Annotated in this window: 106 protein-coding genes, 2 tRNA genes and 1 pseudogene (1 of these 109 only partly in view); 68 read left to right on the top strand and 41 right to left on the bottom strand. The window is 72.7% G+C overall.

From position 1 onward, the window contains the following. The 6 genes from kynU to AB0A69_RS25035 all read left to right on the top strand — a co-directional run. Positions 1-472, top strand: partial view of a kynureninase gene (kynU, locus tag AB0A69_RS25060; protein WP_361426142.1) — the end only. 737 nt of this gene lie to the left of the window's left edge; 472 of the gene's 1,209 nt are visible here — the last part of the coding sequence; its start codon lies off the left edge, out of view; the stop codon is at positions 470-472. An 89-nt stretch (positions 473-561) separates the two neighbouring features. Beyond that, positions 562-1,440 carry an alpha/beta hydrolase gene (locus AB0A69_RS25055; RefSeq protein ID WP_361426139.1) on the top strand — a complete coding sequence of 293 codons (879 nt, stop codon included), beginning with the start codon at positions 562-564 and terminating at the stop codon, positions 1,438-1,440. Positions 1,441-1,526: 86 nt separating this feature from the next. Further along, positions 1,527-2,840, top strand: a complete 1,314-nt coding sequence (locus AB0A69_RS25050) for a histidine kinase (RefSeq protein WP_361426136.1) — start codon at positions 1,527-1,529, stop codon at positions 2,838-2,840. Further along, entirely contained in the window at positions 2,837-3,496 is a 660-nt protein-coding gene (locus AB0A69_RS25045; RefSeq protein WP_361426133.1) for a response regulator transcription factor, read from the top strand. Before AB0A69_RS25050 ends, AB0A69_RS25045 begins: the two co-directional genes overlap by 4 nt. A 20-nt stretch (positions 3,497-3,516) precedes the next feature. After that, entirely contained in the window at positions 3,517-4,716 is a 1,200-nt protein-coding gene (locus tag AB0A69_RS25040) for a cytochrome P450 (RefSeq protein ID WP_361426130.1), read from the top strand. A 25-nt stretch (positions 4,717-4,741) separates the two neighbouring features. Further along, entirely contained in the window at positions 4,742-4,993 is a 252-nt protein-coding gene (locus tag AB0A69_RS25035; protein WP_361426127.1) for a hypothetical protein, read from the top strand. Positions 4,994-5,007: 14 nt separating this feature from the next. On the opposite strand, the gene AB0A69_RS25030 is transcribed toward AB0A69_RS25035, so the two are convergent. Next, on the bottom strand, positions 5,008-5,868 hold the full coding sequence (locus tag AB0A69_RS25030; protein ID WP_361426124.1) for a diacylglycerol kinase: 861 nt from the start codon (positions 5,866-5,868) through the stop codon (positions 5,008-5,010). Between the two features lie 144 nt (positions 5,869-6,012). On the opposite strand from AB0A69_RS25030, the gene AB0A69_RS25025 reads away from it, so the two are divergent. Next, a complete protein-coding gene (locus AB0A69_RS25025) occupies positions 6,013-7,296 on the top strand; it encodes an adenylosuccinate synthase (RefSeq protein WP_361426121.1) in 1,284 nt (427 codons plus the stop codon). 95 nt (positions 7,297-7,391) lie between these two features. Here the strand turns inward: AB0A69_RS25025 and AB0A69_RS25020 are convergent, their stop codons facing one another. After that, a complete protein-coding gene (locus AB0A69_RS25020) occupies positions 7,392-9,260 on the bottom strand; it encodes a serine/threonine-protein kinase (protein ID WP_361426118.1) in 1,869 nt (622 codons plus the stop codon). Positions 9,261-9,480: 220 nt separating this feature from the next. On the opposite strand from AB0A69_RS25020, the gene AB0A69_RS25015 reads away from it, so the two are divergent. From AB0A69_RS25015 to AB0A69_RS25005, 3 genes are read left to right on the top strand one after another with little or no spacing between them, the layout of a single operon-like run. Next, a complete protein-coding gene (locus AB0A69_RS25015; protein ID WP_361426115.1) occupies positions 9,481-9,954 on the top strand; it encodes a carboxymuconolactone decarboxylase family protein in 474 nt (157 codons plus the stop codon). A gap of 44 nt (positions 9,955-9,998) precedes the next feature. Then, positions 9,999-10,922 (top strand): RNA polymerase sigma-70 factor, encoded by a 924-nt coding sequence (locus AB0A69_RS25010; RefSeq protein WP_361426112.1) that lies wholly within the window; start codon positions 9,999-10,001, stop codon positions 10,920-10,922. Between the two features lie 50 nt (positions 10,923-10,972). After that, on the top strand, positions 10,973-11,116 hold the full coding sequence (locus AB0A69_RS25005; protein ID WP_361426109.1) for a hypothetical protein: 144 nt from the start codon (positions 10,973-10,975) through the stop codon (positions 11,114-11,116). Between the two features lie 37 nt (positions 11,117-11,153). Here the strand turns inward: AB0A69_RS25005 and AB0A69_RS25000 are convergent, their stop codons facing one another. Further along, complete coding sequence (locus AB0A69_RS25000; RefSeq protein WP_361426351.1) at positions 11,154-11,954, bottom strand: DUF2182 domain-containing protein; 801 nt, start codon at positions 11,952-11,954, stop codon at positions 11,154-11,156. 116 nt (positions 11,955-12,070) lie between these two features. Here AB0A69_RS25000 and AB0A69_RS24995 point away from each other — a divergent pair, with 116 nt between their 5' ends. Further along, positions 12,071-12,736, top strand: coding sequence for a DUF1326 domain-containing protein (locus AB0A69_RS24995; RefSeq protein ID WP_361426106.1), 666 nt, complete (start codon positions 12,071-12,073; stop codon positions 12,734-12,736). 73 nt (positions 12,737-12,809) lie between these two features. Here AB0A69_RS24995 and AB0A69_RS24990 read toward each other — a convergent pair whose 3' ends face one another. Next, positions 12,810-13,250 carry an SRPBCC family protein gene (locus AB0A69_RS24990; protein WP_361426103.1) on the bottom strand — a complete coding sequence of 147 codons (441 nt, stop codon included), beginning with the start codon at positions 13,248-13,250 and terminating at the stop codon, positions 12,810-12,812. Positions 13,251-13,446: 196 nt separating this feature from the next. Here AB0A69_RS24990 and AB0A69_RS24985 point away from each other — a divergent pair, with 196 nt between their 5' ends. Further along, positions 13,447-14,736 carry a hypothetical protein gene (locus tag AB0A69_RS24985; RefSeq protein WP_361426100.1) on the top strand — a complete coding sequence of 430 codons (1,290 nt, stop codon included), beginning with the start codon at positions 13,447-13,449 and terminating at the stop codon, positions 14,734-14,736. Positions 14,737-14,781: 45 nt separating this feature from the next. Here the strand turns inward: AB0A69_RS24985 and AB0A69_RS24980 are convergent, their stop codons facing one another. The 4 genes from AB0A69_RS24980 to AB0A69_RS24965 all read right to left on the bottom strand — a co-directional run bounded on the left by AB0A69_RS24980 (position 14,782) and on the right by AB0A69_RS24965 (position 17,554). After that, positions 14,782-15,585 carry a putative protein N(5)-glutamine methyltransferase gene (locus tag AB0A69_RS24980; RefSeq protein WP_361426097.1) on the bottom strand — a complete coding sequence of 268 codons (804 nt, stop codon included), beginning with the start codon at positions 15,583-15,585 and terminating at the stop codon, positions 14,782-14,784. 153 nt (positions 15,586-15,738) lie between these two features. Continuing rightward, positions 15,739-16,221 carry a MarR family winged helix-turn-helix transcriptional regulator gene (locus tag AB0A69_RS24975; protein WP_361426094.1) on the bottom strand — a complete coding sequence of 161 codons (483 nt, stop codon included), beginning with the start codon at positions 16,219-16,221 and terminating at the stop codon, positions 15,739-15,741. Then, positions 16,218-16,871: a type 1 glutamine amidotransferase family protein gene (locus AB0A69_RS24970; RefSeq protein ID WP_361426091.1), complete on the bottom strand. Its 654-nt coding sequence runs from the start codon at positions 16,869-16,871 to the stop codon at positions 16,218-16,220. Before AB0A69_RS24970 ends, AB0A69_RS24975 begins: the two co-directional genes overlap by 4 nt. A gap of 77 nt (positions 16,872-16,948) precedes the next feature. Beyond that, the gene (locus AB0A69_RS24965; protein WP_361426088.1) at positions 16,949-17,554 is read right to left on the bottom strand and encodes a hypothetical protein; all 606 of its coding nucleotides are present in this window, start codon (positions 17,552-17,554) and stop codon (positions 16,949-16,951) included. 96 nt (positions 17,555-17,650) lie between these two features. Between AB0A69_RS24965 and AB0A69_RS24960 the strand changes: the two genes are divergently transcribed. The 4 genes from AB0A69_RS24960 (at position 17,651) to AB0A69_RS24945 (ending at position 22,990) form a co-directional block, all read left to right on the top strand. Further along, the gene (locus AB0A69_RS24960) at positions 17,651-19,033 is read left to right on the top strand and encodes an aspartate aminotransferase family protein (protein ID WP_361426085.1); all 1,383 of its coding nucleotides are present in this window, start codon (positions 17,651-17,653) and stop codon (positions 19,031-19,033) included. A gap of 66 nt (positions 19,034-19,099) precedes the next feature. Then, positions 19,100-19,858 carry a GntR family transcriptional regulator gene (locus AB0A69_RS24955; RefSeq protein WP_361426082.1) on the top strand — a complete coding sequence of 253 codons (759 nt, stop codon included), beginning with the start codon at positions 19,100-19,102 and terminating at the stop codon, positions 19,856-19,858. Further along, positions 19,855-22,260, top strand: a complete 2,406-nt coding sequence (locus AB0A69_RS24950; RefSeq protein WP_361426079.1) for a dolichyl-phosphate beta-glucosyltransferase — start codon at positions 19,855-19,857, stop codon at positions 22,258-22,260. The genes AB0A69_RS24955 and AB0A69_RS24950 overlap by 4 nt, the downstream gene beginning before the upstream one ends. A gap of 79 nt (positions 22,261-22,339) precedes the next feature. Further along, positions 22,340-22,990, top strand: coding sequence for a hypothetical protein (locus AB0A69_RS24945; RefSeq protein WP_361426076.1), 651 nt, complete (start codon positions 22,340-22,342; stop codon positions 22,988-22,990). 36 nt (positions 22,991-23,026) lie between these two features. Here the strand turns inward: AB0A69_RS24945 and AB0A69_RS24940 are convergent, their stop codons facing one another. Continuing rightward, the gene (locus AB0A69_RS24940; protein WP_361426073.1) at positions 23,027-23,743 is read right to left on the bottom strand and encodes an SLATT domain-containing protein; all 717 of its coding nucleotides are present in this window, start codon (positions 23,741-23,743) and stop codon (positions 23,027-23,029) included. 283 nt (positions 23,744-24,026) lie between these two features. On the opposite strand from AB0A69_RS24940, the gene AB0A69_RS24935 reads away from it, so the two are divergent. From AB0A69_RS24935 to AB0A69_RS24925, 3 genes are all read left to right on the top strand, one after another. Further along, positions 24,027-24,362: a YbaB/EbfC family nucleoid-associated protein gene (locus AB0A69_RS24935; RefSeq protein WP_361426348.1), complete on the top strand. Its 336-nt coding sequence runs from the start codon at positions 24,027-24,029 to the stop codon at positions 24,360-24,362. A 124-nt stretch (positions 24,363-24,486) separates the two neighbouring features. Then, the gene (gene recR / locus AB0A69_RS24930) at positions 24,487-25,086 is read left to right on the top strand and encodes a recombination mediator RecR (RefSeq protein WP_189549944.1); all 600 of its coding nucleotides are present in this window, start codon (positions 24,487-24,489) and stop codon (positions 25,084-25,086) included. Continuing rightward, positions 25,079-25,738, top strand: a complete 660-nt coding sequence (locus AB0A69_RS24925) for a DUF5063 domain-containing protein (protein WP_361426069.1) — start codon at positions 25,079-25,081, stop codon at positions 25,736-25,738. The genes recR and AB0A69_RS24925 overlap by 8 nt, the downstream gene beginning before the upstream one ends. Before the next feature lie 26 nt (positions 25,739-25,764). Here AB0A69_RS24925 and AB0A69_RS24920 read toward each other — a convergent pair. Then, positions 25,765-25,941 (bottom strand): annotated as a pseudogene (locus AB0A69_RS24920) (LysR family transcriptional regulator); the annotation flags it as partial. 73 nt (positions 25,942-26,014) lie between these two features. Between AB0A69_RS24920 and AB0A69_RS24915 the strand changes: the two are divergent. The 5 genes from AB0A69_RS24915 (at position 26,015) to AB0A69_RS24895 (ending at position 31,862) form a co-directional block, all read left to right on the top strand. Then, positions 26,015-27,052: a YncE family protein gene (locus AB0A69_RS24915; protein WP_361426066.1), complete on the top strand. Its 1,038-nt coding sequence runs from the start codon at positions 26,015-26,017 to the stop codon at positions 27,050-27,052. Between the two features lie 237 nt (positions 27,053-27,289). Then, positions 27,290-28,561: an aspartate kinase gene (locus AB0A69_RS24910; protein WP_361426063.1), complete on the top strand. Its 1,272-nt coding sequence runs from the start codon at positions 27,290-27,292 to the stop codon at positions 28,559-28,561. A gap of 25 nt (positions 28,562-28,586) precedes the next feature. Then, positions 28,587-29,645 carry an aspartate-semialdehyde dehydrogenase gene (locus tag AB0A69_RS24905; protein WP_361426060.1) on the top strand — a complete coding sequence of 353 codons (1,059 nt, stop codon included), beginning with the start codon at positions 28,587-28,589 and terminating at the stop codon, positions 29,643-29,645. Between the two features lie 277 nt (positions 29,646-29,922). Next, entirely contained in the window at positions 29,923-30,666 is a 744-nt protein-coding gene (locus AB0A69_RS24900; RefSeq protein WP_361426057.1) for a SigE family RNA polymerase sigma factor, read from the top strand. Beyond that, complete coding sequence (locus tag AB0A69_RS24895; RefSeq protein ID WP_361426054.1) at positions 30,663-31,862, top strand: hypothetical protein; 1,200 nt, start codon at positions 30,663-30,665, stop codon at positions 31,860-31,862. The genes AB0A69_RS24900 and AB0A69_RS24895 overlap by 4 nt, the downstream gene beginning before the upstream one ends. A gap of 40 nt (positions 31,863-31,902) precedes the next feature. On the opposite strand, the gene AB0A69_RS24890 is transcribed toward AB0A69_RS24895, so the two are convergent. The 4 genes from AB0A69_RS24890 to AB0A69_RS24875 form a co-directional block, all read right to left on the bottom strand. Continuing rightward, a complete protein-coding gene (locus AB0A69_RS24890; protein WP_361426051.1) occupies positions 31,903-32,772 on the bottom strand; it encodes an SURF1 family protein in 870 nt (289 codons plus the stop codon). A 23-nt stretch (positions 32,773-32,795) separates the two neighbouring features. Further along, positions 32,796-34,598, bottom strand: coding sequence for a prolyl oligopeptidase family serine peptidase (locus AB0A69_RS24885; protein WP_361426048.1), 1,803 nt, complete (start codon positions 34,596-34,598; stop codon positions 32,796-32,798). A gap of 49 nt (positions 34,599-34,647) precedes the next feature. Continuing rightward, a complete protein-coding gene (locus AB0A69_RS24880) occupies positions 34,648-35,004 on the bottom strand; it encodes a hypothetical protein (protein ID WP_361426045.1) in 357 nt (118 codons plus the stop codon). A gap of 495 nt (positions 35,005-35,499) precedes the next feature. Then, positions 35,500-35,913, bottom strand: a complete 414-nt coding sequence (locus tag AB0A69_RS24875; protein ID WP_361426042.1) for a hypothetical protein — start codon at positions 35,911-35,913, stop codon at positions 35,500-35,502. Positions 35,914-36,118: 205 nt separating this feature from the next. Here AB0A69_RS24875 and AB0A69_RS24870 point away from each other — a divergent pair, with 205 nt between their 5' ends. After that, complete coding sequence (locus AB0A69_RS24870; RefSeq protein WP_361426039.1) at positions 36,119-36,340, top strand: hypothetical protein; 222 nt, start codon at positions 36,119-36,121, stop codon at positions 36,338-36,340. Positions 36,341-36,465: 125 nt separating this feature from the next. On the opposite strand, the gene AB0A69_RS24865 is transcribed toward AB0A69_RS24870, so the two are convergent. Next, a tRNA-Pro gene (locus AB0A69_RS24865) sits at positions 36,466-36,539 on the bottom strand. A 350-nt stretch (positions 36,540-36,889) separates the two neighbouring features. Beyond that, positions 36,890-37,828: a metallophosphoesterase gene (locus AB0A69_RS24860; protein ID WP_361426036.1), complete on the bottom strand. Its 939-nt coding sequence runs from the start codon at positions 37,826-37,828 to the stop codon at positions 36,890-36,892. A gap of 77 nt (positions 37,829-37,905) precedes the next feature. On the opposite strand from AB0A69_RS24860, the gene AB0A69_RS24855 reads away from it, so the two are divergent. Continuing rightward, positions 37,906-38,370 carry a GatB/YqeY domain-containing protein gene (locus tag AB0A69_RS24855; RefSeq protein ID WP_361426033.1) on the top strand — a complete coding sequence of 155 codons (465 nt, stop codon included), beginning with the start codon at positions 37,906-37,908 and terminating at the stop codon, positions 38,368-38,370. A 213-nt stretch (positions 38,371-38,583) separates the two neighbouring features. Here the strand turns inward: AB0A69_RS24855 and AB0A69_RS24850 are convergent, their stop codons facing one another. Continuing rightward, entirely contained in the window at positions 38,584-40,824 is a 2,241-nt protein-coding gene (locus AB0A69_RS24850; RefSeq protein WP_361426030.1) for a transglycosylase domain-containing protein, read from the bottom strand. A gap of 417 nt (positions 40,825-41,241) precedes the next feature. Between AB0A69_RS24850 and AB0A69_RS24845 the strand changes: the two genes are divergently transcribed. Continuing rightward, the gene (locus AB0A69_RS24845; protein WP_355361744.1) at positions 41,242-41,586 is read left to right on the top strand and encodes a WhiB family transcriptional regulator; all 345 of its coding nucleotides are present in this window, start codon (positions 41,242-41,244) and stop codon (positions 41,584-41,586) included. Between the two features lie 105 nt (positions 41,587-41,691). Here AB0A69_RS24845 and AB0A69_RS24840 read toward each other — a convergent pair whose 3' ends face one another. Continuing rightward, on the bottom strand, positions 41,692-43,053 hold the full coding sequence (locus tag AB0A69_RS24840; protein WP_361426026.1) for an ArsA family ATPase: 1,362 nt from the start codon (positions 43,051-43,053) through the stop codon (positions 41,692-41,694). After that, entirely contained in the window at positions 43,050-44,015 is a 966-nt protein-coding gene (locus AB0A69_RS24835; protein ID WP_361426023.1) for an ArsA-related P-loop ATPase, read from the bottom strand. Before AB0A69_RS24835 ends, AB0A69_RS24840 begins: the two co-directional genes overlap by 4 nt. 90 nt (positions 44,016-44,105) lie before the next feature. Between AB0A69_RS24835 and AB0A69_RS24830 the strand changes: the two genes are divergently transcribed. The 4 genes from AB0A69_RS24830 to AB0A69_RS24815 all read left to right on the top strand — a co-directional run bounded on the left by AB0A69_RS24830 (position 44,106) and on the right by AB0A69_RS24815 (position 46,612). Then, positions 44,106-44,264 (top strand): DUF4177 domain-containing protein, encoded by a 159-nt coding sequence (locus AB0A69_RS24830; RefSeq protein WP_003967454.1) that lies wholly within the window; start codon positions 44,106-44,108, stop codon positions 44,262-44,264. Beyond that, a complete protein-coding gene (locus AB0A69_RS24825) occupies positions 44,261-44,731 on the top strand; it encodes a RidA family protein (protein WP_355361738.1) in 471 nt (156 codons plus the stop codon). The genes AB0A69_RS24830 and AB0A69_RS24825 overlap by 4 nt, the downstream gene beginning before the upstream one ends. Positions 44,732-44,873: 142 nt before the next feature. Continuing rightward, on the top strand, positions 44,874-45,785 hold the full coding sequence (locus AB0A69_RS24820) for an NUDIX hydrolase (protein WP_361426020.1): 912 nt from the start codon (positions 44,874-44,876) through the stop codon (positions 45,783-45,785). Then, the gene (locus tag AB0A69_RS24815; RefSeq protein ID WP_361426017.1) at positions 45,782-46,612 is read left to right on the top strand and encodes an MBL fold metallo-hydrolase; all 831 of its coding nucleotides are present in this window, start codon (positions 45,782-45,784) and stop codon (positions 46,610-46,612) included. The genes AB0A69_RS24820 and AB0A69_RS24815 overlap by 4 nt, the downstream gene beginning before the upstream one ends. A 106-nt stretch (positions 46,613-46,718) precedes the next feature. Here the strand turns inward: AB0A69_RS24815 and AB0A69_RS24810 are convergent, their stop codons facing one another. Then, positions 46,719-47,393 carry a Crp/Fnr family transcriptional regulator gene (locus AB0A69_RS24810; protein WP_010473292.1) on the bottom strand — a complete coding sequence of 225 codons (675 nt, stop codon included), beginning with the start codon at positions 47,391-47,393 and terminating at the stop codon, positions 46,719-46,721. Positions 47,394-47,714: 321 nt separating this feature from the next. Here AB0A69_RS24810 and nth point away from each other — a divergent pair, with 321 nt between their 5' ends. The 3 genes from nth to AB0A69_RS24795 all read left to right on the top strand — a co-directional run bounded on the left by nth (position 47,715) and on the right by AB0A69_RS24795 (position 50,765). Then, complete coding sequence (gene nth, locus AB0A69_RS24805) at positions 47,715-48,650, top strand: endonuclease III (protein WP_361426014.1); 936 nt, start codon at positions 47,715-47,717, stop codon at positions 48,648-48,650. 189 nt (positions 48,651-48,839) lie between these two features. After that, complete coding sequence (locus AB0A69_RS24800; RefSeq protein ID WP_361426011.1) at positions 48,840-49,499, top strand: CoA pyrophosphatase; 660 nt, start codon at positions 48,840-48,842, stop codon at positions 49,497-49,499. 66 nt (positions 49,500-49,565) lie between these two features. Next, positions 49,566-50,765 carry a MarP family serine protease gene (locus AB0A69_RS24795; protein ID WP_361426008.1) on the top strand — a complete coding sequence of 400 codons (1,200 nt, stop codon included), beginning with the start codon at positions 49,566-49,568 and terminating at the stop codon, positions 50,763-50,765. Between the two features lie 135 nt (positions 50,766-50,900). Here the strand turns inward: AB0A69_RS24795 and AB0A69_RS24790 are convergent, their stop codons facing one another. From AB0A69_RS24790 to AB0A69_RS24765, 6 genes are all read right to left on the bottom strand, one after another. Beyond that, the gene (locus AB0A69_RS24790) at positions 50,901-51,089 is read right to left on the bottom strand and encodes a hypothetical protein (RefSeq protein WP_361426005.1); all 189 of its coding nucleotides are present in this window, start codon (positions 51,087-51,089) and stop codon (positions 50,901-50,903) included. A gap of 121 nt (positions 51,090-51,210) precedes the next feature. Further along, on the bottom strand, positions 51,211-52,167 hold the full coding sequence (locus AB0A69_RS24785; protein ID WP_361426002.1) for an alpha/beta hydrolase: 957 nt from the start codon (positions 52,165-52,167) through the stop codon (positions 51,211-51,213). Continuing rightward, positions 52,164-52,655 carry a phage holin family protein gene (locus AB0A69_RS24780; RefSeq protein ID WP_361425999.1) on the bottom strand — a complete coding sequence of 164 codons (492 nt, stop codon included), beginning with the start codon at positions 52,653-52,655 and terminating at the stop codon, positions 52,164-52,166. Before AB0A69_RS24780 ends, AB0A69_RS24785 begins: the two co-directional genes overlap by 4 nt. A 39-nt stretch (positions 52,656-52,694) precedes the next feature. Next, on the bottom strand, positions 52,695-54,140 hold the full coding sequence (gene nhaA, locus AB0A69_RS24775; RefSeq protein ID WP_361425996.1) for a Na+/H+ antiporter NhaA: 1,446 nt from the start codon (positions 54,138-54,140) through the stop codon (positions 52,695-52,697). Positions 54,141-54,315: 175 nt separating this feature from the next. Beyond that, complete coding sequence (acs, locus tag AB0A69_RS24770) at positions 54,316-56,313, bottom strand: acetate--CoA ligase (RefSeq protein ID WP_361425993.1); 1,998 nt, start codon at positions 56,311-56,313, stop codon at positions 54,316-54,318. Between the two features lie 216 nt (positions 56,314-56,529). Continuing rightward, positions 56,530-58,947: a bifunctional SulP family inorganic anion transporter/carbonic anhydrase gene (locus AB0A69_RS24765; protein WP_361425990.1), complete on the bottom strand. Its 2,418-nt coding sequence runs from the start codon at positions 58,945-58,947 to the stop codon at positions 56,530-56,532. A 336-nt stretch (positions 58,948-59,283) separates the two neighbouring features. Between AB0A69_RS24765 and AB0A69_RS24760 the strand changes: the two genes are divergently transcribed. Further along, the gene (locus AB0A69_RS24760) at positions 59,284-60,561 is read left to right on the top strand and encodes a hypothetical protein (protein ID WP_361425987.1); all 1,278 of its coding nucleotides are present in this window, start codon (positions 59,284-59,286) and stop codon (positions 60,559-60,561) included. On the opposite strand, the gene AB0A69_RS24755 is transcribed toward AB0A69_RS24760, so the two are convergent. Further along, positions 60,549-61,541 carry an ATP-binding protein gene (locus AB0A69_RS24755; RefSeq protein WP_361425984.1) on the bottom strand — a complete coding sequence of 331 codons (993 nt, stop codon included), beginning with the start codon at positions 61,539-61,541 and terminating at the stop codon, positions 60,549-60,551. The genes AB0A69_RS24760 and AB0A69_RS24755 overlap by 13 nt on opposite strands. 105 nt (positions 61,542-61,646) lie before the next feature. Between AB0A69_RS24755 and AB0A69_RS24750 the strand changes: the two genes are divergently transcribed. Beyond that, positions 61,647-62,492 (top strand): oxidoreductase, encoded by an 846-nt coding sequence (locus tag AB0A69_RS24750; RefSeq protein WP_361425981.1) that lies wholly within the window; start codon positions 61,647-61,649, stop codon positions 62,490-62,492. Positions 62,493-62,840: 348 nt separating this feature from the next. Here AB0A69_RS24750 and AB0A69_RS24745 read toward each other — a convergent pair whose 3' ends face one another. Next, entirely contained in the window at positions 62,841-63,671 is an 831-nt protein-coding gene (locus tag AB0A69_RS24745; RefSeq protein ID WP_361425978.1) for an HAD-IB family hydrolase, read from the bottom strand. Between the two features lie 663 nt (positions 63,672-64,334). Between AB0A69_RS24745 and ssd the strand changes: the two genes are divergently transcribed. From ssd to AB0A69_RS24710, 7 genes are read left to right on the top strand one after another with little or no spacing between them, the layout of a single operon-like run. Further along, positions 64,335-65,438, top strand: a complete 1,104-nt coding sequence (ssd, locus tag AB0A69_RS24740; protein ID WP_361425975.1) for a septum site-determining protein Ssd — start codon at positions 64,335-64,337, stop codon at positions 65,436-65,438. Next, positions 65,435-66,586: a TadA family conjugal transfer-associated ATPase gene (locus tag AB0A69_RS24735; protein ID WP_361425972.1), complete on the top strand. Its 1,152-nt coding sequence runs from the start codon at positions 65,435-65,437 to the stop codon at positions 66,584-66,586. The genes ssd and AB0A69_RS24735 overlap by 4 nt, the downstream gene beginning before the upstream one ends. Then, entirely contained in the window at positions 66,583-67,452 is an 870-nt protein-coding gene (locus AB0A69_RS24730) for a type II secretion system F family protein (protein WP_361425970.1), read from the top strand. The genes AB0A69_RS24735 and AB0A69_RS24730 overlap by 4 nt, the downstream gene beginning before the upstream one ends. Further along, complete coding sequence (locus AB0A69_RS24725; protein WP_361425967.1) at positions 67,449-68,207, top strand: type II secretion system F family protein; 759 nt, start codon at positions 67,449-67,451, stop codon at positions 68,205-68,207. The genes AB0A69_RS24730 and AB0A69_RS24725 overlap by 4 nt, the downstream gene beginning before the upstream one ends. Before the next feature lie 36 nt (positions 68,208-68,243). Next, positions 68,244-68,432: a DUF4244 domain-containing protein gene (locus AB0A69_RS24720; protein WP_361425964.1), complete on the top strand. Its 189-nt coding sequence runs from the start codon at positions 68,244-68,246 to the stop codon at positions 68,430-68,432. Then, entirely contained in the window at positions 68,419-68,820 is a 402-nt protein-coding gene (locus AB0A69_RS24715; RefSeq protein WP_361425961.1) for a TadE family type IV pilus minor pilin, read from the top strand. Before AB0A69_RS24720 ends, AB0A69_RS24715 begins: the two co-directional genes overlap by 14 nt. Beyond that, positions 68,817-69,335: an Rv3654c family TadE-like protein gene (locus AB0A69_RS24710; RefSeq protein ID WP_361425958.1), complete on the top strand. Its 519-nt coding sequence runs from the start codon at positions 68,817-68,819 to the stop codon at positions 69,333-69,335. The genes AB0A69_RS24715 and AB0A69_RS24710 overlap by 4 nt, the downstream gene beginning before the upstream one ends. Here AB0A69_RS24710 and AB0A69_RS24705 read toward each other — a convergent pair. Then, positions 69,277-71,754: a DEAD/DEAH box helicase gene (locus tag AB0A69_RS24705; RefSeq protein ID WP_361425955.1), complete on the bottom strand. Its 2,478-nt coding sequence runs from the start codon at positions 71,752-71,754 to the stop codon at positions 69,277-69,279. The genes AB0A69_RS24710 and AB0A69_RS24705 overlap by 59 nt on opposite strands. A gap of 79 nt (positions 71,755-71,833) precedes the next feature. Here AB0A69_RS24705 and bldG point away from each other — a divergent pair, with 79 nt between their 5' ends. The 11 genes from bldG (at position 71,834) to AB0A69_RS24650 (ending at position 88,147) form a co-directional block, all read left to right on the top strand. After that, entirely contained in the window at positions 71,834-72,175 is a 342-nt protein-coding gene (gene bldG / locus AB0A69_RS24700) for an anti-sigma factor antagonist BldG (protein WP_361425952.1), read from the top strand. Positions 72,176-72,437: 262 nt separating this feature from the next. Next, complete coding sequence (locus AB0A69_RS24695) at positions 72,438-72,899, top strand: ATP-binding protein (protein WP_361425949.1); 462 nt, start codon at positions 72,438-72,440, stop codon at positions 72,897-72,899. A 283-nt stretch (positions 72,900-73,182) separates the two neighbouring features. After that, positions 73,183-75,573: a sodium-translocating pyrophosphatase gene (locus AB0A69_RS24690; RefSeq protein ID WP_361425946.1), complete on the top strand. Its 2,391-nt coding sequence runs from the start codon at positions 73,183-73,185 to the stop codon at positions 75,571-75,573. Between the two features lie 186 nt (positions 75,574-75,759). Next, the gene (locus AB0A69_RS24685) at positions 75,760-76,425 is read left to right on the top strand and encodes a small secreted protein (protein ID WP_361425943.1); all 666 of its coding nucleotides are present in this window, start codon (positions 75,760-75,762) and stop codon (positions 76,423-76,425) included. Positions 76,426-76,563: 138 nt separating this feature from the next. Continuing rightward, complete coding sequence (locus AB0A69_RS24680) at positions 76,564-78,093, top strand: class I SAM-dependent methyltransferase (protein ID WP_361425940.1); 1,530 nt, start codon at positions 76,564-76,566, stop codon at positions 78,091-78,093. A gap of 182 nt (positions 78,094-78,275) precedes the next feature. Further along, positions 78,276-78,473: a hypothetical protein gene (locus AB0A69_RS24675; protein WP_361425937.1), complete on the top strand. Its 198-nt coding sequence runs from the start codon at positions 78,276-78,278 to the stop codon at positions 78,471-78,473. Positions 78,474-78,941: 468 nt separating this feature from the next. Next, positions 78,942-81,803 (top strand): type I DNA topoisomerase, encoded by a 2,862-nt coding sequence (gene topA / locus AB0A69_RS24670; RefSeq protein ID WP_361425934.1) that lies wholly within the window; start codon positions 78,942-78,944, stop codon positions 81,801-81,803. A 105-nt stretch (positions 81,804-81,908) separates the two neighbouring features. Further along, the gene (gene tmk, locus AB0A69_RS24665) at positions 81,909-85,079 is read left to right on the top strand and encodes a dTMP kinase (protein WP_361425931.1); all 3,171 of its coding nucleotides are present in this window, start codon (positions 81,909-81,911) and stop codon (positions 85,077-85,079) included. A 100-nt stretch (positions 85,080-85,179) separates the two neighbouring features. Then, a complete protein-coding gene (locus tag AB0A69_RS24660; protein ID WP_361425928.1) occupies positions 85,180-86,385 on the top strand; it encodes a DNA polymerase III subunit delta' in 1,206 nt (401 codons plus the stop codon). Positions 86,386-86,442: 57 nt separating this feature from the next. Further along, positions 86,443-87,981 carry an alpha/beta hydrolase gene (locus tag AB0A69_RS24655; RefSeq protein WP_361425925.1) on the top strand — a complete coding sequence of 513 codons (1,539 nt, stop codon included), beginning with the start codon at positions 86,443-86,445 and terminating at the stop codon, positions 87,979-87,981. A 92-nt stretch (positions 87,982-88,073) separates the two neighbouring features. Then, positions 88,074-88,147, top strand: a tRNA-Thr gene (locus tag AB0A69_RS24650). Between the two features lie 73 nt (positions 88,148-88,220). On the opposite strand, the gene AB0A69_RS24645 is transcribed toward AB0A69_RS24650, so the two are convergent. Both AB0A69_RS24645 and AB0A69_RS24640 read right to left on the bottom strand, forming a co-directional pair. Beyond that, the gene (locus tag AB0A69_RS24645) at positions 88,221-88,796 is read right to left on the bottom strand and encodes a vitamin K epoxide reductase family protein (protein ID WP_361426345.1); all 576 of its coding nucleotides are present in this window, start codon (positions 88,794-88,796) and stop codon (positions 88,221-88,223) included. Between the two features lie 68 nt (positions 88,797-88,864). After that, on the bottom strand, positions 88,865-89,371 hold the full coding sequence (locus AB0A69_RS24640; protein WP_361425922.1) for a DUF5949 family protein: 507 nt from the start codon (positions 89,369-89,371) through the stop codon (positions 88,865-88,867). A gap of 148 nt (positions 89,372-89,519) precedes the next feature. Here AB0A69_RS24640 and AB0A69_RS24635 point away from each other — a divergent pair, with 148 nt between their 5' ends. Further along, positions 89,520-89,852 carry a tyrosinase family oxidase copper chaperone gene (locus AB0A69_RS24635; RefSeq protein ID WP_361425919.1) on the top strand — a complete coding sequence of 111 codons (333 nt, stop codon included), beginning with the start codon at positions 89,520-89,522 and terminating at the stop codon, positions 89,850-89,852. After that, a complete protein-coding gene (locus tag AB0A69_RS24630; RefSeq protein WP_361425916.1) occupies positions 89,836-90,702 on the top strand; it encodes a tyrosinase family protein in 867 nt (288 codons plus the stop codon). The genes AB0A69_RS24635 and AB0A69_RS24630 overlap by 17 nt, the downstream gene beginning before the upstream one ends. Before the next feature lie 131 nt (positions 90,703-90,833). Here the strand turns inward: AB0A69_RS24630 and AB0A69_RS24625 are convergent, their stop codons facing one another. The 5 genes from AB0A69_RS24625 to AB0A69_RS24605 form a co-directional block, all read right to left on the bottom strand. Beyond that, positions 90,834-91,181 (bottom strand): chaplin, encoded by a 348-nt coding sequence (locus AB0A69_RS24625; RefSeq protein WP_361425913.1) that lies wholly within the window; start codon positions 91,179-91,181, stop codon positions 90,834-90,836. 156 nt (positions 91,182-91,337) lie between these two features. After that, positions 91,338-91,874 carry a hypothetical protein gene (locus AB0A69_RS24620; protein WP_361425910.1) on the bottom strand — a complete coding sequence of 179 codons (537 nt, stop codon included), beginning with the start codon at positions 91,872-91,874 and terminating at the stop codon, positions 91,338-91,340. 204 nt (positions 91,875-92,078) lie between these two features. Further along, on the bottom strand, positions 92,079-92,351 hold the full coding sequence (locus tag AB0A69_RS24615; RefSeq protein ID WP_361425907.1) for a hypothetical protein: 273 nt from the start codon (positions 92,349-92,351) through the stop codon (positions 92,079-92,081). A 267-nt stretch (positions 92,352-92,618) separates the two neighbouring features. Further along, the gene (locus tag AB0A69_RS24610; RefSeq protein WP_361425904.1) at positions 92,619-93,302 is read right to left on the bottom strand and encodes a hypothetical protein; all 684 of its coding nucleotides are present in this window, start codon (positions 93,300-93,302) and stop codon (positions 92,619-92,621) included. A 332-nt stretch (positions 93,303-93,634) separates the two neighbouring features. After that, positions 93,635-93,874, bottom strand: coding sequence for a chaplin (locus tag AB0A69_RS24605; protein WP_361425901.1), 240 nt, complete (start codon positions 93,872-93,874; stop codon positions 93,635-93,637). A 375-nt stretch (positions 93,875-94,249) separates the two neighbouring features. On the opposite strand from AB0A69_RS24605, the gene AB0A69_RS24600 reads away from it, so the two are divergent. The 8 genes from AB0A69_RS24600 to AB0A69_RS24565 are packed head-to-tail and all read left to right on the top strand — an operon-like array spanning position 94,250 to position 103,598. Further along, on the top strand, positions 94,250-95,500 hold the full coding sequence (locus tag AB0A69_RS24600) for a glycosyltransferase (RefSeq protein ID WP_361425898.1): 1,251 nt from the start codon (positions 94,250-94,252) through the stop codon (positions 95,498-95,500). Continuing rightward, the gene (locus AB0A69_RS24595; RefSeq protein ID WP_361425895.1) at positions 95,497-96,939 is read left to right on the top strand and encodes an exopolysaccharide biosynthesis polyprenyl glycosylphosphotransferase; all 1,443 of its coding nucleotides are present in this window, start codon (positions 95,497-95,499) and stop codon (positions 96,937-96,939) included. The genes AB0A69_RS24600 and AB0A69_RS24595 overlap by 4 nt, the downstream gene beginning before the upstream one ends. Next, positions 96,939-98,255 (top strand): O-antigen ligase family protein, encoded by a 1,317-nt coding sequence (locus AB0A69_RS24590; protein WP_361425892.1) that lies wholly within the window; start codon positions 96,939-96,941, stop codon positions 98,253-98,255. Before AB0A69_RS24595 ends, AB0A69_RS24590 begins: the two co-directional genes overlap by 1 nt. Beyond that, a complete protein-coding gene (locus tag AB0A69_RS24585) occupies positions 98,248-99,993 on the top strand; it encodes a lipid II flippase MurJ (protein WP_361425889.1) in 1,746 nt (581 codons plus the stop codon). Before AB0A69_RS24590 ends, AB0A69_RS24585 begins: the two co-directional genes overlap by 8 nt. Continuing rightward, positions 99,920-100,693 carry a polysaccharide deacetylase family protein gene (locus tag AB0A69_RS24580; protein ID WP_361425886.1) on the top strand — a complete coding sequence of 258 codons (774 nt, stop codon included), beginning with the start codon at positions 99,920-99,922 and terminating at the stop codon, positions 100,691-100,693. The genes AB0A69_RS24585 and AB0A69_RS24580 overlap by 74 nt, the downstream gene beginning before the upstream one ends. Further along, complete coding sequence (locus AB0A69_RS24575) at positions 100,690-101,805, top strand: glycosyltransferase (protein WP_361425883.1); 1,116 nt, start codon at positions 100,690-100,692, stop codon at positions 101,803-101,805. The genes AB0A69_RS24580 and AB0A69_RS24575 overlap by 4 nt, the downstream gene beginning before the upstream one ends. 3 nt (positions 101,806-101,808) lie before the next feature. Beyond that, positions 101,809-102,519, top strand: a complete 711-nt coding sequence (locus AB0A69_RS24570; RefSeq protein ID WP_361425880.1) for a lipopolysaccharide biosynthesis protein — start codon at positions 101,809-101,811, stop codon at positions 102,517-102,519. Further along, on the top strand, positions 102,516-103,598 hold the full coding sequence (locus tag AB0A69_RS24565) for a GNAT family N-acetyltransferase (RefSeq protein WP_361425877.1): 1,083 nt from the start codon (positions 102,516-102,518) through the stop codon (positions 103,596-103,598). Before AB0A69_RS24570 ends, AB0A69_RS24565 begins: the two co-directional genes overlap by 4 nt. Positions 103,599-103,603: 5 nt before the next feature. Here AB0A69_RS24565 and AB0A69_RS24560 read toward each other — a convergent pair whose 3' ends face one another. The 4 genes from AB0A69_RS24560 to AB0A69_RS24545 all read right to left on the bottom strand — a co-directional run bounded on the left by AB0A69_RS24560 (position 103,604) and on the right by AB0A69_RS24545 (position 107,580). Beyond that, on the bottom strand, positions 103,604-104,812 hold the full coding sequence (locus AB0A69_RS24560; protein ID WP_361425874.1) for a glycosyl hydrolase: 1,209 nt from the start codon (positions 104,810-104,812) through the stop codon (positions 103,604-103,606). A gap of 239 nt (positions 104,813-105,051) precedes the next feature. Beyond that, positions 105,052-105,312, bottom strand: coding sequence for a chaplin (locus AB0A69_RS24555; RefSeq protein ID WP_361425871.1), 261 nt, complete (start codon positions 105,310-105,312; stop codon positions 105,052-105,054). A 417-nt stretch (positions 105,313-105,729) separates the two neighbouring features. Beyond that, complete coding sequence (locus AB0A69_RS24550; RefSeq protein WP_361425868.1) at positions 105,730-107,115, bottom strand: cytochrome P450; 1,386 nt, start codon at positions 107,113-107,115, stop codon at positions 105,730-105,732. Between the two features lie 84 nt (positions 107,116-107,199). Further along, on the bottom strand, positions 107,200-107,580 hold the full coding sequence (locus tag AB0A69_RS24545) for a DUF6479 family protein (protein WP_361425865.1): 381 nt from the start codon (positions 107,578-107,580) through the stop codon (positions 107,200-107,202). A 176-nt stretch (positions 107,581-107,756) separates the two neighbouring features. Between AB0A69_RS24545 and AB0A69_RS24540 the strand changes: the two genes are divergently transcribed. Then, positions 107,757-108,143 (top strand): rodlin, encoded by a 387-nt coding sequence (locus tag AB0A69_RS24540; protein WP_361425862.1) that lies wholly within the window; start codon positions 107,757-107,759, stop codon positions 108,141-108,143. 160 nt (positions 108,144-108,303) lie between these two features. After that, on the top strand, positions 108,304-108,690 hold the full coding sequence (locus AB0A69_RS24535; RefSeq protein WP_361425859.1) for a rodlin: 387 nt from the start codon (positions 108,304-108,306) through the stop codon (positions 108,688-108,690). A 119-nt stretch (positions 108,691-108,809) separates the two neighbouring features. Here the strand turns inward: AB0A69_RS24535 and AB0A69_RS24530 are convergent, their stop codons facing one another. Continuing rightward, positions 108,810-110,495, bottom strand: coding sequence for a bifunctional 3'-5' exonuclease/DNA polymerase (locus tag AB0A69_RS24530; protein ID WP_361425856.1), 1,686 nt, complete (start codon positions 110,493-110,495; stop codon positions 108,810-108,812). Between the two features lie 83 nt (positions 110,496-110,578). Between AB0A69_RS24530 and AB0A69_RS24525 the strand changes: the two genes are divergently transcribed. Both AB0A69_RS24525 and AB0A69_RS24520 read left to right on the top strand, forming a co-directional pair. Then, positions 110,579-111,154, top strand: coding sequence for a WHG domain-containing protein (locus tag AB0A69_RS24525; RefSeq protein ID WP_361425853.1), 576 nt, complete (start codon positions 110,579-110,581; stop codon positions 111,152-111,154). 145 nt (positions 111,155-111,299) lie between these two features. Then, entirely contained in the window at positions 111,300-112,427 is a 1,128-nt protein-coding gene (locus AB0A69_RS24520; protein ID WP_361425850.1) for a DUF2786 domain-containing protein, read from the top strand. Positions 112,428-112,656 lie beyond the last annotated feature (229 nt).

Below are 112,656 nucleotides of genomic sequence, written 5' to 3'. Positions count from 1 at the left end.
CTTCGACTCCCCGCTGCCCGGCTGGACCTCGCACGCCGACCCCTTCGCCATGGAGCCGCGGTACGCGGCGGCCGAGGGCGCGGTGCGCGGGCGTGTCGGCACGCCGGACATCCTCTCCATGCTGGCGCTGGAAGCGGCGCTGGACGTCTGGGACGGGGTGTCGGTCGAGGCCGTACGGGCCAAGAGCCTCGCGCTGACGGACTTCTTCCTGGAGTGCGTGCGCGCGTACGTCCCCGAGGGCCGGCTCGTGTCCGTGACGCCGGAGGCGCACGCCGAGCGCGGCAGCCAGGTCGCGTTCCGCTGCCCAGACGCCCCCGCGGTGATGAAGGAGCTCATCGCCCGGGGCATCGTCGGCGACCTGCGCCGCCCTGACGTGCTGCGATTCGGCTTCACACCGCTGTACGTCGGGTTCGCCGACACCGAGCGGGCGGCACGCGTCCTCGCGGACGTCCTTTCGGAGCGTACGGGCTGACGTTCGGCCCTGATCTGCGGGGGCGCCAGTCCTGATACGGTCCCCGCAGGTCAGGCCAATTCGGCCCCGTCACCGAAAGGTTGAGCACCATGCCCGACCCTGCCGCGCGCGCCGCCCGCGACGCCGCCGAGGAGGCCTCGGCCCTGTCGCATCCGGCCGTCGACCCGGACTCCACCGCCGCGTACGGTGACCACCCGGACCAGGTCGTGGACTTCTACGCCCCGCGCGAGGGGGACCGCGCGCCGCTCGTCGTCGTGCTGCACGGCGGGGCGTGGCGGTCGCCGTACGACCGCCGGCACATCACCCCGTTCGCCGCCTACCTGGCGCGGCGCGGCTTCGCCGTCGCCAACGTCGAGTACCGGCGGGGCAGGGACATCCCCGCACAGGGCGGCGCCGGCGGCCCGGTCGCCGGGCGGTGGCCGGAGACCTTCGACGACGTGGCCGCCGCGCTCGACGCCCTGCCCGGGCTCGTACGCACCCACCTGCCGCAGGCCGACCCGCGCCGTACGGTCGTCACCGGGCACTCGGCGGGCGGCCATCTGGCGCTGTGGGGCGCCGCCCGGCACGTCCTGCCCGCCGGTTCGCCCTGGCGGCTCGACGCGCCGCCCGCGCTGCGCGGCGTCGTCGCCCTCGCGCCCATCGCGCACTTCGAGCGCGCCGTGGAGCTGGACGTGTGCGGTGGCGCGGTGCGCCAACTCCTCGGGGCCGGAGAGGACTTCGAGGTGCGTGCCGGGGCGGCCGACCCGGCGGTCCTGCTGCCGACCGGCATCGCCACGGCCGTGGTGCAGGGCCGCGACGACACCGTCGTCCCGCAGGCCGTCGCCGAGGCGTACGTGGACGCGGCGGCCAAGGCCGGCGAGATGGTCGGGCTGACGCTGCTGGACGGTGTGGGCCACTTCCCGCTGATCGACCCGGCGGCGGACGCGTGCGCGGTCGTCGCGGAGGAGATCGCGCAGCTGGCCTGGTGAGCGCCGCGTAGGACCCCGTAGTCCTCAGGGCGGACGCGGCAGGATCCGCATCCAAGGGGACGACCGCGCCCCGGCCCGCGCCTACGGTGGACGGCGTGACCGACACCAAGACCCGCAGCCCCGAGCTCCGGCTTGCCCAGGGCCTGCTCCAGGGCCTGCGCCGCGAGCTGTTCCACGACGTCCTCGCGTACCGGCTGCTGCCACCCATGGCCACCGACGGCCCGGTGACCCGGCGCCTGCCGGGCCGGATACGCGAGTACGCGCAGTGGACGCCGCACGCGCTGGTGGTGGGCGCGGCGCTGGTCGTGCTGCTGATCGGGGCCACCACGGGCCCGTACCCGATCGGTCTCGTGCCCGCCGGGGCGGTGCTGCTCACGCTCGTCCGGCCGCTCGCCGCGTTCTGGCTGTCGCTCGTGTCGGCGCCGTTCGTGAGCCTGCTCGCGGGCGGCTGGGGCGAATGGCCGTGGTCGCCGCCCTCCTTCGCGGCGCACCTGGTGGTGCTGACCGTCGTGGCGGCCCGGACCCGGCCGCGGACCGCGGCCTGGATGTGGGTGATCACCGGCGTCTTCGCGGTGTTCATGGAGACGGGCCTGGGCCGCGGGTACGGGTCGAACTCGGCGGTGCTGGTCTTCCTCGCCGCCCTCGCCCTCCTCGCCGTCACCGTGGTGCACGTGCGCCGCGAGGCCCGGCAGGAGATCACCGCCCAGCAGTCCGTCACCGCGCAGGAGCGGTCCATGCGCACCCTGCTGGAGGAGCGCACCACCATCGCCCGCGAGCTGCACGATGTGGTCGCCCACCACATGTCGGTCGTCGCCATCCAGGCCGAGGCCGCCCCCTACCGCGTGGAGAACCCGCCGCCCGAGCTGGAGCAGGCGTTCGCCACGATCCGCGAGAACGCCGTCGCCGCCCTGACCGAGCTGCGCCGCGTCCTCGGTGTCGTCCGCGCCCAGGACTACGAGGCTCCGGACGCCCCGCAGCCGACCCTCGCCGACCTCGGCGGGCTGGTCGCCAACGTCCGCGACGCCGGGCTCGACGTCGAGTCCACGGTGACCGGCGCGGTGCGCGAGCTGCCACAGGGCGTGGAGCTGTCCGCGTACCGGATCGTCCAGGAGGCGCTCAGCAACGTGCTGCGGCACGCGCCGGGCGCGGCGGCGAAGGTGGAGGTGGCGTACGTCCTCGGCGGCCTGGGCCTCAGAATCGTGAACGGCCCCGCGCGGGGCCTGGTGAAGCCCTCACCGGGAGCGGGAACGGGAGCGGGAATGGGCGCGGGTCACGGGATCACGGGCATGCGGGAGCGGGTGGCGATGCTGGACGGCGAGATGACCGCCGGGGCGACGGACGACGGCGGCTACGAGGTCGCGGTCTTCCTGCCGGTGCCCGCGGTGAGGACGGAAGCATGACCATCCGCGTCCTGATCGTCGACGACCAGATGATGGTCCGCGAGGGCTTCTCCGTCCTGCTGAACGCCATGCCCGGCATCGAGGTGGTGGGCGAGGCCGTCAACGGCCGCGAGGCCATCAGGCGGGTCGCGGAGCTGCGGCCGGACGTGGTCCTGATGGACATCCGCATGCCCGAGCTGAACGGCATCGACGCCACCCGCGAGATCGTCGCGGCGGACGGCGACGCGAAGGTGCTGGTGCTGACGACCTTCGACCTCGACGAGTACGTGTACCAGGCGCTGCGCGCCGGAGCGTCCGGCTTCCTGCTGAAGGACGCCTCGGCGCGGCAGCTGGCGGACGGCGTACGGGTGGTGGCCGCGGGTGAGGCGCTGCTCGCGCCGACCGTCACCAAGCGGCTGATCACCGAGTTCGCGCGGCGTGCCGAGTCGCCGCGGGCGGCGGCGCTGGCGCGGGTCGGCGACCTGACCGAGCGCGAGACGGAGGTGCTGGTGCTGATCGCGCAGGGCCTGTCGAACGCCGAGATCGCCTCCCGTCTCGTCGTCGCCGAGTCGACGATCAAGACGCACGTGAGCCGGATCCTGGTGAAGCTGGGGCTGCGGGACCGGACGCAGGCGGCGGTGTTCGCGTACGAGGCGAGGCTGGTGACGCCGGGCTGAGCCCTGCGTAAGGTCGGCCCATGGACTTCGACCCATGGTCCCCGCAGTGCGTCGCCGACCCCTACCCCGCCTACGCGGAGCTCCGTGCCCGGGGGCGGGTGCACTTCTTCGAGCCGAGCCGCCAGTATCTGGTGCCGCACCACGCCGATGTCGCCGCCCTGCTGCGGGACCGGCGGCTGGGGCGGACCTACCGGCACCGCTTCACGGACGCGGAGTTCGGGCGTACGCCGCCCCCGGCCGCGCACGAGCCGTTCCACGTCCTGAACGACCACGGGATGCTGGACCTGGAGCCGCCGGACCACACGCGGATCCGGCGGCTGGTGTCGAAGGCGTTCACGCCGCGGACGGTCGAGCGGCTGCGGCCGTACGTCCACCGGCTCGCGGGCGAGCTGGTCGACGGCCTGGTGGCGGAGGGCGGAGGAGACCTGCTGACCGCCGTCGCCGAGCCGCTGCCGGTCGCGGTCATCGCGGAGATGCTCGGCGTCCCGGAGCCGGACCGGGGGCTGCTGCGGCCGTGGTCGGCGGCGATCTGCGGGATGTTCGAGCTGAACCCGTCGGAGGAGACGGCGGCCCGGGCGGTCAGGGCGTCGGTCGAGTTCTCCGCATACCTGCGGGGGCTGATCGCCGAGCGGCGTACGTCGCCGGGTGAGGACCTGATCAGCGCGCTGATCGCCGCGTACGACGAGGGCGACCGGCTCAGTGAGCAGGAGATGGTCTCCACCTGCGTGCTGCTGCTGAACGCGGGCCACGAGGCGACCGTGAACACCACCGTGAACGGCTGGTGGGCCCTGTTCCGCCATCCCGGGCAGCTCGCCGCCCTGCGGGCGGGCGAGGTGGAGTTGTCCACAGCTGTGGAGGAACTCCTCCGTTACGACACCCCGCTCCAGCTCTTCGAGCGCTGGGTGCTGGACGACGTCGAGATCGACGGCACCACCCTCCCGCGCGGCAGCGAGGTCGCCCTGCTCTTCGGCTCCGCCAACCGCGACCCGGCCGTCTTCGACCGCCCCGACACGCTGGACCTGTCCCGCCGGGACAACCCCCACGTCTCCTTCGGCGCGGGCATCCACTACTGCCTCGGCGCCCCGCTGGCCCGCATCGAGCTGGCCGCGTCGATGGCGGCGCTGCTGGAGCGCGCGCCGGGACTGCGGCTCGTGCGGGAGCCGGAGTGGGGGCCGAACTTCGTGATCCGGGGGCTGAACGGAATCACGGTGGAGGTCTGATCCGCGGGGGTGAAATCATGGACGGATGTCAACTGCCCTGCGCCGTACCGCCGCTGTCCTCGTCCTGCTCGCCGGAACAGCCCTCGGCTTCTGGGTCGTCTTCGGGCCGCCCCACGACTGGACGGGCGGCATGCGCCTGCTGAAGTTCGCCCTCGGCCTGACCTCCCTGGGCCTGATATCCGGCAGCGCGTGGCTGATGTTCCCCGGCTCGCCGGACGACGACGAGGACGACGACACGACGCCCCACCCGATGACGGGCCCGCTCGACGCGCTCTGACCGGCCGCTGAGCGTTACGCCGCCGGCAGCATCAGCGACCACGCCGACGGGCGCAGCGTCCACGTACGCGTCCACACCGGGCCGGTGACCAGCGCGTCCGCGCGGTAGCGGAACGACGCGCCCGAGACGGTGACCGCGGCCGCCTCCGCCCGGACCGGCTCCGCCGCCCGGGGGCGTACGACCACCTCGGCGACCCCGTCCCGGGACAGCACCGTCACGCCCTCGACCGGGTCGTCCGGACCGCACAGGAGCCGCCCGTCGGCCTCCACCCGGAGCCGGTACGTCCGCGTCACCGGGCCCGGGCGTATGCCCAGCGGCTCGGAGTACCCCGAGGGCGCCGGGCGGACCAGCGTCCGCACCAGCGACCGGCACGCGTCCCACACCGACGGCGGTTCGACCACCGACAGTCCGGAGGGCCCGGCGGGCCCCGCTGAACCCGCGGGCCCCGCCGGGATCCGCAGGCCCCGCACCACCACGCCGTCGCTGTCGTCGACCAGCAGGTCCAGCCGCCGCGCCGCCCCGTCCAGCACCGCCCGCGCCGCCGCCACCGTGCTCAGCGGCACGCCGAGCGCCCCGGCCAGCTCCACCGTCCCGCGCGGCCCCACCGGGATCACCGACAGGGCCTCCCCGTCCAGCTCGCGGCCCCGGTGCAAATGAGCCACCGCCCGCAGCAGCGCCCGGTCGTCCCCGACCACCACCGGGCGGCGCGCGCCGCGCCGGGCCAGGGCTCGGGCGAATTCCTCGGGCCCGTCCGGAAGGCAGATTTTCGCTTCTGCGCCCGCGTGCAGCACATCTTTCGCGATCCGTACGGACTCGCCGTCACTTCGGCGGGCGACCGGGTCGATGACCACCAGGAGCTGGTCGTGAGCCGACACCTCGGTCCTTCCTCGGGTAGTCTCTTTGTGCAAGAGCCCCTTGCGCTATTGCGCCAGGGGCTTCGTCTATTCCGGGGCACACCAACAGGCGGCGTTCACGCCTCCTGACCTTGGACATGCCCCGCCCGGAAGGGGTGTACGCCTGTGCCCGCACTTGTGCTGCTCGGTGCTCAGTGGGGTGACGAGGGCAAGGGAAAGGCCACCGACCTGCTCGGTGGATCGGTTGACTATGTGGTGCGCTACCAGGGTGGCAACAACGCCGGCCATACGGTCGTCGTCGGCGACCAGAAGTACGCGCTGCATCTTCTGCCGTCCGGAATCCTCTCCCCGGGATGCACCCCGGTCATCGGAAACGGCGTCGTCGTCGACCCGGCGGTCCTGCTCTCCGAGCTGAGTGGGCTGAACGAGCGCGGCGTCGACACCTCCAAGCTCCTGATCAGCGGAAACGCCCACCTGATCACCCCGTACAACGTCACCCTCGACAAGGTGACGGAACGGTTCCTCGGCAAGCGGAAGATCGGCACCACCGGCCGCGGCATCGGCCCGACGTACGCCGACAAGATCAACCGCGTCGGCATCCGCGTCCAGGACCTCTACGACGAGTCGATCCTGACGCAGAAGGTCGAGGCGGCGCTGGAGAACAAGAACCAGCTGCTCGCCAAGGTCTTCAACCGCCGCGCGATCGAGGCCGACAAGATCGTCGAGGAGATGCTCGGCTACGCGGAGCAGATCAAGCCGTTCGTCGCCGACACCACGCTGATCCTGAACAACGCCATCGACGAGGGCAAGGTCGTCCTCTTCGAGGGCGGCCAGGGCACGCTGCTCGACGTCGACCACGGCACGTACCCCTTCGTCACCTCCAGCAACCCGACCGCCGGCGGCGCCTGCACCGGTGCGGGTGTCGGCCCGACGAAGATCAGCCGCGTCATCGGCATCCTCAAGGCCTACACGACCCGTGTCGGCGCCGGCCCGTTCCCGACGGAGCTCTTCGACGAGGACGGCGAGGCGCTGCGCCGCATCGGCGGCGAGCGCGGCGTGACCACCGGCCGTGACCGCCGCTGCGGCTGGTTCGACGCGGTCATCGCCCGGTACGCCACCCGCGTCAACGGCCTGACCGACTTCTTCCTCACCAAGCTCGACGTGCTGACGGGCTGGGAGCAGATCCCGGTCTGCGTGGCGTACGAGATCGACGGCAAGCGCGTCGAGGAGCTGCCGTACTCGCAGACGGACTTCCACCACGCGAAGCCGGTCTACGAGTACCTGCCCGGCTGGTCCGAGGACATCAGCAAGGCGAAGACCTTCTCCGACCTGCCGAAGAACGCGCAGGCGTACGTGAAGGCGCTGGAGGAGATGTCCGGCGCGCCGATCTCCGCCATCGGTGTCGGCCCCGGCCGCACCGAGACGATCGAGATCAACTCCTTCCTGTAAAACCGCTGGACCGCTGGACCGCAGGACCGCAGGACCGCTGGACGGGGAGCCGGGTCGGTACGTCACCACGTACGGACCGGGCTCCCCGTCCGCGTTCAGCCCGACGGGCGTGGCGACACGACCGGCAGCCCGGGCTCCGACGGCCCCTTCCTGAGGTACTCGCCGGGCTCCCCGTCCGCGCTCATGCCGTACACCAGCAGCGTGTCCCTGCCGTCGACGCGCTTGACGCGCAGGTTCTGCGACGAGCCGATCCCGTAGTCCTCGCAGCCCGCGTCGGAGCCCGTGTCCGGCGTCGGCGGGCCGAGGACGAGCAGGCCCCCCGCACCGCCGACGACGGCCGTGCCGCCGCAGTTGAGCGTGCCCCCCGTCGGCTCGCCCGTCTCGTCGTCCGTCTTCGGGAAGCTGTTCTGGAAATGGACGAGCTGCGCGCCGATCGGGCCCTGGCTGACGGTGATCTCGGAGGTGTAGAGGTCGCGCTCCGCCTCCGGGATCTCCGGGTGCGGCGCCTGCTCCCACGTGCCGAGCAACGGGGTCGGCACGATCTCCGGCCCCGCCTGCACCTTCCGGAAGGTGGCCGTCACCGCGCCCGACGTCCAGCGCAGGACGTCCGGGGAGGTGAGCGTGAGCGTCTGGTGGGCGGCCGGAGTGCACTCCTTGGCGGGCACGCTCGTCGTCACGTCGCTCTCGCCGAAGACCACCTCGTTCTCGGCCGCCGAGACGAGCGTGGAGCGGCCCATGCACAGCCGCTCCCCGGTGACCTGGACGTACGTCCCCGCCTTCTGGCCCGGCACGCCGGTGCCGATCTCGATGCGGGCGGTCTCGTACGGGGCTTCCCGCGTGCCCTTGATGACGCCCTCCCAGGCGCCGCGGAAGGCGGCGGGGACGGCGTTGGGGATCTCGTACCCGCCCGGCGGGGGAGTCGGCGTCGGGCGTATCCAGGAGAGCGGGTTCGAGCCGGAGAGGGTGAGGGCGGTGAGGGTGACGCCGGTGAGGGCGGTGAGCGCGACGGCGCCGATGAGGAGCGCGCGGCGGGTCCTGCGGGGCCTGAGCGGCGTGGGGGTCGCCGGTGTCGGTTCCCCGTCCTCGTCCAGCAGCCGGGCGGCGAGGCGGCCGAGCTGGGCCAGCAGCCCGGCCGGCAGCCACGGCTCGGCGGTCTCGACGTGCGCCGCCAGCCACGCGGCGGTCGGCCGGTCCGCCGGGTCCTTGGCCAGACAGCCGCGTACGAGCTCGTCGAGCTCGGCGGGCAGCCCGGCGAGGTCGGGCTCGTCGTGCGCGATGCGGAACATCATGGCGTGGACGCCGCTGTCGGCCGTGCCGAAGGGCGCACGGCCGGTCGCCGCGTACGCCAGGACCGAGCCGAGGCAGAAGATGTCGGAGGCGGCGGTGAGCCGGTCGCCGCGCACCTGCTCGGGCGACATGTAGCCCGGCGACCCGACGACCGCGCCGGTGCCGGTGAGGCCGCCGTCCGTGACGGTGTCGACGGCGCGCGCGATGCCGAAGTCGATGATGCGGGGCCCGTCGACCGTGAGCAGGATGTTGGCGGGCTTCAGGTCCCGGTGGACCAGCCCGGCGGCGTGGACGTGCTCCAGGGCCCGGGCCAGCCCGGCGGCCAGCGAGCGTACGGACTCCGGGGGCAGCGGCCCGTACTCGTCGCCGACCACCGTACGCAGGGACGGCCCGGCGACGTACCCGATTGCCACCCAGGGCGCCTCGGCCCCGGTGTCCGCGCCGAGCACGGGCGCGGTGCCGGCCCCGCCGACCCGCTCCAGCGCGGCGACCTCGCGCGCGAAGCGGCGCCGGAACTCGTCCTGCGCCGCCAGCTCGGCGTGCACGACCTTGACGGCGACGGTGCGCCCGCCGGCCGACCGGGCGAGGTAGACGCGCCCCATGCCACCGGACCCGAGCCTGCCGAGCAGGCGGAACGGGCCGATCTGGACGGGGTCGTCACCAGTCAGAGGCTTCACGGGACCAGAGCATGCCAGAGGCCGTACGGGAGGGGGCCGGGCGTCCGGGACCCGGAGGGGAGCGGAGGGGAGCGGAGGGGGGGCCGAGGGTGGCCGAGGGGAGACGAGACGCGGGTCACACGTGCCGTCGTGTCACAGGGCCTCGGGCTGCCTCGTCTCGTGGGCGTAGGCACCGGACACCGCTCACCCCACGAGCCCGGCACGACATGAGGAGCACACGATGAACGCGCGACTGGACTACTTCGCCAGCCCGACCGCCGGCAAGGTCCTCAAGCACTTCATATCGGCGGGCAGGGCGCTCAAGGAGTCGCCGCTGCCGTCCGCGACGCAGGAGCTGGTGGCGCTGCGCGTGAGCCAGATCAACGGCTGCGCCCTGTGCGTCGACATGCACACCAAGGACGCCGCCGCGGCCGGTGAGACCCCGGTACGGCTGGCCCTGGTGGCGGCGTGGCGGGAGGCCACGGTCTACACCGAGGCCGAGCGCGCCGCCCTGGAGCTGGCGGAGCGGGGGACCCGGGTCGCGGACGGGGCCGGCGGGGTCGACGACGAGGTGTGGGCGCGGGCCGCCAAGCACTACGACGAGGAGCAGCTCGCCGCGCTGGTGCTGCTGGTGTCCTTCATGAACACGGCGAACCGGCTGAACATCATCAACCGGCAGCCGGCCGGGGACTACGTGGCCGGGCAGTTCCACTGACCCCGAAACGGGCCGTTGACGCAGGGGATCGAGGGGGAATCGGTGTGAGCAAGGTCGAGGAGTTCGAGGAGCTGCGGCCGCTGCTGTTCTCGATCGCGTACCGGATCCTGGGCAGCGTGAGCGAGGCCGAGGACGCCGTGCAGGAGACGTGGCTGCGGTACGACGCCTCGGCGACGCGGCCCGCGTCGGTCAAGTCGTTCCTGTCCGCCACGGTGACGCGGATCGCGATCGACGTGCTCCGCTCCGCCCGGGTGCGGCGGGAGGAGTACGTCGGGCCGTGGTTCCCCGAACCGTTGCTCAACGACCCGTACGAGGACCCGGAACGTGCGGCGGAACTGTCGGACTCGGTGTCGATGGCGTCGCTGCTGCTCCTGGAGCGGCTCAGCCCGCTGGAGCGGTCGGTGTTCCTGCTGCGTGAGGTGTTCGCCTTCGGGTTCGACGAGGTCGCCGCGGCGGTGGGCCGTTCGGAGGCCGCCTGCCGGCAGCTGCTCGTACGGGCGCGGCGGCACATGCGGGAGGGGCGGCCCCGGTTCGCGGCGGACCGGCAGGAGCGGCAGGAGCTGGCGGCGCGGTTCTTCGACGCGCTGAAGGACGGCGACATGGGCGGGCTGCGGGATCTGCTGGCCGCCGACGTCCAGTTGGTCGGGGACGGCGGCGGCAAGGCCCCGCAGCTGGCCAGGGCCATCGTGGGCGCCGAGAACGTGGCCCGGCTGCTCGTCTCCGTCTATCCGCAGATGGCCCTGGTCGACGTGACGTTCGAGCCGCAGGAGGTGAACGGCCAGCCGGGGGCGGTCTTCCGCGACCGCGACGGCGGGGTTCTCAACATCTGGACCCTCGACGTGCTCGACGGGCGGATCCAGGCCATCCGCGCGGTCCTCAACCCCGACAAGCTCCGCCACCTCGGTCCGGTGGGCGACGCCTGGGCCGTCGAGCGCGAGGCGAGGGAGGCGCGGCGGCGGAAGAAGTGACGTGTGCCAGAGGGGCGGCTGCCGGTGGGCGGCCGCCCCCCATGCAGGACATGGTCCGACCTAGGGGGTGTCTTGCCGATCTTGCCGATCTTGCCGGGCTCGCGACCTACATCCGGGACATCGACGGCTACGTCATCGGCTTCAACGACAAGGCCGCACTCCAGGCCAGCGACCTCGGCCAGTACGCCGAGTGAACCCAGCGCGCCGAGCCGACCCGGCCCGGCACCGGGGTCAGTGCATGTGCATCGGCTCCTCGGGCGCCTGGAGTCCCGGCAGCAGCCCGTCCTGGAACGGCGCCAGCCCGGCCAGCACCAGGAACACCACCCCGACCGCCGTCGAGAACCACGGCCCCAGCCGCCACAGCTTCTCGATGAAGATCACGGCCGCGACCCCCGCCATCGCCGCGATGTTCATGACCCCGAGCGGTACGAGGATCACCATCAGCCCCCAGCAGCAGCCGACGCAGTACAGCCCGTGGTGCGCCCCCACCCGGAGGTCCCGCGCCCCGCGCCGGAACTGCGCGTACCGCATCAGCTGGCCCATCGGGCTCCGGCAGTGCCGCAGGCAGACGTTCTTCAGCGGCCCGAGCTGCTGGAGCCCGGCCAGCAGGAACGCCGTGAAGGCGATCCAGCGCCCCGCGCCCGGGTGGTCGCGCACCAGCTCCCCGGTCGCGGCCAGGGCCCCGTACGCGAGGAGCCCGAAGGCCGTCCACACCAGCAGGTAACCCGCCACGAAGGCGGCCGTCCGGGCCGCCCGCGTCACGCCCGTCGACTGCCGGCCGATGCCCCGCGCCCAGGTGACCGCCACCGGCGCGACCGAGGGCAGCATCATGGCGGCCATCATCAGCAGCCACAGCAGCAGGAACAGGGGGAGGGCCATCCCCATCGTCCCGGGCTCGACCCCCATGTGACGGGCCTGCCCCACGGTGAGCACCCATGCCAGGACCGCGATCAGCACCAGCAGCGACCAGGCGATCGCGAGCGCCCGCGGCGGCAGGAGGTTCCCCCGCCGCAGTGGAGGCTCGGCGGCCATGCGGCGGTGGTGGCGCGCAAGGGTCCTGGAGTGGTTCACGGCGCCCTCCACGGCGGTCCCTTCCAGGGTGCACCCTGGAAGAAGCGGCGGCGCGCGCACAGCGAGGAGGTCCGAAGATGGCCGAGACCGACACAGCCGTCCCGCGCTGGCACGTCGCCGGGGACTGGTTCGACACCTGCAAATGCAGCATCCCGTGCCCCTGCTCCTTCGCGCAGCCGCCCACAACCGGCGAGTGCGAGGGGATCATGGTCTGGCACGTCCGCGAGGGCACCTACGGGGACGTGGTGATCGACGACCTCAACGTCCTGGTCCTCGCGTCCTTCACCGGAAACGCCTGGGCCGAGCACTCCGACGCCTACGCCGCCTTCTTCGTCGACGAACGGGCCGACGCGGCGCAGCGCGACGCCCTCGAGATGGTCTTCGGCGGTCAGGCCGGCGGCTGGCCCGCCGTCTTCGTCAGCGGCGCCGCCCTGGAGATGCGGGGCATGGAGTTCGCCCCCATCGAGTTCTCGATCGAGGACGACCTGGCGTCCTGGAGCGCCGCCATCCCCGGCCGCGTCGAGGCCCGCGCCGAGGCGCTCACCGGCCCCACGACCCCGGAGGGCGCGCGCGTCCAGGTCACGAACCTGCCGGGCTGCGAGACCGGGCCGGGGCAGCTCGCCACCTGGGGCCGCTCGACCGCCGACCGGGCGGACGCGTACGGCTTCCGGTGGAGCCACGAGGCCGGCCGGTCCAGCAAGCACATCACCTTCGACTGGTCGGGCCCCGACGACCGGAGTTGAGCGAACGGACGCGGAGCCCGTGCGATGCGCGCCCGGGCCCCGTACCGGTGGTGCTGCGGCCTGCCTGGCCTGCCTACCGTTCCAGCAGCTCCTTGAGGTGCTGCTCGTTCTTCGGCATCTCCTTCTTCGCGCGAGGGCGTATGACGAGGGGCACGAGCACCTTGCCCATCCCGTGCGACTCGAAGTCCAGGTCGAGCGTCACGCGCGACCGCTCCCCGTCGCCCACCGGCTCGACCGTGCCCTTCACATGACCACGGACCGGGCCGTCGACGCCGTCCATGCGGAAGCTCCTCGGCGGGTCGAACTCGCTCATCTCCATGGTCATCGGCATCCGCCGACGACCGACCTGCCGGGTCACCATGACCCGCGACCCCACGCCCACGGGGGCGTCGCCGACCGGGGTGGCCGCGACGGCGCTCTCCTGCCATTCGGGCAGATGAGTGGGGTCGGTCAGGTAGGCGAAGACGTCCTCGGGACGACGGGCGATCTCGACACTTTCCTTGATCGAGGACATGTCGCCCCCTTTCGGGTGGTTTGTCCTACGGACAACCCTACTCGGCACTCGGCCCACTCCAAGAAGGTGCTCCAGGCACTGGGCGCGACGGCGCATCCGGTGCTGCTGCGCAGCAGCTCATCGCGGCTGTCCGGGACATGTCCGGGACACGAGGTCCGGGCCCACAGGGCGCCTGGGACGCCTACCGTCCCAGGCCATGGACACAACACGCAGGACGTTACTCCGCGGCCTGGCCGCCGCCCCGCTCGCGGCAGCGGCGGGCGGGCTGCTCGTTCCCGAGACGGCGTTGGCGGCGGCGGGCCGGCAGAAGGTCGAGCGGGTCACCGGGCCGGAGGGCGGCCCGACGTACGCCGAGGTGATCCGGCAGCTGAACGAGCGCGCCGCCGGAGAGCTGGGCCGGCGGCAGGGGCTCTGGCGGGTCCCGCTCGCCACGCTGCTGGACTCACCGCCGGAGCGGACCGGGAGGCGGATCACCCGCGTCTCCTACCCGACCGCGGCGCTGCGGCCTCCGGCGAGGCGCATCCCCCGGCTCGCGCACGGGTTCCAGTGGCATCCCGACGACTTCCTCACCCCGAACTGGCGGCCGCAGGGCATCACCACCAACTACGACGCCGTGGGCGGGCGTCCCGCCCGCAGGGTCCTGATCGTCTCGTGGGACGCCCACAAGGCGGCACGCCCCGAAGGCACACGCCTGAGCGTCGTCGAGATCGCCTCCTCCGGCGAGGCCGGGTACCGGCATGTGCTGCTCGCGGAACCGGTGCTCGACGGCGAGAAGGGCCCGAACCCCAGCTTCCGCCCCATCCACACGCACGCGGGCGCCGTGGCCTGGTACCGCAATCTGCTGTACGTCGCCGAGAGCGCGCAGGGCCGGCGCGGATTGCGCGTCTTCGACGTGGACAACATCTTCGGGGTCCGCACCGACGCCGCGAGCCAGGGCCGCTTCGGCTTCGAGGACGGCCGCTACAGCGCCGACGGCTACGCCTACGTCATCCCGCAGGTGGCCGCGTACCAGGACGTGGACCAAGACGTGGGCCAGGAGGACGGGGACGCCTTCACCTACTCCCAGGTCGCCCTGGACCGGTCCGGCTCCACGCACCGGCTGGTGGTGAGCGAGTACCGCGGGGGCGGGAGCCGGCCGAGGCCGCGCATCGCGCGGTTCGACCTGGACCCGTCGACCGGGCTGCCGGCCCGGCACACGTCGAGTGTCCCGCTGGTGTACACCGGCCCCAAGACGGTGCAGGGCGCGGTGTCCGTGAACGGCACGTACTACGTGACCACGAGCCACTCCGCCAAGGGCAACGGACAGCTGCACCGGTGGCGGGCCCGACCCCGGACGTGGGAGTTCCCGCCGGGCATCGAGGACGTGAGCTACGACGCGCGCGACGACGTGCTCTGGACGCTGTGCGAGTACGCGAAGGGCGACCAGGAGGCCGGCGAGGACCTGAGCGTCTACAACACCCGTTACGTGTACGGCATGAAGCTGTAGGCGGCCCGGCCACCCCGGCCACCCCGGCCCCGCGGGGCCGGGGTGTCAGGCCCGGGTGCCCATGACCACCGTGGCGTACCGGTCCTCGCAGGTGGCCACCTGGGGCGTGAGCCCGTCGGCGGCGACGATCCCGGCGGCCGTGTCGGCCTGCCGCTCGCTGGTCTCGAACAGCAGGCAGCCGCCCGGGGCCAGCCAGGCCGTCGCCTCGGCGGTCACGCGCCGCAGCACGTCCAGCCCGTCCGCGCCGCCGTCGAGCGCGACCCGCGCCTCATGGACCCGCGCCTCGGCGGGCAGGAACGCGACCTCCTCGGTGGGGACGTACGGGACGTTGGCGAGCAGGACGTCGATCCGGCCCCGCAGCGCGCGCGGCAGCGGCGCGTACAGGTCTCCCTCGTAGACCCGGCCCCCGGCCGCGGCGACGTTGCGGCGCGCGCACCGCACGGCGGCGGGGTCGATGTCGGCGGCGTGCAACTCCGCGCCGTCGAGCGCCGCGACGAGCGCCGCGCCCAGCGCGCCGGAGCCGCAGCACAGGTCGACGACCACCGCGCCGGGCGGCGCGAGCGCCTCGGCCCGTTCGACGAGGAACTCGGTGCGGCGGCGCGGCACGAACACCCCCTCGTCCACGGCGAACCGCACGCCACGGAACTCGGCCCAGCCGAGGACGTGTTCCAGCGGGTGTCCGGCGATCCGCCGCTCGACCATCGCGTCGAGCTCCTGCGGCGTGCGCGCGGCGGAGCGGAGCAACTCCGCCTCGTCCTCCGCGAAGACGCACCCCGCGGCCCGGAGGGCGGAGACGACGGTGTCGGGGGCGGCGTCCGTGTGGGCGGGGTCTATGGGGTGTACGGCCATGGGGAAGCCTTTCGAGAGCCGTGGGCGCTCTCGCGGACTGTGTCCCTACGAGCCGTGAGAGGAGAGCACCCGGTCTGACGTGGCGTTAACGGGTCTCACCTCCTTGGTTCCTCGATCGTCCTGCTGACGAATTCCCCCACCCTACACAAGCGTTCACGCGGTGGACGGGCCGCCCGGCGCCGGCTCGTCCGCCACCCTGTCGAGCGCCCGGGACAGCCGCTCCAGCGCCCGCGCGGTCTCGTCGAACGCCTCCTCGCCCAGCTCGGCGGCGAGGCGGGCCGCCAGGTCCGCGTGGCCCGGGTTTATGCGGGCGACGGACTCCCGGCCCAGCTCCGTGGGGGCGAGGAGCTTCGCACGCCGGTGCGCCGGGTTCGGCTGGTACTCGGCGAGGCCCTCCGCGACCAGCAGGTCGGCGATCCGCTGGACGCTCTGGCGCGTGATGCCCATGGCGCGGGCGATCCCGGAGACGGGCAGCGGCTCCCGCAGGACGGCTCCGAGGACCTGCCACCACGCGGCGGTGAGCCCGGCGGGACGGGCCAGCTTCTCCGAGACGGCGAGCAGCTGGCCGTTCAGCCGGAAGACCCCGAGCGCGGTGCGGCTGAGGAGCTCCTGGAGGTGCCGTTCGACCGGGGTCACGCGTTCAGCTCCTCGTAGGCGGCGGGGTCCGAGTCGTGGAACAGCCGGTACCAGGCGTCGAGCTTCGCGCCCCCGAACGCGCCCATCCTGCCGAGCACCTCCCGCGCGAACGCCACCGGCTCCGTGGGCCCGGCCGTGATCAGGTCCCCGTCGGTGACGGCGTCCGCCTCGACGTACTCCTCGCCTCCCTTGTAGCCGGTCGCAGCGAGGTAGAAGGGGGCCGCGCTCGTGTGGCGGCGCCCGTCGAGCAGCCCCTCGCGGGCCAGCCCGGCGGTCGCCCCGCATATCGCGGCCACCGGCACGCCCGCGTCCAGGAACGCGCGCGCCTTCGCCGCGAACGGCGCCAGGTCGTCGGAGGTGTCCCACAGGTCGGCGCCCGTGAGGATGAGCAACGCGCTGTCCTCGGGCCGCAGCTCCGCCAGGGCCAGGTCCGGCGTGATGCGCAGACCGCCGATGGTGGTCACGGGGTCGGTGGTGGGGCCGACCGTGCGGACGTCGAAGCCGCTGCGCGCCAGCCAGGCGGTGGCATGACCGGTCTCCCAGTCGGCGAAGGTGTCGTAGACGGCGAGGTGAACGGTCCTGGTCGGGATCTTGGACAAGGTCTCGGTCGAAGTCTCGGTCGAAGTCTCGGGCGCGGTGGTGCCGGTCATGGTGGCCTCCCGTGCGTCGCACACGTCGCACACTCGTGCGGTCTATGACTGCATGCTGTCATCTCGACAGAATGCTGTCAATGACTTTCCGCGGGCCCGAGCATCTCGTCCTCGTCGTAGCCCAACTCGTCCTCGATGCCGAGCTCCACCGCCGCGTTCCACCGCAGCACACCGGGATGGTCGCCTGTGGCCACCGTGCGCAGCACCGCCTGCGCCTCGGCGGTGCCGATGCCCCCGAGCGCGTGGACGCACTTCAGGCTCAGCGCGAAGTACGGCGCGTCCGCGCCCGACTCCCGCCGCCCGTCGATCAGCGCCGCCAGCGCCGGGACGGCCTCCACGGCCCCGATCTCACCCGCGAGGTCGACCAGATCCTCAAGGACGCCCTCGGCCCCACCAGCCCCCTCAGCTCTATTAGCGCCACCTGCCCCACCAGCCGCGCCCGACGCGATCACCGGCACCACGACCTCCGCCAGGCCCTCCGGGTGCAGCTCCGCCGCCAGCAGCGCGAACCTGCCGAAACGCGCCCAGGCCCCGGCCCCCGCCAGCGTCCGCAGCCACTCCAGCACCTCCCGAGACGCCGCACGCGGCTCGGCCGCCACCACCTCCGCCGCCTTCTCCCGGCCGATGTAACCGCCCCTCAGCAGGGCGTCGACCCGTTCGACGACCCCCTCGGCACCCCTCACTCCGCCGCCACCCCCGACACCTTGCCGACCCCCGCGCCTTCCGCCATACAAGATGGCCATACCAACTCCCACCAGCACATCTTTACCCTGGGCCGCATGACCCCTCATGCCGATCCCGCCGCCCACGCCGATCCGCAGGCCGGCGCCGCCGTCAAAGCCGCCGACCGCGCGCACGTCTTCCACTCCTGGTCCGCCCAGGGCCTGATCGACCCGCTCGCCGTCGCCGGCGCCGAGGGGGCGTACTTCTGGGACTACGACGGCAACCGCTACCTCGACTTCACCAGCGGTCTCGTCTACACCAACATCGGCTACCAGCACCCCAAGGTCGTCGCGGCCATCCAGGAGCAGGCCGCGAAGATGACGACCTTCGCGCCCGCCTTCGCCATCGACGTACGCTCCGAGGCCGCACGCCTCATCGCCGAGCGCACGCCGGGCGACCTCGACAAGATCTTCTTCACCAACGGCGGCGCCGAGGCCGTCGAGAACGCCGCCCGCATGGCCCGGCTGCACACCGGGCGCCCCAAGATCATGAGCGCCTACCGCTCGTACCACGGCGCCACCTCCACCGCGATCAACCTCACCGGCGACCCCCGCCGCTGGGCCTCCGACACCGCCACCGCCGGTGTGGTGCGCTTCTGGGCGCCGTTCCTCTACCGCTCGCCGTTCTACGCCGAGACCGAGCAGCAGGAGTGCGAGCGCGCCCTCCAGCACCTGGAGGACACCATCGCCTTCGAGGGGCCGACCAGCATCGCCGCGATCATCCTGGAGACCGTCCCCGGCACCGCCGGGATCATGGTCCCGCCGCCCGGCTACCTCGCCGGCGTCCGCGAGATCTGCGACCGGTACGGCATCGTCTTCATCCTCGACGAGGTCATGGCCGGCTTCGGCCGCACCGGCGAGTGGTTCGCGGCCGACCACTTCGACGTCGTACCGGACCTGCTGACCTTCGCCAAGGGCGTCAACTCCGGGTACGTGCCGCTCGGCGGCGTCGCCATCTCCGCCGAGATCGCCGCCACCTTCGACAAGCGGCCCTACCCCGGCGGCCTCACCTACTCCGGCCACCCGCTCGCGTGCGCGGCCGCCGTCGCCACCCTCCAGGTCATGGCCGACGAGAAGGTCGTCGAGAACGCCGCCCACCTCGGCGAGAACGTCCTCGGCCCCGGCCTGCGCGAGCTCGCCGAGCGCCACCCCTCCGTCGGCGAGGTGCGCGGCCTCGGCGTCTTCTGGGCGCTCGACCTCGTCCGCAACAAGGAGACGCGCGAACCGCTCGTCCCGTACAACGCGACCGGCGAGGCCAACGCGCCCATGGCCGCCTTCGGCGCCGCCGCCAAGAAGCACGGCCTGTGGCCCTTCATCAACATGAACCGCACCCACGCCGTTCCCGCCTGCACCCTCACCGAGGCGGAGGCCAAGGAGGGCCTCGCCGCCCTCGACGCGGCGCTCGCGGTGGCGGACGAGTACACCGAGCACGCACCGTAACGATCTGGAACGCGCCCCCTCCGGCTGGCTTAAGGTGTCCGGAACCGGACGGAGGGGGCCAGAACCATGCCCGCGAGCGGAGGTGTGACCCGCAACACCCTGCGCCAGCAGATCGCGGACGCGCTGCGTGACGAGGTGCTCGCGGGGCGTCTGCAGCCCGGGCAGGAGTTCACGGTCAAGCAGATCGCCGAGCAGTACGGGGTGTCCGCGACACCCGTCCGCGAAGCGCTCGTCGACCTGGCCGCCCAGGGCCTCCTCGACTCCGACCAGCACAAGGGCTTCCGCGTGCACCAGTTCTCGGTCGACGACTACCGGGGCATGGTCGAGGCGCGCGCGCTCATCGTGGACGGCGTCTTCAAGCGGCTCACCGTCCATGTGCACGCCGTGCAGGGCGCGCCGCTGGTGTCCGTGCGCCGGCGCGCCGAGGAGGCCGCGCGGGCGGCGCGCGCCGGGGACCTGGACATCCTCATCGGCTACGACCTGCGCTTCTGGCGCGAGCTCAGCGGCTTCGTGGCCAACCGTTACATCGGCGACTTCCTGCACCGGCTGCGCGTCCAGGCCTGGGTGTTCACCGTGCCCCACCTGCGCGCCGACCGGCGCGCCTGCGACTGGCTGTGGAGCGGCCACGAGGAGCTGGTGAACGCGGTGACGCTCGGCGACCCGGACGCCGTCATGGCCGTGATCGACGCCTACAACGCGCACGCCCTCGCCTGGGCCGACCACCTGGAGGGCCTGGAGGGCCTGGAGCGCCCCGAGCGCCTGGACGGACCGGAGCGCCCGGAGCGCCGGGAGCACGTCGACGGCCCGGGTGGTACGCGCCCGTGACCGACCTCAGCGTCGTCGTCCCGGCGTACAACGAAGAAGCCCGCCTGCGTCCCACCCTCGACGCCATCCGCGCCCACCTGACCGCCGACCCCGGCCGCTGGGGCGACTGGGAGGTCATCGTCGTCGACGACGGCTCGACCGACGCCACCGCGCGCGTGGCCCGGGACTTCGCCGCCGAGGAGCCGCGCGTCCACGTCATCACCGGCCTCGGCAACCGCGGCAAGGGCCACGCCCTGCGGCGCGGCGTCCTCGCCTCCTACGGGCGCCGCGTGCTCGTCACCGACGCCGACCTGGCCACGCCCATCGAGGAGCTGGACCGGCTCGACAAGGAACTCACCGCGGAGGGCGCGGACGCCGCCATCGGCTCACGCGCGCACCCCGACTCCCGCATAGAGGTCCACCAGCACCGCCTGCGCGAGTGGCTCGGGCGGATCGGAAACCGGTTCATACGGGCCGTGGCCGTACCCGGCGTACGCGACACCCAGTGCGGCTTCAAGCTCTTCGACGGCGACAAGGCACGCGCGGCCTTCGCCGACTCCCGGCTGGACGGGTGGGGGATCGACGTCGAGATCCTGCGCTTCTTCCGGCAGGCCGGCTGGCCGGTGACGGAGGTGCCGGTGCGCTGGTCCCACCAGGCGGGCTCCAAGGTGGCGCCCCTGGACTACGCGCGCGTGCTGGCCGAACTCGTGACGCTGCGCGCCCGCTCCGTCCGGCGGACGGACCTGGCCGTGGCCGGCCTCTTCGTCCTCGCCTCCGTCCTCCTCTACCGGGGCCTGTGGGCGGACCTGGACCGCGCCTACCTGGCCGACGCGGGCCAGGACCAGAACCAGTGGGAGTGGTTCTTCGCGGTCACCGCCGACAACGTCGTCCATCTGCGCAACCCGCTCTTCACCACCGTCCAGAACCATCCGGACGGCGTGAACCTGATGGCCAACACGGTCATGCTCGGCCTGTCCGTGCCCCTGACCCCCGTCACGCTCACCCTCGGCCCGACCGTCACCTGGGCCCTCGTCCTCACCGGCGGCCTGGCCGCCACGGCCTGCTCCTGGTACTGGCTGCTCGCGCGGAGGGTCGTACGCAACCGGTGGGCCGCCGCGACCGGCGCCGCCCTCGCCGCCTTCGCGCCGCCGATGATCTCCCACGGCAACGCCCACCCCAACTTCCTGCTCCTCTTCATGATGCCGGTCCTGATCGACCGGGCCCTGCGCCTGTGCGAAGGGCGGGCGGTCGTCCGCGACGGGGTGCTGCTCGGGCTCTTCGCGACGTACCAGATCTTCCTCGGCGAGGAGCCGCTGCTGCTCGCCGCCGTCGGCATGCTGCTCTTCGCCCTCTCGTACGCGCTCGCGCGCCGCGAGGTGGCCCGGGCGGCGTGGCGGCCCCTGCTGAAGGGCCTGGGCGTGGCCCTGGCGGTCTGCCTGCCGCTGGTGGCCTTCCCCCTGTACTGGCAGTTCTTCGGCCCGCAGAGCTACCACAGCGTCCTGCACGGCCCGAACGCCGGCAACGGCCCGCTCGCCTTCCTGGAGTTCGCCGGCCGGTCGCTCGCCGGGGACGAGGCCACGGCGGACCGGCTCGCCATGAACCGCACCGAGCAGAACGCCTTCTACGGCTGGCCGCTCACCGCCCTCGCCTTCGCCATCGCCGTACGCCTGTGGCGCCGGCCCCTGGTGAAGGCGCTGACGGCCACGGCGGTGTGCGCGGCGCTGCTGTCGCTCGGGCCGCGCGTCCGCATCCCGTACACGGACGTCGTCGTCCCCGGACCGTGGCGACTTCTCGCCGAGAAGCCGCTCTTCGAGTCGGTCATCGAGTCGCGCGTGGCCATGATCTGCGCACCGGTGCTCGGCATGCTGGTGGCCCTCGCCGTGGACCGCCTCGCGGCCTCCCGCACCCGTACGTACCGGATCGCGGGCCTCGCGGCGGTGGCGCTCGCGCTGCTGCCGATCCTCCCGACGCCGTACCCGGTGCGCGAACGGGCCCCGGTCCCCGGCTTCCTCGCGTACGGCGCCTGGCGGCAGTACCTGGGGCCCGGCGAGTCGATCGTGCCGGTGCCCCTGCCGGACCCGGGCAGCGCGGACGCCCTGCACTGGCAGGCGCAGACCGGCTTCGGCTTCCCGGTGCCCGGCGGGTACTTCAACGGCCCGTACGGGCCCGAACGGATCGGGATCTACGGCGCCGTGCCGCGCCACACCTCCAACCTCCTGCGGGAGGTGCGCTGGAGCGGCCGCGTCCCGGCGATCGGCCCGCGCTGGCAGGAGCAGGCCCGGGCGGACCTGGCGTACTGGCGGGCGGGGGTGGTCGTTCTTCCGTCGCAGTACAACGAGGGGCCCCTTTACGAGACCGTGTCCAAGCTTCTGGGGCGACCTGGTGAGCGGATCGCCGGTGCGTGGGTATGGGACCTGCACTGAAGCTCCTCAACTCCAACTAGGCTTCCTTGGCTGTCCCGAACTGTCCTGACGTGCCCTTCGTGAGGAGAGCGAGTGTCCCTTGGCCTGTGACCTGTGGTTGGTCCCACTCGTCGACGTGCTGTGCCACAGCCCCGACAACCCCTTCGCGGAAGAGATCGCCGCCTACGACAAGGCGTTGCGCGAGGCGGGCCTGCCGACCGTGCCCGTCTTCGCCTACATGCCCGGCCTGTCGGGCGACGTGGCGCCGGTCGCCGGGTTCGACTACGACGCCCTGCACTTCCTGCGCCGGGCGTACCTGCTGCAGATCTGCGGGCTCGCCGTGACCCCGGTCGACGAACTGGGCGGGGACTACGAGCAGTTGCTGGAGATGTTCGAGTCGACGGCCCAGCAGTCGCACCTGGTGTGGCACTACGACCACGCGGGCGCGTACGTCCCCGTCGACTTCCCCGCGCCGCTGTCCACGGAGGAACTGCTCGCGGGCGGCGGGCCGCTCGGCTCGGCGCAGGGTCTGCTGCGGGAGCTGGAGTACGTCGCCCCCTCGATCGGCATCGACCCGGCGAACCCGCCCGCCGCGCCGCTGCCCCCGGAGCGGCCCACGTCGCTGGAGGAGCCGGCGGGGCCGATCCCGTACGACGAGAGCCCCTTCGCACGGGAGCGGCACGTGTGGCTGGGGCTGCACGCGGCGGCGACGCGGAGCCTCGGGCAGGGTTCGATGATCATCTTCAGCTGAGCGCCGCGCCGCGGTGAGAGCCCCCCGGGACCGGTCCTACCGCGGCTCCGGGGGGCGCTGGCGCGGCATGTTCGGGCGGGTGCCCGGCGGAAGGGGGAACCGGCCCGGCAGGGGCGGTGCGTCCTGCCGGGCCGGGGTCGGGAGGGTGGACTGCATCACCAGCGGCGCCGAGCCGGAGCGGAACTCCACCATCCACTCCGCCGTCTCCGTACGCACCAGCTCCGTCACGTCCTCCGCGAACCGGCGCAGCACCCCCAGGCACCGCTCCGCCGCCTCGCTCGCCGTGCCCTCCGTCGGGCCCAGCACCTCGCGGATGGACTCCGAGGCCCAGTCGAACTGCAGCGCCTGCAGCCGGCGCTGGACCGCCTGCGCGGTCGCCACGTCCCGCATCCAGCCCGATGTGAGCCCGAAGTACCGGTCGCAGAGCAGGCAGGCCGCCGCGGCCAGCAGGGAGATGTACCCCCACTCCCAGCGGCCCAGCAGCGGCAGTGCGGCGCCGACGACCGCGCCCAGCGCCGTACCGACGCGCAGGGCGCGCGCGCAGCGGCGCTTCCAGACGCGGTCGGAGAGGTACCACTCGGCCGTGCGGAGCGCGTTCGCCTCGACCCAGCGGTACAGCTCGTCCAGGCGCTGAGCCGGCTCGCCCCAGTCCCCCAGCGGAAACGGCCGTCCGGTCAGATCGCCGCCGTACCCCTCCGGGCTTTCGCCCTCCCCCCGGGCGGGGCCCCCGGGCTGCATCTCCGGCTGGCTCACCGGGGCACTCCTCTGCGCTCAACGTGACATATCGATGACGTGACGTGCGGTGACCTACGGTGCGCGGGGTGCGCATGCCCCCTTCCTACCGCCGAATGGGGGGTCGACGGCCGGGAATCCCGGTATTTCCGCCCGCAAGAGGGTCTTGATCAGGTGGGGGGCGCGCCCGTTTTTCACCCGAAGGAGTGGCACCCCATGGATGAGGCACACCGTCCGGCGACCACGTAGGCTCGGCATACCGAATATTCATCGTCATACTCATCGCGACATGCCAGGAGTGCCCGTGATTCCCGGTGGCGGCCAGCCCAACATGCAGCAGATCCTCCAGCAGGCCCAGAAGATGCAGCAGGACCTCGCCCGCGCCCAGGAGGAGCTGGCGCGCACCGAGGTCGACGGTCAGGCGGGAGGCGGTCTGGTGAAGGCCACCGTCACCGGCTCCGGCGAGCTGCGCTCCCTGGTCATCGACCCCAAGGCGGTCGACCCCGAGGACACCGAGACCCTCGCGGACCTCGTCGTCGCCGCCGTACAGGCCGCGAACGAGAACGCGCAGCAGCTGCAGCAGGCCAAGCTCGGCCCGCTGGCCCAGGGCCTCGGCGGCATGCCGGGCCTGCCCTTCTAGGCCGGGCCCGCCTGGGCCGGTCCGCGCCTCCGGGCCGGGTCTTCCGGGCCGGGTCTTCCGGCCCTTCTAAGTCGCCCGTCCAGCAACTACCGTAAGCATCACAGCACTCCAGGAGAGGCTTTCCGTGTACGAAGGCGTGGTTCAGGACCTCATCGACGAACTGGGCAGGCTGCCCGGCGTCGGTCCCAAGAGCGCCCAGCGGATCGCCTTCCACATCCTGCAGGCCGAGCCCACCGACGTACGCCGCCTCGCCCACGCCCTCCTGGAGGTCAAGGACAAGGTCCGGTTCTGCGCGGTCTGCGGCAACGTCGCCCAGGAGGAGCGGTGCGGCATCTGCCGCGACCCGCGCCGGGACGACGCGGTCATCTGCGTGGTGGAGGAGCCGAAGGACGTCGTCGCGATCGAGCGCACGCGCGAGTTCCGCGGGCGGTACCACGTCCTCGGCGGCGCGATCAGCCCGATCGAGGGCGTCGGCCCGGACGACCTGCGCATCCGGGAGCTGCTGGCGCGACTCGCCGACGGTACGGTCACCGAGCTGATCCTGGCGACCGACCCCAACCTGGAAGGGGAGGCCACCGCGACGTACCTGGCGCGGATGGTCAAACCCATGGGCCTGAAGGTCACGCGCCTCGCCAGCGGGCTCCCCGTTGGCGGAGACCTGGAATACGCCGACGAGGTCACGCTCGGGCGAGCGTTCGAAGGGAGACGACTCCTCGATGTCTGACGCCACTCTGCACGCGCACACGCTGGACCCGGACAGCTTCGCGGTCCAGATCGCCGACTCGATCGAGTCCTTCATCGTGGCCACCACGGAAGTGGCCAAGGGGGACGAGCCCGACAGCGCGGTGCCCTTCCTGCTGCTGGAGGTCTCCCAGCTGCTGCTCGCGGGCGGCCGGCTGGGCGCGCACGAGGACATCGTCCCCGACGAGCGGTACGAACCGGACGCCGGCCCGGACATGGACGTGGACGAGCTGCGCGAGCGGTTCGCGACGATGCTGGACCCGGTGGACGTCTTCTCGGAGGTCTTCGACCCGTACGAGCCCCGCAAGGCGCCCGTGCCGTTCCGGATCTCCGACAACCTCGCCGCCATCATCATGGACCTGCGCCACGGGCTCGCCCACTACCGCGCGGGCCGCACCACCGAGGCGCTGTGGTGGTGGCAGTTCTCGTACTTCTCCAACTGGGGCCCGATGGCCTCGGCGACCCTGCGCGCCCTGCAGTCGCTCGTCTCGCACGTGCGCCTGGACCAGCCGCTGGAGGAGCTGGACGGGCTCGACACGGACGAGGACCTCGCGGAGGACGCCCTCGCGGAGGAGGCGGGCCGGGTGATGGCCCGGGAGATCGCGGGGCCGCTGGGCATCCATCCCGCTCCGTAGCCCGGCGGACGGCCCCTCCGGTCGGATCACGCATTCCAGGTCGTACGGACCCGGTCGCGCAGCCAGCTGTGCGCCGGGTCCGCGTCGTTGCGCGGGTGCCACGCCATGCCGAGCGCGACCGGCGGCAGCTCCAGCGGGACCTCGAAGGTGTGCAGGCCGAGCGCCGCGGCGGCGCGGGCCGGTGTGAGGCACACGAGGTCGGTCTCGCGGCACGGGAACGCACACCTTGCCGGCGTTGCACTGGAGTCAATCGCCCGGCCTCCGGAAGCTGAGCCCATGACCGAGATGAACGATGTCCTGGCGGTGGTGAGCCAGAGCGGCTCCACCGTCGCCTTCTTCGACGCGGTGACCTACGAGCGGCTCGGCGAGGTCGCCGTACCGCCCGAACCGCACGAGCTGTGCTTCGACGCGGCGCGGCGCCGGCTGTACTGCACGGTCACCTACCGCTCCGGCTACTACCACGCCAACACCGGCCGGGCGCGCGAGCTCGTCGTGATCGACCCCGACGAGCGCCGGGTGGTCGACGTCGTCGACCTGGCGCCCGAGTGGGCGCCGCACGGGCTGGCCCTGGACCCGGCGGGCGGGCTGCTGTGGGTGAGCGTCGAGGCGTACGGCGACGAGGAGGGCGCCCTGGTCGCGCTGGACGCGCGGTCGCTGAAGCCGGTGCGCCGGGCGGCGGTCGGGGCGCCCGGGCCGCACTGGTTCGTGCTCACGCCGGACGGCCGGCGCGCGTACACGGCGAACAAGGAGGCGCCGTTCGTGTCGGTCGTCGACGTCGCGTCCGGCGCGCTCGTGGACCGTATCGAGGTGCCGGGCGGCAGCGAGGGCATCACGGTGTCGCCGGACGGGCGGTACGTGTACGCGGCGGGGCCGAAGGGCGACTTCGGCCCGGACCCGGCGCGGAACCCCGGGGTCCGGGTCATCGACACCGCGACCGGCGCCGTCGTCCGCACGCTGCCGACGGAGGGGGTCGTCTTCCCGGTGCACACCACCTCCACCGGCCTGGTGCTGGCGGGCGAACTACGCATGACGGCGGGCGGGTCGGCGCTGGGCAGCCAGGGCCCCGGGCTGCTGCACGTGTACGACGGCTTCGAGGAGCGCACGCGGGTGGAGGTGGGCGCCTTCCCGCTGACGATCACCTCCTCGCCGGACGGCCGGTACGGATACGTCGCCGCGGTCTCGTCGTCCACGGTGACGGTGGTGGACCTGGCGGAGCGGGCGGTCGTCACGACGCTGGAGGTCGGCCGGTCCGGAGAGCCGGGGGCGCACGGCCTGGCCTACATCCCCTGCCGCGCGCCCCGCGATGCGGAGTGAGCCCGCCGCCGAGTGAGCCCGGCGCCGAGTGAGCCCGCCGCCGAGTGACGCCCCACACATTCCGCGTACGGCCGCCCGGGAGGGGCAGGTGCCAGCCCGAGCGGCCGTGGGGTCGTCCCCGGGTGCTGGGGCGGATCGCACGCTGAGCGGGACATCTCACCATGTGATATCGGAGAGGCGATTCCCGGCCGCTCGTTAGACTGAGCTGACCGCAAACGGACTGAGCGAGGAGCGCACGTGGGCCTTGTCGTGCAGAAGTACGGAGGCTCCTCCGTTGCCGATGCCGAGGGCATCAAGCGCGTCGCCAAGCGAATCGTCGATGCCAAGAAGAACGGCCACCAGGTGGTCGTCGTGGTTTCGGCGATGGGCGACACGACGGACGAGTTGATCGATCTCGCCGAGCAGGTATCCCCGATCCCTGCCGGGCGTGAGTTCGACATGCTGCTGACCGCCGGGGAGCGCATCTCCATGGCCCTGCTGGCCATGGCGATCAAAAACCTGGGCCACGAGGCCCAGTCGTTCACCGGCAGCCAGGCGGGCGTCATCACCGACTCGGTCCACAACAAGGCGCGCATCATCGATGTCACGCCGGGCCGGATCCGTACGGCGCTGGACGAGGGCAACATCGCCATCGTCGCCGGCTTCCAGGGTGTGTCGGCGGACAGCAAGGACATCACCACCCTCGGGCGCGGCGGGTCGGACACGACCGCCGTCGCGCTCGCCGCGGCACTGGACGCCGAGGTGTGTGAGATCTACACCGACGTCGACGGTGTCTTCACCGCCGACCCCCGGGTCGTGAAGAAGGCCCGGAAGATCGACTGGATCTCCTTCGAGGACATGCTGGAGCTCGCCAGCTCCGGCTCCAAGGTGCTGCTGCACCGCTGCGTCGAGTACGCACGCCGTTACAACATCCCGATCCACGTCCGGTCCTCCTTCTCGGGGCTCCAGGGCACGTGGGTCAGCAACGAACCGCGAGGGGACCGCAAGGTGGAGCAGGCCATCATCTCCGGTGTCGCCCACGACACCTCCGAGGCGAAGATCACCGTCGTCGGGGTGCCGGACAAGCCGGGCGAGGCCGCCGCGATCTTCCGCACCATCGCGGACAACGAGATCAACATCGACATGGTGGTGCAGAACGTCTCCGCCGCGTCGACCGGGCTGACGGACATCTCCTTCACGCTGCCCAAGTCGGAGGGCCGCAAGGCCATCGACGCCCTGGAGAAGCGCAAGGACGTCATCGGCTTCGACTCGCTGCGCTACGACGACCAGATCGCCAAGATCTCCCTCGTCGGCGCGGGCATGAAGACGAACCCGGGCGTCACGGCCGGCTTCTTCGAGGCGCTGTCCGACGCGGGCGTGAACATCGAGCTGATCTCGACGTCCGAGATCCGCATCTCGGTCGTGACCCGCGCCGACGACGTCAACGAGGCCGTCCGCGCCGTCCACACCGCCTTCGGCCTGGACAGCGACTCCGACGAGGCCGTCGTCTACGGAGGCACCGGCCGGTGATTCCGGTGATGGCGGGCTCCGCGCGATGAGCGGTAAGCCGACGCTCGCGGTCGTCGGAGCGACCGGGGCCGTCGGCGCCGTCATGCTCCAGATCCTGTCGCAGCACGCCGACGTCTGGGGCGACATCCGCCTGGTCGCCTCCCCCCGCTCGGCCGGCCGCAAGCTGGCCGTGCGCGGGGAGGAGACCGAGGTCCTCGCACTCGCCGAGGAGGCGCTGGACGGCATCGACGTGGCGCTGTTCCTGGTGCCGGAGGAGATCGCCGCCCGCTGGGCGCCGGTCGCCGCGGCCAAGGGCGCGGTCGTGGTGGACGCCTCGCCCGCCTTCCGGGCGGACCCGGATGTCCCGCTGGTGGTCCCGGAGATCAACCGGCACCGCGTACGCGCACGGCCCCGCGGGATCGTCGCCTGCCCCGGCGACACCACGCTGGCGCTCATCGTGGCGGTCGGCGCGCTGCACGCCGAGTTCGGCGTCGACGAGCTCGTCGTCTCCACCTACCAGGCCGCCAGCGGCGCCGGGCACGCGGGCGTCGAGACCCTGCGCGCGCAGACGCTCCGTGTCTCCGGCGCGGAGCTGGGGACCACCCCCGGCGACGTACGCAGGGCCGTCGGCGACGACACCGGGCCCTTCCCCGCCCCGCTCGCGCTCAACGTGGTGCCCTGGGCCGGGTCGCTCCAGGAGGGCGGCTGGTCCTCGGAGGAGCTGCGCCTGCGCGACGAGACGCGCAGGGTCCTGGACCTGCCGCAGCTGCGGGTGACGGCCACCTGCGTCCGCGTCCCCGTCGTGACCACGCACTCCGTCTCCGTCCACGCGCGCTTCGAGCGCGAGGTGACCGTCGCCCGGGCGCACGAGATCCTCGCCACCTCGCCGGGCGTGGTGCTGTACGACGACCCGGCCGCCGGGGACTTCCCGACCCCCGCCGACGTCGTGGGCACCGATCCCACGTGGGTGGGGCGCGTACGGCGGTCCCTGGACGACCCCCGGGCCCTGGAGCTGTTCGTGTGCGGCGACAATCTCCGCAAGGGTGCCGCGCTGAACACCGCTCAGGTGGCGGAGGTCATCGCCGCGGAATTGTCGGTGCGCTGAGCAGCACTCTTTGTAGGATCTGTGAACGCCCTGTGAGCAAGTCTTCGGTCCGTACCGCTTGAACTGGGGCGATGGCATGTTCGACGATGCTTCTCCCCCTTGCTGCAACCGGTGGTCGGGCGGGAAGCGTCTACGCGGTCGCCCCTGACGCGCCGCCGCGCGAAATGGGCAAAGGGGAAGAGCGAGTACGCATGAGGGCAATCGACGCACCGTTCGCACGGTCAAAACCGGTGACGTGCGCGTACAACCCTGACGGGGGGCAGCGTGTCCAACAGACGTGGCACAGGTACTCGACATCACAGCGGCGGTCCCGCTCCGCGGCGCGGCCGTGGCCCCGCTGCGCCCCGGCGGCGGGCCGGCGCAGCCGCTCCGGCGGCCCCGTCAGCGCCGTCAGCCCGGCGGCATGCCGGTGATCGCGCCCATGCCCGCAGCTAGGCGCACCACCCGCATACCGTCCCCCCGCGGCGCCGCCGAGGCCGCCGGCACCGCCGGCGTACCGGATGCGGCCGCGACCGCGACCGCCGCGGCCGGGACGACCGTCGACCACCTCACCGAGACCTACCGCGCCCACTACCGGTCGCTGCTGGGTCTCGCCGCACTGCTGCTGGACGACACGGCCTCGTGCGAGGACGTCGTCCAGGAGGCGTTCATCCGCGTCCACTCGGCCCGCCGACGCGTACGCGACCCCGAGAAGACCCTCGCGTACCTGCGGCAGACCGTGGTCAACCTGTCCCGGTCCGCCCTGCGCCGCCGCATACTCGGGCTGAAGCTGCTCTCCAAGCCGATGCCCGACATGGCGAGCGCCGAGGAGGGCGCGTACGACCAGCTGGAGCGCGACGCGCTGATCAAGGCGATGCGCGGGCTGCAGCGCCGACAGCGCGAGGTACTGGTGCTGCGGTACTTCGCGGACATGACGGAGGCGCAGGTCGCCGAGACCCTGGGCATATCGCTCGGGTCGGTGAAGGCGTACGGCTCACGCGGCATCGCGGCGCTGCGCGTCGCCATGGAGGCCAACGCATGAGCGAGCCGCACAAGGGCGAGGACAGGTTCGAGCAGTACGGGCCGGACGGACCGTTGCACGTGAACGACCACCGGACTGGGAACGGAATTGTGAACGACGGCGACCGCCTGGGCGGTCTGCATGGACTGGGCGGCCTGGACGCCCAGGATGGTTTCGGCGAGGACGAACTGGCTCTGCGCCGGATGCTCCAGGGCGCGGTGGGGGACCTCCGGCCCTCCGACGGAGCCCTCGACCACCTGCGCAAGGCGGTGCCCGCCCGCCGGGCCCGCAAGCGGCAGGCCCTCGTCGGCATGGCGGCCGCGGCGCTGCTCTTCGGTACGGCGCTGCCCGCGTTCGTCCACGTGGCGAGCTCCGGCGGCACCTCCGACGACCGCCCGGTCAACGCCGGGCACGGTGAGGACGCCCAGGGCGGCACGGGCGAGGAGACCGGCGGCGAGGGCGGCGAGGCCGGCCCCGGCGGCGGTGTCACAGGCGGCGGCGAGGGCCCGGGCGGGCCCGGCGGCAGCGGCCGCGGCGACGCGCAGAAACCGCCGGAGTCCGCCTCCGGCGCCGCGGACGGCACGGTCGGCGGCGGCGCGGTCCCCCCGGCCCACTCCGTGCCGCCGAGCACACCGGTGTGCTCGGCGGACCAGCTGGCCGTGGCCACGGCACAGGCCGGGGAGCCGGACGCGGAGGGCAAGGTGTACGGCACCTTCCGCATCGCCAACGTCTCCGGTGGCGACTGCGCCATCCCCGGTGACGGGACCATCGGCGTCCGGACGAGCGGCGCGGCCGACAGCGGGAAGATCACGCGCGTCCGCCACATGCCGGGCGACGCGGCGACCGGCCTTCCGGACCCCTCGGGCCCGGCGGACGGGCCGCTGCTGCTGAAGCCCTCGGGTTCGTACGAGGTGAGGTTCGCCTGGGTGCCGAGCGAGACGTGCCCGACGACGCCGCCGGACGGCGGCCCGTCCCCGGACCCGAGCCCCTCGGCCGACGGGGGCGCGACCTCGACCGGCGCCAACGGCTCGGACGGCTCGACCGGCACGGCCCCGGAGGGCACCGAGCCCCAGCTCGCCACGGAGGACGGCACTCCGGCGGACGGCAGCGTCACGATCACCCACACCCCGGACGCGGGCTCGCCGACGGCCGAGGCCACGATCCCGAACGCCTGCGCGGGCACGGTGTACTACACGGCAGCGCGGGTCGCGCAGTAGCCGCTCGTCCGCCTGCCGGTGGGGCCGGGGCCCCGGTGACTCAGCCCCGTGCCGGGGCCGCCGGGGCCTGCTCCGTCTCCGGCGGTTCCGGCGATTCCGGTGCCGGTGCCGGTGCCGGTGCCGGTGCGGGTTCCGGTGCCGGTGCGGGTTCCGGTGACTCCGGTGCGAGGCCGAGGGCCGCGTCCCGCGCCGCCTCCGCCTCCCGGCGGAACAGGCGGAACCACATGAAGAGCACGAAGCCCACGAAGGCGAACCACTCGCCCGTGTAGCCGAGGTTCTGGAACGCCTTCAGGTCCAGCCCGCTGCCCTGCGCCGCCGTCGCCGGCACCGGCGTCAGACCCGTCGGCGACTCCGCCAGCGTGACCCACGCGTCGTACACGTCGTCCGGCACCAGGTTCACCAGCGAGGCCGCGCTGATCATGCCGACCTGCCCCGCCGGCAGCCCGCCCGCCGCGCGCACGCCCTTGGTGCCGGTGTTCTCCGACGCCTGGAGCGCGCCGGTCACCGTGACCTCGCCGGCCGGGGCCGCCGGGGCCTCACGCCCCTCCGGGAGCCAGCCGCGCACCACCGGCAGCGTCTTGCCGCCGTCCGTACGCAGCAGCGTCAGCACGTACGCACCGGTGCGGCCGTCCAGCTCGCGCCCCGGCACCAGGAACTGGGGCCCGTACCGCCCGGTCGCCGTCGCCTGGCGGCCCGAGGTCTCCTGGGTGACCGGCAGCAGCTCGTCCAGCGGCTCCGCGGTCCGCGCCGCGGAGCCCGGGTCGGGGCGCCGCTCCGCCTCCTGGTGGGACTCGACGCGGTCCTCGAACCTGCCGAGCTGCCAGGTCCCCATGAAGACGCAGAAGGGGATCGCCAGCAGGACGAAGATGTTGATCCCCCACCAGCGGGGTGTCGTCAGGAACCGGTACACCCCTCCACGGTACGGAAACCCCCTTACTTCCCCGGCGCCGGGGTCCCCAGGTGCCGCGCGGCGAAGTCGAGCTCCAGCCGCACCTGCTTGATCCGCTCCTCCACCACCAGCGAGCCGTGCCCGGCGTCGTACCGGTACACCTCGTGCACCGCGCCCCGGGCCGCGAGCCGGTCGACGTAGTTGTCGATCTGGCGGATGGGGCAGCGCGGGTCGTTGACGCCCGCCGAGACGTAGACCGGCGCCCGGACCTCGTCCACGTACGTCAGCGGCGACGACGCCCGGTACCGCTCCGGCACCTCCTCCGGGGACCCGCCGAAGAGCGTGCGGTCCAGCGCCTTCAGCGCCTCCATCTCGTCCTCGTACGCCGTGACGTAGTCCGCCACCGGTACGGCGGCCAGGCCCAGCGCCCACGCCTCCGGCTGCGTACCGAGCCCCAGCAGTGTGAGGTACCCGCCCCAGGAGCCGCCCGCCAGCACCAGCTTCGCGGGGTCGGCGAGGCCGGAGGCCACCGCCCACTCCCGGACGGCCGCGATGTCCTCCAGCTCGATCAGCCCGACGCGGTGCTTCAGCGCGTCCGTCCACTCGCGCCCGTAGCCGGTGGAGCCCCGGTAGTTGACGCGGACGACCGCGTACCCGTGGTCCAGCCAGGCGGCGGGGGCCGCGGCGAACGCGTCGCTGTCGTGCCACGCGGGACCGCCGTGGACCTCGAACACCGTCGGCAGCGGGCCCGTGGCACCCGCCGGGCGCTGCACGAGCGCGTGGACGCGGCCGCCGGGCCCGTCCACCCACACGTCCTCGACCGGCACGGAGGCGGGTGCCTTCAGGCCGGGCGGCTCCAGGACGACGCCGCCCGCCGTGGACCGCACCGCCGGCGGGTGCGCGGCGGAGGACCACAGGTACTCCACCGTCCCGTCCGGCCGCGCCGTCGCGCTCGACACCGACCCGGCCGGGGTCTCCACCCGCACCAGCTCGCGCGCCGCGATGTCGTACCGCCACAGATCGCTGCGCGCCTCGAAGCCGTGCACGATCAGCAGCCCGGACCCGTCCGGATACCACTCCGCCGATACGTCGCCGGGCAGGTCGAGGCCCAGCTCCGTCTCGGTCCCGGTGGCCACGTCCCACAGCATCGGCTCCCAGCGCCCGCGCCGCTGGTGCCCGACCAGCAGCCGGGTGTCCCCGTCCACCGGCGCGAAGCCCAGCACCGCGAGCCCGAGCTCCTCCGTACCGCCCTTGGTGTCGTCCAGCTCCGCCACGACCGACCCGTCCAGCCGGACCACGCGCAGCGCCGCGTGCATGGCGTCCCCGTGCTCGGTGTGCTCGATCGCGAGGAGCGTCCCGTCGCGCGACAGGTCGCCGACCCCGGCGGACTCCCGGTGCCGGTAGACCTCCACGGGCGGCCGGCCGGGCCGTACGACGTGGATGGTCGTCCCCTCGTGGTCGGTGGAGCGCCCGATCACTGTCGTGCCGTCCCGCCCGATCGCCAGGCCGGCCGGGTACGACGGCTCCAGCCCCGGCGCGGCCGGCTCGTCGTCGCCGCCCTCGAACGGCTGGCGCATCCAGCGGCCGAACTCGTCGCCGTCGGTGTCGGCGAACCACCAGATCCAGGCCCCGTCCGGCGACAGCTCGCCGTCGGTGGTGCCGTTCGGGCGGTCCGTGACCTGCCGCTGCGCTCCGGTCGCGCGGTCCCAGGCGTACAGCTCGTACGTGCCGGTCGCGTTCGACACGAACAGCGCATGGTCGGGGGCGTCCTCGGCCCAGTCGGGCAGGGAGACGCGGGGGGCGCGGAACCGCAGCTCCCAGTCGGGCGTGGCGTGTGCATCCGTCATGCCCCTATCCAACCCGACGGCTCGGGGCGCGGGACACGGTGCCCGGACGTCAGCGCACGGCGGGCGGGGTGTCCTCCGTGCACAGCGCCCAGATGACGAAGACGCCGATCGCGATCGAGACCACGGCCCAGACCGGCTGGTACGGCAACCAGACGAAGTTCGCGATCACGGCGAGCGACGCCAGCGCGACACCGCTCGCCTTGGCCCACGTCGCCCCGCTGAGGATCCCGGCGCCGATGAGCGCGACGAGGATCCCGAGGACGAGGTGGATCCACCCCCACGCGCTGACGCTGAACTCGAAGACGTACTCGCCGACCCGCCCGTACACGTCGTCCTCGGCGATCCCCGCGATGCCCTGCAGCATCCCGAGCACCCCCTCCACCAGCAACAACACCCCGGCGAACATCGCCCCGGCGGAGCCCCACCCCGCCCGCCCGGTCCCCCCGCTCGGAGCCCCGCCATGGTGCGCGTACGCATGCCGCTCAGTCCCCCCGACACCCCCGTGCTCCCCGTGCCCGCCACCGGCCCCGCCGTGCCCCGCATGTCCCCCGGCGCCCGCGTGCCCCCCGCCGGCCCCGCCGCCAGCCTGACTCATGGCCGCCCCTCTCTCCTCCGGTAACCACCCACCCCGGGCACTCCACCCGGCGGGCCTGCTGCGCTTCCGAGCCTGCGGGGCTGGGGGTGGGGCGTCGACTGGGGGGCGTCTGACCGGGTGAGGAACGTCCGATGCCGGCGGGGTGCAACCGGCAGGGACGGCCCGCGTGTGCACGACGTGCCTTGGTCCCCTACTCACGTGAGTAGGGGGAACCCACGATCTCTTCGCCCCTAAGCAACTCGCGCAGATTGTTGTCCGCCGCTGTCTGTCCGCGATGTCACGCAGTCAGACACTCACTGCTGCGGTTCACGTTGACATGCTCGGACCGGCGTTGTGCAGCGCAGCGAGTTCCTTCAGATCGTTCGCGACCATGACCCGAGCGAGACGACCCGCGACCGCCACAACCTTTGGCCAAGAGGGTGCCCGTAGATACTCCGCGTCGGTGTCATTGAAGGCCTCGGCCGCCGCGGCATTGAGCGTGATGCCCAGCTCACGCATGAGAGCGACCTCTTCCTCGGTTCTCAGACTGACTCCGAGGTATCGCTCGGGCTCGTCGGCGTCGCAGAAGTCATCGAAGAGCGTGTGAAAGACGTGGTCCAGGTTCTCGAACACCGTCGGGTCGAGCCAGACGTCCTGCTGCCATGGCGGGTTGGCCAGAGCCATGACAACGGGTACGACGTGGACTCGGTGGTTTGCCATGAGACGGGCGTCTTCGCTCACGGAGCCGAGCCTAGCGACGAGACCGTGAGCGTGCGCAGGCGTTTTCGGGGAGCCGGGTAGTGCAGCAACGCGCGGACCTGCGGCTCGACCGCGGACGACAGCGGCTCGTCTGTCACTTCGGTCGCGGTTGCGTGCCCTCATACGGCCCGGCGACGGCCCGGGACTCTGCCTGGGGGATGATCTCCCTGGAGGGGTGCCAGTGGACATGCTTGAGCTGATGGAGTGGCTGGCCGAGCGGGGAGTCACGACCGTGTTCAAGGTCGACGGTGATCGCATGACCGAGCACCGGAAGGCATGGATGGTCATTGTCAGTGGGGGGCCGCTTGGTGAGGACTCGTTCTTCCGTGCGGACCTGGGTACGGCCGATGCGTGCCTTGATTCGTTGCTCGTGCACCTTGAGAGCAAGGGCTTGTCGCCGTTCGCATGACTGCGTCGTCCTGGTGGCCGACGCAGTCACCCGATGCGGACCATAGGCGGGGCGGCCCTTGAGGTCTCCTGAAACAAGTGAGGCACCTACTGAATTCAGTAGGTGCCTCACCTAGTACTTCTCTGTCGGGGTGGCGGGATTTGAACCCACGACCTCTTCGTCCCGAACGAAGCGCGCTGCCAAGCTGCGCTACACCCCGATGTCGTCCGGTGTCCCGGCGACGTCGTTTACTTTAGCCCACCGGCGCCCGGAGACGAAATCCGGTTTTCGCGGAGCCGCGGCGTGGGCCTGATCCGGTCCAGGCCGACCAGCGGGAAGGCCGGCGAGGCGAAGACCGCCGCGACCAGCAGGTTGCTTTGGATCGTGAAGTAGCGAGCACCCGGCCCGGACTGCCGAGGTCCAGGTCGATGGCGATTCCGGTGAGCGCGGCCAGCGCGATCAGAGCGCGGAAGGCGGCTGCGTACGGGCGGCGGACGGGAGGGACGACCGCCGATGCGGGCACATGCGTCGAAAAGGGGGCGGTCATCCCTCCACCGTAGGGGGCCTTGATCAGTCCCGAGCCGTCAGGGTGAGGAGCGTCGCCTCGGGCGGACAGGCGAAGCGCACCGGCGTGTAGCGGTTGGTGCCGCAGCCCGCCGAGACGTGGAGGTACGCGGTGTTTCCACCGGCGCGGTGCGTGGAGAGGCCCTTCACGCGGTCCGTGTCCAGGTCGCAGTTGGTGACCAGCGCCCCGTAGAAGGGGATGCACAGCTGGCCGCCGTGCGTGTGGCCCGCCAGGATCAGCGGGTAGCCGTCCGCGGTGAAGGCGTCCAGGGAGCGCAGGTACGGCGCGTGCACGACGGCCAGGGAGAGGTCCGCGTCCGGTTCCGGGCCGCCGGCGACCAGGTCGTACCGGTCGCGCTTGATGTGCGGGTCGTCCAGGCCCGTGAACGCCAGCTCCAGGCCCTCCAGCTTGAGGCGGCCGCGCGTGTTGGTGAGGTTCAGCCAGCCCGCCGCGTCGAAGGCGTCGCGCATCCCCTCCCAGGGGTTGTGCACGGCGCCGACGGCGGGCGCGTTGCCGTTGAGGCCGTGGCGGCCCTGGGCCTTCTCGAACAGGTAGCGGGCCGGGTTGCGCAGCTTGGGCCCGTAGTAGTCGTTGGACCCGAAGACGTACACGCCGGGGAATTCGAGGAGCGGACCGAGCGCGTCCAGGACCTCCGGTACGCCCTCGGGGTCGGAGAGGTTGTCGCCGGTGTTCACGACGAGGTCCGGGCGCAGCCCCGCCAGGGACTGGAGCCAGGCTCGCTTCTTGCGCTGGCCGCTCACCATGTGGATGTCGGACACCTGGAGGATCCGCAGGTCGCGCGTGCCGGGTGGCAGTACGGGGACGGTGACCCGGCGGAGCCGGAACGAGCGGGCCTCGAAGCCGGCGGCGTAGACCAGGCCGGCCGCGCCGACCGCTGCGATTCCTGCGGTGACTTTCAGGGGGACTCCGTATCGCGCGCGCATGAGGTCATCGTCCCAGACGGAGCACCGCACGGAAATCAGCGGGCGTGCAGGTCATCGCACCTGCCACACTTGTGCGCATGACCACGCTCAAGTCCAAGCTGCAGGAAGACCTCAACGCCGCGATCAAGGAGCGCGACGAGCTGCGCTCCTCGACCCTCCGGCTCACCCTCTCCGCCATCACCAAGGAGGAGGTCTCGGGCAAGGAGAAGCGCGAGCTCTCCGACGACGAGGTGCAGAAGGTGATCGCCAAGGAGGCGAAGAAGCGGCGCGAGGCCGCTGAGGCCTTCGCGCAGGGCGGTCGCGCCGAGCAGGCCGAGCGCGAGCAGGCCGAGGGCGCCGTCCTCGACGCCTACCTGCCGCAGCAGCTGAGCGACGACGAGCTCCGGTCCATCGTGTCCCAGGCCATCGACGAGGCCAAGGCCGCCGGTGCCGAGGGCCCGCGCGCGATGGGCGCCGTCATGAAGATCGTCAACCCGAAGGTGGCCGGCCGCGCCGAGGGCGGCCGCGTCGCCGCGGTGGTCAAGCAGCTGCTCGCCGGCTGAGGTCCTCGCGCGACCCTGGCAGAGGTCCCCGCGCGACCCTGGCTGAGTTTCCCGCGGGACCCCGGCTGGGTCCCCCGCCCAACTCCGGCCAAGCTCCCGTGGACCCCGGCTGAAGCCCCGCCCCTCACACCGCGCGGGCGCAGCGACAGCCAAAAGGGGGCGCCCACCGGTTTTCACCGGTGGGCGCCCCCTTGCGTACACGGTCCGGCAGGCTCAGCGGTCCCAGTCCCAACCGCCGTTGCCGCCACCGTTGTTCCCCTGGCCGCCGCGTCCGTTCCCGCCGCCGATCAGGTCCGGCGGGATGGAGATGCCCGGCCACGGCGAGTGGCCTCCGCCGCCCGGCTTGGGGTCGTCGCCCGGCTTGGGCTTCCCCTTGCCGTCGGGCTTCGGCGCGTCCGGGATGGCGACGGGCACGAACGACGGCGAGTCCGCGCCCTCCAGCGCGCCCGTCATCGCGTCCTTCCAGATGGGGCCGGGGACCTGGCCGCCGAAGACCTTCTCGTGGTACTCCCCGCCGATGGTGATGTACTCCATCTCCACCTGCTGGGTGGGGCTGCCGACCCAGACGGCGCCCGACAGGTTCGGGGTGTAGCCGACGAACCACGCGTTCTTGCGGCCGTCCGTCGTGCCGGTCTTGCCCGCGTTGTCACGGGACGAGAGGCCGGCCTGCCGGCCCGTACCGGAGTCCACCACACCGCCCAGCAGCTCGTTGATCGTGTCGGCGGTCCGCTCCGACATGGCCTTCGTGCACGCGCTCTTCGGCACCTCCATGCTCTTGCCGTCCGCCGTCTTGATGGACTCGATGGCGACCGGCGTGCAGTACGTACCCCGGTTGGCGAAGGCCGCGTACGCGGTCGCCATGGTCAACGGCGACATCCCGTCGGAGCCGAGGGTGAGCGCGGAGGGCTTCTCGGGGAGCTTCTTGTCGTTGCCCATCACCACGCCCAGCTTGTCCGTCATCTCCGTGACCGGGCACATGCCGATCTCGGCGATCATCTGGACGAAGTAGGTGTTGACCGACAGCTCCATGGCCTCCCTGAGCGCGTAGGGGCCGACCTCCTTCTCGTTCTCGTTCTCCACGGTGTCGCCGCCCACGTTGCGCCACGGCTTGCCGCCGCACGTCGACACCGAGTCCGGGTACGGCATCTGGTACGGCGCCGAGTACACCTGCGTCGGCGGCCTGCCCTGCTCCAGGGCCGCCGCCGCGACGAACGGCTTGAACGTCGAGCCGACCGGGAAGCCGTAGTTCGACCCGCCCATGCTCTTGTTGACCGAGTAGTTGATCTGCGTCTCGTCCTTGCCGAAGCCGTACGGCTTGGACTGGCCCATCGCGAGGATCTTGCCGGTGCCGGGCTGGACCATCGTCACCGCCGTCGCGACCTTGTCGCTCTGGTAGACGTGTTCCGTTATCGACGCCTGCGTCGCCTTCTGCGCCTGCGGGTCGAGCGTCGTGCGGATCGTCAGGCCGCCGCGGTTCCAGATCTTGTTGCGCTCCTCCCGGTCCTTCCCGAAGACGGGGCTGGAGAGGAAGGCCTCGCGTACGTAGTCGCAGAAGAAGCCCGCGCCGTCGACGGCGGTGATGCAGCCGTTCTTCGGCTTGCTGACCTTCAGCTGGATCGGGGTGGCCTTCGCGCGGTCGGCCTCCGCCTGGCTGATGTCACCGACGGCCGCCATGCGCTGCAGCACGATGTTGCGGCGCTTGGTCGCCTCCTCCACGTCGTTGACGGGGTCGTAGCGGCTCGGCGACTGGACGAGGCCGGCCAGCATCGCGGCCTCCTCCAGGGTCAGGTCCTTGGCGGACTTGGAGAAGTAGCGCTTGGCCGCGGCCTCGACGCCGTACGCCTGCTGCCCGAAGAAGGTGATGTTGAGGTAGTTCTCGAGGATCTTCTTCTTCCCGAGCTCCTCCTCCACCTGGATCGCGTACTTCAGCTCCTGGATCTTGCGGCCGAGCGTCTGCTGCGTGGCCTGCGCGACCTTGTCGGGGTCGTCGCCGGCCTCCTCCACGAAGACGTTCTTCACGTACTGCTGCGTCAGCGTCGAGGCGCCCTGCGCCACACCGCCCGACTGGGCGTTGCGGTTGAGCGCGCGCAGCACGCCCTTGAGGTCGATGGCGCCGTGCTCGTAGAAGCGCGAGTCCTCGATGGCGACGATCGCCTTCTGCATGTACGGGGAGATGTCCTTGAGGTCCACGACCGTGCGGTCGCGGGAGTAGACGGTGGCGATCTGGCCACCCTCGGCGTCGAGGATCGTGGTCCGCTGGCTCAGTGGCGGCCGCTTCAGGTCGGCCGGGATCTCGTCGAACCCCTGGACCGTCCCCTTCGCCGCGAGGCCCAGCACGCCGGCGGCGGGCAGGGCGATGCCCGCCAGTACGGCTCCGGAGAGCACGCTGACACCGAGGAACTTGGCGGCCTGCTGGGTGCCGGTCAGGCCTCCGCCCGAGCGCTTCTTTGGCATGGCAGCAGCCTACGTTCTCATTCGCCGGACACGCGTATATGCCTTGGCCTAAGCTGGTCACAACTGTCACAGCAGTCGCGGATCTTTCGGACCGACCACCGAAGGAGCCTGCCCCGCCCCTGTCTTCGCGCCCGCCGGTCGCCCTCGCCGGGCGGTGTCCGTTTCCGCCGCATGCGTCAGCGGGCGCCCGTTGTTGATCATCGGACATGTCATGTTGTAGGGGATGAGGGGCATATGTCCACGGGTCACTCCCCTGGGTGATCTGCCGCGTACGCATAGTCCGTTCGGGCCATTCAAGATTGGGCCCGAAGGGGGTGTTGCGCTGTGTCCACCTTCCGTAACGTCCTCAACTGGCGGCGGTGAATATGCCGCTCGCCGCCGTGGGGGAGCCTCGATTCGGGAGAGGACGGCGCCGGTATGGGCTGGGTAGCTGACTGGAGTGCGCAGGCGGCCTGCCGCACTACCGATCCGGATGAACTTTTCGTGCAGGGAGCGGCGCAGAACAGGGCCAAGGCGGTGTGCACCGGATGTCCGGTGCGGACCGAGTGCCTGGCCGACGCGCTGGACAACCGCGTCGAGTTCGGCGTGTGGGGCGGTATGACGGAGCGTGAGCGGCGCGCACTGCTGCGCCGGCGCCCGACCGTCACCTCGTGGCGCCGGCTCCTGGAGACCGCGCGCACGGAGTACGAGCGCAGCGCGGGCATCCTGCCCGTCGCGCTGAACGACGACGAGACGTACGAGTCGTACGCCGCGGTGGGGTAGCCACCGTCGGCGGCCCGGCTCCGGCGAGGCCGCACTCCGGTGAGGCTCCGGCTCCGGCGAGGCCCCACTTCAGCGAGGGCCAGCTCCGGCAAGGGCCCGCCGCCGTCAGCGCGTGCCCCCGGTCGCGCCCGCGCCGCCCGCGGTCGCGTCCCCGCTCGCGTTTGCCGTCGCCAGCCGGTCACCGATCGCGCGGAGACCGGCGAGGTCGTGTACGTCGCCGGGCAGAGCGGCCACTTCGGCCACCGCCACCTCGGGGTGGAGCGCGGCGAAGCGGTCACGCGTGCGGCGCTCGCGGGCGAGCACCTGCATGCGCTCGGCGTGCAGGCGGAGCAGACCGGCCGTCACCTGGGCGACGGCGGGCGAGACCTCGACAAGGGCATCGCTGGTGGGTGACGCGGGGGGCGGCTCGGGAGAGGTGGTGGCCCCCGACGGGCTGTCGTCGTGGCCGCCACGAACACCAGTCTTCCCGTCGCCCTGATCCACAATGCGGCACTCGTCAAGATTTTCCGCATGCTCCCCGTCCAGGACCTCCGCCGCCGCCAGCGCCCGCTCGGCCGACAGCCGCGCGGCGCCGCTCTCATGGACCCGGTTGAGGACCAGACCGGCCAGCGGCATCCTCTCCGCCGCGAGCCGCTCCACGAAGTACGCCGCCTCGCGCAGCGCGTCCCGCTCGGGCGCGGCCACCACCAGGAAGGCCGTGCCCGGCGCCTGAAGCAGCCGGTACGTGGCGTCCGCGCGCGTACGGAACCCGCCGAACATCGTGTCCATCGCCGCCACGAAGGTCTGTACGTCGCGCAGCAGCTGGCCGCCGAGCAGCTTGCCGAGGGTCCCCGTCATCATCGACATGCCGACGTTCAGGAACTTCAGCCCGGCCCGGCCGCCCACCTTCGCGGGCGCCATCAGCAGCTTGATGAACGTGCCGTCCAGGAACGACCCGAGCCGCTTCGGCGCGTCCAGGAAGTCCAGCGCCGAGCGGGACGGCGGCGTGTCGACCACGATCAGGTCCCACTCGTCGCGCGCCTGCAGCTGGCCCAGCTTCTCCATCGCCATGTACTCCTGCGTGCCCGCGAAACCGGCCGACAGGGACTGGTAGAAGGGGTTGCCCAGAATCGCGCGGGCCCGCTCCGGATCCGCGTGCGCCTCGACGATCTCGTCGAAGGTGCGCTTCATGTCCAGCATCATCGCGTGCAGCTCGCCGCCGCCCTCGATGCCGTCGACGCGCCGCGGGACGTTGTCCAGCCGGTCGATGCCCATCGACTGGGCGAGCCGGCGGGCCGGGTCGATGGTCAGCACCACCACCTTGCGGCCCCGCTCCGCCGCCCGTACGCCCAGGGCCGCCGCGGTCGTCGTCTTGCCGACGCCGCCCGCACCGCAGCACACGATGATGCGGGTCGCCGGGTCGTCGAGGAGCGGATCGACCTCCAGGGCCGGGGCCGGGTCCAGGGCTCGGGCCTGGTTCGGAGTCATGCGGTCCCCCCAAGCTGCTCGCGTACGTCCTTGGCCAGCCGGTACAGCCCCGCGATGTCGGCGCCCTCCCCCAGGAAGGGCAGTTCGTACGTCGGGACCTGAAGCTTCGCCAGTACCTCGCGCTGCTCCCGCTCCAGCTCCACCCGGCGCGCGTGCTCGGCGGCCTGGTCCAGGAGCGGGGTGACCAGCCGGGCCGGGGCCTTCACCCCCGCCGCGGCGAGCGCCTTGGCGATGTCCTTGCGGTGGTCGCCGGCGGCCGCCCGTACCGCGTGCTCGTCCAGCACGTGCGGCCGGACCATGTTGACGATGACGTTGCCGACCGGGAGCGAGGCGTCGCGCAGCTCGGCGATGCCGTCCGCGGTCTCCTGGACGGGCATCTCCTCCAGCAGGGTCACCAGGTGCACGGCCGTCTCCGGGGACTTCAGCACCCGCATCACGGCCTGCGCCTGGTTGTGTATCGGGCCGATGCGCGCCAGACCGGCCACCTCGTCGTTGACGTTCAGGAACCGGGTGATGCGGCCGGTCGGCGGGGCGTCCATGACGACGTAGTCGTACGTGAACCCGCCGTGCTTCTCCCGGCGGCGTACCGCCTCGCACGCCTTGCCCGTCAACAGGACGTCGCGTACGCCGGGGGCGATGGTGGTCGCGAAGTCGATGGCGCCGAGCTTCTTCAGCGCCCGCCCGGCCGAGCCGAGTTTGTAGAACATCTGGAGGTAGTCGAGGAGGGCGCGCTCGGCGTCTATGGCCAGCGCGTACACCTCACCGCCGCCCGGCGCGACGGCGATCTTGCGCTCCTCGTACGGAAGCGCCTCCGTTTCGAAGAGTTGTGCGATGCCCTGTCTGCCTTCGACCTCCACGAGGAGGGTCCGCTTGCCCTCGGTCGCGAGGGCGAGCGCGAGGGCGGCGGCGACCGTCGTCTTACCGGTACCGCCCTTGCCGCTGACGACCTGGAGCCTGCTCACGCCGTCGAGCCTAACGAGTGCCCCGGCACGGCAAGCAGGAGGCTGCCCTTGGCGGCGTCGCCGTCGGTGGCAGCGGCTACAGTCGGCACCATGACCAAGTGGGAATACGCGACTGTGCCGCTTCTCGTGCACGCGACCAAGCAGATCCTGGACACCTGGGGCGAGGACGGCTGGGAGCTCGTCCAGGTCGTGCCGGGACCGAACAACCCCGAGCAGCTCGTGGCGTACCTGAAGCGGGAGAAGGCGTGACCGGCCGGGTCGAGGCGACGCTGGCCGAGCTCGGCCTGACGCTGCCCCAGGTCGTACCGCCGCTGGCGGCGTACCAGCCGGCCGTCCAGTCGGGCGTGTACGTGTACACCGCGGGCCAGCTCCCGATGGTGGAGGGCAAGCTTCCGGTCACCGGCAAGGTGGGCGGCGAGGTCACGCCCGAGGAGGCCAAGGAACTCGCGCGCATCTGCGCGCTGAACGCGCTGGCGGCCGTCAAGTCGGTCGCCGGGGACCTGGACCGCATCGCGCGCGTCGTGAAGGTCGTCGGTTTCGTCGCCTCCGCGCCGGACTTCACCGGGCAGCCGGCCGTGCTCAACGGCGCGAGCGAGCTGCTGGGCGAGGTGCTCGGCGACAAGGGCGTGCACGCGCGCAGCGCGGTGGGCGTCGCGGTGCTGCCGCTGGACGCGCCGGTCGAGGTCGAGATCCAGGTCGAGCTCGTCCAGGACTGACGGTCTGGGCTGACCGGTCTGGTACCGACCGTCTGGTACCGACCGTCCGGAACTGACCGTCCGGGACTGGACCGGAGGCGGCGGGTTTCCGGGCTGCCGGGTCCCTCTCGAACATCGGGCCGGATGCGCATAGCATCCGGCCATGTCCAATGGTCAGTGGTACCCACCCGAGTGGCCCGATCGGATCCGCGCGCTCGCCGACGGCTCCCTCGAGGTGGTGCCCCCGCGGCGGGCCGCGACCGTCATGCTCCTGCGCGACGCCGCCGAGGTCCCCGAAGGCGCCGAGAGCACCCAGGGCACGCAGGTCCACATGCTGCGGCGGCGCACCTCCATGGCGTTCGCGGGCGGCGCGTACGCGTACCCGGGCGGCGGGGTCGACCCCCGCGACCGGACCCCCGTGCGCTGGGCGGGCCCGTCCCCCGCCGACTGGGCGGCCCGCCTCGGGGTCGCGGACCCCGCCGAGGCGCAGGCCGTCGTCTGCGCGGCGGTGCGTGAGACGTACGAGGAGGCGGGGGTCCTGCTCGCGGGGCCGACCGCCGACACCGTCGTCGCGGACACCACGGGCGACGACTGGGAGGCCGACCGGGCGGCCCTGGTGGCCCGGGAGCTGGCCTTCGCGGAGTTCCTCGACCGGCGCGGGCTGGTGCTCCGCTCCGACCTCCTGGGGGCGTGGGCGCGCTGGATCACCCCGGAGTTCGAGCCCCGCCGCTACGACACCTGGTTCTTCGTGGCCGCCCTGCCCGAGGGCCAGCGCACCCGGAACGCCTCCACCGAGGCCGACCGCACGGTGTGGATCCGCCCGGCGGACGCGGCGGCCGGGTACGACCGGGGCGAGCTGCTGATGATGCCCCCGACGATCGCCACCCTGCGCGCCCTCGCGCGGTACGCCGCCACGCCCGCCGCCGCCCTGGCCGCGGCACGGGACCAGGACCTCACCCCCGTCCTTGCCGAGGCGCGCCTGGAAGGAGACCAGGTGATCCTGAGCTGGCCGGGCCACGACGAGTTCACCAAGCGGGTGTCCACGCAGCTGCCGACAGGGGGGCCTTCCGCATGACCGACGCCGCCGCGCTTCCCGGACAGCCGCGCGGAGCCGTGATCTCCGGCCCCGCGACCCGGCGCGCCGTCAACGTGCTCGCGCCCAACCCGTCCGCGATGACCCTCGACGGCACGAACACCTGGATCCTGTCCGAGCCGGACTCCGCGCTCGCCGTGGTCGTCGACCCCGGGCCGCTCCACGACGGCCACCTGTCCCGGGTCGTCGAGACCGCCGAGCGGCTGGGCAAGCGCGTCGCGCTCACGCTCCTCACGCACGGCCACGCCGACCACGCGGAGGGCGCCGCCCGCTTCGCCGAGCTGACCGGGACGCCGGTACGGGCCCTGGACCCGGCGCTGCGCCTCGGCGACGAGGGGCTACGGGCGGGGCAGCTGATCGAGGTCGGGGGCCTGGAACTGAGCGTCGTACCGACGCCCGGGCACACCGCCGACTCGCTCAGCTTCCATCTCCCGGCCGATCGCGCCGTACTGACCGGGGACACCATCCTGGGCCGCGGTACGACGATGGTGGCGCACCCGGACGGCCGTCTCGGCGACTACCTGGACTCGCTGCGGCGGCTTCGCTCGCTGACGGTCGACGACGGGGTCCACACGGTGCTGCCGGGGCACGGGCCGGTGCTGGAGGACGCCCAGGGCGCGGTCGAGTACTACCTGGCCCACCGCGCGAGCCGACTCGCGCAGGTGGAGACGGCCGTCGAGAACGGCTACCGGACCGCGCCGGAGGTCGTGGCGCACGTGTACGCGGACGTGGACCGTTCGCTGTGGCCGGCGGCCGAGCTGTCGGTACGGGCGCAGCTGGAGTACCTGAGCGAGCACGGCCTGATCTGACCCCACACATGTGGGATCGGATACACGACGCACGAAGGGCCGCCCCGCGGATCGCGGGGCGGCCCTTTCGTACGAACGGGGTACCGGTGACGGCTACCGGTGTGGGTCAGCGCGAGCGCTTGGCCAGCCGCTCCACGTCCAGCAGGATCACGGCGCGGGCCTCCAGACGGAGCCAGCCGCGGCCGGCGAAGTCGGCGAGGGCCTTGTTGACCGTCTCGCGGGAGGCGCCGACGAGCTGGGCCAGCTCCTCCTGGGTGAGGTCGTGCACGACGTGGATGCCCTCCTCGGACTGCACGCCGAAGCGGCGCGACAGGTCCAGGAGCGCGCGGGCGACGCGGCCCGGCACGTCGGAGAAGACCAGGTCCGACATCTGGTCGTTGGTCTTCCGCAGGCGCCGCGCGACGGCGCGCAGCAGGGCGCTGGCCACCTCGGGGCGGGCGTTCAGCCAGGGCTGGAGGTCGCCGTGGCCGAGGCCGAGGAGCTTGACCTCGGTCAGCGCGGTGGCGGTGGCGGTGCGCGGGCCCGGGTCGAAGAGGGACAGCTCGCCGATCAGCTCGCCGGGGCCCAGGACGGCGAGCATGTTCTCGCGTCCGTCGGGGGAGGTGCGGTGCAGCTTCACCTTGCCCTCGGTGACCACGTAGAGCCGATCGCCCGGGTCGCCTTCGTGGAAGAGCGCGTCGCCACGGGCGAGCGTCACCTCACTCATCGAGGCGCGGAGCTCCGCGGCCTGCTCGTCATCGAGCGCCGCGAAGAGCGGGGCGCGCCGCAGAACGTCGTCCACGAGTTCTCTCCTATGTCGACCTGCTCAGGGACGTTGGGTGTGGGTCCCATGATGCCGGACGGTAAAACAGTGCGATCAATCACAACAAGTTTGACGCACTGGTACGCGTGTCCGTGCGGCAGGGCCCCGATTGGGTCGTGATCGCCCGTGCCCGGGGCGGATGTCGGTGTCGGCGCTTAGGCTGGCCGGGTGTCCAATTCGCCGGTGAGAGCGCAGGCCAAGGGGGCCGGGAGAGTGTCCGGGGAACAGAATTCCGCTGTGGGCGAACACGCGTCGCCTTCACCGAAAAAATCGACAAAGGCGGGTAAATCGGGCGGTTCGTTGCGAGCGCGTTCGTCCGCCGCGCCAACCGCCGCGTCCAAGCCCGCGCCCAAACCGTCTCGCGCCGCGGCCGGGAAGACCACGGGCAAGGCGGCCGGGAAGACGACCGACAAGACCACGGACAAGGCGGCCGGCAGGACCACGGGTGCGACCACGGGCAAGAGCGAGTCGCGGCTCGCGATGGTGCGGCGGGCCCGCCGCATCAACCGGGAGCTCGCCGAGGTGTATCCGTACGCCCACCCCGAGCTCGACTTCCGCAACCCCTTCGAGCTGCTCGTCGCGACCGTCCTGTCGGCCCAGACGACCGACCTGCGCGTCAACCAGACGACCCCGGCGCTCTTCGCGAAGTACCCGACCCCCGAGGACATGGCCGCCGCCGTCCCCGAGGAGCTGGAGGAGCTGATCCGGCCCACCGGTTTCTTCCGCGCCAAGGCGAAGTCGCTGATCGGGCTCTCCACGGCGCTCAGGGACACCTTCGGCGGCGAGGTCCCCGGCCGCCTGGAGGACCTCGTCACCCTGCCCGGCGTGGGCCGCAAGACCGCCAACGTGGTTTTGGGTAACGCTTTCGGCGTACCGGGCGTCACTGTGGACACCCACTTCGGCCGCCTCGTGCGCCGCTGGAAGTGGACGGAGCAGGAGGACCCGGAGAAGGTCGAGGAGGAGGTCTGCGCGATCTTCCCGAAGTCCGAGTGGACCATGCTGTCCCACCGCGTGATCTTCCACGGCCGCCGGATCTGTCACTCCCGCAAGCCCGCCTGCGGCGCCTGCCCCATCGCGCCGCTGTGCCCGTCGTACGGCGAGGGCGAGACGGACCCGGAGAAGGCGAAGAAGCTGCTGAAGTACGAGATGGGTGGCCTTCCGGGCCAGCGCCTGGCCCCGCCCCCGGACTATCCGGGACGGCCCGCCGCCCCGCTCGCCACGGGCGACGACGAGTGACGGACCGGGTAACGGCCCGAGTGGCAGTCCGCGTCACAGCTCGCGTCACAGAGGGTGAGGGAACGAACCGGGGAGCGGAACACGTTGGGAGAGCCGGGGGTGCCTATGACGCGCGCTGAGCAAGACGCCCGGCAGGAGGGCGTAGGACATGCGGGCCGTACCGGTACGGCCGGCGGAGCCGGTACGGCGGTGGCCGTCAGTGACGACGGCCTGCCCGCGTGGCTCCGGCCCGTCGCCCGCGCGGCCCGCACCATCGCGCCCGAGGAGCTGAGCCGTTTCCTGCCGCCCGAGGAGGGGGGCCGCCAGGCCGCGGTGCTGATCCTCTTCGGGGAGGGCGAGCGCGGCCCCGAGCTGCTCCTCATGGAGCGCGCCGGCAGCCTGCGCTCGCACGCCGGCCAGCCGTCGTTCCCCGGCGGCGCCCTCGACCCCGAGGACGGCGACCCGGCCACCACGGGTCCGCTGCGCGCCGCGCTGCGCGAGGCGGAGGAGGAGACGGGCCTCGACCCCGCCGGCGTACAGATCTTCGGTGTGCTGCCGCGCCTCTACATCCCGGTGAGCGGTTTCGTCGTGACCCCCGTCCTCGGCTGGTGGAGATCCCCGAGCCCGTTCCGCGCCGTCGACCCGGCCGAGACCGCCCGCGTCTTCACGGTGCCCGTGGCGGATCTCACGGACCCGGCCAACCGCGCCACGACCGTCCACCCCAGCGGCCACCGCGGGCCGGCGTTCCTGGTCGCATCCGCCCTCGTGTGGGGCTTCACCGCCGGCGTCATCGACCGCATCCTCCACTTCGCCGGATGGGAGCGCCCCTGGGACCGGACCAGGCAGGTCCCGCTCGACTGGCGCTCATGACAGGCTGATGACTCCGCTCCGAGGCCGGCCGGGGTGGCCGGAGACGAATCTGCGAGGCTAATGACGGTGAACGTGCTGGACATCCTGTTGCTGGTCGCCGCCGTCTGGTTCGCGATCGTTGGCTACCGCCAGGGTTTCGTCGTCGGAATCCTGTCGGTGATCGGCTTCCTCGGCGGCGGCCTCGTCGCGGTCTACCTGCTTCCGCTCGCCTGGGGACCGCTGACGGGCGACGCCAAGGTCTCGACGACCGCCGCGATCGTCGCCGTCGTCATCGTCATCGTCTGTGCCTCCGTGGGCCAGGCCTTCACCACCCACCTCGGCAACAAGCTCCGCCGGCACATCACCTGGTCGCCCGCCCGCGCCCTGGACGCCACCGGCGGCGCCCTCGTCAACGTGGTGGCGATGCTGCTGGTGGCGTGGCTGCTCGGCTCCCTCCTCGCCCCCACCACCCTGCCGACCATCGGCAAGGAGGTGCGCGGCTCCAAGGTGCTGCTCGGAGTCGACCGGGTGCTGCCCGACCAGGCCGACACCTGGTTCGACGACTTCCGCTCCGTACTGGCGCAGAACGGCTTCCCGCAGGTCTTCAGCCCGTTCTCCAACGAGCCCATCACCGAGGTCCGCCCGCCGGACCCGGCGCTCGCGGGCAGCCCGGTGGCGGCCCGCGCCCAGAAGTCCATCGTCAAGGTCGTCGGTACGGCCCAGGGGTGCGGCAAGGTCCTCGAAGGGACCGGCTTCGTCTTCGCCGAGCGCCGTGTGATGACCAACGCCCACGTGGTGGGCGGGGTCGACGAACCGACCGTCCAGATAGGCGGTCAGGGACGGCTGTACGACGCGCGGGTGGTCCTGTACGACTGGCAGCGCGACATCGCCGTACTGGACGTACCGGACCTGCAGGCGACGCCGCTGCAGTTCACGGACACGGACGCGCGGAGCGGGGACGGCGCGATCGTCGCGGGCTTCCCGGAGAACGGCGCGTACGACGTCCGCTCCGCGCGCGTCCGCGGCCGGATCAACGCCAATGGCCCGGACATCTACCACCGCGACGAGGTGCGCCGCGATGTGTACTCGCTCTTCGCGACCGTCCGCCAGGGCAACTCCGGCGGCCCGCTGCTCACCCCGGAGGGCAAGGTCTACGGAGTCATCTTCGCGAGGTCCCTGGACGACGTGAACACCGGTTACGCCCTGACGGTCGACGAGATCCGCGAGGACATCGAGCGCGGCCGCACCGCCAACCAGCAGGTCGACAGCCAGGCCTGCGCGCTCTGAGACGGACTGCCGGGCTCAACCGTCCAGCTGAGCCCGGCGTTCAACCGTCCGGTTCGCGCACGCGCCCGGCGCCGGCCGAGCCCGGCGCTCAACCGCCCGGCCGAGCCCGGCAGTCCGTCGGTCCGCCAGTCCGGCTCAGTCGCGGGGATGCCGCAGCCGGGCCGAGACCCAGCGGGCACGGCGGCGCAGGATGAGCGAGATCCCGAGGCGGGGATCGGGCCCCTGGCCCTGCGGGCCGCTCCTCTGCGGGTTCGGCGCGGAAGCCGAGGCCGAGACCGAGCGGCGGTTGCGTGCTGCGTCAGCGTAGTCGTGCGTCCAGCCCATACCCGGACCTCTGCCCGGGCCCCAAGGTCGGTAACCGCTCGCGGCGCCGCCAATCGGCCTATGCGCGAGGCATTTGGCTGTTCGTAGGACAACCGTTCCCTCGTATTTCCGGTGCAACGTCCTACCGGTCGGGCTCGGGGTCCTTCAGCCAGTTGACGAGCTCCGTCGAGAAGGCCACCGGATCCTCCTCGTGCGGGAAGTGACCCAGCCCCTCGAAGAGTCTCCAGCGGTACGGCGCTTCCACGTACTCGCCCGAACCGGCCGCGCTGCGCGTCCGCATCACCGGGTCCAGCGCGCCGTGCAGGTGCAGCGTCGGCACCCGCACCGGCCGCTTCATGCGCCGGTTGAACTGGATGCCGTCCGGCCGGGCCAGCGACCGAACCATCCACCGGTACGGCTCGATCGAGCAGTGCGCCGTCGACGGGATGGTCATCGCCCGCCGGTACGCGGCGATCGCGTCCTCGTCCGGTTCGTCTGCCCCCGGCCCCGACCAGTCCCGGATCAGCCGGCCGACCAACGCCGCGTCGTCCGCGACGAGCTGACGCTCGGGCAGCCACGGCCGCTGGAAGCCCCATACGTACGCGTTGGCGCGGGTCTGCGCGAAGTCGGAGAGCATCGCCGAGCGCCACCGGCGGGGATGCGGCATGGAGGACACCGCCAGGCGCCGCACCAGCTTGGGCCGCATCACCGCCGCCGTCCACGCCAGGTAGCCGCCGAGGTCGTGCCCGACCAGCGCGGCGTCCGGCTCGCCCAGCGAACGCACCACACCGGTGATGTCGAGGGCCAGGTTGGCGGGGTCGTAACCGCGCGGCGTACGGTCGCTGCCGCCCACGCCCCGCAGGTCCATCGCCACGGCGCGGAAACCGGCGTCGGCGAGCGCCGGCAGCTGGTGGCGCCAGGTCCACCAGAACTGCGGGAAGCCGTGCAGCAGCAGCACCAGCGGCCCGTCGCCCATCTCGGCGATGTGGAAGCGCGCCCCATTGGCGGCCACGTCCCTGTGTGTCCAGGGACCATCAATCCGTACGGGACTGCTGCCAGGGCTGCCCGTGCTGCCCGCGCTGCTTTCAGGGACCGTCATGCGGACGAGCGTGCCACAACCTCGGCCTCACCCTTGACCGGAAGGGCGGGGGCGCCCGCGCCGCGCGGGTGCGGCTTGGCGTTGCCCAGCACCGCCGCCGACCGCTTCGCGGAGGCGATGGACCGCTCCGGCGGCTTGACCTTCTTGAACTTCGACACGGCCAGCAGCGCCGCCAGCGCCGCCAGTACCAGGTACGCGCCGCCCACGATCAGAAAGGACCACGCGAGGCCCAGTCCCAGGTTGTGGATGCCGTATGCGGCCGCGAAGCTCAGCACCGGCAGCGAGAAGAGCGCGAACACGCCCGCGATGCTGAGGGCCGCACCGCCCATCGCGCCGCGCTTGACGTCCTGACGCAGTTCGGCCTTGGCCAGCGCGATCTCGTCGTGCACGAGCGCGGACAGCTCGGTGGTCGCCGAAGCGACCAGTTGGCCGAGGCTGCGGTCCGTGCCAGCCGCGCCGAATGCACCGTTGCCGGCGGGGTTGCTCATCGTCTCGCTCCCTCTTCTCTCCTACGGTCCGACCTCAGATCATGCCGGACCGTCGCCGTCCCTGCGCGTTGCCCCCGCCACTTCGGCCTCTGCGGCGGCCGCTTCGGCCGCCCGCCGCCGGTGGTCGGCGGCCTTCTTCTCGTACAGCTCGGCCATTCTCAGGTGGTACGCGGGGTCCCCGATCTCGTACACGTCCGGCACACCGCTGAGGTCCTCGTCGCGCTCCTCCTCCTCGAGCAGCGCCTGGTACCTGCGCACCCGCAGCTTCAGCAGGACCGAGGCGAGTACGGCGGCGATGAGGGAGCCCATCAGGACCGCCGCCTTGACCTCGTCGGTCTGCGCCGCGTCCCCGGCGAAGGCGAGCTCGCCGATGAGGAGCGAGACGGTGAAGCCGATCCCGGCGAGCGTGGCGACGGCGAAGAGGTCCGCCCAGGCCAGGTCCTCGTTGAGCGACGCCCTGGTGAAGCGGGCGGTCAGCCACGTACCGCCGAAGATGCCGACGGCCTTGCCGATCACCAGGCCGAGCACCACACCGAGCGTCACGGGCTGGGTGAAGACGTCGCCCAGCGCGTCGCCGGAGACGGACACCCCCGCCGAGAACAGTGCGAACAGCGGCACGGCCAGGCCGGCCGACACCGGGCGCACCAGGTGCTCGATGTGCTCGCCGGGGGAGTGCTCCTCGCCCTCGCGGCGCAGGCAGCGCAGCATCAGGCCCATGGCGACGCCGGCGATGGTGGCGTGGACGCCGCTGTTGTACATCAGGCCCCAGATGACGAGCGCCAGCGGTACGTACACGTACCAGCCGCGTACGCCCTTGCGCAGCAGGAACCAGAAGACGACGAGGCCGGCGACCGCGCCGCCGAGCGCCGCGAAGTTCAGGTCGTCGGTGAAGAAGACCGCGATGATCAGGATCGCGAAGAGGTCGTCGACGACGGCGAGCGTGAGGAGGAAGGCGCGCAGCGCGGACGGCAGCGAGGTGCCGATGACCGCCAGGACGGCGAGGGCGAAGGCGATGTCGGTGGCGGTGGGCACGGCCCATCCGGCGAGGGAGCCGCCGCCCGCGGCGTTGGTCACGACGTAGACGAGGGCGGGGGCGATCATGCCGCAGAGCGCGGCGACCACGGGCAGGGCGGCGGCCTTCGGGTCGCGCAGTTCACCCGCGACGAGTTCGCGCTTGAGCTCGACACCGGCGACGAAGAAGAAGATCGCGAGCAGGCCGTCGGCGGCCCAGTGCTGGAGGGAGAGGTTCAGGCCGAGCGCGGCCGGGCCTATGTGGAAGTCGCGGACCGTCTCGTAGCTCGCGCTGATCGGGGTGTTCGCCCAGACCAGGGCGGCGATGGCGGCGAGCAGGAGGAGGACGCCGCCGACGGTCTCGGCGCGCAGCGCGTCCGCGACGAACGTCCGCTCGGGGAAGGGCAGCCGATCGAGGAACTTCCGGGCGGCGGACGGGGGTGCGGGGGAGTGGGACGGCTGGGGCGCGGCCACGGGGGACCTCCGGTCGGTACGGCGGCGGGCAGGACGAAACACCTGCCGACCAGACTTCCCGGCGCACCCTTTATCGCTTTGTTGACGTGATCCTTACCCTAACGCGTGCATGCGAAGAGGGCACCCGGCGCGGACGGTGCGCCGAGTGCCCTCCTGCTGCCCGCTGTGTGCCGGGTCAGTCCTCGCTGGAGGCGGCGGGCAGCTTGGACTGGATCAGCTCCATGACGGACGAGTCGGTCAGGGTGGTGACGTCACCCAGCTCCCGGTTCTCCGCCACGTCGCGCAGCAGACGACGCATGATCTTGCCGGAGCGGGTCTTGGGCAGCTCGGCGACCGGGAGGATCCGCTTCGGCTTGGCGATCGGGCCGAGGGTGGCGCCCACGTGGTTGCGCAGGTCGGCGACGAGGGTGTCGTCCTCGCTCGCGGTGCCGCGCAGGATCACGAACGCGACGATGGCCTGGCCGGTCGTCTCGTCGGCCGCGCCGACGACCGCCGCCTCGGCGACCTTCGGGTGCGAGACGAGCGCGGACTCGACCTCGGTGGTGGAGATGTTGTGGCCGGAGACGAGCATGACGTCGTCCACCCGGCCGAGCAGCCAGATGTCGCCGTCGTCGTCCTTCTTGGCACCGTCGCCGGCGAAGTACCTGCCCTCGAACCGCGACCAGTAGGTGTCGGTGAAGCGCTGGTCGTCGCCCCAGATGGTGCGGAGCATGGACGGCCACGGCTCGGTCAGGACGAGGTAGCCGCCTCCGCCGTTGGGTACTTCGTTCGCGTCGTCGTCGACGACGGTGGCGGAGATGCCGGGCAGCGGGCGCTGGGCCGAGCCGGGCTTGGTCTCGGTGACGCCCGGCAGCGGCGAGATCATCATCGCGCCGGTCTCGGTCTGCCACCAGGTGTCCACGATCGGCGTCTTGCCGGCGCCGATGTTCTCCCGGTACCAGATCCACGCCTCCGGGTTGATCGGCTCGCCGACCGACCCGAGCACGCGGAGGCTGGACAGGTCGAACTTGGCGGGGATGTCGTCGCCCCACTTCATGAACGTACGGATCGCGGTCGGCGCGGTGTAGAGGATCGTGACCCCGTACTTCTGCACGATCTCCCAGAACCGGCCCTGGTGCGGCGTGTCCGGCGTGCCCTCGTACATGACCTGCGTCGCGCCGTTGGCCAGCGGCCCGTAGACGATGTACGAGTGGCCCGTCACCCAGCCGATGTCGGCGGTGCACCAGTAGACGTCGGTCTCCGGCTTGAGGTCGAAGACGGCGTGGTGCGTGTAGGCCGCCTGGGTGAGGTAGCCGCCGGAGGTGTGCAGGATGCCCTTGGGCTTCCCGGTCGTGCCGGAGGTGTAGAGGATGAAGAGCGGGTGCTCGGCGTCGAACGCCTCGGGCGTGTGCTCGGTCGACTGGCGGCCCACGACGTCGTGCCACCACAGGTCGCGGCCCTCGGTGAAGGCGGTGTCCTGGCCGGTACGGCGGACCACGAGCACATGCTCCACCTGCGGGCACCTGGTCACGGCTTCGTCGATGGCCGGCTTCAGCGCGGACGGCTTGCCGCGCCGGTAGCCGCCGTCGGCGGTGATGACCAGCTTGGCGTCGGCGTCCTGGATACGGGACGCGACGGCGTCGGCCGAGAAGCCGCCGAAGACGACGGAGTGCGCGGCGCCGATGCGGGCGCAGGCCAGCATCGCGACGGCGGCCTCGGGGATCATCGGCATGTACACCGCGACCCGGTCCCCCTTGCGGACCCCGAGCTCGGTCAGCGCGTTGGCCGCCTTGGACACCTCGTCCTTGAGCTGGGCGTAGGTCAGAGCCCGGCTGTCGCCCGGCTCGCCTTCGAAGTGGATGGCGACGCGGTCGCCGTGACCCGCCTCGACATGGCGGTCCACACAGTTGTACGCGACGTTGAGCTTGCCGTCGGCGAACCACTTCGCGAAGGGCGGGTTGGACCAGTCGAGGGTCTCCGTCGGCTCGGTGGCCCAGCTCAGTCGCCGCGCCTGCTCGGCCCAGAACCCGAGCCTGTCCGCCTTGGCCTGCTCGTACGCGTCCGCCGTCACATTGGCGTTCGCGGCCAGCTCGGCGGGCGGAGCGAAGCGCCGCTCCTCCTTCAGCAGGTTGGCCAAGCTCTCGTTGCTCACGACATCTCCCATTCCCAGGGCGTCCGATGTGTCCCAGCCCATACCTCATCAGCCCGGTGCCCGGGATGACAAGGGTTTCCCGAGCATTGGTTTAGACCTGTTGGTGTCTGAGGCGGGGCGTCGGTGTGGTTCCCCTTCCCCGGGCGGCGGGGAGGAGGAACCACACCGACGTGCACGGCCGCCGGCCGCCGGAGGTTCACCCGGCGGGGCCGTGGCCCTGCCCCTGGCCATGGCGGAGCGCCACCGGAACGGGACCGGTCATGCCGGTGCTTCCTCCCGGCGCGTGGCGGTCACGGGGTCGAAGACCTCGTCGAACCCGTCCGAGCCCGACAGCAGGTACGCCTGCGCCTCGCCGACGTGGAAGTACATGCCGTGGAGCTCCAGCGTTCCCTCGGCCAGCCGGCGTGCCACCGACTCGTGGGCCTTCAGGTGCTCCAGCTGCTGGACCACGTTGGTCAGGCACAGCTGCTCGACCGCGTCCGCCGGCAGACGGCCGGAGAGCCGCGCCCAGGTGCGGTGCTTGCTCTTCATACGGTCCACGCTCGGCTGCGCGTGCCGCAGCCAGCGCCGCAGCGGAGTTTGCGCCGCCTGCGAGGTCCCGGGCGGGGCGTTCAGCAGCGTCTGCATCGCGCCGCAGCCGGAGTGGCCGCACACGGTGATGGACTGCACCTGCAGCACGTCGACCGCGTACTCGATCGCGGCCGCCACCGAGTCGTCCCCGGACTCCTCCCCCGGCAACGGCACCAGGTTGCCCACGTTCCGCACGGTGAACAGATCGCCCGGCCCGCTCGCCGTGATCATGCTGGTCACCAGACGGGAGTCGGCGCAGGTGAGGAAGAGCTGCGATGGCCGCTGCCCGTCGCGCGCGAGCCGCGCCAGCTCGTCCCGCACCAGCGGGGCGGTGTTGCGCTGGAAGGAGCTGAGCCCGCTGGCCAGTTGGCAGCCGGTCGGACCCGACGCGTCCGCCACGGTGCCCGCCGGCTCGGGCCGGTCGGTATCCGGGTGCTCGCCGCAGTGGTGGTTGCGCCACGCGGTCCAGGGCCGGCAGCAGGCGTCCGTACCCGAGCCGAGCTCCCCGATCCGCACCCCGGAACGCCCGGCCACCTCGACCTGCCCGCCCCGCGCCAGGTGCGTCATCTGCCAGTCCTGCAGCGTTTCGTAGGCCGCGTGGTCCATGAAGGACCCGTCCAGCTCGACGACGACGTACGCGCCCTGCGGGATCTGGTGCAGCGCCCGGCTCAGCCGGGGCACGGCGAGGAACGTCAACTGCCCGCGCACCCGCACCCGCACGGCGTCGTCCTTGCTCTTCACGGTGATGCGGGTCTTGGACAGCCGGTGCAGCGCGAGGCCCGTGGCCGTCACGATGCCGAGCGCCACGCCCTCCAGGATGCCGATCAGCACGACACCGGCCACCGTCACCGCGTAGACGATGACCTCGCGGTGGCGGGTGACGCTGCGGATGTGGGTGATGCTGACCATCTGGATGCCGACGATCATCACGAGCGCGGCGAGCGCCGGCAGCGGAATCAGGTCCAGGACGGGCACGAGGAAGAGGGCGGCCAGCACCACCCAGAGGCCGTGCAGCATCGTGGAGTTGCGGCTGATGGCGCCCGCCGACACGTTGGCGACGCTGCGCACCGCGACACCGGCGACCGGCAGACCCCCCAGAGCCCCGGAGACGATGTTCGCCGCTCCCTGCCCGGCCAGCTCGCGGTCGAGGTTCGAGCGCGGCACATGGACCTTGGGCTCCTTGCGGGCGGCCACCAGCTTGTCGACGGCCACGGCGGAGAGCAGGGACTGGACACTGGTGACGAGCGCGATGGTCAGTACGCCGGCGGCGATGCCGAGCGCCGGCCCCTCGGGCAACCCGGGCAGGGCGTGACTGCTCCAGGAGGGCAGGTCCACGCGCGGCACGCGCATCCCGGAGACGACGGCCAGCAGCGTCGCCGCCGCCACGGCGGCCAACGCGGCGGGCACCTTCCGCAGGAGCCGGCCGGCGGTACCCGGGATCCGTGGCCACAGCAGCAGGAGAACGATGGTGAGGGCGCTTACGGACAGCCCTGCCAGATGGAGGTCCAGCAACTGGGCGGGCAGGCCGAGGGCGTTGTCCACGGCCGAGCTCTGCGGCGTACCGCCGAGGACGACATGGAGCTGGGCCAGGGCGATCGTCGTCCCGATGCCCGCCACCATGCCGTGCACGATCGCCGGGGAGACGGCCAGCGCGGAACGGGCCACGCGCAGCGTGGCAAGGCCGAGTTGACCGATTCCCGCGAGGACGGTGATCGCGCAGGTGGTGCGCCAGCCGTACTTCTGGATCAACTCGGCGGTGACGAGGGTCAGTCCGGCGGCCGGTCCGCTCACCTGGAGCGGCGAACCGCCGAGCCGGCCGACGACGATGCCGCCGACCGCGGCCGCGACCAGGCCGGCCTGGAGCGGCGCGCCGGTGGCGAGCGCGATGCCGAGGGAGAGCGGCAGCGCGATGAGGAAGACGACGATGGACGCGGACAGGTCGTTACCCGCGATGTGGAACCGGCCGCGGAGGCGGGACCGGCGCGGCGCGCGGAACCGGCCGTCGCCGGGCGGGCTGTGGGGTTGCTGGGGTGGGGATGGTGCGTCACCGTCCGCGCTGGACGTACGGCCAGAACGGGACAGGCGCGGGGGGATGCAGGCGGTCATGGTTCCCATGTCCTCCGGGGCGGCGCGGTCGCGGTACGTGCGAATCGAACGAACGTGTGGGGGTCGCGGCCGTGTGTCACGGCGGCCGTGGGCTACGGCGCTAAGTAGCGGGTTTGCCAACTCTCAGTAAATTGATCGTAATGCAGAGTAAAGATTCAGGCATGACTTTCGGGGCAAATAGTGCAGTGATTCACCTGATTCAGTGATTAATCGTTCTAGTACGGCTTGTCATACATTCACACTCACGCCCGCGATGCGAGGTTGACGGCGCTCTCACCAGACCCCTGGGCCCCTGGGAGCACTCGCAAGCACCCGTAAGCACAGAAGGGCGGGCGGATGATGGCCGTCACGAAGAGGTTCACTGTCGGTACGGCCGCGGCCGCTGCCGCGACCGCGGCGGCGCTCGTCGCCGGGCTGACCGGATGCGGCGGCTCCGATGAGGCCGCCCGCACCGAGGGCGCCCCCGGCCCGAAGAAGGCGGCGGCCCCCAAGAACACGGTCCGGCTCATCGGTGACGGCTCCACGGCCTTCACCGGCGCCCAGCCCGGCCTGCGCAAGGCGGAGCGCCTGAAGCCCGGTCAACGGCCGCCGCAGTTCGTCGTCTTCTCCTGGGACGGCGCCGGCGAGGACAGCCAGAAGCTGTTCTCGCACTTCCGCAAGGTGGGCAAGAAGTACGGCGCGACGATGACGTACTTCCTCAGCGGCGTCTACCTGCTGCCGGAGGAGAAGGCGGCGCTCTACGACCCACCCGGACACGCGCCCGGCCGCTCCGACATCGGCTTCAACGACCGCGAGGGCATCCGCGACACCGTGCGCCAGCTGCGCGGCGCCTGGCAGGAGGGCAACGAGATCGGCACCCACTTCAACGGCCACTTCTGCGGGCCGGAGACAGGGGTGGGCACCTGGTCGGTCGACGACTGGAAGAGCGAGATCGCCCAGGCCAAGGCCTTCGTCAAGAACTGGAAGACCAACTCCGGCCTCACCGCGGAGCAGCCACTGCCGTTCGACTACGACAAGGAGCTCATCGGCGCCCGTACCCCCTGCCTGGAGGGCCGGGAGAACTTCGTACGCGCCGCGAGCGAGCTGGGCTGGCGCTACGACACCAGCGGCATCAACAACCAGATCTGGCCGGAGAAGGAGGGCGGGCTCTGGGACCTGGGCCTGCAGATGATCCCCGTCCCGGGGCGGCAGTTCGAGACGCTGTCGATGGACTACAACTTCATGGTCAACCAGTCCGGTACCGCCAAGGGCGCCCCCTCGATGCACGCCTACTGGGGCGACCAGTTCCGCGACGGCATGCTTCAGGCCTTCGACCGCGCGTACCACGGAAACCGTGCTCCGCTGATCATCGGCAACCACTTCGAGTCGTGGAACGGCGGCACGTACATGCGCGCCGTCGAGGAGACGATCGCGCAGGTCTGCGGCCGGCAGGAGGTGCGCTGCGTCTCCTTCCGGCAGCTCGCCGACTGGCTGGACGCGCAGGACCCCGCCGTACTGGCGAAGCTGCGCACCCTGAAGGTCGGGGAGGCGCCGAAGGGCGGCTGGGCGGAGTTCCTCGCCGCCCGCCCGGCCGCCCCGGCGGCCTCACCCGTCAAGGCCCGTCAGGCGGGCTGAACGGCGCCGATCCCCTCACGCAGGACGAAGGCGGGGTCGACCTGGGCCGCCAGGTCGGCGCCCGTCTTCGCGTTGCCCCAGCTTTCGGCGTTCTTGAGGTGGAAGTGCACCATTTGGCGCGTGTAGCGCTCCCAGTCGCGGTGCCCGTACGCGTCCGCCACCGCCCGGTGGAGCGTCCGCAGTGCCGCCTGGTTGTCGGACTCCAGCAGCTCGAACCGGGCCGGACGGCCCTTCTCCATCGCGCGCACCCAGTCGGAGTGGCCGACCGTCACCAGCAGGTCGTCGCCGACCTCCTCGCGCAGGAAGTCCACGTCGTCCAGGCCCTGCACCTTGTTGCCGACGACCCGCAGTGCGACGCCGAAGTCGCGGGCGTACTCCTTGTACTGGCGGTAGACGGACACACCCTTGCGGGTCGGCTCGGCCACCAGGAACGTCATGTCGAAGCGGGTGAACATGCCGGACGCGAAGGAGTCCGAGCCGGCCGTCATGTCGACGACCACGTACTCGTCGGGTCCGTCGACCAGGTGGTTGAGACACAGCTCCACCGCCCCGACCTTCGAGTGGTAGCAGGCGACCCCGAGGTCCGTCTCGGTGAAGGGGCCCGTCGCCATCAGCCTGATCTCCCCGTGGTCCAGCCGTACGGGGCGGGCGCAGGCGTCGTAGACGGGGTTGTCCTCGCGGACCCGCAGCAGGCGCGAACCTTCGCCCGGCGGGGTGGTCTTGATCATCGTCTCGGCGGACGCGATCCGGGGATTCGCACCCCGCAGGTACTCCTTGATCAGGGGCAGGTGCGCACCCATCGCGGGCAGCGCGGCGGCCTCGGACTCGTCCAGACCGAGCGCGGTGCCCAGGTGCTGGTTGATGTCGGCGTCGACGGCGATGACGGGTGAACCGGTGGTGGCGAGGTGGCGGATGAAGAGCGAGGACAGCGTGGTCTTGCCGCTGCCGCCCTTCCCAACGAAAGCGATCTTCATATTCATATAGGGTAGCGGTGGGTAGCGACGCGATTGCGACACGTTGTGGCGCGTATGAGGCTCGCCACTCGACGGTGGGGCGCCAGGTGCGGGCGCGTAGCCTCCCTACTTATGAGTACGAGTGCCGCTGACCCCTTGGCCGCCCTGGGTGCCCTGCCGGGCGTGCCCGATGCCGTGGAGTCCGTACGCAAGGCCGTCGACCGCGTCTACGGCCATCGGGTGATGCGCCGCCGGAGCAGCGAGATCACCTCCGAGGCCGCGCTGCGCGGCGCCCGCGCGTCGGCGGCGCTGGCGGGCGCCGACTGGGCGCTGGAGGAGGTACGCCGGCGCACGGACTTCAGCGGTGACGCGGAGGCCCGGACGGTCGGAGCGGCGCTGCGCCTGGGCGCCGAGGCGGGTCAGCTGCTGTCCATCTGGCGGCAGTCGCCGCTGCGCGTGCTGGCGCGGCTGCACCTGGTGGCGGCCGGCGACCCGGGTGACGTGGGTGCCTCCGGCGGGTCCGCGGCCGCGGTCGGCAGGCCTCGGCAGGAGGGCGAGACCGTTGACGAGCCGCTGATCCGGGCGCCGTTGCCGGACGCCGCCGAGGCCGTCGGCCGGCTGGAGGGGCTGGCGGACCTGCTCATCGCGGGCAGCTCGGCTCCGGCGCTGGTGACGGCCGCGGTCGTGCACGGCGAGCTGCTGGCGCTGCGGCCCTTCACCACGTACAGCGGCCTGGTGGCGCGGGCGGCCGAGCGCATCGTGCTGATCGGCAGCGGGCTGGACCCGAAGGCGATCTGCCCCGCGGAGGTGGGCCACGCCGAGCTGGGGCGGGAGGCGTACGTGGCGGCCTTCGACGGCTATCTGTCCGGAACGCCGGACGGCATGGCGGCGTGGATCGCGCACTGCGGGCGCGCGGTGGAGCTCGGCGTGCGCGAGTCGACGGCGGTCTGCGAGGCGCTCCAGCGCGGCGCCGCTTAGAAGCTGGGAGAAGGGTTGCGGCGGTACCGATATCGGTACCGCCGCTGGCACGTCCGCCGGGTTACCATGCGTCCTCGATATGTGCCCATCAGGCGGGGTGCTTTGCCCGACGCCTGGTGCGGCTGGCCCGTAATCGACGGGTCGACGTCGCGTGGGTGCTCGGCTTCTGTGCTTCGGTCCGTGGGGCCTTCTTGCTTAACAGGTGATCCTTTCGGAGCCTCTGGTCTCGCGGGCCGTTACCTCCTTTGTACTCCCGTCGGGGAGGAAGCGAAAGCCCTGGCTCCGCTTATTGGTTTTTCTTATCAAGCAGGGGCGAAGCGGGCGCACCTAAGGCCATCTGGCCGCGGTCTATGCCGACTGCCGCCGCCGGCTCGCGTACCAGACGAGCCCGGCCGTGGCCGCCGCCGCGCCCACCGCCGCCGCCGCGACCAGCGCCGGGCGGGGCGGCATCCGCAGTGCGGGCAGTCGCTGCTTGAGCCGCACCGGGCGGGTGAAGACGAGAACCGGCCAACCTCGGGCTGCCGCCTCGCGACGCAGTGCACGGTCCGGGTTGACCGCGTACGGGTGCCCGACGGTCTCCAGCATGGGTACGTCGGTGGCGGAGTCGCTGTACGCGTAGCAGCGCGACAAGTCGTACCCCTCCGACTCGGCCAGCTCCCGGATCGCCTCCGCCTTCGTCGGGCCGTAGGCGTAGTACTCGACCTCTCCGGTGAAGCAGCCGTCCTCGCCGACGACCATGCGGGTCGCCACGACCCGGTCCGCCCCGAGGAGCTCCCCGATCGGCTCGACGACCTCGGCACCGGACGTGGAGACGATCACCACGTCCCGGCCGGCGGCGTGGTGTTCCTCGATGAGCGAGGCGGCCTCGTCGTAGATGATCGGGTCGATCAGGTCGTGCAGGGTCTCGGCGACCAGTTCTTTGACCTGCTGGACGTTCCAGCCTTTGCAGAGTGCGGAGAGGTACTCCCGCATCCGCTCCATCTGATCGTGATCGGCGCCCCCCGCGAGGAAGACGAACTGGATGTAGGCAGTCCGCAGGACGGCGCGGCGGTTGATCAGGCCGCCTTGGTAGAAGGACTTGCTGAAGGTCAGAGTCGATGACTTCGCAATGACCGTCTTGTCCAGGTCAAAGAAGGCTGCGGTGCGCGGCAAGGAGTGGTTTTCCACGAGCCTGAGCATAGGTGCCCGCCATTCGGCGTACGCTGGGGCGCGTGGGTTTGCCTGAGAGGGCTCTCGGGTACACCATGGAAGTCACGGATCGTTCGCGACCGTGCTAACCCGGTCCGACTCCTCCCCCCCCGAGTCGGCCGGAGAAGACGACCCCCGCTCTCCCCCCCGGCGGGGGTCGTCGCATGTCCGGACGCGTTTTCGCACGTCGGGCCCCCTTGGCTGCGCTCATGCCGCCCTCCTCCGTGTCTCGGTCGCGCCCGTCCCCGACTCGATGCGTTCCTCACTCAGAGTAGCGGAAGTGCTGCGCTCCGGAAGTCGCTGGTATGGGCGAACGGGATATTCACAAGTGGCGAGTTGTCCACAGTTTCCGAGCAAGATCCACTTCTTTTCCGGAAGCCGTGCACGGTGATTCCAGCCGCGAAGTCCGCGGTCGGCGGGATTCAACGGATCTCGCCTCGCGTACGAACACCGTCGAAGGTGACGCGGAGACGGTGCGGAGGGTCCGCGAACGCGCCGCGAACATCGCGCGAATGAACGCCGCGACGACGCCTGCGCAAGGCCGGACGAAGTACGGGCGAAGTGCGGGCGGAGCGGCGGACGAAGTGCGGGACGAAGACCCGGCGAAGACCGGGATGAAGAGCTGGGTGAAGACAGTGAGCAGGGGGCGGAATTATGGCCGGATCACACACATCCGACGGAGCGCCGGCATCCGACGCGCGGCAGGCCGGGCCGCTGATCATCACGGAGGACGCGGAGCTCCTCGACGACCTGCTGCGGCTGTGCGCCGCGGCCGGCGCGCACCCGGAGGTCCACCCCACGGTGCCGGAGCACCGGGCGGCCTGGGAGAGCGCCCCGCTGATCCTGGTGGGGGACGACGCGGCCGTCGGGTGCCGCGGGGCCACACGCCGGAGCGGCGTCCTGCTCGTCGGCCATGACCAGGACGATCCCGGGGTGTGGCGGCGCGCGGTGGAGATCGGCGCCGACTGCGTGCTGCGGCTGCCCGACGCGGAGAGCTGGCTCGTCGACCGGATCGCGGACGTGGCGGAGGGCGTGGGGCGACAGGCGCTCACCGTCGGGGTGATCGGCGGCCGGGGCGGTGCGGGGGCGTCGACGCTGGCCTGCGCGCTGGCGGTCACCGCGGCCCGTGGTGGGCGCCGCACGATGCTCGTGGACGGCGACCCGCTGGGCGGCGGCCTCGACGTGCTGTTCGGCGGCGAGCAGGCGGAGGGGCTGCGATGGCCTGATTTCGCCGCCTCCAAGGGCCGGGTCGCGGCCGGGGCGTTGGAGGAGTCCCTGCCCTCCCTGCGGGGCCTGCGGGTGCTCAGCTGGGACCGGGGCGACGCCGTGACGATCCCACCCGAGGCGATGCGGTCGGTGCTCGCGGCGGCACGCAGGCGCGGTGGCGTGGTCGTCGTCGACCTGCCGCGCCGGATCGACGAGGCCACCGCGGAGGCGCTGGCGCAACTGGACCTCGGTCTGCTGGTCGTACCCGCTGAGCTGCGCGCCGTCGCGGGCGCAAAGCGGGTGGCGTCGGCGGTCGGCATGGTCCTGCGGGATCTTCGGGCCGTGGCACGCGGACCGTACGCCGCGGGGGTGGACGAACAGTGGATCGCCGATGTGCTCGGGCTGCCGCTCGCCGGTGAACTGCCCCTGGAACCGGGACTCATGGCCGACCTCGACGCGGGTGTCCCGCCGGGCGACGGCGCGCGCAGCCCGCTGGGGCGGTTCTGCACGGCGTTCTGGGAGCGCGCACTCGCCGGGGAGGGGGTGTCATGACGGCGGGCCTGCTGGAATCCGTACGTCGCCGGCTCGCGGAGAGCGGCTCGGAACCGACCCCGGCCGGAGTGGCGGCGGCCCTGCGGGCGCAGGGCAGGTTGCTGGGCGACGCCGAAGTGCTCGGAGCCGCCGAGGAGTTGCGGTCCGAGCTCGTCGGCACGGGTCTGCTGGAACCGTTGCTGACCGATCCCGCGGTGACGGACGTCCTGGTGTCGGCGCCGGACCGGGTGTGGGTGGACCGGGGCGGTGGGCTGGAGCTGACGGACGTGGCCTTCCCGGACGCGGCGGCCGTGCGCAGGCTGGCGCAGCGGCTCGCCGCGGTGGCCGGCCGGCGGCTGGACGACGCCCGGCCCTGGGTGGACGCCCGCCTGCCGGACGGGACGCGGATGCACGCGGTGCTGCCCCCGGTGGCGGTCGGTTCGACGTGTCTGTCGCTGCGGGTGGTCCGGCCGCGCGCGTTCTCCGTGCGGGAGTTGGTCTCGGCCGGGACGGTGCCGCCGGGCGGGGACCGGCTGCTGCGGGCGCTGGTGGAAGCCCGCGTCTCGTACCTGATCAGCGGCGGGACCGGGTCCGGCAAGACGACGCTGCTGTCGACCCTGCTGGGTCTGGTCGGTGAGGGCGAGCGGATCGTACTGGCCGAGGACTCGGCCGAGTTGCGGCCCGACCATCCGCACGTGGTGCGGCTGGAGGCGCGGCCGCCGAACCAGGAGGGCGCCGGCCGGGTGACCCTGCGGGACCTGGTGCGGCAGGCGCTGCGGATGCGACCGGACCGGCTGGTGGTGGGCGAGGTGCGGGGAGCCGAGGTGACCGACCTGCTGGCCGCTCTGAACACCGGCCACGAGGGCGGCTCTTGCACCGTCCACGCCAACACCGCGGCCGATGTGCCGGCGCGGCTGGAGGCGCTCGGCACGGCGGCGGGGCTCGACCGGGCGGCGCTGCACAGCCAGCTGGCGGCCGGCCTGTCGGTGGTGCTGCACCTGGCGCGCGACCGGGGCGGGCGGCGGCGGATCGCCGAGGTGCATGTGCTGGAGCGGGACCACCAGGGACTGGTGGTGACGGTGCCCGCGCTCCGGTGGGGCGCGGACGGGTTCCTGTACGAGCGGGGCTGGGAGCGGTTGCGGTCGCTGATCGGAGGTGCGCGGTGGTGACGGGACAGCCGGTGTACGCGGCGGCGGTCTGCGCCGGTGCGGCGGCGTGGCTCCTCATGGAGCGGCAGCGCGGTCTGCGGCGGACGCGGCTGCTGTTCGCCGGAGCGGGAGGGGAGGCATTCGCGGAAGGAGGCGCCGGGGAGCCCGCGCCCTGGTCCTGGCGGCGCTGGTGGCCGGCGCTGCGGCTGCGACGCGAATGGCTCTGCCTTGCGGCGGGCGGTCTGCTCGCGGTGCTCGGGGCCTCCGTACTGCCACTGCTGGCGGGCGGCGCGGCGGTGCCGCTGGTGCGGCGGCGGCTCGCGGCCCGCGAGCGCGCCAGGGCACGAGACCGGCGGGCTGAGGCGGTGATCGCGCTGTGCGGGGCCGTCGCGGCCGAGCTGCGCGCCGGATGGCAGCCGGGGCAGGCCCTGCGCTTCGCGGCCGGCTCCACGGGCGCGCTGGGTTCCGAGGAGGCCGCTGTCCTGGCGGCGGCGCGGTTCGGCGGCGACGTCCCGGAGGCCCTTCGGCGGGTGGCCCGGGAGGACGGCGCGGACGGGCTCGCCGGGATGGCTGCCTGCTGGCAGGTGGCGGCGGACGGCGGCGCCGGACTGGCGGCCGGCCTCGACCGGTTGGAGGCGGCCCTGCGGGAGCGGCGCGACCAGCGCGAGCGGCTGCGGGCGCAGCTGGCGGGCGCCTGGGCCACGGTAGGACTGCTGGCCGTCCTGCCGGTCGTGGGGCTGGCCATGGGCTGGGCCATGGGGGCCGATCCGCTGCGGGTGCTCCTGCACACTCCGGCGGGCGCGGGCTGCCTCGTCGTGGGCGGGCTGCTGGAGGCGGCGGGGCTGTGGTGGGCCGGCCGGATCGTACGGGCCGGGGAGGAGCCGTGAACGCCGAGTTCTTCCACAGGCTGGGGACGGCGCTCGCGCTCGCCGCCGCCGCGGTCTGGGCGGTGTGGTCGGTGGCGGCCCTGCGCCGTGAGCGCCGGGGGCGCGGGCGGATGGCCGCGCTGCTGGAGGCGCGCTGCACCCGGCGTCCGTCACGGCGACCGCTGTACGGGGCGTGGGCGCGGCGCTGGACGGCGCCCGTGGCCGCGGCCCTCGCCGGATACGTCCTGGTGGAGGGGCTCGTCGGCGGCGTGGTGGCGGTCGCGTGCGCCTATGGCGTACGGCGCTGGCAGCGGCGCCCGAGACGGCTGTCCGACGACGGGCGGGCGGCACAGGGCTTGCCGTTGGCGGCGGACCTGCTGGCGGCGTGCCTGTCGGCGGGTGCGGGGCCGCGCGAGGCGGCCGAGGCGGTCGGCGAGTGCCTGGGCGGCCCCGTCGGGGAGCGGCTGGCCCGTACGGCCGCCGAGCTGCGGCTGGGCGGCGAACCGGCCGAGGCGTGGGGCGGGTTCGCCGCGATACCGGGCGCCCAGGGGCTGGCCCGCTGTCTGGAGCGGGCGTCGGCCTCGGGCGCACCCGCCGCCGACGCGGTGTCCCGGCTCGCCGCCGGGCTGCGCGCGGAACGGGAGCGGTCGGCGGCGGCCCGGGCCCAGCGGGCCCAGGTGCTGATCACCGCGCCGGTGGGTCTGTGCTTCCTGCCCGCGTTCCTCGCGGTCGGGGTGGCGCCGGTGCTCGTGGGACTGGCCGGCGGATTGCTGTGAACGGGTGAACTTCGATTCGACGCAAGGGGGACTGTGATGTGGAAGCGGTTGAAGGCCGGGCTCGCCCGGCTGCGCGGGGACGCGGGCATGACTACGTCCGAGTACGCGATGGGGACGCTGGCGGCCTGCGCCTTCGCGGCGGTGCTCTACAAGATCGTCACGAGCGACGCGGTGTCGGGGCGGCTGGAGTCGGTGATCGGGAGGGCGCTCGATGCGCAGTTCTGAAGCCGCGCCCGCCGTCGGCGACCGGGGCTTCGCGCCCGCCGTCGGTGACCGGGGCTCCGTGACCGCCGAGGCGGCGGTGGCGGTGCCGGCGCTGGTGGCCTTCACGATGGCGCTGATCTGGGCGCTGGCGGCGGCCGCCGCGCAGATCCAGTGCGTGGACGCGGCACGGGCCGGGGCGCGGGCGGCGGCCCGCTCGGAGCCCCGCGAAACCGCCGTGGCGGCCGCCCGCTCGGCGGCCCCGACGGGGGCGCGTGTGTCGATGGAGCGGGCCGGGGAGCTGTGGCGGGTACGGGTGGAGGCCCCGGCGCCGGGGCCGGGCACGCTCGCCCTGACCCTGCGCGCGGAGGCGGCCGCGCTCGCCGAGGACACCGTGGGGGTGGAGCCGTGAGGAGACCGGCCCGGTCGCCGGCCCCGGCGGATGCCGGGAGCGCGTGCCGCCGCGAGGACCGGGGCGAGGTGCGGGGCGCCGCCGACCCGGCCCGGTCGCCGGACCCGGCGGATGCCGGGAGCGCGTGGCGCCGCGAGGACCGGGGCAAGGTGAGGGGCGCCGCCGACCGGGGTGTCGCCACCGTGTGGGTCGTCATGGCGGCGAGCGTGCTGTGCACGGTCTTCGCGGTGGTCCTGGCCCTGGGCCAGGCCGTGGCCGCCCGGCACCGGGCGGGTGGAGCGGCCGATCTGGCCGCCCTCGCGGCGGCCGACCTGGCCCTGTGGGGCGGCGAGCACGCCTGCGCCGCGGCGGCCCGGGTCGCCCGCGCCCAGCAGGCCGAGGTGGTGCGGTGCGCCGTGCGCGGCGAGATCGCCGAGGTGACCGCACGGGCCCGTTTCGGGCCGTACGCGCCGCAGGTCAGGTCGCGGGCGGGGCCTCCTCGGGGGCAGCCGGGGCTCCCCGCAGCAGTTCCGTGAGCAGGCGCACGGCGCCGCGCTTGTGCAGCGGGTCGTTGCCGTTGCCGCACTTGGGCGACTGGATGCAGGAAGGGCAGCCCGCCTCGCACTCGCACGACGCGATCGCCTCGCGGGTCGCGGTGAGCCACTCACGGGCGGTGTGGAAGGCGCGCTCCGCGAAGCCCGCTCCGCCCGGATGGCCGTCGTACACGAAGACCGTCGGCAGCAGGGTGTCCGGGTGGAGCGGGACGGACACCCCTCCGATGTCCCAGCGGTCGCAGGTGGCGAAGAGCGGCAGCAGGCCGATGGAGGCGTGCTCGGCGGCGTGCAGGGCCCCGCCCAGCTGCTCCGGGTTCACCCGGGCGGCGTCCAGTTGGTCCTCGGTGACGGTCCACCACACGGAGCGGGTGCGCAGGGTGCGCGGCGGCAGGTCGAGTTTCGTTTCGCCGAGCACCTCGCCGGTGATCAGGCGGCGGCGCAGGAAGGAGACGACCTGGTTGGTGACCTCGACGGAGCCGTAGCAGAGGCGCCCGTCGCCCCACGGGATCTCGGTGTCGGTCTCCAGTACGGAGATGGAGGTGGTGTCGCGGGCGGTGGTGGAGTACGGCGGATTGGCCTCCTCGACCAGGGCCACCGAGTCCTTCAGGTCCAGCTCCTTCACCAGGTAGGTGCGGCCCATGTGGAGGTGGACGGCGCCTTCGTGGACGGCGGAGTGGGAGGCGGGCTCGTCGACCGTGCCCAGCAGCCGGCCCGTGCCCGCCTCGACGATCCGGACGGGGCTGCCGCCCTCGCCCCGGATGTCCGTCAGGTCGGCGGCCCGTTCCCGGCGCGTCCAGTACCAGCCCGACGCGCGCCGCCGGAGCAGGCCGGCCGACTCCAGCTGCGGCAGCAGGTCCGGAACGGCCGGGCCGAACAGCGCCGTGTCGGACTCGGTGAGCGGTAGCTCGGCCGCCGCCGCGCACAGGTGGGGCGCGAGGACGTACGGGTTGTCCGGGTCGAGGACGGTCGACTCGACCGGCTGACGGAACAGCGCCTCGGGGTGGTGCACGAGGTACGTGTCCAGTGGGTCGTCGCGGGCCACCAGGATCGCGAGCGCCCCCTGGCCGGAGCGCCCGGCGCGGCCCGCCTGCTGCCACAGCGAGGCCCGGGTGCCGGGATACCCGGCGATCACGACGGCGTCCAGGCCGGAGACGTCGATGCCCAGCTCCAGGGCGGTGGTCGCGGCGAGCCCGAGCAGCTCGCCGGAGTGCAGGGCCCGCTCCAGCGCCCGGCGCTCCTCGGGGAGGTAGCCGCCCCGGTAGGCGGCGACCCGCTGGGCCAGCGAGCGGTCGACCTCCGCCAGGCGCTCCTTCGCGATGACGGAGATCAGCTCGGCGCCGCGCCGGGAGCGTACGAAGGCGACCGACCGGACGCCCTGGACGGTCAGGTCGGTCAGGAGGTCGGCGGTCTCCGCGGTGGCGGTACGGCGGACCGGGGCGCCCTGTTCGCCCTGGAGTTCGGTCAGCGGCGGTTCCCACAGGGCGAAGACCAGCTCGCCGCGCGGCGAGGCGTCGTCGGCGACCTCGGCCACGGGCAGACCGGTGAGGCGCCCGGCGGCCAGGGCCGGCTGGGCGGCGGTGGCGGAGGCGAGGAGGAAGACGGGGGAGGAGCCGTAGCGGGCGCAGAGGCGGCGCAGGCGCCGCAGCACCTGGGCGACGTGGGAGCCGAAGACGCCCCGGTAGGTGTGGCACTCGTCGATGACGACGTAGCGCAGGGCGCGCAGGAAGGAGGACCAGCGGGGATGCGACGGGAGTATGCCCCGGTGGAGCATGTCCGGGTTGGTCAGCACGTAATTGGCGTACTGGCGGACCCACTCCCGCTCCTCGACGGGCGTGTCGCCGTCGTAGACGGCGGCCCGGACGCGGTTGCCCAGCGGGGCGGCCAGCGCTTTGACCGAGCGCCGCTGGTCGGCGGCGAGGGCCTTGGTGGGGGCGAGGTACAGGGCGGTGGCACCCCGGCCGTTGGGCGCCTCCGAGCCGTCGAGCAGCGCGGACAGGACGGGCGCCAGATAGGCGAGCGACTTGCCGGAGGCGGTGCCGGTGGCGATGACGACCGACTCCCCGTCGAGGGCCAGCTCCGCGGCGGCGGCCTGATGGGCCCACGGATGGTCGATACCGGCCGCCCCGATGGCCCTGATCACCTCCGGCCTGATCCGATCGGGCCAGAGGGCATGCCGACCCGCCCGAGGGGGCAGGTGCTCCGTATGAGTGATGCGCGCAGCCCGGTTCGCCCCCGCGGTGAGCCGGTCGAGGACCGTACCGGGGGAGGGGCGGGAGCCCACGTTCTCGGGAGGTCGACTGGGGCGGTGATTCATGGCCATCGGCACCGAGTGTGGCACCGGCCTGACCGACAATGCTCCCAAGGCGTCGTGCATGGCTGCTGGTAAGTGATTGAATGCCATCGCGGCTGGCGATCGGTCCCCGGGCTCCACTGGGGAGATCCGAGGGACGACCGCTCGATAGCAAGGTGCTGGAGGATCCGTGGACCTGTCCCTGTCGACTCGCACTCTGGGTGACCGTACGGTCGTCGAGGTCGGTGGCGAGATTGATGTGTATACCGCGCCCAAGCTGCGCGAGCAGTTGGTCGAGTTGGTGAACGACGGCAACTACCACCTGGTCGTCGACATGGAGAGCGTGGACTTCCTCGACTCGACCGGCCTCGGCGTGCTCGTGGGTGGTCTCAAGCGCGTCCGCGCGCACGAGGGTTCCCTGCGCCTGGTCTGCAACCAGGAGCGCATTCTCAAGATTTTCCGGATCACCGGTCTGACCAAGGTGTTCCCCATCCACACCTCGGTGGACGAAGCCGTCGCGGCGACCGACTGAGCCGGCCGGAGCCTTCCGGTACGAGCCTCCGGAGGCAGGGCCTCCGGAGGGAGCTCTCCGGGGCCCCGACCGTCGCCCGGGCCCGGTTTCGGAGCAGGTTTCCGGAACCAGGTCGGGACAAGACCGGGCCGGAAGGGCCCTTCGAGGGCGCACACAGCCCCCGCGAGGAGCCGACCTCCGGAGGGCAGGGCAGAGGTGCCGGGCGTCCAGCCCGGTCCTCTCAGACGCACGCTCGCACGCTCTCATGTCCGAGGGGGATCGCATGGCCACCGTTGAACTCCGCTTCAGCGCCCAGCCCGAGCACGTCAGGACCGCCCGTCTGGTGGCAGCCGCCGTGGCGCGCAGGGCCGGAGTCGACGAAGCCGTGCTGGACGAGGTCCGGCTCGCCGTGGGTGAGGCCTGCTCCCGCGCGGTCGGGCTGCACCGCAGTAACGGCGTGACCGCTCCCATCCGCGTCGCGCTGACCGAGGAGGACAAGGCGTTCTCCATCGAGGTCGCCGACGACGTGCCGGGCGCGGCCGTCGCCGACGCCGACGCCGCGGGGGTTCCCCTCACCGGCGGCTCCTCCGTGCCCGCCGAGGACTTCGACGACGCGGAGGGCGAGGACGAGATGGGCCTCGCGGTCATCAGCGGGCTCGTCGACGACGTGGAAGTCTCGGCCGATGAGCACGGCGGCGTCATCCGGATGAGCTGGCCGGCGAGCCCCACCACCACGCTTCCCTGACCTCACCCACCGCACCCGTCACCGGTGGCGTGAGCAGTCTCGAAAGGCCCTGCTGAGCAGGGCCTTTTTCCATTTCCCGGGCAATGGTCGATCACTGGAATTGATCGTCGATCACCGTAGGGAAGATCAAAAGTATTACTGCGTTCGAGTGGTTTCCCGAAACCGATCATTTGCCGACCGGCCAAGGAAGGTCAATTCTGTTCTACGGCGCCCTGTTTTTGATCGGGTTCCGCTCCCTACAATCCGTCCACATCTTGAGCTCTTCTGACGTCAAGGAGGACGAATGGCGGGGCTCTTCGAAACACAGCTGTCCGGGCACCCCACTTCTCTCGCCGCCGCGGTACTCACCGACGAGAATCGCGTCATCGTGATCGTCATCGTGGCCGTGGCGCTCGCCGCGCTGGTCGTGGCCCAGCTCCTCGTACGGCAGGTCCTGGCCGCCGGTGAAGGCACCGACGCCATGAAAAAGATCGCGGCAGCCGTACAGGAAGGCGCGAACGCCTATCTGGCGCGGCAGTTGCGGACCCTCGCGGTCTTCGCCGTCGTCGTCTTCTTCCTGCTGATGCTGCTGCCGGCGGACAACTGGTCGCAGCGCGCGGGCCGCTCGCTCTTCTTCCTGGTCGGCGCGCTTTTCTCGGCGGTGACCGGATACATCGGCATGCGTCTGGCCGTACGCGCCAATGTGCGCGTGGCGGCGGCCGCGCGGGAGGCCACTCCCGCACCCGGCCAGCCGGAAAAGGATCTGACGGTCGTCTCGCACCGGGCGATGAAGATCGCTTTCCGTACGGGCGGCGTCGTCGGCATGTTCACGGTGGGCCTCGGCCTGCTCGGCGCCTCCTGCGTGGTCCTCGTCTACGCCGCCGACGCCCCCAAGGTGCTGGAGGGCTTCGGCCTCGGCGCGGCGCTCATCGCGATGTTCATGCGCGTCGGCGGCGGCATCTTCACCAAGGCCGCCGACGTCGGCGCCGACCTCGTCGGCAAGGTCGAGCAGGGCATCCCCGAGGACGACCCGCGCAACGCCGCCACCATCGCCGACAACGTCGGCGACAACGTGGGCGACTGCGCCGGCATGGCGGCCGACCTCTTCGAGTCGTACGCCGTGACGCTCGTCGCCGCGCTGATCCTCGGCAAGGCCGCCTTCGGCGACCTCGGACTGGCGTTTCCGCTGATCGTTCCGGCGATCGGCGTGGTGACCGCGATGATCGGCATCTTCGCGGTCGCCCCGCGGCGCGCCGACCGCAGCGGGATGACCGCCATCAACCGCGGGTTCTTCATCTCCGCGCTGATCTCGCTCGCGCTGGTCGCCGTCGCCGTCTTCGTCTACCTTCCCTCCTCCTTCGCCGCCCTCGACGGCGTCACCGAGTCGGCCATCCGCACCCACGACGGCGACCCGCGCGTCTTCGCCCTGGTGGCCGTCGCCATCGGCATCGTGCTCGCCGCCCTGATCCAGCAGTTGACCGGGTACTTCACCGAGACCAGCCGCCGCCCGGTCAGGGACATCGGCAAGTCGTCGCTGACCGGCCCGGCCACGGTCGTCCTCGCCGGCATCTCCGTCGGCCTGGAGTCCGCCGTCTACACCGCGCTGCTGATCGGGCTGTCGGTGTACGGCGCCTTCCTGCTGGGCGGCGCGTCGATCACGCTCGCGCTCTTCGCGGTGGCGCTGGCCGGCACCGGCCTGCTCACCACCGTCGGCGTCATCGTCGCCATGGACACCTTCGGCCCGGTCTCCGACAACGCCCAGGGCATCGCCGAGATGTCCGGCGACGTCCAGGGCGCCGGCGCCCAGGTCCTCACCGACCTCGACGCCGTCGGCAACACCACCAAGGCCATCACCAAGGGCATCGCCATCGCCACCGCCGTCCTGGCGGCGGCCGCGCTCTTCGGCTCGTACCGCGACGCCATCGCCACGGCGGTCGCCGACGTGGGAGCCCTGGCCACCGACCGCAATCTCGTCATGGACATCTCCCAGCCCAACAACCTGGTCGGGCTGATCCTCGGCGCCGCCGTCGTCTTCCTGTTCTCCGGGCTGGCGATCAACGCGGTGTCGCGGTCGGCCGGAGCCGTGGTCTACGAGGTACGCAGGCAGTTCCGCGAACACCCCGGGATCATGGACTACACCGAGAAGCCGGAGTACGGGCGCGTCGTCGACATCTGCACCAAGGACGCGCTGCGCGAGCTGGCCACGCCCGGCCTGCTCGCGGTCATGGCCCCGATCGCCGTCGGCTTCACCCTCGGTGTCGGCGCCCTCGGCGCGTACCTCGCGGGCGCCATCGGCACCGGCACCCTGATGGCCGTCTTCCTCGCCAACTCCGGCGGCGCGTGGGACAACGCCAAGAAGCTCGTCGAGGACGGCCACCACGGCGGCAAGGGCAGCGAGGCGCACGCCGCGACCGTCATCGGCGACACCGTCGGCGACCCCTTCAAGGACACCGCCGGACCGGCCATCAACCCGCTGCTGAAGGTCATGAACCTGGTGGCGCTGCTCATCGCGCCCGCCATCGTGCAGTTCAGTTACGGCGACGACGCCACCCCCGGCGTACGGGCGGGGGTGGCGGCGCTGTCGATCGTCGTCATCATCGCGGCGGTGTACGTCTCCAAGCGGCGCACCGTGTCGATGGGTGACGAAGACAACAACTCGCCGGAAAGGGTGGCGAGCAAGGCACCCGCGATCTAGCACCTGATCAGCAGGCGGGCGGCCGGAGCGAAATGACGCTCCGTCCGCCCGTTCGCGTGCCGGCGTGAGCCGTCTCTCCCTTGGTGCAAACGGTGCAAGAGCGCACGAAATGGTCGCACGACACGCGGATGTCGCCCACTTGGCGTGTATGTTCCGGGGCCGAGAGCCTTGGAAGGGACCGATCCGGTGAACAAGAAGCTTGCGGCCGCACTGTCCGGCGGTGCGGTACTGATGCTCGTGCTGTCGGGCTGCGGCGGCGACGACGAGGACGGCGGCAAGGTGGACGCCTGGGCCAAGAAGGTGTGCGACCAGGCGCAGCCGCAGATCCAGAAGAGGGCCAACGCCCAGCAGGCCATCATCTCCACGGCCGCCGACGGCAAGCCCGCCGACATCCAGGCCGCGGACTCGAAGGCCTTCCAGGACATCGCCGACGCCGACAAGGCGCTCGCCAAGGCCGTACAGGAGGCCGGCGCGCCGCCCGTCGAGAACGGCGAGAAGCTCCAGCAGGACGCGGTCAAGGAGCTCAACGACACCGCCACCGCGTACGAGGGGCTGAAGAAGCAGGTCGACGCGCTCGACCCCAAGGACCAGCGGAAGTTCGCGGACGGGCTGTCCGCCGTCGCCGACGGGCTGAAGCGCATCGAGAAGATGGACCAGGACGCGCTGGCCAAGCTGCAGTCCGGCGAGCTGGGCCAGGCGATGGCGAAGCAGCCCGGCTGCCAGAAGGCCAAGGCGACGGCCTCCCCGACGCCCCCGCCGGCCAAGCCCGGCTCCGCCGCCTCGCCTTCGGCCGCGGCGGGCGCTTCCGTCGCGGCGAGCGCTTCGGCCGGCAGCGGCAAGGGCTCCGAGTAGCGCGACGCGCCCGCTCGCCTCAGGTCCGGCGCCACCGGTCCGCGGTCGGTTCGGCAGCCGCCTGCGGCCGGCCCGGCGCCGGGCCCATCGGCGCCGGGCCGATCGGCGGTTGTCGGTGGTGGCGGTCACAATGAACAGGTGAGTACGACCAGCCTTCTCGCCAGCCTCCCGGTGCCCGACCGCGCCGCCCGCCTCCGCGATGCCCTGCTCGCGGCCGACTTCACCGCAGACGGGCTGCTGGAGCGCCTCGGCGCAGCCGCCTACGCCGCGCTCGCCCGCAGCGAGACGGTGCCCGCCCTGCGCGCCACCCGCGGGGACGGGCCGCTCGACACCCTCGTACGGCTGTTCCTGCTCCAGCGGCCCGTGCCGCGGGACCGGGCGCGCGCCGCGCTGCCGCTGGAGGAGGCGCTCGCCGACGGCTGGGTCGCCGAGGAGGGCGAGGAGATCCGCGCCACCGTGGACGTACGCCCGTACGGCGGCCCCGAGGGCGAGGACTGGTTCATCGTCTCCGACCTCGGCTGCGCCGTGGGCGGCGCCGGCGGGGCGAGCGGTCACGACGAGGGCGTGGTCCTCGGCGTCGGCGGCGCCTCCACCACGCTCGCCGGGATCACCGTGCGCACGCCCGTCGGCTCCGCGCTGGACCTCGGCACCGGCTCCGGCATCCAGGCGCTGCACGCCGCGCAGCACGCCACCCGGGTGACGGCGACCGACCTCAACCCGCGGGCGCTGGGCTTCACCCGGCTCACCCTCGCGCTGTCCGGGGCGCCGGAGGCCGACCTGCGCACGGGCTCGCTCTTCGAGCCGGTGGGGTCGGAGTCGTACGACCTGATCGTGTCGAACCCGCCGTTCGTCATCTCTCCCCTGGCTGTGGGGGACCCCGGCGCCCGGCTGACCTACCGGGACGGTGGCATGGGCGGCGACGACCTGTGCCGCACGCTCGTCCAGCAGGCGGGTGACCGGCTCAAGGACGGGGGGTACGCGCACTTCCTCGCCAACTGGCAGCACGTCGAGGGCGAGGACTGGCAGGAGCGGCTGCGCTCCTGGGTGCCGCTCGGCTGCGACGCCTGGATCGTGCAGCGCGAGGTGCAGGACATCACCCAGTACACCGAGCTGTGGCTGCGGGACGCGGGCGACCACCGGGCGGGACGGGAGGCGTACGAGGCGCGGTACGAGGCGTGGCTGGACGAGTTCGAGGCGCGCAAGACCAAGGCCGTGGGATTCGGGTGGATCACGCTGCGCAAGTCCGGTGCCGAGCGGCCGTCGATCGTGATCGAGGAGTGGCCGCACCCGGTGGAGCAGCCGCTCGGCGAGGCGGTCCGCGCGCACTTCGCCCGCCAGGACTACCTGCGGTCGCGCGACGACGCGGCCCTGCTCGCCGACCACTTCGTGCTCGCCCCCGAGGTCGTGCAGGAGCAGGTCGGCCTGCCCGGCGCCGAGGACCCCGAGCACGTGGTGCTCCGTCAGCACCGCGGCATGCGCCGTGCCACCAAGGTGGACGCCGTCGGCGCGGGCTTCGCCGGCGTGTGCGACGGGTCCCTGAGCGCCGGGCGGATCCTCGACGCGATCGCCCAGCTGCTGGGGGAGGACCCGGTGCTGCTGCGGGACCGCACCCCGGAGGCGATCCGGCTGCTGGTGGAGGAGGGATTCCTGGAGCCGGCGGCCACCTGACAGGGGGCCGTGGGCCCGTCGAAAAGGGAGGAAACCGGCCAAGATCGTGAAGGCGGCCGCGCGGGTGAACCGGGCCCGTCCACCCCGCGCCGTTCACCCGCAATTCGCGCTCCTGACGTCCTGAGGTGTCAGCCTCGCCCCTGAGGGCACGCAGGCACCAGGGAACGGAACGGGGTACGGGCATGGAGAGCGGACCGGCCATCTTCGCCGGTGTGGCGTTCACGCTGTTCGGAGCGGCGCTGCTCGTGTGGACCGGAGCGCGCGTACTGCACCGCGCGCCGGTCGCGTACGGGGTCAGCCCGGTGGCGGCCGTCACCTTCGCGACCTGCCTCGGAGCGTCGTTCGTGATCCTCGGGGCGTGGTGCTTCGGCCGGGTCTGAAAACGATCCGGGAACCGATCCGAGAACCGGTCTCGACACCGAGCGGGAATCGAGCCGGGAACCGGTCCGGGAACCGCTCCCTGGAGGAGCGGGAGCCGCGGCGGACGCCGTGGCGAGTACCACGGCAGCAGCCGCCACCGGAGTCTCCGGGGCCGCCGCCGGAGCCCCGTCCGGGGTGACGGCGGAATGGGCGGCTCCGTACCGTGAGGGGAGTCCGGGCGGCAGGAATGGCCGGACTCGGGTTACCGTTCGAGTGGCCGTTGCGGTCTTTTGCCGTTTGACACGGGGGCGGGTTGTACCGTCACACTCCGCAGCGACAGCAGCATCACAGCTGTGAGCGAGCAGCGCGAGCAGAAGCGAGCACAGTGCGTGAGCAGTGTGTGAGCAGTGCACCCGGTGCGCGAGCAGGCCATGCGCACGCACCGCGCCGCACACTCCACCGAGCGTCGACCGGAGAGAAGAGCGAAGTTGTCCCCGACCAGCGAGACCGCACAGGGCGGCCGCCGACTCGTCATCGTCGAGTCGCCTGCCAAGGCGAAGACGATCAAGGGCTACCTCGGCCCCGGCTACGTCGTCGAGGCGAGCGTCGGACACATCCGCGACCTCCCCAACGGCGCCGCCGAGGTGCCCGAGAAGTACACCGGCGAGGTGCGCCGCCTCGGGGTGGACGTCGAGCACGACTTCCAGCCCATCTACGTCGTCAACGCCGACAAGAAGGCCCAGGTCAGGAAGCTCAAGGAGCAGCTCGCCGAGTCCGACGAGCTCTTCCTCGCCACCGATGAGGACCGCGAGGGCGAGGCCATCGCCTGGCACCTGTTGGAGGTCCTCAAGCCCAAGGTCCCGGTCCACCGGATGGTCTTCCACGAGATCACCAAGGACGCGATCCAGGCCGCCGTCGCCAACCCGCGCGAGCTGAACAAGCGCATGGTCGACGCCCAGGAGACCCGCCGCATCCTCGACCGCCTCTACGGCTACGAGGTCTCGCCGGTCCTCTGGAAGAAGGTCATGCCCCGGCTGTCGGCCGGCCGCGTGCAGTCCGTCGCCACCCGCCTCGTCGTGGAGCGCGAGCGCGAGCGCATCGCCTTCCGCTCCGCCGAGTACTGGGACCTGACCGGCACCTTCGCCACCGGCCGCGCCGGTGACCCCTCCGACCCGTCCACCCTCACGGCCCGCCTCGCCACCGTCGACGGCCGGCGCGTCGCCCAGGGCCGCGACTTCGGCTCCGACGGGCAGCTGAAGTCCTCCGCCGGCCAGGTCCTGCACCTGGACGAGGCGAACGCGCGCGCCCTGGCCGCCGCCCTCGCCGACACGTCCTTCAGCGTCCGGTCGGTCGAGTCGAAGCCGTACCGCCGCTCTCCGTACGCCCCCTTCCGCACCACCACACTCCAGCAGGAGGCCAGCCGCAAGCTCGGCTTCGGTGCGAAGGCGACCATGCAGATCGCCCAGAAGCTGTACGAGAACGGCTTCATCACCTACATGCGTACGGACTCGACGACCCTGTCCGAGACCGCCATCGCGGCGGCCCGGGCCCAGGTCACGCAGCTGTACGGCGCCGGTTACCTGCCCGACGCGCCCCGCGTCTACGCCGGCAAGGTCAAGAACGCGCAGGAGGCGCACGAGGCGATTCGCCCCTCGGGTGATCGTTTCCGCACGCCCGCCGAGACCGGACTGACCGGTGACCAGTTCAAGCTGTACGAGCTGATCTGGAAGCGGACCGTCGCCTCCCAGATGAAGGACGCCGTCGGCAACTCCGTCACCGTCAAGATCGGCGGCCACGCCGGCGACGGCCGGGACGTCGAGTTCTCCGCGTCCGGCAAGACGATCACCTTCCACGGCTTCATGAAGGCGTACGTCGAGGGCGCCGACGACCCGAACGCCGAGCTCGACGACCGCGAGCGCCGGCTGCCGCAGGTCGCCGAGGGCGACGCGCTGAGCGCCGAAGAGATCACCGTGGACGGCCACGCCACCAAGCCGCCGGCCCGCTACACCGAGGCCTCGCTGGTCAAGGAGCTGGAAGAGCGCGAGATCGGCCGCCCGTCGACGTACGCCTCGATCATCGGCACGATCCTCGACCGCGGATACGTCTTCAAGAAGGGCACGGCCCTCGTGCCGTCCTTCCTCTCCTTCGCCGTCGTCAACCTGCTGGAGAAGCACTTCGGCCGGCTCGTCGACTACGGCTTCACCGCGAAGATGGAGGACGATCTCGACCGCATCGCGCGCGGTGAGGCGCAGGCCGTGCCGTGGCTGAAGCGCTTCTACTTCGGTGAGGGCGACGCGGCCGGGGCCGCGGGTGCCGCCGCCGAGGCCGGGAACGGCGACGGCGACCACCTCGGCGGCCTGAAGGAACTGGTCACCGACCTGGGCGCGATCGACGCCCGCGAGATCTCCTCCTTCCCCGTCGGCAACGGCATCGTGCTGCGCGTCGGCCGCTACGGCCCGTACGTGGAGCGCGGCGAGAAGGACCAGGAGGGTCACCAGCGCGCCGACGTCCCGGACGACCTCGCGCCCGACGAGCTCACCGTCGAGCTGGCGGAGGAGCTGCTCGCCAAGCCGAGCGGCGAGTACGAGCTGGGCACGGACCCGGCGACCGGTCACACGATCGTCGCGAAGGACGGCCGCTACGGCCCGTACGTCACGGAGATCCTCCCCGAGGGCACCCCGAAGACCGGCAAGAACGCGGTCAAGCCCCGCACGGCCTCCCTCTTCAAGACCATGTCCCTCGACACGGTCACCCTGGAGGACGCGCTCAAGCTGATGTCGCTGCCGCGCGTCGTGGGCACCGACGCCGAGGGCGTGGAGATCACCGCGCAGAACGGCCGCTACGGCCCGTACCTGAAGAAGGGCACGGACTCGCGGTCCCTGACGGATGAGGAGCAGCTCTTCACGATCACGCTGGAGGAGGCCCTCGCCATCTACGCCCAGCCGAAGCAGCGCGGGCGTGCCGCCGCCAAGCCCCCGCTGAAGGAGCTGGGCACCGACCCGGTGAGCGAGCGGCCGGTCGTCGTCAAGGACGGCCGCTTCGGACCGTACGTCACGGACGGCGAGACCAACGCGACGCTGCGTACCGGTGACAGTGTGGAGACCATCACACCGGAGCGCGGTTACGAGCTGCTCGCGGAGAAGCGCGCCAAGGCCCCGGCGAAGAAGACCGCGAAGAAGGCGCCGGCCAAGAAGGCGGCGGCGAAGAAGACGACCACCGCGAAGACGACCACCGCGAAGAAGGCCACCGCCAAGAAGACGGCGGCGAAGACGACCGCGGCGAAGAAGACGGCGACGGCCAAGACCGCCGCCAAGAAGGCCGCGGCCTCCAAGGCGTCGTCGGAGGAGTAGGGACGAGCAGGGGCGAGGACGGGCGAGGGGGAGGGCGCCCGTCGAGCGCGGGCGTCTGTTCGGGCGGGAGGACTGGGTGTCGGTCCGGCCGGATAGGCTGAGGGGATGACGCGAGCCGAGCAGCCAACGGTCTTGAGCCCCACCTCAGACTCCGACGCCGCACTAGCCGCGGACTCCCGCGAGCGCGCCGTACGGGCTCTGTTGCGCAACCAACCGCTGCGGCGGTTGTGGAGCGCGCAGCTCGTCGGCGGGGTCGGAGACGCCCTCGCCCTGCTGGTCCTGGTGTTGCTGGCCCTGCAGGCCGCGATCGCCGAGGACGCCCTCGGAGGCGGGTACCGGGGCGCGGCGTTCGCCGTCGCGGCCGTGTTCGGGGCGCGGATCCTCGCCACGCTGCTGTTCGGCGCCGTGCTGCTCGGGCCCATGACCACGCTCACCGCCCCCGGTGGTCCGCTCGACCGGCGCTGGACCATGGTGGGCGCCGACGGCGTGCGCGTCGCGCTGCTGATCGTCGCGCCGCTGTGGATCGACTGGACACCGGGCAAGGCGCTCGCCTTCCTGCTGTCCACCGCCTTCCTCTCCGGCGTGGCCGAGCGGTTCTGGACCGTCGCCAAGGAGAGCGCGGCCCCCGCGCTGCTGCCCGCCCCGCCGCCCGAGGGCGCGGCCGTCCGCCCGCTGCCGGACCACATGGACGCGCTGCGGCGCCTGTCGCTGCGTACCGGCTTCGCCGCCATCCCCGCCGCGGCCGCCGCACTCCTCGTCGCCACGCTCGTCGGAAACGTGCTGGGGGCGGGCATCGACTGGTTCTCCGGCCACCAGGCGGCCCTCGGCTCGTACGTCGCGGCCGGCCTCTTCGCCGCCTCGGTCTCCGTCCTGTACTTCCTGGAGTTCCCGGACACCCAGACCCCGCGCCCGCGCTCCCCGCTGGAGGGCCTGCGCCGCCCGTCGACCGGAAGCGGCCCGGACAAGGGCCGTACGGGCGCCATACCGCTGCTCGTGCTCGGCTGCGCCGCCGTCGCCGCGGCCATCGCGGCCGCCGCCGCCGTCTCCGTACTGCACGCCAAGGACCTGGGCGGCGGGCCGGTCGCGTTCGCGCTGCTGATCCTCGCGCTGACGGGCGGGACGGGCCTCGGTATCCGGTCCGCGCGTGCCGTGCTGCCGGCGCTGTCCCGCCGCCGCCTGCTGGCGCTGGCGCTCGCCGCCACCGGGGTCGCGCTGCTCGCGATGGGGCTGGTGCCGGACACCGCGACCGTGCTGTTCCTCGCGCTCGGGGCGGGCCTGGCGGCCGGTGTCGCCGCCCACACCGGGCACGCGCTGATCGACCAGGAGAGCGAGGAGTTCCGGCGGCCGCGCGTCACCGCGCACCTCCAGGCGGTCGTACGGGTCGCCATCGCGCTCGGCGCGCTCGCCGCCCCGCTGCTGGCCGCCGCGATCGGACCGCACCGGCTCGCGAGCGGCGACTTCGTCTTCGCGCACGGCGGCGCCGCCTTCACGCTGATGCTGGCGGGCGCGCTGCTGCTGCCCGTCGCCGTCCTGGTCCTGGCCAGGACCGACGACCGTTCCGGCGTGCCGCTGCGCCGCGACCTGCGCGACGCGCTGCGCGGCGCGGACCCGGCGCAGGCGCCGTCGAAGACCGGCTTCTTCATCGCCCTGGAGGGCGGCGACGGAGCCGGCAAGTCCACCCAGGTCGAGGCGCTCGCCGAGTGGATCCGCGCCAAGGGCCACGAGGTCGTCGTCACCCGTGAACCGGGCGCCACGCCCATCGGCAAGCGGCTCCGCTCCATCCTGCTCGACGTGTCGAGCGCCGGACTGTCCAACCGCGCGGAGGCGCTGCTGTACGCGGCCGACCGCGCCGAGCACGTCGACTCGCTGGTCCGCCCCGCCCTGGAGCGCGGCGCGATCGTGATCTCCGACCGGTACATCGACTCGTCGGTCGCCTACCAGGGCGCCGGCCGCGACCTGTCCCCGACCGAGATCGCCCGCATCAACCGCTGGGCGACCGGCGGCCTCGTACCCCACCTGACCGTGCTGCTGGACGTCTCGCCGGAGACCGCGCGGGAGCGGTTCACGGAGGCGCCCGACCGGCTGGAGTCCGAGCCCGCCGAATTCCACCGGCGGGTACGGAGCGGGTTCCTCGCCCTCGCGGCGGCCGACCCCGGCCGCTACCTGGTGGTGGACGCGGGGCAGGAGCCGGCGTCCGTCACCACCGTCATCCGCCACCGGCTCGACCAGATGCTGCCGCTCTCCGAGGCCGAGGTGAGGGCCGCGGAGGAGGCGCGCAAGGCCGCCGAGGAGGAGGCCCGGCGCAAGGCGGAGGAAGAGGCCGCCCGCAAGGCCGAGGAGGAGCGCCTGGAGCGTGAACGCCAGGAGCAGCTCGCCAAGCTGCGCGCCGAGGAGGAGGAGCGCAAGCGCCGCGAGGAGGAAGAGGCGCGGCGCCGCGAGGCCGAGCGCCAGGCCGAGGAGGCCCGGCGGCGGGCGGAGGAGGCCCGCCGGCTCGCCGAGGAGGAGCGGCAGCGGCGCGAGGCCGAGGAGAAGGCCCGCCGCGAGGAGCAGGAGCGGCTGCGCAAGCTGAAGGAGGAGCAGGAGCGGCTGCGCGCCGAGGCCGAGGAGCGGCGCCTGGAGAAGCAGCGCAAGGCCGAGGAGGCCCTGCTGCGCGCGGAGGAGGCCCGCCGCCGCGCCGAGGAGGCGGCGGCCGCGGCTTCGGCTGCGGCGTCGCACGCGTCGCCGGGGGTGTCCCCCACCGAGACCACGGTGCCGACCCCGGTCGTGAACCCGGCCGTGAACCCGGACGAGGAGACCCAGGAGGTCCCCGTCCCGCGCGTCGACGTGCGGAAGCCCGTCAACATGCGCAAGGACGACGAGACGGCGGTTCTGCGTCCCGTCCGGGCGGAGCCGGGCCCCGAGGCCGCCGGTCCGGCGGACGAGACGGCGGTCCTGCCTCCCGTACGCGACCCCCGCGGCACCGGCGACGCCCGCGACACGCGCGGTCCCGGCGCGGACGCCGCTCTCGACGAGACCGCCGTCCTGCCGCCCGTACGGGCCGACCGGCCCGCCGACCGCGTACCGCCCGGGTTCTTCCGGGAAGAGGAGCCGGACGGTGTCGCGCCGGCCGAGCGCACCCGCGAGCTGCCGCAGGTGGACGAGCAGGGGCGGCCGCGGCGGCGCTCCGACTGGGCGGAGGAGACGCCTCTCGACGACCTGCCGTCGCTCGCCGACGAGCTGCTCGGCCCGCACGACGACGAGGACGACGACCCGCGGGGCGGCCGCCGCCGGCGCTGAGGCGCGGGCGTTGTCAGACCCGTCCCCCACAATGGGAATCCACACCGACACGATCAGCATGATCGGCACGAGCAGCACGTACGCAGGAAGGCGGTGACCCGTGCCCGTATGGGACGACCTGGTCGGCCAGGACCGCGTCCAGGCGCAGCTCGCCGCCGCGGCGCGTGACGCCGACGCGCTCGTCACGGCCGACGCGCAGGGCACGCCGCCGCCCGACGCGTCGAAGATGACGCACGCATGGCTGTTCACGGGCCCGCCGGGATCCGGGCGCGAGACGGCCGCCCGGGCCTTCGCCGCCGCCCTGCAGTGCGTCAGCCCCGACCGGGCGCTCGGCGCGGAGCCCGGCTGCGGGTTCTGCGACGGGTGCCACACCACCCTCGTCGGGACGCACGCCGATGTGGAGATCATCCGCACCGACCTCCTCTCCATCGGCGTCAAGGAGACCCGCGAGCTCGTCCGGCGCGCCCAGCTCTCGCCGGCCGTCGGGCGCTGGCAGGTCATCGTCCTGGAGGACGCCGACCGCCTCACCGAGGGCGCGGGGAACGTGCTGCTGAAGGCCGTCGAGGAGCCCGCGCCCCGCACGGTCTGGCTGCTGTGCGCGCCCTCCATCGAGGACGTGCTGCCCACCATCCGCTCCCGCTGCCGCCACCTCACGCTGCGGACGCCCCCGGTGGACGCCGTCGCCGACGTCCTGGTCCGGCGCGACGGCATCGAGCCCGAGGCCGCGGCCGTCGCCGCCCGCGCCACGCAGGGGCACATCGACCGCGCCCGCCGGCTCGCCACCGACGAGCGCGCCCGGGCCCGCCGGGCCACCGTGCTCAAGGTGCCGCTGCGGGTCGAGGACGTCGGGGGCTGCCTCAAGGCCGCGCAGGAACTGATCGACGCCGCGGCCGAGGACGCCAAGCAGGCGTCCGAGGAGCTCGACGTCAAGGAGACCGAGGACCTGAAGGCGGCGCTGGGCGCGTCCCAGGGCGGCCGCATGCCGCGCGGCACGGCGGGCGCCATGAAGGAGCTGGAGGACAAGCAGAAGCGCCGCAAGACGCGTACGCAGCGCGACAGCCTGGACCTGGCACTCAGCGACCTGACGGGGTTCTACCGCGATGTGCTGGCCCTCCAGCTCGGTACCCGTACCGCCATCGCCAACGAGGACGTACGCGACGCGCTGGACCGCATAGCCCGGGAGTCCACCCCCGAGCGGACCCTGCGCCGGATCGAGGCGGTCCTCGCCTGCCGCGAGGCCCTGGACCGCAACGTGGCGCCGCTGCTCGCCGTGGAGGCGATGACGATGGCGCTGCGCGCGGGCTAGTCACCCGTACGGGTACGAAGAGGAAACACTCCGTCACCATCCGGCTACGCTCCGGGAATGGACTCCGCTCGCCTGTTCCGCGTCACCGCCGTCACCCTCTCCGCCTTCGGTCTGCTCGCCGCAGGCTGCACCGACGGCGGCACCACCCTCTCCGCGTCGGCCACCGCGTCGCGCGCCATCGCATCGACCGAGGAGCTCAAGGAGTACTACGGCCAGCGCCTGAGCTGGCGCGCGTGCGGCTCGGCCGGCTTCGAGTGCGCCACGCTGCGCGCCCCGCTCGACTACGCGAAGCCGCACGGCGAGCAGCTGAAGCTGGCCGTCTCCCGCGTCCGGGCCACCGGCCCGGGCAAGCGCCTCGGCTCCCTGCTGGTCAACCCCGGCGGCCCCGGCGGCTCGGCCGTCGGTTTCCTCCAGGGGTACGCCGGCATCGGCTACCCGGCCAAGGTCCGGGCCCGGTACGACATGGTCGCCCTCGACCCGCGCGGCGTGGCCCGCAGCGAGCCCATCGAGTGCCTCGACGGCCCGGAGATGGACGCGTACACGCAGGTCGACCAGACGCCGGACGACCTGCGCGAGCGGAACCTGCTCACCGGGTCGTACCAGCGCTTCGCGGAAGGCTGCGCCAAGCGCTCCGGCAAGCTCCTCCCGCACGTCTCGACGGTCGAGGCGGCGCGCGACATGGACATCCTGCGCGCGGCCCTCGGCGACCGGAGGCTGAACTACGTCGGTGCCTCCTACGGCACCTTCCTCGGCGCCACGTACGCCGAGCTCTTCCCGTCCCGCACGGGCCGGCTCGTCCTGGACGGCGCGATGGACCCGTCCCTCCCGACCGCCGAACTCAACCGCGACCAGACGGCCGGCTTCCAGCGCGCCTTCGAGTCGTTCGCCGCCGACTGCGTCCGGCAGTCCGACTGCCCGCTCGGCACCGTCTCACCCGCCGATGCGGCCCATCGACTCACGGCCTTCTTCCGGCGGCTCGACACCCGTCCGGTCGCGACCGGCGAGAACCGCCTCCTCGGCGAGTCCCTGGCCACCACGGGCGTGATCGCCGCCATGTACGACGAGAGCACCTGGTCCCAGCTGCGCGCGGCCCTCAAGAGCGCGATGGACGGCGACGGCTCCGGCCTGCTCGCCCTCGCCGACGCCTACTACGAGCGGGAGTCCGACGGCACCTACTCCAACCTGATGTACGCCAACGCCGCCGTGAACTGCCTCGACCAGCCGCCCGCCTTCACCACATCCGCGGAGGTCGCCGCCGCCATGCCCTCCTTCGAGAAGGCGTCCCCCGTCTTCGGCAGGGGCCTGGCCTGGGCCTCCCTGAACTGCGCCCACTGGCCGACCAAGCCCACCGGCACCCCGCACCGCATCGAGGCGAGGGGCGCGGCCCCCATCGTCGTCGTCGGCACCACCCGCGACCCGGCGACCCCCTACAAGTGGGCCGAGGCCCTCGCCGCCCAGCTCGACTCCGGCACCCTCCTCACCTACGACGGCGACGGCCACACCGCGTACGGCCGGGGCAGCGAGTGCGTCGACACCGCGATCAACACCTACCTCCTCACCGGCACGGTCCCCCCGGCGGGCAAGCGCTGCCGCTAGCGACCGGCAGGTGTGCGAGGCACCCTCTGGACCTGTGTAGACTTGGGCTCGCTGCTGCACCCCCTGGGCATCCACGGGGCTTGCAGGGCGGTGCCGCCTTAGCTCAGTTGGCCAGAGCAACGCACTCGTAATGCGTAGGTCTCGGGTTCGAATCCCGAAGGCGGCTCAGCCGAAAGCCCGGCTCGGATCTCATCCGAGCCGGGCTTTTCCGTTGAGGGTGCGTGCCGTGCCGAGTGACGTCAGCTGACCCAGAAGTCCCACCAGCGCGTCAGGATCAGCATCCCGATGATCCCGAGGTGCAGGACGGGGAGCACCCAGGTGAACTCGTCGAGGAAGCCGCGCAGCGCGCGGGGTGCGGGCAGCAGGCCGTTGCGGACGTTGTGTGAGGTCACGTACCAGAACATGACGATCGTGGCGGTCCAGGCCAGTGAGCACCACAGGCACAGGGCGTTGATCTCGTACAGGGACTGGTACATCAGCCACATGCAGAAGCCGACGCCGAAGAGCGTGCCCGCGTTGAGGCCCAGCCAGTACCAGCGGCGGTAGCGGGCGCCGGCGAGGAGGGCGGCGCCGATGGCGGTCACCATGGCGTACGTGACCAGGCCGAGCATCGGGTTGGGGAAGCCGAAGACGGCGGCCTGCTCGCTCTTCATGATGTTGCCGCAGGAGACGACCGGGTTCAGGCTGCAGCCCGGCTGGAAGTTCGGGTCCTCCAGCAGCTTGAACTTGTCCAGGGTGATCACCCAGGCCGCGAGGAGTCCCGCCGCGCCCGTGGTGACCAGCATCCATGCGAACGCCCGGCCCGCCGTGCTCATGGTGGGGGCGGACCGGGCGTGCGACACCGTGTCCTTCGTGGTGGTCGTTGTCATGGTGGCGTCGCCGGTCAGACCCGTACCCGGCGGACCGGCAACAGGCAGTGGGCGCTGGACTGGAGCAGTTCCTCGGAGACGAAGGCCCGCAGCCGGTCCGGGCTGACCTCCTGGCCTCCGACGGCGTCCGGCCAGGGGTGGGTCGCGATGATGAGGTAGACCGTGCCGGTCTCGTGGGCGTCCTTCTCCCACTCCGGCGGGACGGGGCACTGCGTCCTCATGAACGGCAGCTCCAGGACGGCCCGCTGCGCCTCCACCAGCACCGAGACCGGGATCTGCGGGGCGCGGCCCAGATCGGTCACGCGATCGCCGATCGACAGGCCCAGCTTCTCCAGCTCGGCCCGCATCGCCTCCCCGCCGGCCTCGGGGCCTTCGGCGCCGTTCCCGAGGGAGTACACCATGAGGAACGGCGTACGCGGTGTCTCGGATTCGGCGGTGGGGTCGCTGGTCCAGGCGATGACGGCGAGGGTTCCCAGAAGGGAACGCTGCTGGCCCGGCGATGCGACGGTGGAAGAAGTCATGCCGCCGGATATTAGTGGTGTTGTCATGAGTGCTCCGGCGCGTTTCCACCCGTTCGGCCGATGGCACGGGGGCTCATTTCACTCTCCGGAACGGTTTTCGCGCCCTGTCGTTGTGCCCGGTGAAAGTCCGCCGATAAGGAGGCCGTCGATGGTCGTCATGAGACGCCGTGGCGCGCTGCGCACGCTGTTCGCGCTCACCGTCGCGGCGGTCACCGGCGCCGCCCTCTCCCGCGCCGCGCTCTTCGACGAGACGTACAAGGGACGGCGCATCCAGGGACGGCGGTTGTACGGGGGCGAGCTCGACGTCCGCGTCGACGGGCGCCGTCTGCATCTGATGCGCTGCGCGGACGGTGGCTACGTCAGCCCGGTCGACCACTACCGGACGTATCCCACACCGCTCGCCGCCACCCGTGCGGCGGTGGACGAGCTGGGCCCCGCGCGGCTGGCCGAAGGAGGCGCGGCTCATGGCGTACACGCGTAAGGACCAGCGCGATCTCACCGGCACCGAGCGCAGGCGGTTCGTCGCCGCCGTGCTGGAGCTGAAGCGCGCCGGCCGGTACGACGACTTCGTCCGTACGCATGTCGCGTACTACCGCTCGGACGGCGACAAGGGGCTGCGGGTCGCCCACATGGCGCCGTCCTTCCTGCCCTGGCACCGGCAGTACCTGCTGGAGTTCGAGCGGGCGCTGCGGGAGGTCGACCCGAAGGTGACCGTCCCGTACTGGGACTGGACGCGGGACAACACCCCCGCCTCCTCGCTCTGGAGCGAGGACTTCATGGGCGGCAACGGGCGCCGGCGCGATTTGCAGGTGATGACGGGCCCGTTCGCGTACGCCAAGGGGGACTGGACCATCAAGGTCGGGGTCACCGAGAACCGGTTCCTGACGCGGAACTTCGGCAATCCGGCCGACCCCGTCGCCCTGCCCACCCGGCGCGAGCTGGCAGATGCGATGGACGAGACCGTCTACGACTCGTATCCGTGGAATTCCACGAGCCGTACGGGTTTCCGCAACAAGCTGGAGGGCTGGACGCGGGAGCGCGGCAGCGGGCGGTGGCGCAACCACAACCGCGTCCACCGGTGGGTCGGCGGGCTCATGCTCGGCGGCGCCTCCGTCAACGACCCGGTCTTCTGGCTGCACCACGCCTTCGTCGACCTCCTCTGGTCGCGCTGGCAGTCCCAGAACCCGAGGGCCGGCTACCTGCCCGACACCCCGCCGCCGCGCGGCTCGGACCAGTACCGGCGCGTGGTCGCACGGGACGAGCGGATGCCCCCGTGGAACGTCACGCCCGCCGAGCTCGCCGATCACCGGGGTATCTATCGGTACGGATAGCGGTACGGATAACGGTTCGGAGCAGGGGGAGACAGCCGAAGGTCCCCCGGCCGGTGGGGCCGGGGGACCTTGACGGGGTGGAACTCGGTGGAGCGGAGCGCGGCTCGGGCGCGGTCGGGCGCGGGTGCGGGTCAGCCCATGTTGCTGTTGCCGCCGTAGCCGTTGTCGCCGTTGTTGTAGTCGTCGTGGCCCTTGCCCTTGCCGTTGTCGTAGTCGCTGTCGGACTTCTTCTTGTCGCCGTCCTTGTTGATGCAGACGTTGCCGAAGGCCGGGTTCAGGAAGCCCACGAGGTTGATCGTGTTGCCGCAGAGGTTGATCGGCACGTGGATCGGCACCTGGATGATGTTGCCGGAGATGACACCGGGGCTGTTGACGGCGGCCGCTTCGGCCTCCGCGGCGGCGACGGCCACACCGGATCCGCTCAGGGCGACAGCGCCCGTGCCGGCGATGATGACGGCAGCCTTCGCGATGCGAGACATCACAAACTCCTCGTACAGGGGGAAAACGGACCGCGGGCCTGCGGTCGTCACTTCTCTTACAACGCGGCTGTTATGGGGAGGTAACGGTCGGATTCGCGCGAAGAGCGCATAACGCGCTCAATGTCCCTCTTTTGGACGCGTTCGGTTACAGCGGCGTCAGCTCGTGGATTCCGAGGCGGCGCCGGTCAGGCCGAGGTGAGACTCCATGATCCCGGTCACGGCCGGCGGCAGCACGCCGACCTGGGGCAGCTCGACGTTCGGCAGGCCCAGCGCCTCGGGGCGCGGCAGCGTGATCGGGGCCTCGACCTTCGCGCCGGGGGTTGTGGTCTGCAGGTCGGAGGCGGGAGACGAGAACAGCGCCTTCGTCACCGGCTGGTTCTCGACGACCTCCGGGAGCGAGGCGGTGATGAGCGTCTCGGGCAGCGTGCTCGTGAACGGCACCTGCGGCAGGTGCAGCGGCTGAACCCGGCCCTGGGCGGCCGAGGTCGGCCCCATGGGAGCGCCGGGCATGGGGATCGGTACGCCGGTGCTCACGGTCGGAGGCGCCATGGGGAGCACCATGCCGAGCGGCTGGAGCGGTACGTCCACGGGGGCCGACGGCGCGGCGGCCGCGGGAGTCGCCAGGGCTGCCGACGCGGCCGAGGCCAGGGCCGTGACGACCATTCCCATGCCGACCTGAGTTTTCGGGTTCATGTGCTGCGTACGCCTTCCCGGGCTTGTGAGTACGTTGCTGACTGAATGAACGAGCACGCGCCGACAAACGCGTCAGAATTCGCCTGGTTGCAGCAATGGCAATCACGGCGCGGACGCGCATTTCGGCGCCGGACATGCGACGGGGGCCGGGGCCGGAACGACGTCGTTCCCGCTCCGGCCCCCGTACGGTGCCGCGTGCGACGCTTACTTGCCGCCGAGCGGAAGTCCGCCGAGCAGGTCCTTGTTCTTCGGCTTGAGGTCGCCGGCGGTGTCGGTCACCTTGCCGACGAGGTTGCTGTCGGCCGCCTTGCTCACCGCGTCGCTGGGCACGGCCTCGGACAGGCCGCGCTTGCCCACCGTGTCGACCGCGCCGTTCAGGCTGGTGGGGGTGAGGCTGTCGGCGGCGAAGGCCGGGGCGGCAGCGCCCAGAGCCATCACGGAACCGGCGACGACGGCGGCAACCTTCGTGGGCTTCATGGGTGGTGAGTCCTTCCTGGAGTGGCGTCTGATCACGACAACTCGCGCCTGGTGCAGGTCACTTGGCATTCCCGCTGTGTGGCGCCCTGTCCTCTGTAACGAGCCCTCCGCGCGGCGGAAACTCCGGAAGGAAGGAATTCTTGGTACTGCACCCGAATGATGAGGAGCGGTCGTATTCTCCGATCAAAGGGCAAGAGGGAAACAGCAGGAAAACCCTGTTGGCTCAGCGTTACTGGGCCAACAGGGTTCATCCGGTGCGGCGACGCGTCAGACCATCGGCGTCTGCGTCATGTCGTTGGGCGCCGGCAGGTTGGTCGCGGGCGTGCCCTGCATGTTCTTGGCGGTCGCCGCGAGGAAGTCCGCGACGGCCTTCAGGGTGGACTGGACCTGGTTCGAGACGGCGGCCGTCTGGCCCTCGGTCGAGACCTTGATCAGCTCGTCGACCCGCTTGTCGATGTCGGTGAGCGCCTGGTCCATCGCGTCCATGGCCAGGTCGATCTGCGTGTCGTCGGCGGTCGTCTCGTCGACCGGGGCCTGCGGCGCGGCCGGCTGGGCGGGCTGGCCCGGCTGGTTGGGCTGAGCCGGCTGCCCCGGCTGGTTGGGCTGGCTCGGCTGGCCGGGCTGGTTGGGCCGGCTCGGGGAGGCCGGGGCCTCCGCCGCGTTCGCCTTCCTGATCGCCTCGATGACGGCGTCGATGTCGGCGTTGTACTTCGAGGCGACGGTGGTGCTCAGCTTGCCGCCGTCCGCCTTGATCACGGCGTTGAGCAGGTCCGTGACCGGGATGACGAGGTCGCCCGTGTTGTCGAGCGGCTGGACCTGCTTGAGCAGCGACGGCGCCTGCGGCAGGGGGGCGGCGGAGTCGGAGTGGGCGGAGGCGGCCCCGGCCGTACCGAGGGTGAGGGCGGCGCAGATGACCGAGGCCGCCGTACGGCGGGATGTCAGGAGACGCATGTGTTGTCCTTCCGGTGAGGATGCGTCGGGAACGTGACATCACCGTGTGTCGAGCCAACCCGGTTCGCAATCGCATCCGTTACGGAGGGTGACTCGGCTCCGTGGGTGAATCGGTGCGCCTGACCTGCGGGAAAGGCGGCGGAGGCGCCGCGCGGGGAATCGGGCGGAGCGCCGCCGATAGGGGGAAGGAACCCTCGGCGAGGGCGGTGGCGCGGGCCGCGAAACGCACGGTGCGCCGCCCCGGAGGGGGCGGCGCACCGAATGCGTGACGCGGAGAGGCGTCGACGTGGCTGACGACGGACGCGGAGGCGTTCGCGGCTGCGGTTCGTGGGTCAGTCGTTGATGCAGACGTTGCCGAAGGCGGGGTTCAGCACACCGATGAGGTCGATGGTGTTGCCGCAGAGGTTGATCGGGATGTGGATCGGAACCTGGACCAGGTTGCCGGAGATGACACCGGGGGACCCCACGGCCGCGCCCTCCGAGATGGCATCGGCCGACGCGACACCGGCGGTGCCGGCCACGGACGCGGCGATGGCGGAGGTCAGGACGGCGGCCTTCGCGATACGGGACATGGTGAAGAGCTCCTAGTTCGAGATGCTGCGGGTCGACGTGCCCGGCTACATCAACAACGCCTCACCATTTCCCCGGTTGCGCTACCGAACGGGTGAACCGTCGGACCGGCACGCGGGTGACGCGGCACGCCGCGCGGGGTGAAAAGCACCTGAAAAGTCGGACGTTGGGGTGACCGTGTTTCACGTCCTTCGCCAGTCCGGTTGTTGAGTTATAACGTTCTTGCTCGAATCCTTCCCGGATCCTCCATATTCGGCGCGCTTTGGCATGGTGCAGCGGAGTAGCTCGCCGATTCCGCGAAATTCGCGCGCGCTTCGACAGCGCCGACCCCCTCACTGCCACCCGATTCGTCAAAGGCTTCGTAGAAAGGGTCACGGGTGCGTCTTCCTTTCACCGCACTGCATGTTGTCCAGCCCGGCGACGGTGGCGTGGCCCGGGTGGTCACCGACGTGGTCGGCGCGCAAGTGGCCCGGGGAATGCGGGTGGCCGTGGCGTGCCCGCCCGACGGGCCGCTGGCGGTGGGGGTACGCGCCGCGGGCGGCGAGGTGCACCCCTGGCGCGCGGGCCGGGACCCGGGGTGGCGGCTGCCCGCCGAATGCCGCCGCGTCGCGGAGATCGTCGAGCTCGTACGGCCGGACCTGGTGCACGCGCACAGCGCGAAGGCGGGGCTCGCGGCCCGGCTCGCCGTACGCGGCCGCGTCCCCACCGTTCACCAGCCGCACGCCTGGTCCTTCGAGGCGGTCGGCGGACTGACGGGTGCCCTCGCCCGGCACTGGGAGCGGTGGGCGGCCGCCCGGTGGACCGACCGCGTCGTCTGCGTGAGCGAGGCGGAGCGGGAGCGGGGCGTCCGGGCCGGGGTCCGCGCGTCGTGGTGCGTGGTCCGCAACGGCGTCGACGTGGCGAGGTTCGCCGGCGGCGCCGGCACGCCCGCGTGTGCCGACAACGCCGACGTGGAGGATCGATTCAGCCCAAGTGACGGTGGTGCGTGGGACGGTGGTGTGCGCGGCGACGCCACGCGGGGCGGCGGTTCGCGGCAGGGGGACGTGCCGCCACCCGTCACGGCGTCGCCGCTCGTCGTGTGCGTGGGGCGGCTCTGCCGGCAGAAGGGGCAGGACGCGCTGCTCCAGGCCTGGCGGACGGTGGTCGAACACGTCCCCCGCGCCCACCTCGCCCTCGTCGGTGACGGCCCGTCCGGGGCCGCGCTGCGCGCCGCCGCGCCGCCCGGGGTCACCTTCGCCGGAGCCGTCGACGACCCGGCGCCCTGGTACCGCGCCGCCGACCTCGTCGTCCTGCCGTCCCGCTGGGAGGGCATGGCCCTCGCGCCGCTGGAGGCCATGGCGAGCGGGCGCCCCGTCCTCCTCACCGACGTCGACGGCGCCCGCGAGAGCCTGCCGCCCGGCCAGGAGGCGCACTGCCTCGTCCCGCCGGACGACCCCGCCGCGCTGGCCGCCGCCCTGATCAGGCTCCTCCAGCGGCCGCTCCTGCGCCGGACCCTGGCCCGCCGGGCCCAGCACCACGTACGCGACGCCTTCGACGTGCACCGCGTCGGGGCCGCCCTCGCGGACGTGTACGACGAGGTGACCGCGCGGCGCCGCCCGCCCGTGCTCCGAGAGCCGGTCGCTCGGTGACCGCGGAGACCGAGAGCACCCGATCCGCCGCCCCCGTCACCGTCGGGCCGCCCCGGGCGGCGGCCGACCGCGTACCCGTCGGCGGGCCGCCCCGGCGGCTCCGCGCCGAGCCGCCGTTCACGGCGTCGCTGGTCGCCGTGGACTGCGTCGCCGTCCTGCTGGGCGCCCTGCTGCTCACCGCCGAGCAGCGCGACTCCGCCCTCCTGATGCAGCTCACCGTCGGCGTGGCGGCGCTCAACGCGCACGCCGGGCTGTACCGGTCCGCCGCCTTGGCCCCCGTCCCCTCCGTACTCGACGAACTGCCCGCCCTCGCCGCGCGCGCCGCCGTCGCGTGGTGCACGGCCGCCGCGCTGCTCGCCGCGCAGGCGCCGGACCGCGCCCTCGGGCCGGCGGCGCTGACGTCGGCGTACGCCCTGCACCTGGCGTGCGTGACCGGCTGCCGCGCCGCCCTCCACCACCGGCGGCGCCGCGCCGCGCGCGCCCACCCGCGCTCCGTGCTCGTCGTCGGGCCCGCCGCGGCCGCGCGGCGCCTCGCGGGCACGCTGGCCCGGCACCCGGAGTACGGCATCCGGCCGGTCGGCATCGTCGCCACCGCCGGCATCGTCGGCGGTGCCGACGGTGCGCAGCACGAGCCGTCGCCGCTCCCGGAGCTCACCACGACCGAGGAGATCCACCGGGCCGTCATCCAGAACGGTGTCGGCGACGCCGTCTTCACCGGCCCGGCGGCCGAACTCGTCGCGCTCTTCAGCCGGTACGGCTGCGCCAGCTGGCAGGTCGCGGCCGACCGCGGCCGCGACACCGCGATGAACCGGCACCTGTGGGGCTTCGCCTGCCGCCGCCTCGACGTGCCGCACGACCGCCGCGCGCCGCTCGCCAAGCGGCTCCTGGACGTGTCCGTCGCCGCGCCGATGCTGCTCGTCCTGGCGCCGCTCCTGCTGCTGTGCGCCGCCGCCATCCGGGTCTCTGACGGGCCCGGGGTCCTCTTCCGCCAGGAGCGGGTCGGCAAGGACGGCCGGCTGTTCACGCTGCTGAAGTTCCGCACCCTCCGCCCGGCCGACGAGATCGAGGCCGCCACCCGCTGGAGCGTCGCCGACGACGAGCGGATGAGCGCCGTCGGCGCCTTCCTGCGCCGCACCTCGCTCGACGAGCTGCCGCAGCTGTGGAACGTCCTGCGCGGCGACATGAGCCTGGTGGGCCCGCGCCCCGAGCGGCCGTACTTCGTCGCCGAGTTCAGCCGCGCCCACCCCGGTTACGCGGCACGCCACCGGATGCCCGTGGGGCTGACCGGCCTCGCCCAGGTGCACGGGCTGCGCGGGGACACCTCCATCGAGGACCGGTGCCGCTTCGACAACCACTACATCGACCACTGGTCCCTCTGGCAGGACGTGTGCATCCTGCTGCGCACGGCGGCCTCCCTGATCCGCCCGGCGGGCAGCTGATGCCGGTACCCGGGTGGGCACCGCTCGTGCCGCTGCCGGCCGTCGTCGCGCTGCTCGTCGTTCCCCCCGGCGCCCGCGAGGGGGGCACGCTCGCCGACCTGGCGTCCGCCGTCCTCGTCGTCTTCTGCCTCGTCCGCGTCGTACGCGCCCGGGCGCGGCCGCTGGACCGGGTGGCGGCCGTCGTCCTCGGGCTGCCCGTGGTGGGCGTGTGCGCGGCGGCCGTCACGGCCCACGACCCGGCCGGTGCGCTGCCCGGCGTCGTCCGCTACCTCCAGGTCTTCGTGCTCGTACCGGCGGCCGTGGTGCTGCTCGTACGCGACCGCCGGGACTTCGCGCTCGTCGGCTGGGCGATGGTCGGGCTCGCGCTCGTGGAGGGCGCGGTCGGCGTCGTCCAGTACGCGACCGGCACCGGCGCCTCGTACCAGGGCGAGGACGTACGGGCGGTGGGGACCTTCGGGCCCGCGGACGTGATGGGCATGGCGACGGTCGTCGCGTACGGGCTGGTGGTCGCGCTCGGCATCGCGCTCGGGGCGCCGGACCGCCGGGCGCGCGTCGCCGCGGGGGTCTGCTGCGGGCTGCTGGTGGTGCCGCTCGCGGTGTCGTTCAGCCGGGGCGCGTGGATCGCGACCGTACTCGCCTGCGGGCTGCAGCTGGCCCTGGCCGGCGTACGCAGGGCCGTGCGGATCGGGCTCGCGGCGGCGGCGCTGGGCGTGGTCCTGGTCGCGGGGTTCGGCGTCGGGTCGCGGATGCTGGAGGAGCGGGTGGCGAGCGTCTCGCAGGTCGCGGCGGCGCCGGACCAGTCCGTCACCGACCGGTACGCCCTGTGGGCGGCGGCGGCCTCGATGTGGCGCGACGAGCCGGTCACGGGGGTGGGGCTGAAAGGCTTCCCGCAGTACCGCGACGGCCATGCCTCCCTCGCGCTCTCGTCGGGGAGCGACACCGCGGGTGCGGGCCAGGGCTTCATCCGGCAGCCGCTGCTGTCGCCGCACAATATGTACCTGCTCGTCCTCGCCGAGCAGGGGCTGCTGGGCGTGGTGACCGTGGTGGGGAGCTGGCTGGCGCTGCTGGTGTGCGCGCTGCGGAGGAGCGCCGCGCCGGCCGGGGCCGCCGACTGCCGGTCGGTCGCGGTCGGGCTGCTGGTCTGGCAGCTCGTCGACTTCGCGTACGCCGACATCGGCGGGCCGTCGACGGTCCTGACGGCGGTGGCGCTGGGGCTCGCCGCCCGGTGGGCGCTGAGGCCCTTCCAGGAAGCCGGCGGGGCGGTCGGCGGGGCCGTCGGCGGGGCGGCCGGCGGGGCGGTGGTGGCGCGTGGCTGACGACGCACCGCGCCCCCAGGCCGTCGCGCTCGCCGGGTCCGGGCCCGAGACCGAGGCCGGGCCCGAGACCGAGGCCGGGCCCGCGGACCCCGCCGCGTGGCGGCCGTCGAACCGCCTGCTCGCCCGCGCGGCGCTGCTCACGGCCGTGCTGACGGCGGCGGGCGCGGTCTTCGGGCTGGTCCGGGACCAGCTGCTCGCGCACACCTTCGGGGCCGGTACGGACACGGACGCGTTCCTCGTCGCGTGGACGGTGCCGGAGTTCGCCGCCACGCTGCTCATCGAGGACGCGATGGCGCTCATCCTGGTGCCGGCCTTCAGCGGCGCCCTGGCCCGGCGCGCCCTCGGGCAGGACACCGATCCGGTACGCGCGCTGGTCCGGGCCACCCTGCCGAAGGCGGTCCTCGGCATGGGCGTGGCCGCCGGGCTCACGGTGCTGGCGGCGCCCTGGCTCGTACCCGTACTGGCCCCCGGGCTGCCGCAGCAGGCGCTCGCGGTCGACTGCACGCGGCTCACGGCGACGTGCGTGCTCACCTTCACGCTGGCCGGGTACTGCAGCGCGGCCCTGCGCGCCCACGGGCGGTTCCTGCCGCCGGCCGCGATCAACGTCGCGTACAACGCCGGCATCATCACGGCGGTCGTGCTGCTCGGCGCCCGGTGGGGGGTGCGCGCGGCGGCGTTCGGCGTCGCGGCGGGCGGGGCGCTGATGGTGCTGGTCCAGGGGCCGTCGCTGTGGCGGCAGTTGTGGGGGAAGGCGAGCGGACGAACCGCTTCCTCCGGCCGTACGACCGGTGCGCGCGCCGGCGGGCTCGTCGTCGCGCTGCTCGCGCCCGTGATCGTCTTCGCGGTGACCCGCCAGTCGCAGGTCCTGGTCGAGCGGTTCCTCGCCGCGCCCCTGCCCGCCGGGGCGATCTCGCACCTCAACTACGCGCAGAAGGTCGCGCAGTTGCCGATGGTCCTCTCACTGATGATGTCGACCGTCACCTTCCCCGTCGTGGCGCGCGCGATGGCGGCGGGCGACACCGGCACCGCGCGCCGCCGGGCCGAGCACGACCTGCTGCTCGCGGGCGTCATCGTGCTCGGCGGGGCCGCGACCGTCATCGCCGCCGCCCCGCAGATCGTGGAACTGCTCTTCCAGCGCGGTGCGTTCGACCACGCGGACACCGCCGCCACCGCCGCCGTCATGCGGGTGTACGCGCTCGGGCTGCTCGGCCACACCCTCGTGAGCGCGCTGGTCCGCTGCTACTTCTCCGCCTCCGCGCCCCTCTGGTACCCGGCCGTCGTCATGACCGGCGGCGTCACCGTGACCGCCGCCGCCGGGCTCGTCCTCGTCGGCCCCTGGGGCGCGGCGGGCATCGCCGCCGGCAACGCCCTCGGCATCACGCTCTCCGCCGCCCTCCTCCTGCTCGGGGTCCGCAGGCAGAGCATCCCGCTCGACACCGCCCGCCTCGTGCGGGGCCTCGGCAGGCTCACCGCGGCCGCCGCCGTCGCCACCGCGGCGGGGTGGTCCTGCGCGGCCGGCCCGCCGCTCCTGGCGGCCCCGCTGGCGCTCGTCGCCGTCACCGCCGTCTTCCTCGCCGCCGCCCGCCTGCTGCGTGCGCCGGTGGTCCCGTCCCTGATCCGCTCCCTGACCCGAACCGTCCGTACCGCTGCGCGGAGGCCCGCCCATGCCCCCTCGGAACCCCCGGAACCCACGCCCGTGGATCGCGATGTACCACTCCATCGACGACACCACCGATGACCCGTACCAGGTCACCGTCTCCCCGGCCCGCCTCGACCGCCAGCTGCGCTGGCTGCGCGACCGCGGCCTGCGCGGCGTCGGCGTACGGCAACTGCTGCTGTACGCCGCCCGGCACGGTGACACGCGGGGCCTGGTCGGCCTCACCTTCGACGACGGGTACGCCGATTTCCTGGAGCACGCCGTCCCGATCCTGCGCCGCCACGACTGCACGGCCACCGTCTTCGTCCTTCCGGGGCGGCTCGGCGGCGACAACGCCTGGGACCCGCGCGGCCCGCGCAAGCCGCTGCTCACCGAGGCGGGCATCCGCCGCTGCGCCGCCGCCGGAATGGAGGTCGCCTCGCACGGGCTGCGGCACGTCTCGCTGACGTCCGCCCGCGACGCCGTCGTACGCGAGGAGGTCGCCGGCAGCAGGGAGCTGCTCCGTACGATCACGGGCAGGGCCCCGGAGGGCTTCTGCTACCCGTACGGCCACCTCGACGTCCGCGTGGCGGCGGCCGTACGGGAGGCGGGGTACGCGTACGGCTGCGCCATCGACCCGCCGGCGGAGCCGGCCGGCGTGCTCGCGCTGCCCCGGGTGCACATCGGGGAGCGGGACGGCGGCTGGCGGCTGCACGCCAAGCGCCGCCTGCACGCGGTACGGCGCGCCGCGGTGGACCTCGCGGAGCTCACCGCCCTCGCGGACCCGGTCCCGGTGCCGTGACCGGCCCCGTCACCCGGCCCCTCAAGGTCCTCCACGTCATCACCGGCCTCGGCATCGGCGGCGCCGAGCAGCAACTGCGCCTGCTGCTCCCGCACATGCGCCACGCCGCCACCAGCCGTGTCGTCACGCTCACCAACCCGGGCCCGGTCGCCGACGCCCTGCGCGCCGACGGCTTCCCCGTCGCGCACCTCGGCATGCGCGGCAACCGCGACCTGACCGCTCTGCCGCGCCTCGCCCGGCTGATCCGGCACGGCGGGTACGACGTCGTCCACACGCACCTGTACCGGGCGTGCCTGTACGGGCGGATCGCCGCCCGGCTGGCCGGGGTGCGCACGGTCGTCGCCACCGAGCACTCGCTGGGCGCGGACCAGATCGAGGGGCGGCCGCTCAGCGCCGGCGCCCGGGCCCTGTACCTGGCCGGCGAGCGGCTCGGCACGGCGACGGTCGCCGTCTCCGACGCGGTCGCGCGGCGTCTGGCCGCGTGGGGCGTGCCCCCCGCCCGCGTGCGGACCGTGCCGAACGGCATCGACGCCGCCCGCTTCGCCTTCGACCCGCGCGCGCGGCGGGCGGCGCGGCGGCGGCTGGGCCTGGCGCCGGACGCGTACGTCGTCGGCGGGGTGGGCCGCCTGGTGCCGGGCAAGCGGTTCGACACGCTGATCCGCGCACTGGCCGACCTGCCGCCGGAGGCCCGGCTGCTGCTGGTCGGCGAAGGGGAGCAGCGGGCGGCGCTGGAGCGGCTGGCCGGGGAGTGCGGGGTCGCGGAGCGGGTGGTCTGGGCGGGGGCGGTGTCCCGCGGGCTGCCGGAGCTGCTGTCGGCGATGGACGTCTTCGTGTCGGCGTCGGCGGACGAGGCCTTCGGGCTCGCGTGCGTCGAGGCGCTGGCCGCCGGGCTGCCCGTGCGGTACGTGGCGTGCCCCGCGCTGGACGGCCTGCCGCCCGGCGAGGCGCCGGGGGCGCGGCGGATCGGCGGGTCGGTCGCCGAGGTGGTCGCCGCGCTCGACTCACCGCCTGGGGAGCGGTTCCCCGTGCCCGCCGCCGTACGCCGCTACGACATCGCGCATACCGCGCGGCGGCTGCTGTCCCTGTACGACGAACTATCGCGAAGTGAGTGAACGATGACCCCTCATTCCCTTGCCGTACGCCGGGTGATCGGCTGGCTGACCAGACTGAGGAGCACCGTACCGAGGAGCACCGTGGCGAAGGCCCGCAGCCGTTGGTGGTTCGTTCCCGCGGCCGTGCTGCTCGGCATCGCCTGCGGTGGCGCGTACGGCCTGTTGAAGACCCCGGAGTACGCGGCGACCAGCCATGTCGTCGTCGTGGCGGCCGAGGGGTCCGACCCGGCCGGGGCGATGGGGCTCGCGCAGGCGTACGGGCGGGTCGCCGCCGACATCGCGGTCGCCGGCGACGCCCAGGTGGAGGCGGGCGTGACGGCGGGCACCCTGCGCGCGAGCGTCCAGGCGGCGACCTCGCCCGACGCGCCGATGATCTCGCTCACGGGACGGGCGGCGGACCCGGCGACCGCGGCCGCCCTGGCCGACAGCGTGGCCAGGGCCCTCGTACGGAAGGGCGGCCACACCGAGGAGAGCACCGGCGTGAAGGTGCTGCAGTTCACCCGGGCGGCCCGGCCGACGAGCCCGGTGTCGCCGTCCGCGCCGCTCGCCGCGCTCGTCGGCGGCTGCGCGGGCGGGCTGCTGGGCGGGCTGGCGCTGCTGGCCCGGCCGCGCGGGGGCCGAGGGGCCGGGCACGACCGGCACCCGGCTTTGCCCGGCCCGGTGCCGCCGCCGGCGCCGCATCCGTCGGCCGCCACGCGGCCGGAGGCGGTATGAGCTGGGAGACGACCGTCTGCCGGGACGGCGAGGAGTTCGGCCGGCTCGCGGGCGAGTGGGCGGACCTGTACCGGCGGTGCGAGGCCGCCACCCCGTTCCAGGCGCACTCCTGGCTGCACTCGTGGTGGGTGTCGTACGGCACCCCGGGCCGTCTCCGCCTCGTCCTGGTACGCCGGGACGGGCGGCTCGTCGCGGCGGCGCCGCTGCGGCTGGTGCCCGGCCCGGTGCCGGTGCTGACCCCTCTGGGCGGGACCATCACCGACTTCTCGGACGTCCTGGTCGACGACGCGTGCGCGCAGGCCGTGCCCGAGCTGGCCCGGGCGCTCGGCGCCCTCGCCCGTACCGCTGTGCTGGACCTGCGGGAGGTACGCGCGGGGGCGGCCGCCGAGCGGGTCTACGCGTGCTGGCGCGGCCCGCGGCGGAGACTGCCCGACTCCATCTGCCTGGAGCTGCCCGCCCTCACCATCGACGGACTGGTCGAGCGCCTCCCGTCGGCGCGGGCGCAGCGGTCCCGTTCCAAGCTGCGCAAGATCGACAGGCTGGGCGTCCAGCAGCGTGTCGTCCCGGCCGCGGAGGTACCGGTGGCGCTGCAGCGGCTCCTGCATCTGCACCGGCGGCAGTGGGCGGGGCGCGGGGTGACGGCGGAGCACCTCAGCGCCCGGTTCGCCGAGCACCTCGAACGGGCCGTGCGGCCGATGGTCGAGTCGGGCAACGCCATGGTGACGGAGTTCCGCATCGGCGGTGACGTGGTCGCCGCCGACCTCACCCTGATGTCGCCGCGCCTGTGCGGCGCCTATCTGTACGGGGCCGATCCCGCGCTGCGCGCCGGCAAGGTGGACGTGACGACGATGCTGCTGCGCAACTGCGCGACCGAGTGCAGCGCGAACGGCCGGGCCACGCTCAGCCTGCTGCGCGGCACGGAGCCGTACAAGCGCCAGTGGCGCCCGGCGCCCGTCCGCAACCAGCGGCTGCTGCTGGCGCGCCGCCGGATGGCCCCCGCCCTGCTGCTGCGGGCGGCGTACGCGGGCGTCCGCGGCTGGGCGGCGGACGTGGCGCGCGAGCGGCGCGGCGAGGGCTGAGCGGGTCAGGCCCGGCTGAAGTGCACCCACTCGACGGGGACGCAGAGCGTGGTGCCGAGCCATTGGCGGATCCACGGGCCGAGGTCCATCACCCGGCACGGGGGCGGGGCCGGTGTCACGGGCGGTCCCGGTTCGACGGGCACCGGCTTGGGCTCCACCGGCTCCGGTGGGGGCGTCGTCCCGCCCCCGGGCTCGGTCTCGTCGGGCTTCGGCTGTGGCTTGGGCAGCGACAGCTTCGTACGGAACACCTCCGACGACTTCGGGTTGTCGTCGCACTGCCAGACGCCGTGCGGGCAGTAGTCCGTGATGGTGTGGTACAGCGGTTTGTGCTGGTCGATCCACTCCAGCATCCGCCGCATGAACTCGGGATTGTCGCCGTTGCGGAACAGGCCCCACTCGGGGTACGAGATCGGCTTTCCGCGGGCCGCGGCGAATTCCACGTGATGGCGCAGCCCGTAAGGCTGCTCCACCATCTCGTCGAAGGTCTCGCCCGGCGGCTGGTCGTAGGAATCCATCCCGACGATGTCGACGACGTCGTCCCCGGGATAGCACGCGGTCCACGGAATGGCGTCCGTCCCGCGGCTCGGCGCGAAGTCGAACCGGAACCGCTGGCCCGGCACGGCCCGCATGGCGGTGACGATGCGCCGCCAGTACGTCTTCCACGCCTCCGGGTCCGGCCCGCACCGGTGCGTGTACGTGATGCCGTTCATCTCCCACCCCAGGACGAGGACGGTGTCCGGCGCCTCCAGGCGTACGAGCCGCTCGGCGAGCGTCCGGAAGTGGTGGTCGAACGCCCCTGCCGCGCCGAGCCGCAGCATCTGGCGCACGACCGGGTCCGGCAGGCGGTCCTCGTTGCGGGGCAGCATGGGGACGTTGAGCACGAACAGCCGGTCCTCGCGGGCGCGCCGCCACTCCGCCCACGGCTGCAGGAAGCCGGGGAGGCCCTCGATGTTGCTCCACAGGTCGCCCGGCAGGTAGGTGTGACCGACCCTCAGCTCGGTGCCGCCGAGCCACCGCTGCAGCTCCGTCATTCGCCGGATCCCCGGCGGGCCGTAGTGGAGGTACGCGCCCAGCGCCGGGGCCGGTGATGCCGGAGAGGGGGCCGGCGGCTCGGCGGCGTGGGCCGGAGGTGTCACGAAGGCTCCCGAGACGAGGAGACCGGCGGCGAGCGCCGTCGGCCATGTACGCGTTCTCCGCTTTTTCCGATCGGCCATGTCTGCTCCTTCGCGCGGCACGGCACCGGGGCCGTCCGTCGGATGGATCAAAAGTATGACCAAGGGGCCGATCGGGAATGCGGGTCCGCCTTTCCGTAGACCGTTGGTGGAATTCATCGCCCGCTTGGGGCAGCGGAGCCCCGCGGACGCACGAAGCCGGCCCCGGATCAAGCGTCCGGGACCGGCTTCGGATCTCGCTGACCGATCGGGGCAGAGGCGCTACATCACGCCCGCCGCGCTCACTTCTCCTTGTCGGAGCCGTCCTTCGAGGAGTTGATGCAGACGTTCCCGAAGGCCGGGTTGAGCAGGCCGACGATGTTGACCGTGTTGCCGCAGATGTTGATCGGTACGTGGATCGGCACCTGGACGACATTGCCCGAGAGGATCCCCGGGCTGTTGACGGCGACACCCTTGGCCTCGGCGTCAGCGGCGGCGGGCGCTGCCGCGCCCAGCGCCATGACCAGCCCGGCGATGGCTACCGCAGCCTTCTTGCACTTCATAGTTCGGCTTCCTTTCCGCAGGAGGAAGTCATGCCACGGATTTCGTGACGATCGAGCCCGTGATGAGGGGCTCGGCTTCCACTGCGAAAATCAGAACGAATGTGAAAGCGGAAAGGCGTTATTGAGGCTGATTTCCGCACTGATTCACTCGAATGCGAACCCCGCACCCCGGCGAATGGCTCAACGACTGGGCCAGACGGGGCGGGAGATCAGGGCCTGCCATTCGTGGTCCGGAACTCCGGGGACCGCACGCCCCTGCGCTCTCCATTCGCGCATCAGCGCGGAATAGACGGGCGACGGTTCGGTCCCCGTCGCCTGCCTGCTCTGTGGAATGAGGGGTACGCGCTGCCATTTCCCGGAGTGAGGAGCCATGCCGGACCTTTCCGTTCACAGCCGTGGCGAGGCTCTCGCATCATGTCACAGCCACCCGCGCGAAATGTGCGGAAGTGCCACGAAGCGCAGGCCGAAGTGGTCGAGCGTGTGGGGCAGCGGCCGGTCGGGCCGCAGCAGGCCGGGCCGGTACGGCAGGTAGGTGTGGCGCTCCAGCAGCGCGGCGAGCGTCGTCGAGGCGACCAGCAGCACCAGGTCCTGGCCGGGGCACTCGCCGGGGCCCGCGCTGAACGGCATCAGCGCCTCGGTGTCCTGCGCGGTCCCGTCCAGCCAGATCTCCGGCGTGAAGCGGTCGGAGTACGGCAGGGCCTCGTCCCGGTGGAAGAGCGGCGCGTAGATCAGGAACTCCGTCCCGCGCGGCAGGGTCTCCCCGCCCCAGACGGTGTCGCGGACCGACTCGCGCACGAGGCACGGCGTGGTCGGCCACAGCCGTACGGACTCCAGGACGCAGGCTCGCGTGTACGGCAGGAGGTGCGGCTCGGTGAGGTCGGTGACGGCCATTTCGTTGCGGATCTGACCGGTCTGCCGCTCGTGCGTGGCGAGCACGGCGAGGGTGCGGAACGCCGCGACGCCCGCCGCATCGAAGGCCGACAGCCAGTGCGGCACCTGCCCCACCGGGTCCGCGGCCCCGCCGCCCGCGCCTTCCGCCGCCCTCGCGATCTCCACGGCGAGGCTGCCGGGTTCCGCGTGGTCCAGGTGGTCGCGCAGCCGGCGCTCGACACGGTCCCGGAGCCCGGTCGGCGCCCGGGTGGAGCGCAGCCGCCCCAGCGCCGCGCTGAGGTCGGTGTCGTCGCGGGCGGCGTCGCCGAGCACGACGCGCCGCGCGGTGCGGTCCCATGCCTCCCGGAACGCGCTCCAGCCGATCTCGCCGTCCCCCGCGGTCGTCGCGCCGAGCAGCCGCCCGGCTTCCTCCCGTACCGCCCGTACGAAGTGCGGAGCCAGGCTGTGCAGCTGCTGGCCGTACTCCAGCACGCCTTCGTTGAACGCGCGCCGCTCGTCGCGCCGCGTCCCGTGCGAGGTCAGCACGCCGTGCGGCTGGAAGTGCGCCGTCAGGGCGCTCGTCGGGCGGGTGGCCGGGGCGTACGGGTCGGGCGTGCCGTCCAGGACGTGCCGGGCGTCCCCGGCGTCGAGTACGACCGCGAGGCGCCGCCCGGCCAGGTCGAGCCGCAGCGGGCCGGGGCCGTACCGGTCGCGCAGCGCGGTGAGGAGCCCGGTCGCGCGCCGGTCGGCCGCGCACCGCTCGGCGAGCGCCATCCCGGCGCGGTGCCGGGCGGCGCGGCCCGCGGTGAGGGCCGGCGCGATCACCTGCGCGGCGACCCGGGCGGCGTCCCGCCCGCCGGCCCGCGCGGGCGTGTGCGCCGCGCGCGCCCTGACGTCCGTACCGGGGCCGCTGGCGGGGTCCGTGCTGGGCATGCCCCCCGGGTGCCCGTGCGGGCCACCCCGAAACGATCGCCCGCCCCCGGCGGTACGGGGGCGGGCGATGGGTCGGCGCGGGGTTCAGCCGCCCGTGGTGGGGCCGCCGCTGCCGAAGCCGCCGCTGGGCGCGCCGCGCCACTTCCGGTCGTCCTCGGTCCGCGGCGACGTGTCCGGCTCCGTGTTCTCGTGCCTCAGCTCGTACGGCATCACCCGGTCCTCACGTTCGGACAGCTCGGCCGGCCTGCGGTAGCCCTCGGCCTCACCCGGCAGGCCCGCGCCCTCCGGCCGGTGCGGCTGTTCCTCGGCTGTGGGAGGGGCGGGCTCCCGCGACCGGATGCGCCGGCCCAGCCAGAACGCGCCGATCAGGAACCCGACGAGGATGATCCCGGCCACGAGCGGGCCGATCCCCACAAGATGGTCCCTCTCGGCCAATTCCATGCTGTACGTGATGAGAGCGTCCATACCGCATGTGTACCCGCTGGGGGCGGAGTCAGACAAAGACAAAACTATGGTCGTAAAAACGGTGAGTCCGTCTTTTCCTGATTGAGCTCTTCGAGTGACAACGCGCAACTGAAACCGCTCTGGGCTGTTGATCAGAACGACCCAAGCACAGGGTCTCTCGACGAGAAGGATGGACCATGATCAAGAAGGTTCTGGCTACCGCCGGCGTCGCCGCGGCCGTCCTGGGCGCCTCTGCTCCGATGGCCGCCGCGGTGGGCGACCACGGGGTGGACACGCAGAACGGCAACTTCGCCACCCAGTCGTACGGCAACACCTACACCGGCGGCTACATGAGCCCGCAGATCGGGCTCATTCAGGGCTCGCTCAACAAGCCCTGCGTCGCTGTGCCCATCCAGGACGTCCAGAACATCGTGGCCCTGATCAACATCGGTGTTCAGGACATCCTCAGCGACAAGCAGAACCAGCAGTGCACGGAGAACTCCACGGCGGTCAGGGGTGACGCCCCCCTGTCGCACATCCTCGAGAACGTCCTCTCGGAGAACGGCGCCGCCTCCGTCGACTAAGACGTGTGGCCACCGGTCCGCGAGACGTCCGCGCGGGCCGGTCCCCTCCGCGGCCACCACGGCCGCACGCACGAAGACTTCAGTAACCGCACGGCGCCCTCCCCGAGTGGGCGCGGCAGGACGACCCGAGCAGCGGGTCTCTCGACGAGAAGGATGGACCATGATCAAGAAGGTTCTGGCTACCGCCGGCATGGCCGCGGTCGTCCTGGGCGCCTCCGCGCCGATGGCCGCCGCGGTGGGTGACCACAGGGTGGACACGCAGAACGGCAACTTCTCGAAGCAGGTGTACGGCAACACCAAGACCGGTGGCTACATGAGCCCGCAGATCGGGCTCATTCAGGGGACGCTCAACAAGCCCTGCATCGCTGTACCCGTCCAGGACGTCCAGAACATCGTGGCCCTGATCAACATCGGTGTTCAGGACATCCTCAGCGACAAGCAGAACCAGCAGTGCACGGAGAACTCCACGGCGGTCAGGGGTGACGCCCCCCTGTCGCACATCCTCGAGAACGTCATCTCCGAGAACTTCAGCGCCGCCGTCGACTAAGACGCGCCCAGCCTGTCGGTGTGACCACAGGGGCGGGCCCCGCATCCGAATCCACGGATGCGGGGCCCGCCCCCCTTTTCCGTCCCGGTGGTCCGGTCCGGTCTGTCCGGGCGCGGTGCTCACTTGGCGTCGGCGTAGCACTCCACCGTCGCCGTCGTGAACGGAAACCGCACCGGGGTCTCCCCGAACGCGATCCGCCCGGCCGTGTCCCCGGCCGCGCGGATCGCTTCGGCGACCGCCGGGGCCTCCTCGGCCGGGCAGTGCACGATCACCTCGTCGTGCTGGAAGAACACCAGCTCGGCCCGCATGTCCGCCAGCGACCGGCGCAGCGCGGCGAGCATCAGCAGCGCCCAGTCGGCGGCGCTGCCCTGCACCACGAAGTTCCGGGTGAACCGGCCGCGCGCGCGGGCGTTCACCGAGGCGTAACCCGGGGTGAACTCGCCGTCGGACAGTGGTTCCTCGGTGCCCTCCTGGGGGAGGCCCGCCTCGTCCGCCTCGGCCGCGCCCGCCGCGCGGGGGCTCGTCCGGCCGAGCCAGGTGCGCACCAGGCGCCCCTCCTCGCCCGCCTTCGCCGCGTCGTCCACGTACGCCACCGCCCGGGGGAAGCGACGGCGCAGCGCCGCCAGGTTCTTCAGGCCGTCGCCGCTGGTCTGTCCGTAGATCGCGCCGAGCAGCGCCAGCTTGGCGTGCGTCCGGTCGCCGGAGAAGGCGCGGTCGGACAGGCGCGTGTAGAGGTCGTCGTCGTGGCCCGCCACCTCCATCAGGCCCGGGTCGCGGGAGATGGCCGCCAGCACGCGGGGCTCCATCTGGTCCGCGTCCGCCACCACCAGCCGCCACCCCTCGTCGGCGACGACCGCGCGGCGGATCACCCGGGGGATCTGGAGCGCCCCGCCGCCGTTGGTCGTCCAGCGGCCGCTGACCGTGCCGCCCGGTACGTACTCCGGACGGAAGCGGCCGTCGTGCACCCAGTCCTGGAGCCAGCCCCAGCCGTGGGCCGTCCAGATCCGGTACAGCTTCTTGTACGCGAGGAGCGGCTCGACCGCCGGGTGGTCGAGCTTCGCGAGCTCCCAGCGGCGCGTCGAACGCACCTTGACCCCCGCTTCCGCGAACGCCCTGACCACCTCGGCGGGCAGGTCCGGGCGCACCCGGCGCCCGAAGGCCGCCGACACCTCGTCCGCGAGCTCCGCCAGCCGGCGCGGCTCGCCCCCGCCCGCGTACCGCTCGCCCAGGAGCTCACGCAGCAGCGCCCGGTGCACGTCGGCCCGCCACGGCAGGCCGGCCCGGGGCATCTCCGCGGCCACCAGCCACCCCGCCGACTCGGCCGCGGTCAGCAACCGCATCCGGCCCGGGTGCTCGGCGGCCTCGTGTCTTCGCCCCTGGTCCGCGTACACCTCCAGCAGGGCCTCGAAGGGGAGCGCCGGCGGCCGCGGCTCGAACAGCGGCGCCTGCGACCCGGGCTCGGCGGCCCTCGGCGGCGGATCGGACGGTACGGGCAGGCCGTGCAGCCGCGCCCACGCCGCGGCCGCGGAGCGCGGCTCGCCGAGGCGCCCCTCGTGGCCGAGCAGCAGCTGCTCGGCGGCCTCGATGTCGTAACACCGCTCCACCCGGACGCCGGCGGCCAGCAGCCGGGGGTGGAGCGCGGCCGTGGAGCGCCACACCCAGCGGCCGGCGTGCGGGCGCGAGCGCACCGCCTCGACGAGGTCCGGCTCGGTCAGCACGGGCCCGGCGGGCAGGCCGTCGCGCCCGAGGGGGGCGAGCCGCGCCCCGCCGCCCTCGGTGCCGTCGACGAGCCAGCGTTCGTTCACACCGGCGAGTCTCGCACCCGGCACTGACAATCCCGGGTGCCGGTAAGGTGGCGCGGAATTCCGGGACGGACGAAGGGTGACTCATGGCGCGTGCCGGGCTGACGGCCGACCGGCTGACGCGGGCGGCGGCGGATCTGGCGGACGAGGTGGGCCTGGACAAGGTCACCGTGTCGGCCCTGGCGCGGAGCTTCGGAGTCAAGGACGCGAGCCTGTACTCGCACGTCAAGAGCCTCGCCGACCTGCGCACGCGGGTCGCGGTCCTCGCCGCACGCGAGTTCGCCGACCGTCTCACGGCCGCGGTGGCCGGCCGCGCGGGCGGCGACGCGCTGCGGGCCTTCGCCGACGCGTACCGGGCCTTCGCCCTGGAGCACCCCGGGCGGTACGCGGCGTACCAGCTGCGGCTGGACCCGGCGGTGCTCGCCGAGTCGCCCGGCCACCTGCGCTCCATCGAGACCACGACCGCCGTGCTGAGCGGCTACGGGCTGACCGAGCCGGACCTCACGGACGCGGTCCGGCTGCTGCGCAGCACCTTCCACGGCTGGGCCGGCATCGAGGCGGCGTCGGGCTTCGCCCACCCGCGCGACGTCGACGCGTCCTGGCGGCGCGCGGTCGACGCGCTGGACGCGGTGCTGTCCCGCTGGCCGGCGCCCGCGGCCTGACGGCGGTTGTCAGTGGTGGCTGCCACCATGGTGTCCGGTGGTGAAGCGGCTGGTGGTGAAGCGGCTGGTGAGGAGGCACGTCGATGTCGGTGGGGCACATGGGCGGATGGGCGCGGGTGAGCCGGGCCGTCGGTGAGCGGCGGCCATGAGCACCGCGGTCGACAAGGCGCTGGCCGCCGCCCTGTACGCCGAGGGTGACGCGGCCCTCGACACCGGCGCGTCCCTGCTCGCCGCCGAGCCCGCCGCCGACGCGGAGCTGGCGCGGCGCGGCGAGGAGTTCGTACGCCGGGCCTGGCAGCGCGGCTGGCAGCCCGCCGACGTCGTCCGGCTGGTGCGGCGTGATCTCGACGAGCACCACGTGCGGCTGGTGTCGGAGCTGATCGCCGCCGAGGCACGGGCGTACGCCGAGCCACCGCCCCGGTGGGCCGCGCAGCTCGCCGAGCTGCCCGCCGGCCCCGCGTGGCGCGCCGACCGCTTCTCGTACGCCACGGCCGTGCTGGAGCTGTACCGGCTGCTGGCCCGGCTGCCCGCGATCGAGCCGGTCGGCCCCGCGCCGGGCGCCGCCGTGCCGCACACGGTCCCGGTGCACGGCGAGCCGCGCATGCTCGCCCGGATCCGGGCGCTGCTCGCCAAGGCGGAGGCGACGGGGTACCCGGAGGAGGCGGAGGCGTTCACCGCGAAGGCGCAGGAGCTGATGGCGCGCCACAGCCTCGACGAGGCGGCGCTCGCGGCGCGCACGCACAGCGCGGACGCGCCCGCCGCGATACGGATCGGCGTCGACGCGCCGTACGAGACCGCGAAGGCGATCCTGCTGGACGCCGTCGCGGCGGCGAACCACTGCCGGGCCGTGTGGAACGAGGCCTTCGGCTTCTCGACGGTCGTCGGCTACGAACCGGACCTGGAGGTCGTCGAGCTCCTCTACACCTCGCTGCTGGTGCAGGGCACGGGCGCGATGACGAAGGCGGAGGCCGGGCAGAGGGCGGGCGGACGGAAGCGGACGAAGACGTTCCGGCAGGCGTTCCTGCTGGCGTACGCGCAGCGGATAGGCGACCGGCTGGCGGTCACGTCGCGCCGCGTCGCCGCCGGCGAACCGACGCTGCTGCCGGTCCTGGCCGCGCGGGACGTGGCGGTGACGGCGCAGACGGACCGGATGTTCCCGGCGACGACGACCACGCGCGTGCGCGGCGCGGTGGACGCGGCGGGCTGGGAGCACGGCCGCGACGCGGCCGACCGGGCCCGGACCGACCCTCCGGGAGGCGCGCTGCCCCGCTAGGCGTGCCTGGGGTTTGGCGTTCGTGCCGGTGGGGCTTCGCCTGGTGTGGTGGCTTGCGTCCGGTGGGGCTCTGCCTGGGGTGTGGTGGCCCGCGTCCGGTGGGGCTCTGCCTGGCGTGGTGGCTCGGGCCGGTGGGCTCCGGGCGGGTGCCGGGGGTTCCGGTGGGGGGTGGTCGGACTCTCGTTCACCGCGCTTCGCGCGAGTTCAGTCGTTTGACGTCCGACCACCC

This window comes from Streptomyces sp. NPDC045431, assembly GCF_040646655.1.
GTDB lineage: Bacteria > Actinomycetota > Actinomycetes > Streptomycetales > Streptomycetaceae > Streptomyces.
The sequence above is the reverse complement of the archived record's forward strand: the minus strand, read 5'-3'. Positions and strand labels throughout refer to the sequence as shown.

Bases quoted from the DNA above. Each gene is read 5' to 3' on its own strand.
- AB0A69_RS25055 (WP_361426139.1), top strand. From the start codon at position 562: ATGCCCGACCCTGCCGCGCGCGCCGCCCGCGACGCCGCCGAGGAGGCC.
- AB0A69_RS25045 (WP_361426133.1), top strand. From the start codon at position 2,837: ATGACCATCCGCGTCCTGATCGTCGACGACCAGATGATGGTCCGCGAG.
- AB0A69_RS25040 (WP_361426130.1), top strand. From the start codon at position 3,517: ATGGACTTCGACCCATGGTCCCCGCAGTGCGTCGCCGACCCCTACCCC.
- AB0A69_RS25035 (WP_361426127.1), top strand. From the start codon at position 4,742: ATGTCAACTGCCCTGCGCCGTACCGCCGCTGTCCTCGTCCTGCTCGCC.
- AB0A69_RS25015 (WP_361426115.1), top strand. From the start codon at position 9,481: ATGAACGCGCGACTGGACTACTTCGCCAGCCCGACCGCCGGCAAGGTC.
- AB0A69_RS25005 (WP_361426109.1), top strand. From the start codon at position 10,973: ATGGTCCGACCTAGGGGGTGTCTTGCCGATCTTGCCGATCTTGCCGGG.
- AB0A69_RS25000 (WP_361426351.1), bottom strand. From the start codon at position 11,954: ATGGCCGCCGAGCCTCCACTGCGGCGGGGGAACCTCCTGCCGCCGCGG.
- AB0A69_RS24995 (WP_361426106.1), top strand. From the start codon at position 12,071: ATGGCCGAGACCGACACAGCCGTCCCGCGCTGGCACGTCGCCGGGGAC.
- AB0A69_RS24990 (WP_361426103.1), bottom strand. From the start codon at position 13,250: ATGTCCTCGATCAAGGAAAGTGTCGAGATCGCCCGTCGTCCCGAGGAC.
- AB0A69_RS24985 (WP_361426100.1), top strand. From the start codon at position 13,447: ATGGACACAACACGCAGGACGTTACTCCGCGGCCTGGCCGCCGCCCCG.
- AB0A69_RS24980 (WP_361426097.1), bottom strand. From the start codon at position 15,585: ATGGCCGTACACCCCATAGACCCCGCCCACACGGACGCCGCCCCCGAC.
- AB0A69_RS24970 (WP_361426091.1), bottom strand. From the start codon at position 16,871: ATGACCGGCACCACCGCGCCCGAGACTTCGACCGAGACTTCGACCGAG.
- AB0A69_RS24960 (WP_361426085.1), top strand. From the start codon at position 17,651: ATGACCCCTCATGCCGATCCCGCCGCCCACGCCGATCCGCAGGCCGGC.
- AB0A69_RS24955 (WP_361426082.1), top strand. From the start codon at position 19,100: ATGCCCGCGAGCGGAGGTGTGACCCGCAACACCCTGCGCCAGCAGATC.
- AB0A69_RS24925 (WP_361426069.1), top strand. From the start codon at position 25,079: ATGTCTGACGCCACTCTGCACGCGCACACGCTGGACCCGGACAGCTTC.
- AB0A69_RS24915 (WP_361426066.1), top strand. From the start codon at position 26,015: ATGACCGAGATGAACGATGTCCTGGCGGTGGTGAGCCAGAGCGGCTCC.
- AB0A69_RS24905 (WP_361426060.1), top strand. From the start codon at position 28,587: ATGAGCGGTAAGCCGACGCTCGCGGTCGTCGGAGCGACCGGGGCCGTC.
- AB0A69_RS24895 (WP_361426054.1), top strand. From the start codon at position 30,663: ATGAGCGAGCCGCACAAGGGCGAGGACAGGTTCGAGCAGTACGGGCCG.
- AB0A69_RS24885 (WP_361426048.1), bottom strand. From the start codon at position 34,598: ATGACGGATGCACACGCCACGCCCGACTGGGAGCTGCGGTTCCGCGCC.
- AB0A69_RS24880 (WP_361426045.1), bottom strand. From the start codon at position 35,004: ATGTTCGCCGGGGTGTTGTTGCTGGTGGAGGGGGTGCTCGGGATGCTG.
- AB0A69_RS24870 (WP_361426039.1), top strand. From the start codon at position 36,119: ATGCTTGAGCTGATGGAGTGGCTGGCCGAGCGGGGAGTCACGACCGTG.
- AB0A69_RS24860 (WP_361426036.1), bottom strand. From the start codon at position 37,828: ATGCGCGCGCGATACGGAGTCCCCCTGAAAGTCACCGCAGGAATCGCA.
- AB0A69_RS24855 (WP_361426033.1), top strand. From the start codon at position 37,906: ATGACCACGCTCAAGTCCAAGCTGCAGGAAGACCTCAACGCCGCGATC.
- AB0A69_RS24850 (WP_361426030.1), bottom strand. From the start codon at position 40,824: ATGCCAAAGAAGCGCTCGGGCGGAGGCCTGACCGGCACCCAGCAGGCC.
- AB0A69_RS24845 (WP_355361744.1), top strand. From the start codon at position 41,242: ATGGGCTGGGTAGCTGACTGGAGTGCGCAGGCGGCCTGCCGCACTACC.
- AB0A69_RS24840 (WP_361426026.1), bottom strand. From the start codon at position 43,053: ATGACTCCGAACCAGGCCCGAGCCCTGGACCCGGCCCCGGCCCTGGAG.
- AB0A69_RS24830 (WP_003967454.1), top strand. From the start codon at position 44,106: ATGACCAAGTGGGAATACGCGACTGTGCCGCTTCTCGTGCACGCGACC.
- AB0A69_RS24820 (WP_361426020.1), top strand. From the start codon at position 44,874: ATGTCCAATGGTCAGTGGTACCCACCCGAGTGGCCCGATCGGATCCGC.
- AB0A69_RS24815 (WP_361426017.1), top strand. From the start codon at position 45,782: ATGACCGACGCCGCCGCGCTTCCCGGACAGCCGCGCGGAGCCGTGATC.
- AB0A69_RS24790 (WP_361426005.1), bottom strand. From the start codon at position 51,089: ATGGGCTGGACGCACGACTACGCTGACGCAGCACGCAACCGCCGCTCG.
- AB0A69_RS24785 (WP_361426002.1), bottom strand. From the start codon at position 52,167: ATGACGGTCCCTGAAAGCAGCGCGGGCAGCACGGGCAGCCCTGGCAGC.
- AB0A69_RS24780 (WP_361425999.1), bottom strand. From the start codon at position 52,655: ATGAGCAACCCCGCCGGCAACGGTGCATTCGGCGCGGCTGGCACGGAC.
- acs (WP_361425993.1), bottom strand. From the start codon at position 56,313: ATGGGCTGGGACACATCGGACGCCCTGGGAATGGGAGATGTCGTGAGC.
- AB0A69_RS24765 (WP_361425990.1), bottom strand. From the start codon at position 58,947: ATGACCGCCTGCATCCCCCCGCGCCTGTCCCGTTCTGGCCGTACGTCC.
- AB0A69_RS24760 (WP_361425987.1), top strand. From the start codon at position 59,284: ATGATGGCCGTCACGAAGAGGTTCACTGTCGGTACGGCCGCGGCCGCT.
- AB0A69_RS24755 (WP_361425984.1), bottom strand. From the start codon at position 61,541: ATGAATATGAAGATCGCTTTCGTTGGGAAGGGCGGCAGCGGCAAGACC.
- AB0A69_RS24750 (WP_361425981.1), top strand. From the start codon at position 61,647: ATGAGTACGAGTGCCGCTGACCCCTTGGCCGCCCTGGGTGCCCTGCCG.
- AB0A69_RS24745 (WP_361425978.1), bottom strand. From the start codon at position 63,671: ATGCTCAGGCTCGTGGAAAACCACTCCTTGCCGCGCACCGCAGCCTTC.
- ssd (WP_361425975.1), top strand. From the start codon at position 64,335: ATGGCCGGATCACACACATCCGACGGAGCGCCGGCATCCGACGCGCGG.
- AB0A69_RS24735 (WP_361425972.1), top strand. From the start codon at position 65,435: ATGACGGCGGGCCTGCTGGAATCCGTACGTCGCCGGCTCGCGGAGAGC.
- AB0A69_RS24720 (WP_361425964.1), top strand. From the start codon at position 68,244: ATGTGGAAGCGGTTGAAGGCCGGGCTCGCCCGGCTGCGCGGGGACGCG.
- AB0A69_RS24715 (WP_361425961.1), top strand. From the start codon at position 68,419: ATGCGCAGTTCTGAAGCCGCGCCCGCCGTCGGCGACCGGGGCTTCGCG.
- AB0A69_RS24705 (WP_361425955.1), bottom strand. From the start codon at position 71,754: ATGGCATTCAATCACTTACCAGCAGCCATGCACGACGCCTTGGGAGCA.
- AB0A69_RS24695 (WP_361425949.1), top strand. From the start codon at position 72,438: ATGGCCACCGTTGAACTCCGCTTCAGCGCCCAGCCCGAGCACGTCAGG.
- AB0A69_RS24690 (WP_361425946.1), top strand. From the start codon at position 73,183: ATGGCGGGGCTCTTCGAAACACAGCTGTCCGGGCACCCCACTTCTCTC.
- AB0A69_RS24675 (WP_361425937.1), top strand. From the start codon at position 78,276: ATGGAGAGCGGACCGGCCATCTTCGCCGGTGTGGCGTTCACGCTGTTC.
- tmk (WP_361425931.1), top strand. From the start codon at position 81,909: ATGACGCGAGCCGAGCAGCCAACGGTCTTGAGCCCCACCTCAGACTCC.
- AB0A69_RS24655 (WP_361425925.1), top strand. From the start codon at position 86,443: ATGGACTCCGCTCGCCTGTTCCGCGTCACCGCCGTCACCCTCTCCGCC.
- AB0A69_RS24645 (WP_361426345.1), bottom strand. From the start codon at position 88,796: ATGAGCACGGCGGGCCGGGCGTTCGCATGGATGCTGGTCACCACGGGC.
- AB0A69_RS24640 (WP_361425922.1), bottom strand. From the start codon at position 89,371: ATGACTTCTTCCACCGTCGCATCGCCGGGCCAGCAGCGTTCCCTTCTG.
- AB0A69_RS24635 (WP_361425919.1), top strand. From the start codon at position 89,520: ATGGTCGTCATGAGACGCCGTGGCGCGCTGCGCACGCTGTTCGCGCTC.
- AB0A69_RS24630 (WP_361425916.1), top strand. From the start codon at position 89,836: ATGGCGTACACGCGTAAGGACCAGCGCGATCTCACCGGCACCGAGCGC.
- AB0A69_RS24625 (WP_361425913.1), bottom strand. From the start codon at position 91,181: ATGTCTCGCATCGCGAAGGCTGCCGTCATCATCGCCGGCACGGGCGCT.
- AB0A69_RS24620 (WP_361425910.1), bottom strand. From the start codon at position 91,874: ATGAACCCGAAAACTCAGGTCGGCATGGGAATGGTCGTCACGGCCCTG.
- AB0A69_RS24615 (WP_361425907.1), bottom strand. From the start codon at position 92,351: ATGAAGCCCACGAAGGTTGCCGCCGTCGTCGCCGGTTCCGTGATGGCT.
- AB0A69_RS24610 (WP_361425904.1), bottom strand. From the start codon at position 93,302: ATGCGTCTCCTGACATCCCGCCGTACGGCGGCCTCGGTCATCTGCGCC.
- AB0A69_RS24605 (WP_361425901.1), bottom strand. From the start codon at position 93,874: ATGTCCCGTATCGCGAAGGCCGCCGTCCTGACCTCCGCCATCGCCGCG.
- AB0A69_RS24590 (WP_361425892.1), top strand. From the start codon at position 96,939: ATGCCGGTACCCGGGTGGGCACCGCTCGTGCCGCTGCCGGCCGTCGTC.
- AB0A69_RS24580 (WP_361425886.1), top strand. From the start codon at position 99,920: ATGCCCCCTCGGAACCCCCGGAACCCACGCCCGTGGATCGCGATGTAC.
- AB0A69_RS24570 (WP_361425880.1), top strand. From the start codon at position 101,809: ATGACCCCTCATTCCCTTGCCGTACGCCGGGTGATCGGCTGGCTGACC.
- AB0A69_RS24565 (WP_361425877.1), top strand. From the start codon at position 102,516: ATGAGCTGGGAGACGACCGTCTGCCGGGACGGCGAGGAGTTCGGCCGG.
- AB0A69_RS24560 (WP_361425874.1), bottom strand. From the start codon at position 104,812: ATGGCCGATCGGAAAAAGCGGAGAACGCGTACATGGCCGACGGCGCTC.
- AB0A69_RS24555 (WP_361425871.1), bottom strand. From the start codon at position 105,312: ATGAAGTGCAAGAAGGCTGCGGTAGCCATCGCCGGGCTGGTCATGGCG.
- AB0A69_RS24550 (WP_361425868.1), bottom strand. From the start codon at position 107,115: ATGCCCAGCACGGACCCCGCCAGCGGCCCCGGTACGGACGTCAGGGCG.
- AB0A69_RS24545 (WP_361425865.1), bottom strand. From the start codon at position 107,580: ATGGACGCTCTCATCACGTACAGCATGGAATTGGCCGAGAGGGACCAT.
- AB0A69_RS24540 (WP_361425862.1), top strand. From the start codon at position 107,757: ATGATCAAGAAGGTTCTGGCTACCGCCGGCGTCGCCGCGGCCGTCCTG.
- AB0A69_RS24535 (WP_361425859.1), top strand. From the start codon at position 108,304: ATGATCAAGAAGGTTCTGGCTACCGCCGGCATGGCCGCGGTCGTCCTG.
- AB0A69_RS24525 (WP_361425853.1), top strand. From the start codon at position 110,579: ATGGCGCGTGCCGGGCTGACGGCCGACCGGCTGACGCGGGCGGCGGCG.
- AB0A69_RS24520 (WP_361425850.1), top strand. From the start codon at position 111,300: ATGAGCACCGCGGTCGACAAGGCGCTGGCCGCCGCCCTGTACGCCGAG.